The sequence below is a fragment of the Bacteroides sp. An322 genome, assembly GCF_002161765.1.
Lineage (GTDB): Bacteria > Bacteroidota > Bacteroidia > Bacteroidales > Bacteroidaceae > Phocaeicola > Phocaeicola merdavium.
Genome location: NZ_NFIN01000001.1, coordinates 173,014 through 266,803 on the forward strand (window position 1 = coordinate 173,014; position 93,790 = coordinate 266,803).

A 93,790-nucleotide genomic window follows, 5' to 3' on the forward strand; every position below is an offset into this window, starting at 1 on the left:
AGATTTAATCAATAAATTCATTTTCACTAATCAAATCCGTGTAATCTGTGGTGAACTCTATATTACAACGCTTGCAACATACGCTTCAGCACTACCGTAGCGGAGATTTCACGGTTAGCGGCTTCGGGGATAACCAATGAAGTGGGTGCTTCAATTACATCATCGGTCACAATCATGTTGCGGCGCACCGGAAGGCAATGCATGAAGAAGGCATCGTTCGTAACCTTCATGTGGTCGGTATCTACCGTCCAACTCATGTCCTTGCTTAACACTTTACCATAATCGGCTGGATTGGTCACGCCCGGACATGCCCAGTTTTTTGCATAGATGAAGTCAGCCCCTTCGAAGGCTTTCATTTGGTTGTATTCCACCTTAGCTCCACGCACGAACTTCGGGTCGAGTTCATACCCTTCGGGATGTGTAATCACAAAGTCCACATTGGCTTCGTTCATGAAATCGGCAAACGAGTTAGGTACGGCTTGAGGCAAGGCACGCGGATGAGGTGCCCAAGTCAATACCACTTTCGGACGTTCCGTTTTCTTGTATTCCTCGATGGTTATTAAGTCGGCAAATGCCTGCAACGGATGTCCTGTAGCCGCTTCCATCGAGAACACCGGTTTACCCGAATACTGAATGAACTGATTCAATATCTTTTCGGTATAATCGTCTTCGCGGCTTTCGAAACGGGCAAACGAGCGTACACCGATGATGTCGCAATAGGATGCCATTACCGGAATGGCTTCCAATAAGTGTTCACTCTTGTCTCCGTCCATCACCACACCTCGTTCGGTCTCCAGCTTCCATGCTCCTTGATTGACATCAAGTACAATCACGTCCATACCCAAATTGCGTGCCGCTTTCTGTGTACTAAGGCGTGTACGCAAGCTATTATTAAAGAATATCAGCAAACACGTGCGGTGCTTGCCCAACGCTTCGTATTTATAACGGTCTTTCTTAATCTCAAAAGCTTCTGCAAGAGCGGTTTTCAAATCGCCCAAGTCAAATACATTTGTGTAAGTTCTCATGTTGTTATCTTCATTTAATTTCTTATTTGTCCATTTCCTTCTATCAGCCACTTATACGTAGTGATTTCACGCAAGCCCATCGGACCACGGGCATGCAATTTCTGAGTGCTTATACCTATCTCGGCTCCTAACCCAAACTGCGCGCCATCGGTGAACGATGTGGGGGCATTGACGTAGACACAAGCCGCATCCACCATGCGCTGGAAATAAGCGGCGGTGTCTTTATCTTCGGTCACGATGCATTCGCTATGCTTCGAACTATATGTATAGATATGCGCAAGCGCTTCTTCGATGTCCGAAACGGTACGGATAGCCATCTTATAATCCATGAACTCCGTCCCATAGCTTTCGGGTGTCGCGGGGCAAAGCAACTCTTCCGGATAATGCCCTTGGAGCGCCTGATATGCCGGTTCGTCTGCATAAAGCGTGACATGCGATGCCTGAAGAGGCGCACACAATTCGGGCAAGTCCGCTAAACGCACTTGATGCACCAACAAACAATCCAATGCATTGCATACGCTTACCCGCCGGGTCTTGGCATTATTCACGATGGCGGCACCTTTCTTCAAGTCGCCCTTGGCATCGAAATACGTATGACACACGCCCGCTCCGGTCTCGATAACCGGAATGGTGGCTTCACGGCGCACATAATCTATCAATCCCTTGCTTCCGCGAGGGATAATCAAGTCGACCAATCCTTCGGCATGAAGCAATTCCGTAGTAGCTTCCCGCTCTACCGGAAGAAGCTCCACGATATGTTCGTCCAAATCAAAACGCCTCAGCACTTCGTGAATCAACGCCACGATGGCACGGTTCGAACAATCCGCATCGTGCCCTCCTTTTAATACACACGCGCTTCCGCTCTTGAAACAAAGCGAGAACACATCGAAGCTCACATTGGGACGCGCCTCGTAGATGATGCCGATGACACCGAAAGGCACACTCACCTTCCGCAAGCGCAACCCGTTGGGACGCACCGTTTCTTCCAAGATCCGATTGAGCGGAGAAGGCAACGAAGCTACGTTCATCATATCCGAAGCAATGCCTTTCAGACGGTCGGGTGTCAACTTCAACCGGTCGTATTTCGGGTCGGAAGGATTCATGCGCCGCAAGTCTTCCGCATTGGCTTCCAACAAGACATCGGTACGGTTGAGAATCATCTCCGATACCGCACGAAGCACTTCATTGATACGTTCTTCTTCTAACAGAGGCAAGGCGCGCGACGCCTGCCTTACCTGTAACAAAGTGTCGGTAATACTCATAACTATCAATTTAAATCCCTGCAAAAATAAGATTCTTTCCAACATTCCGATACTTTTTCCCCGTTTATTTTCATTATTCTAAAAACTTTTCTTATCTTTGGTTATGGATAATTAAAAAAGCTGTATCTGATTGATACACAGAATGGAATTGAAGAGTGTGAGATTTTAGGTAACGATTTAGCGACATTCAGAACGCTCTGACTTGCTGCGGTTTACCTCATAGATTCAAACAACTCTTTCGTATTTGCAAAGATACATTTTTTATCCCATAGCACCAAATCATTACCTATTTTTTAGGGATATTGCCGTTACCTCGTTCTGAAAACGGCTTCCGGCTTGATGTGCGTAAGCCCATTTCAGAAACGGCACAAGCAAAGAAAAGCCCACGACGACCACAATGTCACAAGTGACACCGCCATCGTCGTGGGCACTTCTTTTATATGCTTGTGCAGAACGGACAAGTCCGTTTTATCCATTTTCTTTTTCTCGTCTTCTTTTGGCAGCCGAAATGCCGCCGGATGCAGGGCACGGCAAGCGTGAATCTGCACCTGCGACTATTTCCGGCTGTCATGTCTTCCCTGTCCTCAAACCGTCTTGCCATGCTTTTGCCAAACCGGGCATGGCAGACAAGACCGTTTGAAGACATGTGCCGTCGGCAGAAAACTTGCAACCGCAAGCCATGCACGCATGACAATGACGGTTGCAGGACTTCTGTCACGGCGGCAGGAAAGCGGGGCTTTCCCCTTGTCCGTTGCGCCGCCCTTTGAACTTCCCCGTGGCGCATTGCGCCATCCTCTATGCTTCCCCTTTTCCTTCCCGCCTCTCCAGCAAGTATGCCGATATTCCCATGCCGCCATTCCAGACGGCATCAGTGGGTCATTTTCGTTGCAGGGGCAAAGGTAAAGACGGGATTAGGAACACAAATTTTTTAGCCACAATCTCCACACTTCGCAAGCTCAGGTAGTATTCTGTCGTAAAAATTTGCTGAACCTACTCCCTAACCTTTGCATGGCCCCCGAAACGAAAACGACCGATGCGCGGTCGGAAGACGTCACAAGGAAACATCGGACATACGGAGAGGCGAAAAGAAAAAGGACTCGACCCGACCTCCCCATCCGAGCAAGACAAGTAACAACAACTTAAAAATTGGAAGATATGAGAATGACATTGAACGATATCGGAAAGGCTTTGCGGAAAGTATTGTCCGCAGTAGCGAGAGCGGCATGGGGCATTACCCTTTGCGCAGGAGGTTTGGCGGTAGGCATCGCAGAGGAAATCCTATTGGGCGTGTTGAACTTCATGTTCGGCATCCTCACCGCACTACTTTCAATAGTGACAATTATTTGGACATTCATTTGGTTATTAACCCTTTAATTCATAAGGATATGGCGAAAAGAAACAGCAAGACGGCAGCGCAGCAATGCAGGTTTTACGAGGTGGACAACATCTTTGAGTATATGGTGGAAACGTACATCAACGGCAATTTCAGCACATTCCGAGAAATGTACAAGGAGTTGTGCAAGGATGCAAGAAAGGATTTCATAGACTTTCTTTTAAGCGAGGTAGAGCCAGTCTATTGGAGAGAGATTTTGAAAGAAACCATTTGACGACCCTTTAAGACAGAAGATTATGAGAACGGAAACAAGGACATACAATGTTTATAAGGTGGACGAGCTTTCATTCACGGCAAAGGAAAATGCTTACAACCGATGGTTGGCAGGGTATGAATATCCGTGGCAGAGCGAGAACATGGCAACGCTGAAAGCCTTTGAAGGCATATTCAACATACGTGTATATGATTGGAGATATGACGGCTGCACGTGTTACTACCGTTTCACCTCCAATTACAGCGAGGAAGAGGAAGAACTTTGCGGTGTGCGGTTATTGAAATTCATCGTGAACAACTATTGGCACAGCCTTTTCAAGCCCAAGACCTATTGGCACGGAAAGGACTTCAACAAACAACGCAGAAGCCGCATATCCGTAACCGAGGATTGCGTGCTGACAGGCTATTGTGCTGACATGGACATCCTGAAGCCCATATACGACTTTCTGAAAGCACCCGACAAGCATACGAACCTGCATGACCTTATGGACGAGTGCATCGGCAGTTTCTTCCGCTTTTGCAGCAGGGACGTTGAGGATTGCATCGATGAGGAAGCCTTCGAGCATGACTGCGAAGCCAACGGATATGAATTCTTATCAGACGGAACACTTTTCAACTGACAGCCTTATGAACAGGACAACGGAAAAGATACCCACATGGAGTTTGGGGTACATCATCAACGGTGACATGACGGGACTGACGGACGAGGAAATCCGCATGATTGACGAGTGGCAGAGCAAGTGGAACGTGCAGATTGTCTCACCCCTTACGGACGAAGAAGGCAACGCACAGCCCTATTTCTCACGTTATCCCCTTTTCGGACTTCCAGCCGAAGTGGAGGACTGCGACATACTTTACACGAATGACAACATCTAAAATCTGACGATATGAACAAGACAACAGACCATTTCAAGCGTACAATCCAAGCCTATCTGGACAACCGTGCAGCGGAGGACAAACTGTTTGCAGCAAATTACAACAAGCCTAACAAGAACATGGAGGATTGCGTGACCTATATCCTCAATTGGGTACAGAAAAGCGGCTGCAACGGCTTTACGGACGGTGAAATCTATTCCCAAGCCGTCCACTACTATGACGAGGACGACATTGAAGTGGGCAAGCCACTGCAATGCCAAGTAGTCGTGAACCATACGGTAGAACTGACTGACGGGGAAAAGGCGGAAGCACGGCAGCAAGCCATCCGCCAATACCAAGCCGAGGAACTGCGCAAGTTGCAGAACCGCAACAAGGCTAAGGCGAGCCAAAAGACAAATGTACAACAAGTTGAACTCTCATTATTCTGAACTTATGAAACCAAAGACATCCATACAGAAAGAAATCATCCGTTTGAGCGCAAACCTGCCCGAACTGACAGACGCACAGAGAACCTACGCTTTCCGACATTGCTTCAAGCACTACGGCAGACGAACGGCAAAAGGTATCATCACCTGCACGGAGTGCGGACACGCATGGAAAAGCGGACACAGCCTTGCCGACACCCTTTGCGGATGCTCCTGCCCGAACTGCGGAACGGCATTGGAAATCGTGGACACCCGAAAGAGGGTGTTCACGGATAATGAGTATTTCTCTATCCTCGCCACCTGCAAAGGCTACCAAGTGATACGTTTCTTTTTCGTCAGAAGCCGTCAGAAAGTCGGGCAAAAGGCGGAGTATTCTATCTGTGAGGTGGTACAACGGTGGATAGCCCCCGACGGCAAGTCCGAGACGGTGGCACGGCTGCGTGGCATGTCTCCCCTTTACTATGACTTGTGGGTTGAGGACAGCCCGATGGAAATCCGCAAGAACAACCAACATAGGGTGTACGACATAGACCCGATATGCACCTACCCACGTCAGCGGATTATCCCCGAAATCAAGCGTAACGGATTTGACGGTAACCTGCACGGCATACCGCCTTACAGCTTATTCACGGCTATTCTTTCAGACAGCCGTGCGGAAACCCTGATGAAGTCGGGCAACATCGAGCATTTGCGCTATTTCCTCTCCAAGCCGCAAGCACTTGACAGGTGTTGGCACTCGTACAAGATAGCTATGCGGAACAAATATGCCATAACCGACATTTCATTATGGTGCGACCTTCTATATCTGTTGGAGAAATTGGGAAAAGACTTGCGCAACCCCCATTTCATTTGCCCGACCGACCTCAAGGCGGCTCACGACCGATATATGGAGAAACGGCAAGCCCAATTGGAGCGTGAACGGGAACGGCGGCGCATGATATGGGAAGCCGAGCGGTTGGAGCGTGAGCGGAAGCGTTTGGAGGATATGGCGAAAGAGAAAGACGAGTATATCCGAAAGAAAGCCGCTTTCCTCAACCTTGTACTGACGGACGGACTAATCATTGTAAAGGTATTGCAAAGCGTGGATGAGTTTTACGAAGAAGGGAAAGCCATGCACCATTGCGTCTATACCAATGCTTATTACAATGATGAAAACTCTCTGATACTGTCCGCACGGATTGACGGAAAGCGCATCGAGACGGTGGAGGTGGACTTGCTAACACTGAAAGTGGTACAAAGCCGTGGCGTATGCAACTCCAACACCGAATACCACGACCGTATCATCAAATTGGTGGAGGACAATGCCGAGCAGATACGGCAGCGGATGAAGCAGGTGGCATAATCGTATAACAAACTAATAGTTAATGATATGGAAGTGAAAATAGAAAATATGATTTTCGGATGGCACGAGGAACTGCCCGAAATGTTCATCGAACTGTTGAACACGCTTGTGCTGACAAAGAACGAGCAGGATGTAAGGGGTGTAATGGAGGTGTTCGCCCGAAAGGAACTTTTCAATGTCCTTTTCGCCTTTGGGTATGGCGCACACCATTTATGGGTGACGCAGAAGAAGGCATCCGACCCCGACCAATGTTTGGAGAACAGACTACTGATTGTTGAATTTTAATTGATAAGGCTATGACAACGAGAATGACCATTAACGGAGTAAGCACCTGCCAAGCGGCAGGAACGGAGAAATACGAGAGTTTCCAAATGAGTATCGGCAGGAAAAGGCGCACTTTCGTGCAATACGACTACCGCCATACGGACGGAGAGTTGTTCTCCTGCGTGAAGCCCACGCTGGACGAGTGCAGGCGGTTACGTGACGAATGGATTAAAACGAAGGAGGACAGGCTATGACAGCAGGCTATGACACGCTGATTGTGACATTCAGCGACCCCATTTGTGTGTTGGACAGAATGTTTGCCGATGCGGACGCATGGGGAACTGACACCCTCAAAGGATGGGTGGAGGACTATGAAAGTACGAGGTTTACGCAAATAAACGAGCATACGGCAGTCATCACTTCCGAATACAACATGCCCTGCGTAAAGGAATGGCTCACACACTGTACGACTATCGCTGATATGAGAGAATTTTGAGTGCGTGGCGGTGGACACCACCGCCCACACTTCCAACACCATTAAAAGAGAAGGCATCATGAAATACTATTTTATACTGACAGACGGCAAGGACGCATGGATGCAGTTCGTTTACCTCCCTTCGGGAGACTATGTGTCCGGCTATATCCGTGACCTGCGGAGCGTGGGAATATCCGTGCATGACTATGACCTTTGGACAAAGGACACACGCCCCATTGCCGAGCGTACCCTTGAACGCATACAGAAGCGTATAATGGCAGGATGACCCTTTGGCGGGTGGCAGGAATTGCCGCCCGCTACTTTCTTTCATGAGCAGGACAGGCGGATAAGAAAGTAGCAAAGAAACCGTTACTTTCCATCTTCGATAATATGGAAAAATCCGATGAAGTCACAAAAGGCACCATCGGATTTTGTTTGTTGTACAGCCAACCATAGCCTCACGGCTCATACAGCAGCAGGAACTCCATTTTGCGCCGCCGCTCTATCGAGCGGACGGTTTTGCCCTTGTACCGGCAGTAGGCTGTGTATTCACGGTAAATGTCCCTGTTCCCGGCTTCCAGCTTGCGGACAAGCCCGCTTTTCGGATGCCCGCCATGACCGAGCAGTACCCCTTGCCCTACGTTGTAGCTTAGGACGGTCAGGAGCAAGGCGTCTTTTCCATACTTGCGGAACAGCCTGTAACGCACCGCCAAATCCTTGCGGAGCAGGGCTTCCGCTTCCGCCTCCGTCATACCGTAGGACAGCTTCTCGTTCGGCAGCCTGCGGTGTCCGTAGCCGTAATACGGGTAGTCGGAACGGTCATGCAGCCCCTCGTATTTTTTCACCAGTTCGACGGCAATGTCGGCTTTCGGGTGGCTGTTGAACAGCGCCAGCAGCCGTGCCGTTTCATCCGTATGCTGTGCCGGCAGGCTGCCACAGAGGGCAGCCGCCAGCAGCAGGAGCAACGCCTTGCGCATCATCGGCTGACGTTCAAGGTGTCCGACACCGCCACATCCGCATCCGAGTCGTTGTTGAACTCGACTTCCCACTCGAAGGCATTGCCGAAATTGTCCTCCACCGTGATGGTCAGGCTCTGCGACTCGTCGCACTCCGAGGTGTAATACAGGCGGAACTTCTCGTTCTCCAACAAGTAGCGGTCGTTGGGCAGGAATACCAAGCCGTTATCCAGCTTCAGCGTGCCTTCGCCGTCAAACTGGAAGTAGCGGATGGTATAGACCGCCCCGTCAAACTCACCCTCACGCACCAGCTCGCAGCGTATCTCCGCCGTTTCGCCCTGCGCCAGTTCCTTCGGCACGGGCATGGTCTCCACCGTGAACGGGTAGGCTTGCGTCACGTCCAGCCCGTCGTCGCAGGCGGTGAAGCCTATGGAGAGCATACCCACGCAGAGGGCAGCAAAGGTTCTTACTATGTTTCTTTTCGCTTTTTGGTTCAATTTATTCATGTTCATAATCTGTTATAGTCTGATGGATTTGTTTTTCTTTTCGTTCTCGCTTTGAGCCTGCCTTTCGGCAAGCACCCTTTGCAGGTGCTCGTTCAAGTCCTTGCACCCGTCATAAATGCCGGAGCAGTTCGATACCCTATCGCCGTAACGTGCAAGCAAAGCCCCCAGCGTCCGCCGTCCGGCTTCGTCATTGTCAAGGTAGCACTTTATCCGCCCGTAGCCGTCCAGATGGCGGTACGCCCTCGCCACGTTGGACACCGAGTTGAGCACGAGGTGGTCTTCCTTGCCGCCGATGCCCAGCGCACGGGCGGAGAGGTAGTCCATGAAGCCCTCGTACACGTTGCAGGTCGCCGAGCCGACCGACAGCAGGGTCACGTCCTTCGGCGGCACGCAGCCCTTGAAGAACGGGTTGCGTATCTCGTAGCCGCCGCCTTCGTTGCCGAAAGCCACGGCGAAATACCGCTTGCCGTGCGTGGTGTAGCGCATCTCCTTGCAGTTCGCAATGGCGACGGCGGACGGTATGCCCCTCTCTTGCAGGTAATGGAGCAACGCCCGGTTCTGTAAAGGCAGCACCTCCACATCCTCGAAGCTGTGTCCGTCGGAACGGTGCGTATCAACGGCATTTTGCAGCTTATGGTCCTGTACCGGCATACCCGCCACTTCCGCCACATACCTCGCTTGCGTGAGGAAGTCGCCCGTCTTGATGAACTCCCCGGCAAGGGCGAAGATGTTGCCACCCTTGCCTTCGCCGAAGTCAAACCAGAGGTTTTTCTCCGGGTTCACCTTGAAAGAAGGCGTCTTCTCCTCCCGGTACGGCGACCTGTACCAAATTGCATTGGCACGCCTTTGCACGGGATGATGTCCCAGCCGGGCGAGGAAGTCCTCTATCGGAAACCGTTTCATCGCTTCTATGTCCATAGGCATCCGTCAGTTGATGATGAACTTGACACCTATCCCGTACTCCGTATGGCATACCCCTATGCTTCCACCCCAGAGGAAACGCTCCCTGAGCGAAGCCGTCAGCGCGATGAAGTCCGCGAGGTACACCTCCATGTCCAGCGTGGCGGCACAGCCATAGACGAAGGCGTCCCCGTTGTTCAGCCGCGCCCCGTCGTACAGCGTCTTTTCGCCCCAGTTCACCGTCTCGTACCCGGCAAGGGCTGACGCGCCCGCATAGAGGAACACCACCTTTTTCGCGTCCGACAGGAAGTTGTAGTAGAAGCCGCCCTCCGCCGTGAACTGCGCCGCAGGGATGGTCGTACTCCTATAATCATGGTTGGTTTGCAGATATTCCACCCCGTACACCCACTTGTTGCCGCCTTTGGCATAGCTTGACAGCGTGGCTCCCAGCACATAGCCGTCCGCCCCGTTCAGCCCGGCTTTCAGTTCGATGCCCCGCATCTTCGGCAGGCACCGCTGGGCTTCCGCCCGTCCTGCCAGGAGGACGGACAGAAGCGTTACAATAAACAGTACCTTTCCTTTCATCGCACACGCAACTCGTTGATGGTTTCAGCCTGTACCAAGTCCTCGTTCTCCACGGTAAACGTTTGGTGGCGTCCGCCGTCCTTCTCGTTCATCTCCACCACGAGCTGCTTGCCGTCGGGGATGGTAAACTTCGGAAGGCAGAACACCGTGCGTTCGGACCGCTTCCCGGCTACACGGACGGCGTAGTTGTAGGCGCGGAGCGGGAACAGCACCTGTTCCTGCATGGCGGTACGTTTCGCCACCTTCTTGTCCACAATCTTGAACGTGATGTAGTCCACGTCAAACGGCACGTTGCTCTGGTTCTTGATTTCCGTGTGGAAATACAGCAGGTCATTGTGGACATATATTCCTTTCAGCAGGTACTGGATGCCGAAACGCTTGCAGCCGATGTGCTTCACCTTGCGCTTGTCCTCCTTGTGCAGCGACTTCATGATGAGGTGTACCAGCATCGGGCTTTCGCTGCCCAGTTCCTTCAGGTAGATTTCCTGCGCGTTGTTCGGTCGGTTCACCGTGCTGCCGTCGTGGATAAAGTCCTTCATCTCCACGTTCAGGATAAGCGGTTCGTCGGCGTACTTCACGTTAAAGGTATAGAAGCTGCCATCCTCCGTGATGACGCTCATGTTCGTCTCGCTGCGGAAGTCCCTGACCGTCGCCTTCACGCGGATGACGTTCTCCGCGCCGTCCGCCTTGCCCGCTATCAGGTTGGGCGAACCCAGGTCCACGTAGCGCACCGCCGCCGGAAACAGGATGTGGACGGTCTTGTCATACGTGACTTCCAGACCGTGCGGCGGTATCATGCGGTCGAACATCAGCTTCTTCGTCAGACCGTGGTACAGGTCGCCGTCCTCCTCCGTCTGCGGATAGACATCCTTCACCAGTTCCAGCCCGTCCTCCTTGGCGGTGGCGGTGCTGTCGTTCGTCACTCCCTGCGCGTAGGTCGCACAGGCGATGCCCATCAGCAGGGCAAACATTGTCATTACTTTCTTGATACTCATTTTACGTTGGATTTAGTGGTAAATAAAAAATGGTTTGTTGATTATTTTTTTTCTTTTTTCGCCTTTATGTTTTTGGACTGTTCATTCCTTTTCTTGGTAGAGCAATACCCTGTACCCTGACTTCAGATGTACCTTGACCGTGCGCATCCTTTTCGAGATGTACTGCGAGATGCCCTGTATCGCCCCTCGCCCCAAGTCGGAGGCGAGCTGCGCCCCCGCGTTGGTCGATATGTTGATGCTGCTTCCGAGCGAGCTGCCCATGTTCGCCCCGATTTCCTTTGCCGCGTCTATCTCCATCGAGCCGGGTATGAAGATCCCCGCCTGCCCGTCGCTGTCGTACACCTCCAGTTCCACCGGGATGATGCTTCCCCCGTGTTCCAGCGAGGTGATGCCGATGCCGAGCCTTTCGCCCTGCAACCGTGCCGCGCCCACAAGGAGCGTGTTCCGGGGAATGACGCGCCCCGACACGCGCATCGGCTCCAGCAGCCGGAGCTTCACCGTCTGCCCGTCCGTAATGGTCTGGTCGCCCTGCACGCAGGCGGCGATGGTGTTCTTTTCCGAGGCTTCCGCCGTGCCGATGGCGGTGTGGAAGCCGTAGTTCCGTTCACCCGCGTAGTCCGCGATGAAAGCCGAGTCCGTCATGGGCTGCGGCAAGGCGGACACCACCGCCGGACGCACCCCGCTTACCGGTTCCGCCTTCATGCTCCTTTCGTCAGCCTTGGCGGATGTTTCCGTCCCTTCGGACCGTGCGCTCTGCCCGGCATTGCTCTTCCCGTTCTGGTATCTTGCCGCCAGTTCGTAGGACTTTTCCAAGAGCGCGACCTGTTCCTCCATTGAGGACGGCTTGCCCTCCTGCGCCATCAGCATGGCTTCCAGTTCATCGATGCGTTCCCGAAGCTCCTCCTTTTCCCGGTCCTCCTTCGGCGGCTCGTAGAACGTGCCCAGCGAAGTGCTCAGCCGCTCATAGGCGGCAGCGGAGGTGCGTATGCCCGCCTGTTGCTTATCGGCACGCTCATTTTCGGACGGTTCCGTCTGTGTCAGGCGGTAGTCGTCCGATGCAGCCGCCGTGTCTGGCTTTTCCGCGCCGTCGTGCCAGAACGAGGACAGGTCGCCCACCATGCCCCGGCGTTCCTTCTGCCGGTTCTCCAACTGCAACTGCTCGTAGGCCTTCGCCTTGTCACCGATGATTTTCGAGTCTTCGGGCAGGGGCATGTCCGTGTTGAATCCCTGACCCTGCTTTGCCTTCTCCCTGTCCTCGGAGGACGGTGCGAAGATGAGCCATAGGCAGCCCAGGAACAACAGTCCCATCAGCGGATAGACCAGCATCTTCTTGCGTTGCTGCCGCTGCTGTTCGGTCAGCGGCTTCTTCTCTTTCGTTTCATTCTTCTTCTGTTCCTTTTCCATATACATTATTATAAAGGTTCATACTTTCCTGCATCGGCAGGTCCAATTTCTCGATGTGCCGTATCTCCATTGCCCCGTTCCCCTTGCCGAAACCGGCGATGGCGGTGACGGTCATGTACAGGCAAAGGACGGCGAAGAGGGCAAATGCCGTGAGGACTATCCCCAGACGCGCCTTCGGCGGCAGGGCTTCCAGTTTTCCACGCAATTCCTTCTTGAAATTGGTGGTGTACTTTTCAATGAGATTTTTCATCTTTCCCATACGCGCATCATCTTTCTATGGTCCGGATGTCCTTGTTCTCCAGCACCGTGAAGCCCTCGATGGTAAATCCGTTCGGATTGTCGTCCGAGCGGCTTGCGTTGAGCAGGCGGCAGGCGGTCACGAGCGTGCGTTCCGTCACGTTGCTCTCGCGGATAATCATCTGACGGGCGTATGTCCGCGCCTCGTAGGGGTAGCGGTCAAAGTTGCACACCACGCTGTCCACCTGAAGCACTTGGTTGATGTTGCCGGCGATGATTCGGTTGTAGAAGCCCTTTTCGGCGAAGTCGGCGTAGTAGTTGTACGCGCTCTTGTCCGCCAAGAGCAGGGCACGCTTCACGTTGTGTTCTATCGCGCTTTTCTCCGGCGAGAGCGTGAAGAACAGCTCATGGAAACGGCGCACGTGTTCCCTCGCTTCCGCCGGACGGTTCTGCGACAGGTCCTGCGAGAGCGCGAGCATCAGGCTCTTGCCCCCGTCGAGGACGTATATCTTCTGCCGCTGTGCCTCGGCGAAGCGGAAGGCGCACACCACCGAGCAGACCACCACGAGGGCACAGGCTGCCGTATAGACGATGCCGAACAGACGTATCTGCCGGAAACTCGTCTCGATGTTCTTTAGTGATTTGAATTCCATTTTCTTTTCGTCTTTCTTTTTCTGTTTGTAAAATCATGTTTCGGTATCCTTTTTCCGAAGTGGCACTTCGGGGAGGTCAGAGTGGCACATAGGCAACCCCAAAGTGCCACTTCGACCGTTCCGGCTGTTACCTCTTGAACACCTTTCCAGCCGTTCCCTTGATGAGCTTCCCGGCACGCCCCGCCATGTTTCCTGCGGCTGCACCTGCCACGCTGCCGCCCAAAGCCCCGGCGGTCCCGATGTTCTTGTTGTAGCTGCCGATGCCGCCTCCGGCTTGGATAATCCAGCCCGCCACCGTCGGTATGGTGAAATACCCCACGATGCCGATGATAAGGAATACGATGTACACCCCGTCGCTTGCATCCAGCGAAAAGTTCGGGTCGGTCTGCATACGCTCGATGTCCTGCTGGAGCATCAGTATCTGGATTTTCGCCAGTATGGTGCTGAACAAATCCGACACGGGAAGCCAGAGGTAAATCTGTATGTAGCGGCTGAACCACGCCGAGAGCGTCGAGTGGAAGCCGTCCCACACGGAGAAGGCGAAGGCTATCGGCCCCAGTATGGACAGCACCACGAGGAAGAACGTCCGTAGCGTGTCGATGATGAGCGCGGCTGCGGCGAACATCAGTTCAAGCAGTTCGCGGAACCAGTCACGCACGCTTTTCTTGATGTTGTACGCCGCCCGGTCCATGTACATCCCCGTCATCGTCAGGAGATCCGAGGGTGACCAGCCCAGCTCGTCCAGCTGCCGGTCAAACTCCTCGTCCGAGGCGAGGTAGGCGGTTTCCGGGTTGCGCATCAGCGCCTCGTACTCCAGTTTGTCCTTCTGCTCCCGGTACTCGTTCATGTCGAAGGTCTGTTCTTCGAGAATCCCGTGTACGCCCTGCACGATGGGACTCAGCACGCTGTTCATCGTGCCCAATACGATGGTCGGGAAGAACAGGATGCACAGACCTAATGCAAAAGGTCTCAGCAGCGGGTACACGTCTATCGCTTCGGCTCGTGCCAACGACTGCCATACGCGCATCGCCACGTAGAACAGTGCGCCCAGCCCGGCAAGCCCTTTCGCCACGCCCGTCATGTCCGCGCAAAGCGGCATCATCTCGTCATAGAGCGAAAGGAGTATCTGGTGAAGGTTGTCGAACTCTCCCATAGGCTACCAGTACCTTTCGTTAGCCGTTCCGTACAGCGACATCACCCGGTCCATGTCGTTCTTCTTCCTTGCCCGCAGGTAGCTCACCGAGATGGTCTTGCCCGTGTAGTAGCGCACGAGGTTTCGGTAGTTCATCAGGCTGCGGTAGGCATTGTCGATGATTGCCAGCCGTTCCGCGTCCGAGAGCGACATCCCCGTGACGTTCACCACGTTCTTCAGGTCCTGCAGCACGTCCGAGCTTTCGTCTATCAGCATGGCGTAGCCCGACGAGATGGCGGCAAGCTCATCGGGGGTATAGTTCTCGTCCGAGAGCATCTTCTGGTAGTTTTCCACATAGATTTCGGAGATTTCCATAACCAGCCCGATGCTCTTCGTCACCTTCACGCCTCCTTTCACCACGTCATGCACGGATTTCAAGGCGTCGTAATACTTCTTGCCCTGCTCAAAAACCTTCTTGGTTTCCAGAAAGCCGTTCAGGGTGTTCGCCTTCGTGCCAGCCGTCTCCACCATCTCCTTGGCGGAGTTGATGATGCTCTGGGCGAGGTTGCCAGGGTCGGACACCACCCATTGGGCGTTTGCCGTGCCCGCACCCGTGAGGCACAGGCAGACCGCTATCAGCGGCATTCTCAGTTTCTGTCTCATTCTCATTCACGTTGGATTTAGTGGTACATTAGTTTTTTATTGTTCTTCTTTCTTTTCGTCGTCCGAAGCATTATCCGTGTTCACCCGGATATAGTCGCCGTTCGGCGAGAAGGTCAGCACGTCCGTTTCCTCGTTGTACGCCACATCGATGCGGAAGCCCGTGTTCATGTAGAGGTTGCCGTTCTCCTCCCGTTGGAGCAGGTAGGTTTCCGGCTTCAGCCTGCGGCGCACGCCCGACCGCCGGAACAGCGTCACCTTGTAGTGTTCACCCTCCTTGTACACCAGTATGTCGGGTCCCGCCTCCGCACTCTGCCAGTTGCCGCAAATCTTCTCGCGGACATCCTCGTTTTCTTTCATTACCGTTTCGCAGGCTTGCAGCATCAGCGATGCCAAGCCAATCAGACCGCCGCAAAGCAGCAGCCGTTGTGTCTTTGTCAGTTCAATGTTCATTTTCTTCAATCTTGTTTTTTAGTTGGTAAAAATGTGTCCTTCCCTCATACGCCGTTTGAGATACCCTCATACGCCGTTGGAGGCAGGCTCATACGCCGTGTGAGGCAGGACGCTGTTTCATTACTGTTCCTCTTCTTTTCGCCTTTCCGCTATCTGCCGTATGGCGGCTTCCATGTCGCCGCCCAGCTTCTCCGCCAGTTCGCGGACTTCCATCTTCTCCGTTTCCTCCGTCGTGTAGGCTAAATACTCCTGCATGGACACCTCCGTGGCGTACACCGCCGACTGTGTGCCGCCCAGCCCTATCCATACCTCCTTGTACCGTCTGGACGGGTCGTTGGACTGGTTGATGGAGAGTATCTGTGACTTCTCCTTTTCCGTCAGCCCCAACAGCCCCTGTATCTGGTCAAAGCGGTTCATAAACTTCCGTTGGTCGAGCAGTATCTTGCAGTCCGAGTTGTTGATGATGCTCTCCTTCACGATGGGCGACGAGATGATGTCGTCCACCTCCTGCGTCACCACAATCGCCTCGCCGAAGTATTTTCTGACCGTCTTGTACATATAGCGCAGATAATCAGCCATGTTCGCCGAAGAAAGAGCCTTCCAAGCCTCCTCCACGATGAGCTGTTTCCGGACGCCTTTCAGCCTCCGCATCTTGTTGATAAATGCTTCCATGATGATAATCGTAACCACCGGAAAAAGCTCGGCATTATCCTTCACCGAATCAATTTCGAAGACCACGAACCGCTTGTGCAGCAGGTCGATGTTCTCCGTGGAGTTGAGCAGGAAGTCGTACCGTCCGCCCCGGTAATACTGCCGGAGCGTGGTCAGGAAGTTGTCGATGTTGAAGTCCGTCTTCGCCACCTTGATGTAGCGTTCCTCCATCTCCTTGCGGTACACGTCCCGCATGTACTCGTAGAACGAGTTGAACGACGGAACGATGCTCCTGTCCTGCTGGATTTTCAGGATGTATGCGTTCACCGCGCTGCCCAGTTCCGCCGACTCCGTTTTCGTGGCGGGTTCGTTCTCGCTTTTCCACAGGGTGAGCAGCAGCGTCTTGATGCTGTCCTTCTTCTCCACATCAAACACCCCGTCGTCCGTGTAGAACGGGTTGAACGAGATGGGCTTTTCCTCCGTGTAGGTGAAGTAGATGCCGTCCTTTCCTTTGGTCTTGCGGTGTATCATCTCGCACAGCCCTTGGTAGGAGTTGCCCGTATCGACCAGCACCACGTGGGATCCTTGTTCGTAATACTGCCTGACAAGGTGGTTCATGAAGAATGACTTGCCGCTTCCCGAAGGGCCCAATACGAACTTGTTTCTGTTCGTTGTCACGCCCCGCTTCATCGGCAGGTCGGAGATGTCGATGTGCAGCGGCTTGCCGCTGATACGGTCCGCCATGCGGATGCCGAAGGCGGAGGGCGAGTCCTTGTAGTTGGTCTCGCCGGCGAAGAGGCACACCGCCTGCCCGATGAACGTGTGGAACGCTTCTTCCGCCGGGAAGTCGGCGGCGTTGCCGGGGATGCCCGCCCAGAACAGCGTCGGGCAGTCCGTCGTGTTGTGGCGCGGCACGCAGCCCATTGAAGCCAGCTGGCTGCCTACATCGTTCTTGATGCGTTTCAGTTCCTCCGCGTCGTCGCTCCACGCCATCACGTTGAAGTGGGCGCGGACGGACTTCAGCCCCTGCGAGTGCGCTTCGTTCAGGTATTCCTCGATCCACTCGCGGTTGATGGCGTTCTGGCGGCTGTACCGCGAGAGCGACTGCATGTTTCTCGCCGTTTTCTCGAAGCGGCGCAGTTCCTCGTCGCTGTTGCCGATGAAAACGTACTGGTTGTAGATATGGTTGCAGGGAAGCAGCAGGCCCACGGGAGCGGCGAACGACAGGCGGCAGTCCGAGCGGTCGGTGGAGAGCCGTTCGTAACGGCTGTCCGTGGCCACCGCAGCGGGCAGGTCTTCCGTGTCCGACAGGGTGTGCAGGCACAGCCGGTTGTCGCCGATGCGCATCTCCCTCGCCGTCATTTCCATGTCCTCCAGACAGTCCACATTGCCCGGCGAGAGTGCGAAGTACCTGCCTATGATGCCCGTTTCCTTTTCCGTGCCCGTAAGCTCGTCATCGGAGAGCCGGCGCAGCCGGATGTGCCCCGAATCGTTCAAGATACGCGCGAACTGCTCCACCGCCTCGATGAACTTCACCGCCGTTTCCTTGTCCTGCATCTCCTTCGGCACGATGTGCCCACGGCACAGGGTGTTCCAGTTGCTCTGTTGCCTCATGCGATCCTTCGTTGTCTTCGTCAGGAACAGGTAGCACTTGTGGTGCAGGAACGGGCGCTCGTTGAAGTGCATCTCGTAGCTGCGGGCAAGGAAGCCCATGCCCTCCCTGCCTGTGTCGGGGCGGTACCGCTCCTTCACGTACCAGTCCTGCTTGTGCAGCACCGAGTAGTCGGGCAGCACCTTTATCGCCTTGCACCACGCGGCGTGGATGGCCTCGTACTCCTCCGCCGTTACGGTATAGACCTCCGGCAGTTCCACCTCGAAGGCGGCGGTAATGTCCGCGTCCTTCGAGACGATGCAGCCGTGCTCCACCGAGAGCAGCGGGAAGCGGCTTTCCAGCGTGGTGGCTTTCATTACATTTCTCATACGTTTCTTCCTTTCTTTTTTCGTCTTAACAGATTGGACACCCGTCTGCGGTGGAGCACATGGCGGGGGCGCATCCGTGCCGCGCCCAGTTTCATCAGCCCGTGTTCGCCGTACTTCGCGTTCAGCCGGAACGTGAGCCAGACGGTGGCGGAAGCAGACACCACACCGAAGCCGATGCAGAGCCACTGGCCCGCGCCTGCCATGTACAGGATGACAAAGAGGATGAAGGCGGCAAGCAGCCCGCCTGCGAAGATGAACAGGTATTGCGCCTTCAGTCCCTTGAACTCCACCGGACGGCCTATGCCCTTGTTGATAGGGTATTCAGCCATTGTCCTTATACCTTATTATATATGTATAGGTATGCCCGTTTATTAAAGGAAGAACGAACGGAGAATCGTCGCGCTCACAATCAGGAAGATGCACGCCCCGAACCAGCTCGCGGCGGTCTTCGAGGTGTCGGGGTCGCCCGATGAGAACTTGCCATATACCTTGATGCCCCCGATAAGCCCGACGACAGCACCGATGGCGTAGATGAGTTTCGTCGCCGGGTCAAAGTATGAAGTGACCATGCTGGTGGCTTCGGTGATGCCCGCCATGCCGTTGCCTTGTGCGGACGCTGAGATGTTTGCAGCCAGCAGAAGGGCTGCGAGAATGATTTGTTTTTTCTTCAATGTCTTTGTCATAATCGTTTCTTTTTTGTGCCTCCGGGTTGGATAGTCCCTTTGGCGGTTGATACTTGTTTTACTTCTTGCGGCTTTGGATGAAGCCGGCTTGTGGATTTAGTGGTTCGGTGGCAAGCCGTGGTTTAGCCGTAGTCGATTTTCTTTTTTCGCATCATTGTTTCGTTTTACTTGTTATACAAAATCACGGATATTGAAATCCTCAATATTGTCCGGCACGTTTGGGACTGTAGTCCGTACCGCCGTCGGGGTCGGTTCCTTCCGTATGGTGGCGGAAACGCTGTCCATATAGAAATCCATCAGTTCGTTCAGTTTCCTGCGGGTCGCTTCCGAACTCTTTTCTATCATCGCGAACAGCTCGTTACCCTTCATGTCGCAGAACACCATCCCGGCGTGGCGGCGTTCCTCCATTGTGGCTGCCGGTTTCTTTACCGTCCGCATGGCAAGGTCGATGTCCTCGAAGGTGAAGCCGCTTGCCTCATGGGGTTCGCCATCGTAATCCTCATTCCCGTCATATTCTGCCATGTCCGACACGCGGCTGTCGCTGAATGTTTCATCAAGTTCGTCATCGGGCACTTGGCGTGACGGCTTGTTTTCCGGTGCTTGTCCTCCGTCGGTATCCGTTTCATCGGCAAAGGTAACGTCCTTTTCTTCCACCGCCTCGGCTTCCACGGAAGTGGCAGCTTCCGGCACTGTGGTGTCCTTTTCTGTCCCAATCCAGTCCGATATTTTGAACTTGCTCCTGCCCACGACATCGGGCGGCGGTTCCTGCCGTTTCCGGTCTGTGTTTTCTTGACTGCCGGCCTTCTGCCGTTCCTGCTGCTCCCATGTCAGATAGAAAAGTATCCACAGGTTGCACATCATCATCAGGACAATCAGGAACGTCACCATCGGCTTATCGTTATCTGTTCGACCATCCCGTGGCTCTTCTTCCCATGCAGGGTTTCCAGTTCAGCCCTGTGCTGTTCAAGGTGTTCGGTGACAATGCTGTCTATGTAACCGGATATGGTTGTCCCTTGCCCTCCCGCCATGCCTACGATCCGCTTGACGGCTTCATGGTTCTCGCGGCTGATGTACACCGCCTTCTGTGCGGTTCCTTCCGGCCTGCGCCCGTTGAGGTACTTGCCCGCATAGGCTTCTTCCTTTCCCTTGCGTCTGAAAATGTTGATGTTCAGTTTCATGATTATTTTCTTTTGAGTTAGAAAATCGGTTTGCTTAATTCATACAGTTTGGTCATCTCATCCTTGTGGCTTGCGAAATGCTCTGCCAGTACATTGTCTATGTAACCGGATAACGTAATCTTGTTCTTCCCGATAATATGGACAATATGTTGTATCCGCTCGTGGTGTTCGTCACGGATATAAGCTGTCTTACATGTGCGGGCGGTAAAGTCCGCACTCTTCAGGTATGTATAGATGTAGTTTTTTACTTTTTCCACCTCACTCGCATCTTGCGCGATACCTGTTCCTGAATTTTTTTTCTTGTCTATTTTTCTTTCCATTGTCATTTTTGCTTTTAATGTTAATAAACGTCTTCATAATTCTTTTTGTAGAGCCTGCGTATCACTTCCTCTTTCTCGCGGAAATGTTGTTCCAACACACGGTCCACATAGACTGACAGCGAAATCCCGTTTTTCCCGATGACCTGTACGATGCGCTGTATCCGCTCATGGTAATTCTTACGGATATAGGCAGTCTTGCCTGAACATATGGGAGTTTTCGGCGCATGTAGGAAGAGTTCCATATATTCCTCTTCCTGTATGGTTTCTTCCTTTTTCGCCTTTATTGACGGTTTCTCCGTTGGTCTTGTCACCTTGTCTGGGGCATTTTCATCCGTTCCAGCATTTTCAGGGGCGGCGGACGTGGGCATTTCTGGACGGAACGAGTCCAGAAACTTGCCGGGATCAATATCGACATCAAGTTTTTTAGCCATGCGTCGGGCGCTTTACGATACCGAGTATTTCTTCCGCAAGGTCATCGATGCCGCTACCTTTCGCCAGTGCTTTGTCTGGTGGCAGCAGCGTGGAACGGAAAAACGGGCGGTCGCCTTCTTCCGAACCTTCCTTGCGGAAACGCTTGCTGTCCGGCAGGCTTGTCTTCAGCGTTTCCAACCCCATCCCGGCAATCACTTTGTCATAGATGTCGTACAGGTCGGTTTTCTCGCGTTTGTCCACCATATTCCACAACAGTCGGATACCTTTGATGTTCGACTTGCCAGTGGTGATCAGCGTGTCATTGATAATGCTTGCATACTTCAGCGAACTTTCCATGATGAATCGGTCGGCGGCTATAGGACAGAAAATGTAATCCATGGTCGCCACCGTCTTGATTAATCCGAGGTTGTTCACCGTACCCGTCAGGTCGAAAAAGATGAAATCGGGCGGTGTCGCCGACTCAATGAAGGGCTTGACCGTTTCTATCGCATTGTCGGGTCGGCTGCCCACAATCGGGTAGGCACGTTTGCCGATGCGCTTGAACTGGTCATATGCCAGCTTGCGCAGGTACGGGTTGCGCTCGATGTTCTTCAGGTCACGCTCGCGCATGTCCTTAATGCTGAACTGGGGAAAGTCGCAGTCCACGACTACCACGTCGTACCCTTTCACGTAATACAGGTAACTCGCCATCAGTACGGTGAGTGTCGTTTTGCCGGCTCCTCCCTTCTGGGTGGAGAAGGCGATGAACAAAGGTTCTTTTTTCATTCTTCTTTTTTTAATTGTTAGACATCGGTTTATTGCAGGTCGGCATATATGCCATTTCGCAGACTTGTTCATTTGCACATTTGCGGCTTTGCTTGTATGCTCATGAGGTTACTCGCTTGCTTGCAATCTAATGTGCCTGCTTGCGTTTCCGCCTGTACGCTTGCGTGCCGGCAGGCAGGCACACAGGCAGGAGGGCAGACAGGTGCAAGGATTTGCACATTTGCGGATATGCCTGTACGGAAATAGGCAGGCTTGCCGACCTTTCTGCCTGCAAAGTAAAGGGCATTTTTCCATATCCGTATCGTTTTGGAGTTTGGTGGCAGCTTCTGGCAGCAAGTGGTAGGGAGTGGCTTCGTTCTTGTCACGTTTTCAAGGGCTTAAACGCCCTACCTTTGCACCCAAGCGGCAGGGCAATGCTCCCGGCGCGTACCGCAGCCCCCGGCTCCGTCCTTCTTTTGGGCAGCCGGAGGGTATCGGGCGACCGATACCTTTATGGGATTGTTATAACAGGTATATCCCCAATCCGTCTGCTACGGATTTTTGTGTCCTCTAAGACACAGCAAGGTATGTTTCGAGTTACCCGAAACCTTGCGGGTTACTCCCGCAAGCCTTGCCCCTGAAAGGGGAAGGGGGCTTCCTCTCCGAAGTCGGGAAGCCTGTTTCCTACCTGCGGCACGTGTGCCGGAAGCTGCGCTTATGCCGTGAAACCACTAAATCCATAGTAATAATGAACAGAGAACGTAAGAAAGGGGGAAGACACCCCAAGTTGGAAAAGAAAACGCACCATGTGATGCTGCGTTTCAACGACGAGGAATGGCTCAGGTTCCTCGCCATGTACGAACAGACGGAGGTGAAGGCAAAGGCGGTGTTCGCCAAGGCACGCATCTTCGGCGGGGAGTTCCGTGTGTTCCGGGAGGACAGGACGCTGGTGGAATACTACGCCAAGCTGTCTTCATTCCATGCGCAGTACCGCATGATAGGCAACAACTACAACCAGACCGTCAAGGAGCTGCGCTGCCATTTCTCCGAGAAAAAGGCGATGGCATTGCTCTACCGGCTGGAGCAATGCACGAAGGAACTGGCGGCATTGACCCGCCAAATCGTGGAACTGACAAAGGATTTCGAGGAACGATGGTCGCAAAAATCAGTTTAGGAAAATCCTTGTTCGGGGCATTGGCGTACAACGGGGAGAAGATTAACAAGGAACAGGGCAAACTGCTCGGCACGAACAAAATCTTCGACGGCTGTTCCGGCAGGATGGATATCCACCGCGCCATGCAGGACTTCTCACGTTACCTCTCGCCCCACGTGAGGACGGAGAAGCCCGTCATGCACGTATCGCTCAACCCGCATCCCGATGACCGACTGACGGACATGGAACTGGAGGGCATTGCGCGTGAGTACATGGAACGGATGGGGTTCGGCGAACAGCCGTACATCATCTATAAACACGAGGACATCGACCGCCACCACCTGCACATCGTGACCATCCGTGTGGATGATAACGGCAGGTGCATCAGCGACCGCTACAACTTCCGCAAGAGCCGGGAGATTACCCGTGAACTGGAACGCAAGTACGGCCTGCACCCCGCCGACCGCAGGCAGCACCGCCATGACAACCCCTTGCGGAAAGTGGACGTTTCGCAGGGCGACGTGAAGCGTCAGGTGGCGAACACCGCCAAGGCGGTCATGGCGGCTTACAAGTTCCGGACGATGGGCGAATACCGCGCCCTGCTCTCCCTCTACAACGTCACGGTGGAGGAAGCCCGTGGCAACGTGGACGGGCGCGAGTATCACGGGCTGGTCTATGCCGCCACCGACGATGCCGGTAACAAGGTTGGCAATCCTTTCAAGGCATCCCGTATCGGGAAGTCCGTCGGCTATGAAGCCGTGCTGCGCAGGTTTGAATTTTCCAAAGGGCAGATCCGCGACAAGCGTCTGGCGGACAGGACGCGCAAGACCGTCGCCGCCGCGCTCGCCCGGACCTACCGTAAGGAGGAGTTCATCGGCTTGCTTCATGCAAAGGGCGTGGATGTGGTGTTCCGCCACACGGATGAGGGGCGCATATACGGGGCGACCTTCATCGACCACCGCACGGGCTGCGTGCTGAACGGCTCGCGCTTGGGCAGGGAGTTTTCCGCCAACGCCTTGCAGGAGCATTTCACCCTGCCGTATGCAGGCACTCCGCCGATACCGTTCACCATTACGGAGGACGAACCGCAGCAGGAAGCCCGTACCTATGTGGAACACGACGAGGGGCACTCCACCGGCTTGGGGCTGCTCGGTGGCGATGCGTCGGGCGCACAGGCGGAAGAAGCCGCCTTCGAGCGTGACCTCAAACGCAGGAAGAAGAAACGCCGCAAGGGTTTGGGGCTGTGATAACCTAAGTACGGAACTAAGGGTACCTAAGTACGGAACAGAGATAGCCTAAGTCCGTACCTTAGGTATCTTCACTTTCTATCGGTATTAAACACGATTATTCATCAACTAAAAAACAGAAACAGATTTATGTCACAACAGGAAGACGATTTGAGGGCATTGGCGAAAATCATGGATTTTCTGCGTGCCGTAAGCATTTTACTGGTGGTCATACACCTCTATTGGTATTGTTACGAAGCCGTAAGGCTGTGGGGCATCGACATCGGCGTGGTGGACAGGGTACTGTTGAACTTCGACCGCACCGCAGGATTGTTCCGCTCCATCCTTTATACGAAACTTTTTGCGTTGGCGCTGCTGGCACTCTCGTGTCTGGGCACGAAGGGGGTCAAGGAGGAAAAAATCACGTGGGCAAGGATTTGGACGGTGCTTGCAGCAGGGCTTGTGCTGTTTTTTCTGAACTGGTGGATATTGTCCCTGCCGTTGCCCGTAGAGGCAAACGCGGCATTGTACACCGCCACCGTTGCGGCGGGCTATGTCTGCCTGCTGATGTCCGGCACATGGATGAGTCGCCTTCTGCGCACCAACCTCATGGAAGACGTGTTCAACGTGGAGAACGAGAGCTTCATGCAGGAAACGCGGCTCATCGAGAACGAGTATTCGGTGAACCTGCCCACACGCTTCTATTACAGGAAGAAGTGGAACAACGGATATATCAACGTAGTAAACCCGTTCCGTGCGTCCATCGTACTGGGCACACCGGGCAGCGGAAAGTCGTATGCCGTGGTAAACAGTTTTATCAAACAACAGATTGAGAAAGGTTATTCAATGTATATCTATGATTTCAAATTCAGCGACTTATCGACTATTGCCTACAACCACCTGATGAACCACCCGGAGGGATATAAGGTCAAGCCGAAGTTCTACGTGATAAACTTCGACGACCCGCGCCGCAGCCACCGCTGCAATCCCATACACCCCGATTTCATGGAGGACATCACCGATGCCTACGAGAGTGCCTACACGATAATGCTCAATTTGAACAAGACTTGGGTGCAAAAACAGGGCGACTTTTTCGTTGAGTCACCGATTATCCTGTTTGCCGCTGTGATATGGTTTTTGCGCATCTACAAGGACGGCAAGTATTGCACCTTTCCCCATGCCATCGAACTCTTGAACCGCCGTTACGAGGACGTGTTTCCAATTCTCACCAGCTATCCCGAATTGGAGAACTACCTTTCCCCGTTCATGGACGCATGGCAGGGCGGCGCGATGGAACAGCTTGCCGGACAGATCGCGTCGGCGAAGATACCGCTATCCCGTATGATTTCCCCACAGCTCTATTGGGTCATGTCCGACAGCGAGTTTACCCTCGACATCAACAATCCCGATGAGCCGAAGATACTCTGTGTCGGCAACAACCCCGACCGCCAGAACATCTACGGCGCGGCATTGGGCTTGTACAATTCCCGCATCGTGAAGCTTATCAACAAGAAGGGCAAGCTGAAGTCGGCGGTAATCATCGACGAACTGCCCACGATTTACTTCAAGGGGCTGGACAACCTTATCGCCACCGCCCGAAGCAACAAGGTGGCTGTCTGCCTCGGTTTTCAGGACTTCTCACAGTTGAAGCGCGACTACGGCGACAAGGAAGCCGCCGTAGTGATGAACACGGTGGGCAACATCTTCTCCGGTCAGGTGGTGGGCGAGACCGCCAAGACCCTTTCGGAGCGTTTCGGCAAAATCTTGCAGAAGCGGCAGAGCATCACCATCAACCGCGAGGACAAGTCCACCTCCATCAACACGCAGATGGAGAGCCTTATCCCGGCGAGCAAGATTTCCACGCTCACGCAGGGTATGTTTGTCGGTGCAGTAGCCGACAACTTCAACGAGCGCATCGAGCAGAAAATCTTTCATTGCGAAATAGTGGTGGATGCCGAAAAGGTGAAACGCGAGGAACAAGCATACAAGCCCATCCCCGTCATCACGGACTTCACCGATGCCGACGGCAACGACCGCATGAAGGAGATGATTCAGGAGAACTACAACCGCATCCGTGCCGAGGTGCGGCAGATTGTCGCCGACGAGTTGCAGCGTATCCAATCCGACCCGGAACTGCAACACCTGTTGCAGAACAAGTAGGACACCGCAGGCGAAAAGAGAAAATCCGTAGCTCGGTTCAGACCGGGTTACGGATTTTCCTTTTCTTGTATCTTCTTTTCTGCTTTGAGCAACTTGTTTAGGGTGGAAATGGCAAGGGTCATCAGATAGTTTTTCAACTCGCTATCCTCCTTCAGCAAGATACCATATTTTTCGGCAAAGGCTTCCAACATCCATTTTCGGATGTCTGCCATATCCTCCCCGAAAGGTATCAGCCGGTTCTCATCCCAATAGACGGTAACGGCAGACACAAACATTGACTTGAAAGCCGCCTTTTGTTCCGCGTTCAGTTTCTTGTAACGTGTCCTTTCCGTAATGGGAGGTTCGCTGTATGGCATGACGGACACCGGGTCATAGACAGACACCAAGTCGCCGCCGTAATCAATGATTATCGGCAAGTCTGACATTGCACCCTGTTTTCGTTTTTTCTTTTTCGCCATGCTACTTGTTTCCTTTCAACAAAGCCTTACCCTGTTCAGTAAGGCGGTATTTTTGTTTAGGGCTATGCTTGGTCAAACCGGGATATACCGTTTCAACAAATTCAAGCCCGATGGCAGCGTTCAAGTAATTTTCCAAAAAATTGCTTTTGTCTTTCAAACCGATTGCTTCCATTATCTCTTTGGGTGAATAGGAGCCATCCGACAGAGCTGCGATTAGTTTGCCGACCTGTGGGGTGACTGTGGGATTACTATGGGGTGGCTGTGGGGTGGCTATGGGATTTTCCTCCATAGCCTTTGGCGCGTAGCGGAATACAAGCACGACAAAACCGCCGCCCAACCTGTATTCGGGAGACGGCAATCCGGCTTTACGGCACTCTTCCTCCATCAGGCTGATACCGCGTCCCCAATTCTCCAACAGTTTCCTTTTATAAAGGACATTGGCGATGATTGGATTTTGAGGTTCCGAACAATGCTCGGACGCCATCTTCTCCACATCCCAGCCATGCGGAAAAGAGCCGGGATTTTCTATCTCCACACGGTCATCGTATATGGCGATGCCGACAGAGCCTCCGGCTTCCCTGTAACTGCGGTGAGCCAACGAGTTCAATACACCTTCCCTCACAGCCTTATAAGGCACACTCAGTCGTTCTTCACGTTCCAGCCCCTCAATCCTGCCCGACAATGAAAGATGTTTGAACAGAAAAGCTATCGCAGCATCAAGCTGTTGGAATATATTGCCGTAAATGCGTTGGCTGTCTATGAATTCCATCTTGTCCGTTCCCCTGAAACGAGCTAAGCGCAGCAGGCATTGGGGATAGTTTGCCGGCATTTCCCGGTTGGCAAACAGGATGGCGGCTGCATGGTTCAACACGCCGTTCCTCATCAAGCTGAATTTTTCAAGGATGGCAGGAATGTCGTTTCCTGTATTTTCCGGCAAGCGTCCGCAGTCTATTCCCAAACGGACTGTTTTAAGCACCTCGTTCTCATCAATGTCATTTAATGTCAAATCAGGGTCGTCGAACAGTTCCCAACGGTGACGCACACCGTCGCGGTCGAGCAACAACTCATTGTATTTTTGTTGCGGCATGGCGACAGTTGTGCTTTCCACACGCATATAAGGGCGGTTCTTATAAGTAAACGGGCGTTCCATCCTTGAATCTTCAACATGGAGGGCGATGATTTTCTTTTCACCGTCAGGCAAGGGCACGTATGAAACCTGTACCGTGGCGGTAGGCTCCAATCTGCCGATGGCTTCCGCAATATCCCGTTTCGTCTTGTCGCTCACTTCCTGCCCGATGATTTTACCGTTGTCCGCCACGCCGAACAGCACCGTGCCGCCTTCGCCGTTGAGGAAGGCGCACAGCGTTTCCATGCCACGCTCCAACTGTCCGGTGGTCTGCTTGAACTCAACCTTGCCGCCTTCCTTTTCAGCTGTCAGGTTCTGTATGATATTGAGATTGTCTATTTCCATCGTCTTGCTCTTTGGTTTACAAAAATAATAAATTGCCCTGCCGAAAACGAAAGTTTTATGCTATTTCTATGTATTATGTCGAAAAAACAGGCGAGGAGACACTCACGCGCCCCCTTGCCTTACTGTTCTTATATAAATGGACAATAACGTCTATCTTCTTTGCCGCTCCCGTTCCTCGTCCAACAGCATCCGCTTGTTCACCTTCTCCGCAGCCCGGTCGAGGAAATAGGTGCGGCTCTCGCTCTTGCGCATCTTGATGTCGTTGTATATGTTGTAACAGCCTTTCGCCTGTACGCCGAACACCTTGTAGCAGTAGGAAGCTATCTCTTTCAGCGATGCTTCACCGCCGTTTATACAGCCCATCTCGCTGATGCCATAGATAAGTTCCACGAGGTCGGACGCCTTGCCCGTCCACCGCATGGGCGGGGCATCGGCAGGCGTATCGTCTTTCTTTTCATCTTTGGAGGGGATGGAGGATAGTGGCGGCACTTGGTTATGTGGCATGGAAATGTGTTTCAGCATCTTGCGCACGAAGGCGAGGGCTTTGCGCACGTACACGCTGTGGTGGGTGCCCGTATCTTGCAGGGCTTTGTGGTATTGCAGTTCCGTTTCCGCATAGCTCAACGCGGGCAGCGGATGGCAGGGGCTTGCAGCTCCCGTGCAGAGCGAAATGACCGTTGCAACGAACTCGTTGTATGCCGCACTCAGCCCGTTGCGGCTTTCGGGGTTGTCTATCAGGCGGAAGAACTCCGTTTCTGTCAATATGAGATGTTCCATTTGCTTTCAGTTTTATGTTGTTACACTTGGGTTGAAGTGTGCGCACATAAAACTATCGGGCAAACGGCAGTCCAACGGATGGGATTTTTTGCGGTTTGTTTTGCAAGTCGCTGATAAACAGCAGACATATTTAATAAAAATAAATTGGAATACCCAAATTCAGCCTTTCGGAAGTGTTCAGATATTGAACACGTGTTCATAATCTGAACACTCTTTTGAGCAGGGAGGTGTTCACTTTCTGAACAGTCGCACCCTCATTCTTGCGGTACACGGCTTTCAGCGAACCGTCCTTGTATGTCTTTGTCTCGTCCCGCATCCATTCGCTTTCAGGCAAATCTCCAAGGAACAGGCGGCAGCCGTTCCCGGCAATGACGGGTATCGTGCAGAGGATGATTTTGTCCAGCAGGTGCATCCTTGCCATGCCGTTGATGATGCTTGCGGTAGCGGTGTTGGCTTCTATGAAACAGGTGATGTCGGACTTGTCAAGCACCAACGTGGTAAGGGAAGTGTATTCGGAGAGCGGACGGGCGGTTTCTTTCATTCCGACAATGCCGAATCTGTCCGGCGTGTCGGTTTTGGCAAGCCATTGCTGCGCTTTCCCTGAACTGTCCGCAAGGCATCCGTCCATCGTGAGGACGGCGAATAATACGACTTTTCCCATTCGGTCTGCTTTTTAGTGGTTATGACCGGAAGCCGTCATACGAAAATAGCGTGCAAATCACACTACTTTCTGGTGACGGCTCTGGACTGCCTCTACGGAATGTACGTGACTGCACGCTATGCCGAGGCATAGCATAAGCATCACGCAATCGCCTTCCATAGTTCCAATTGTCCAGATTTTCACCAGATGCGCCTTGCGGTCTTATTCTATACTATATTTTCATCGGACGGATTTTTTTTACTTTCCGCACCCGACTTTTCTCAAATGTTGCTACAAAGGTAATGCAAGTTGAGGGCAGAACAAAACAAATCAATTGTTTTTTATGCCGAAACGCCGCTTACCTTATCGAAAGGTAGCCTTTTTCCTGTAATTCCTTTCATCTTTTTACTGTTTTCTATTCTATCCCGTATGCTTTCATCTTGTTGTACAGCGTGGTGCGCCCGATGCCGAGCAATGCTGCCGCCAACTTGCGGTTGCCCTTTGCCTGTTCCAGCGCATGGATGATTTGTTTCTTCTCCATGTCGTCCAAAGCCAGCGAAGCGTCATCCGCTATCGGTATTTCATCGAACTCCAACGTGTCTGCCATGACCGTATCGCCTTCGGTATGCAGCACCGCCATGCGCACGACCCGTTTCAGTTCCCTCACGTTGCCGCCCCATGCATAGGCGAGCAGTTGTTTTCTTGCTTCCGCATCAAAGCCTTTCACCTGCCGGTCAAGTTCCTCGTTGGAGAGTTTCAGGAAGAAATCTGCCAATGGCATGATGTCCTCACGGCACTCACGCAGCGGCGGTATGTTCAATGTGTATTCCTTTATCCGATGGAACAAATCCTGACGGAAACGCTTTTCGGCGATGGCGGCTTGCAAGTCCTCGTTGGTGGCGGCGATGATGCGCACGTCAGCCTGCTTGTCCTTGCTGCCTCCCGTGGGTCTGTACCGTTTGGCTTCCAATGCGCGGAGCAGCATCTGCTGCACTTCCGGCGGAAGGTTGCCTATCTCGTCGAGGAACAATGTGCCTCCTGCGGCTTCTTCCCAGAACCCCTGTTTCTTGCTTTCGGCTCCTGTGAACGCTCCTTTCTCATGCCCGAACAGGGTGGAGGAGGCAAGTTCCTTTGAAAGCAGACCGCAGTCCACAGCCACAAAGGGTTTGCCCGCACGTTTGCTCATCGTATGTATTTTCTCGGCGATGTGTTCCTTTCCCGTTCCGCTTTCGCCCAATATCAATACGCTCATGTTGGTCGGGGCGACCAGCCTTATCTTGCGGTCTATTTCCCGGAAAGCCGCGCTCTGCCGCTCATGGATGGGCGTATCGTGCCGCTCCAGCCTTTTCCGCAAGGTTTTCAGGAGCGGGAAGAGGTTGGCTTCAATCAGCTTTTTCGGGATGTAGTCTTCCGCGCCCTGCTTCATCGACCGGACGGCGGTGGGCACCTCGTCATAGTCGGTCATGACGATGTAGGGATTGTTCCTGCCCTGTTTCCGCAGTTCTTCCAGCAGACTGATACCGTCACCGTCATTCAAGCGCAGGTCAGCCAGAATGATGTCATCTTCCCTCATCTTGGCAAACAGCTTCCGTGCGCCGTTGCAGGTGGAGGTGCTGACGCTTGGGTATCCCTTGCTTTCCAGCAGGCGGCATACAAAGTCGGAATAGATGATGTTGTCCTCCACTACGATTATTCTGCCCATCGTTCCGCCTCCTTTCTTGCCGAATCAACAATCAGTCCGCCCTGTGCCAATACCGCATTTACAGCGGACTGTATATCTTCTTCTGATATGTTCTCCTTGTGGATTGCCTCGTACAGTGCCGCCAACGGTTGCTCCGCCTTTATCAGCATCCACGAGCTTCTCAGGTGATGCACCCAGTAATCCAATGCTTCCATGTCCCCCGCTTCCGCCGCCTTGCTCACTTCGTCCATGTCGGATTGTGTTGTGGCCGCCAGCTTTTCCAACGTGCGCCGCTTGTCGCCGAAGGCGAGCAGGGATGACAGGTCTATGCTGTTTGCTTTGTTCCGTTTGATGCAGCTTTCCGTCACCGCCAGCAGTTCGTCTATGGAATAGGGCTTGTACAGCACGGCGGCAAAGCCTTTGCCCGTCAGTTCTTCTTTCTCCACATAGCCTGCGGCGGTGGCTGCCACGACGGGAATGGTCCGCGAATTGCCTATTTCCGATGTGCGCAGCAGTTCCAGCACCTCGTAGCCGTTCACCTCCGGCATTTTCAGGTCGGTTATCAGCAGGTCATAATCTTTTGCGCGCATCAGGTCTGTCAGTTCTCCTGCTGTCTGGCAAGCGTCACAATCCACACCGTTTTGCCTGTACATCTCTTTCATCATGTCCAGCAGCATCCCGTTGTTGTCTATCGCCAGCACGGAGCAGCCTGACAGCGTGGAATGCCCGGCGTTCGTCTTTTCGGCAGCCGCCATTTCTTCCGCCTTTGTCAACGGCAGGCTGACGGTGAAGCGGCTTCCCTTGCCCGGCTCGCTTTCCACCGTGATGTTCCCTTTCAACAGCTTTACCGTGTCGGCTACGATGGCAAGCCCCAGCCCGAAGCCGTCCTCCGTCACGGCGTTGCCCAACCGCTCAAACGGGATGAATATCCTCGCCTGTTGTTCTCCGGTCATGCCCGTGCCGGTGTCTTCCACCGTCAAGGTAAATATGCCGTTCTTGTAGCCGGTGCTTAATGTGACTGTACCGCTTCGGGTGAACTTGATGGCGTTGGAGAGCAGGTTGCCGCCAATGCTTATAATCCGGTTCCTGTCGCCGCTTACAATCTCGTCCGTTTCACTTTCTGTCTTGAAGTTGAGTCCTTTATTCTTCGCCAATGTTGCAAACTCCGTTTCCAATGTTTCGACGATGGAGCGCAGTTTGAAAGGCTTGACGCTTGGCGTTTCCTTGCCGCTGTCCAGCCGGAAATACACCAAAAGGTTGTTTATCATTCCCGCCATACGCCCGACGGCATCCCCGATGGTCTGTGCGTGGCGCATACGGTTGTCTGCCTCCGTGTCGTTCAGCAGCAGTTCGGCGTTGCCGCCGATGACGGTCAGGGGAGTGCGCAGTTCGTGGGTGACGTTCTGGATGAGATTGCGTCGCAGCTTGATTAGCTTCTCGTTCGTATCATTGCTCTTTTGCAGTTCAGTGATAAGGCTTTCCCGTTTCTTCCTTTCGTTGCCGCTGCGCTTCATTTCACGATGGATGGCGAGGTAAGAAAGGAACAGCAGGATGATGGCAGCAGAGATGGTCGCCGTGAACAGCCTGACGGACAATGCCTGTGCCTCGGCTATCTTCCGCTCCTTCTGCACGAAAGCCTCCTGCGCCTGCCCGTCAAGTTCGGTTATCAGCCGGTTCAGCTCGGCGTTCAGCCTCCTGCCCAGCGTGCGCAGGCTGTCGGTGTATGCCTCCATTTCCGCCGTCCGTTCCTGCTGCATGGCTATCAGGCTGTCGCTGAACTGGTGCAGTTCCTTGGCGGACGGCAGTATCTGCACGGTCTTCTTGCCGCCGAAAGCCCCGGCGATGCCTTTCTTTTTCTGCGTCACGGTGCGTACACGGGTGGCACGTTTCGCCACTTCGGGCAGATGGTTCACCAAAAGGCTGTCTGCCTTGTCCTGACAGGCGAAAGTTTCCATAAGGTGCAGCAGGTGGGCTTCTTTTTCCACCAAGAAGGCGCGGAGCGTGTCTATCTGCGCCGGATGCACGAAATCCTTGCAGCGGGGCTTCATGGCTTGCAGCAGGCTGTCCGTCCGCAGCCGCCGGGTGCGGTAGTGCCGGTAGTCCGCCTCTTCCCAGCCGATGACGCCTTCGCCCAATGTGGCGAGGGTGATGATGTTGCGTTGGGCGACGGTGATGTCACGCCTTATCTCCTGTATTTCGCCTGCTTCGGTTTCTATCTCGTGCATCCGTCCACGCTCATGCACCAAAATGGCGGCCATGCTACAAATGACCGCCACCAAGACCAGATACCCGGCAAGGATTTTTGTCTGTAATCTCATCCTCTGTCTGAACTCATTGCTCCTTTCGCTGAAAAATTACCCCAACGGATTTTCCGTCTCGCTTTCGTCCGGATTGGTGGTAGTGCCACCACCCGTAGAAGACTTCACACTGCCCTTGTCTATACTCAATTCCACCGCATTGGCGGCATCGCGCATCTTCTGCTTGGGCGTGAAGACGATTTTCGGGGTCTTCAGCGCGTTCGCTACGGTTACCTCGTCGGGCGTGTCCATCATCTTGGAGGGGACGACGAGACGGAACGAGCCGAGTTCTGCCAAGTCCACGCTCATGCCCAGCTGCAGGGCATCGCATACTACGTTGGAGAGGCTGACGAGGGCGTTTTTTACGTCACCTTCCGACAGCGAGGTTTCGCGCACGATGCGCTCCACAACCATGTCGTTGGTCAGCTTTTGTTGTGACTTGGGATAGGCGTAATACACCGTCTGTCCCTTACGGTTACCAATGGTAAGCACTTTGTTCTTAATTTCATGTTCCAGCATAGTCGTTACTGTTTTGAGGTTATACATTATGTTGGTTTGCCTGCCCTGACAAGGGTATCTGATACTCTTTATCAAGGGTCACTGTGACTGTTCTGTCCCGTTGCCGCTGGCATCATACGTCACCGTCTTATCCAACGTATCGCTGCTTCCTGTATAGCAATAGACATTACTGCTTCGGCAATAACCTTCTTGACCGAATTGAAAATCTCCACGACTATTGTTTCTATCTCCCGATTGTCCTATGTAATCTGCGTAATTGCCACGATGTGCATAGATGTCAGATGTCTCAATTTGTATGGTTGGGACAGAACCAGGATTCATACTATCGTCCAAACCAGCCCCAATAGCCGGACTTCCTTGATTAGGTCCATTTGAACCATAAGCATATACAATGGCATTGGTAATAGAAATCTTTCCGCAAGCGGCATTTCCAGAACCGCCTATTCCCGGGTTATAACCCTGCATTCCAAGTGAATAAGACGAGGATGCTATTACGGTTACATTCTGTATGATAATGTTGCCACATGCAGAATGTTGTCCTGAGGCTAAATATCCTCCTATTCCAGCTCCTCCTTTTCCGGTCAGCGTAATCGAATTGGCCGTTTTGTCATCGGAAGTAATGGTTACGCTGTAGCCTTCTGCCACATAGATGCCCGCGCCATCGCTGGAAGACACTTCGTTATCATTTCCTTTTACATGGATAGTGGGGTCGCCGCCCGTGATGTCGATGGCATTGCCGCCCAACACACTTATCTGCGCATCTTCCAGGTAGATGTTGGGCTTGCCGCCCGTCACCCGTATGGCATGGTTGCCCGTGCCGCTGAAGTAGTAGGTGCCGTCGTCGTTGATGATGCAGTCTTCATTCGAGAGGTCGATGGTCTGCATGCCTTCGCTGTTTGCCGTAATCGTGATGGTGTGGACATTGCCGGCTTCGAGGGTTGTCAGGGTGCTGACAGGAACTACGGTCGTTTCGTTTAGGCGGACGAAGGGCTGGGTAGTTTGGTCGCCTATTTCGCCGGGCACGAGGTTGGCCTCCCAGCATGATTCACCGTTATATATGCATGACTTCGTGGTTATCCAGCCTTGCGAATCAGCATCGGTAGCTAATGTACCCTGCGTGTTGGTGCATGAAGTGAAGCCATAAACCTCCACATTGGTGACTTGCGATGCTCGTTCACCCTTCAACTTCACCCGCACCTTGGCCAACGAATGGGTGAAGCCGAGGCTGACGGGCGATTGGTGGTTGCCCGTGCCGGTGCCGCGTAGCACGTAGGTCAGGCCATCCATATGTTGAGACCCAAGGCTCACACGGCTTGCCTCGGCGGGATACCAAGCAGTGACTTCGGCAGGCTGCGTGCTCTTCCAATAGACGGGCTTATCGGGGGTGATGGTGACATTTCCCGCATCGTCCACCTTTATTCGATAGATGCCCGTTTCCTCACTGCCGGCTATGCGCACGCCTATCCGGTCCTCGTCCTGGAATACGCTGCCGCTGCCGTCGGGCTTCTCGGTCACGCGCGTCCACGGCTCCTCGCTCGCCTCTGCGGTGATGCTTACACTGCCTATCTGCAAAGGATATTCGCCGTCGGGCAAAGCCGTGCCCTGCTCGGCCAGTTCGTCCTGCGTGCAGGCGGTGAACAGTAGAAGTACTGCACCGAAAATCATCTTTGATACTGTCGTCTTGTTCATATCATCGTTCTTTATTATTATCGTTTATATTCCGTTTTCTTACATTCATCCTCCTATAATCACCGTAGGGCAGCCGAGTACTATCGAGCCGCCGTGTGCGGTGGTGTCACCCATGCGGGCGGCGGGCTTGCCGCCTATCATCACCGTGGCAGAGCCTTTGACGATGCTGTCGGGCGGTCCGACGCATACGCACATGTCTCCCACAACCGCCGCAGGCAGTTTGCCTATCAGCACATTCGGCACACCGGGGCCCACGATCGGCCCTCCCACATGGGGGATGGGCGGCAGTCCGGGCGTCTCCAGCAGGTATTCCCACCTGTGTTCCGGAGCGTGGAACACGATTGTACAGCTCTCGGGAGTACCGTCCTGCGCCGCACGGAACAGTCCATCCGTCAGGCGGATGCGTACCGTGCAGAAACCCTCGCCGATTCCCCGTTTCTGGGCAGTCTCCCGGATAGACTGTGCGGCTTCTACCGTTCCGGATACCGCAGGGAGTTCCAGACCGTAGGCTGAAGTCGGACGAAAACCGTCCCACCGTGTGTAGAGCACGAAAGCAGGATCGGTGATGTCCATTTCCAGCAGCAATGTGTCAGAAGAGGTATCTACCCCCGCTCCGTCGCTGTCGTACAACACGGTCCACGCATTGGGTCCACTTTGCCGGAACAACAGCCCGCGCCGTCTCCATAAGTCCGCACCCCGTGGAGAAATCCGGCACCGGAGGGCACGGCATGTCCCGTTGTCGAAATATCCGTGTTCTACGGTCAGGCTGTATAGTGTCCGGTAGTTGCTCATTGTCTGTTGTCCTCCTGTTCCTTACTATTACTGTTATACGCTCACTTCGTTTCCCTGCGCCGCCGTGCTGCCCGATACGAGCGTGCCCGAGTCGATGACCAGCCCGCGTACCTTGCAGATGACCGAAGGATGATACTGCCCGCCCATCGTCGTCCAGATGTTGTGCAGGTCCATCGTGGACATCGGAACCAACTCCACCGTGTAGCGGTGTCCTTCCGTTTCGAACCTCGGCATGGACTGGATGAACTCCAGCGTATCCGACAGCACCGAGAGGGAGTCGGCATACCGCTTGCTTTCATACACCGCCGCAAGCATGATGTGCATGTTCAGCAGCAACGGGGCCAGTGTCCCGGCGTAGTTTCCCGATGTGGACCGCATGTACACGCTGTCGCCCGTGGCCTCCTTTTCAAGGTTCACCAGGGAGACAACCAGTTTGTTCGGGGTCTCCTCCGCAGCAGTACCTATCAGTCCCACCATGGCCAATCCTTCAGGTTGTCTGTGGGTGCGGCCGAGGTATTCGTCCAGCCGTCCGGCGTAATATGTCAGTATCTTGCGTATCATTTTCTTTAATTAGATGGGCAGTTCTACTGCGCCTTCGCCGTCCGCGCCGTTGTCCCATGTCATGCTACCGGTATCGACCGATACCTGAAGGCCGTAGAGGGTGATGGTAACATTGTAGGTGTACTTATAGCCGGCTTTCCATTCGGTGTCTTTCTGTAGCATGTAGTAGAACGGGCCGTAGCCGGTGCCGTCCTTCTCGGCGGTGAAGGCCAGCAACCGTGTGCCCGCCGTCACATTCTGCGGAATGACGAGGGCCTCGTAGGTGGCGAAGCAGCCTGTCGCCGGAGTACTGGCAAGATGGGGACTGATGCTGCCTTTAGTGGTGCCGGGTGTCCATGTGCCGAGCCAACGCCCGTCAGCGTCCACGGCTTTCGGGAGGGTGAACGCGCCGTCCAGCGCAAGGATGTCACCCTCGCCGATAGTCAGGCTGATGTCGCCCGGCGTGGCTACGATGCTTTCGGGCAGACCGTCACTCTTGATGTTCACCACCACCTTGGCGGTCTGGTGGTAGAAGGTGAGGGCGGGCGTTTGGGCGAAGCTCACGGTCTTGGATTCACTGCAAAGCAGGTCTCCCGACTGATAGTCCGCATCGCGGCTCTGGTCTTCCTCCACACTCCAAGTCCAATCGTTATTTTCCACCATGATATTCGGGTAAAGACCCTGCACGGTGATGGGACTTGGTTTTGTCCAATAGTATTCGCCGGACAGGTTGCCTTTATCATCCACCGTGTAGTCATACCACTCCGTGCCGTCCCCGTCGGTTACCTGCAGGGCTATCGTCTCATTGCCGTTCCACCGGTTGTCCACGGTGGCGCGAGTGTCGGCGCTGCCCTCTATGGCGGCGGTCAGCGTCAGCGGCTGCGTGCCGTCGGGCAACGTTCTCGCATCGTCCTGCGTGCAGGCTGCGGCCGCAAGAAGCAGGGCAAGTGCCGGGAATGTATATAAGGTATATCGTTTCATATCGTCCTGTTTTTACTTCTTCTTCAATACAGGCAGACCATCGGTGCCGGATGTCCATTGGTAGGCGTTGTCGGTGAGGGCAGCGTTCATGCCACCAACAGCGGTCTGCCAAGTAACGGTCGAGTTGTCCACCTTCGTGGTTTCTGCCGTTTCTCCTTGATTACTATATACCCCTTGTCCGGCATTGCCGCCATAGAAGCAGGCGGTGATGGTGCCATAGTTGTAAGCAGCGATGCCGCCCTCAACATAATTCGTTGTTAAATTTCCATCGAACCAACAGCCAATAATACTACCGTTGTTGATAGACGCAATGCCACCGATATCGCTGGTTCTTGCAGCAATATCTCCCGTTACGGAGCAGGCAGTAATGGTGCCGTAGTTGACATTTACTATGCCGCTGGCTACCCCTTGCTGCACATTGTAGTTCACCTCTACTTGCAGGTTCTTCACCGTTCCGTTACTCCCGATACCATCGAACAATACAGCATTCCCACCGTCTGTTGAGTTTGTGGTGATGCTCAGTCCCGTGATGCTGTGTCCCTGTCCGTCGAAGGTGCCTTGATAACCGGTATTAGAACTGAAACCACTGCCTATCGGTGTCCATGTTGTGCCCGTGAGGTTGATGTCGGCGGTCAGGGTACAGTTTAGCGAGAGGTCGCTTTGCACGGCCTTATTCCATGCCAGCAGGCCGTTAGCGTTATAGACTGTGTAGCTGCCGTCGTCCTGTATGAAATAACCCAAATCCTCTGCCGTGCCGCTCTCGCCGCCGCCGTCAGTCCAGCCGCCGATGGTGCAGCCTGCCAGTTCCAGCCCTTTGGCGGTGACATTGACGGTGTAGGTGTAGCGGCTACCTGCCTCTAATACCACATCGTTCTTCGGACGGAAATAGTAAGTACCTCTGCCTAAATCCACCTGTATGAACGGGGTATTCGCCATCACGGTCTGCGGTGCGGCAAGTGCCTCATAGGTGTCGGTGCCCGGCGCGTAGGTGGTGATGGTGGCCGGATTGCCATCGTCCGTGGAGAGACCGGTCACATAGACTTCCGCTCCTGTCAGGTCGTTGATACCGGCTCCCTCTCTAAGTATAACAGTCACTCGCGCAGTGCGGTGGCTGAAGGTCAAAGTCGGGTCGTCGAACCTCACCGTCTGTTTCTCGGCTGAAATGTAGTCACTGCTTTGGAAGTCGGCTTGCGTGCTTTGGTCGGCCTTCACCACCACGGCGGGCATCTGCGAGATGTTGGTCGGGTCGTATGGCCACCAGGCGCTGACGGTGATATCGTTGCGGCTCGTCCACCAGAACGGGGAGAGGTTGTTGCTCAGGGTGGCGGTCTTTTTCTCGGCGTCAGTGGTTGTCACGTTGTACTCCTTCGTCTCGTCGCCCAGACTGAGGGCTACGGACGCGACCCCGTCCCAGTCGCCGTCCACGGTGGCGCGGGTGGAAGCAGGAGTTGCCTCTACAGAGAGTCCGGTGGCGTTGATAATCAACGGGTATTCACCCTCAGGCAGACGGGTGCCGTCCGCCAGTTCGTCCTGCGTGCAGGCGGTCGCCGCAAGAAGCAGCACCGCCGCACCGGAGAGTATATGTGATAGATGTCTGAAACTCATGATTCCTCAGGTTTTGTATGTTCTTGTTTATAGGTCTGCATTCACATTGCCGCCGCTTACCGGATTCCAGTCGCTGATGACAGCCGAACCGACGCTCAGGTCCTTGTTGCGGACGGTGACGGTCCATGTGTAGTTATTGCCGGCTTTCAATGCGCCGTCTGGTACGGTGAGCGTGGCGTTGTAGTCATTGTCGTTGAAATTCACAGTCAGGTCAATGCTTGTTATGGTCTGCGGAAAGAGGATGACCGACGAGGTGAGTGCGCCGCCCAGTCCCATGGTGAGATCGGCTGCCTGCGCGTTCTCATCCGCCTTGGCTACGCCGGTTTCGGTGTCGAAGCTGCCCGTCAGCGTCAGTCCGGAGAGCTTGTAGCTTACAGGCTTGACAGCGGTGAAACTTATTCCGCTGCCTGCCTCGAAGGTAAGGGTGATCTGGCTCATGCAGTGGTGGAAGGAACAGTCCCTTCCGTTGTCCTCGGTGTTGTCAGTGAAATTTATCGTAGGATGGTGCGTGTCGGCATCGGCTCCGGTGGCATAGAGGAAGTCGATGAGGGACCGGTTTTCAGCCGTCTGATTCTCACTTCCCGTGCTGACTCCGGTCAATACTCCCGCAGATTCGCCGGGTGTGCCCGTGAACGGATAGTAGGCGCGGAAGGTCACGCTCTCGGGAGTCTGGAAGTAGATGTTTTCCCCTGTAGCGGTAAAGCTGCTGCCGTTCCGTTCGTAGCATATGTTGTTGTAATAAGTACCCGTGCCTGCTATGGTGGAGACACCTATCTGGTCCTTGTCCTCCCAAGCGGTACCACTGGCGCGGGTGGTTACAGTGTTGGAGATTTCGGCGTTGATGCGTGCCGCCACGGGGCTGTTGTCCATTACTTCGTTGTCGTTGGTGCAGGCTGCCAGGCTGAGGGCAAGCGCTGCGAGTGCAAAAAACTTGGTATTCATCGTATCTTAAATTTATTATTTTTCTTTTCCGTATATCTTTTCAGTTATCTGTCCGGTACGTCTTACATCTCGGCATCCACTCCGCCGCCGTCAATCTTCTCCCAGTCGGTGATGCCGGCTTCCACTCCGGCTTCCGCCGGGGTCTCTGCCATGGTGCCGCCGAGGGTGAGCGGCTCTGTCTTGTCGGCGTTGAAGTCCGCAAGGGCTGCCGTGAGGTCGCTCTCAAGTTCCGTAGGCTGCGGGTTGCCGTTTGAGTATGTCAGCGTGGCGGTCAGTGTCTGCCGCTCGCCGGTGATGCCTAAAAGCCGCACGGTGGCGGTCCATTTGCCGGCATCGTCACCTTCGGTTATCCTGGTGAAATGCAGGGCTACATCGGATGCCGCTCCGTAGGTTCCGGTAGCGAAGTCCATCGTGCCTGCCGCTCCCGACAATGCGCCTTCGATGCTCTCTATCCTGTCCGCCGCATCGCCCGTAGGCTCGATGACGAGGGTCAGCTGGCGTACCTGCTGGTGCATCGCAGCGGTCAGGCCATAGTCGGTGTCGGCCTCGATGGTAACATCCTGTACGGAGGTGAAGAGCCAGCCTGGGACGTTGCTGATGTATGTTCCATTGCCTGTTTCCGGGGCTACCGTAGCGGTTGTGCCGCTGACGGTGATGTTTTCAGGAGTATTGTAGGCCGCAAGGGTGTAGCTGCCGGGATTGAAGAGGTAATCCGGCGTATGGGTCGTTCCGGTCTCCGTGCCGGTATAGTCGCCCATCGTCACCGTCCACTCCGCAGGGATGTCCACACCGTCGCCCCGGTCGGTCCAGTCGGCGGTGACGGTAATCTTGCCGGTGTCCGGATGGGGCGTATTGTGAAGCTCGTCCTTCACGCAGGAGGTAGCGGCCAGCAGCAGGGCTGCCGTTAAAAGTGATGTCTTGTATATGCTGTTTGTCTTCATCGTCTCGTCCTCCTCTTTTCTTAAAATAACTTCCAAACCAATGTCACTCCGGCGTTGACCGGGCCAATCCAGTGCTTCGTCTCGTTGCCGCTGCGCACCCGCACTCCGTCTATCACATCGTATCTCTCCGTATCGGCATTCAGGTAGCCCAGGCCGAGGGAGAAGTCCATCGAGAGGGCTTCGGTCAGGCGCAACTGGTAGCCGCCGGTGATGCCGCCGCCGAGCAGGTCGCCCTGACGGCCGGTGCCGGAGAACTTGTAGTTGAACTGTCCGGCCTTGAACATCGCGCCCACATACCAGGCTTTCTTCTCGCCCAGATACCAGCGCACCTCCGGCATTACTTCCCAGAGGGCATAGCGGCGGTCCTTGTCGTTCCACGACCACGAGGTCCACGAGCCGTTCACGAGGATTCCCCATGACGGACTGATGCGCCACTCCAGGCCCAGGTCGGGCGTGAGCGTAGCCCAGCGCAGCAGGTTGGCACGCAGGGAGAGCGTGTAGCTGTCTGTGCCGGAGGTTTCTTCCGCAGCCGTCCCGGTGGTTTCCGCCGGAACATAGGCTTCGGGATGTACCACGACCATGCTGTCCGCCCTTATCTGTTCGGCGACAAAGCGTGATTCTTCCGTTTCGCGCTGCTCTTGCTGTGTATCGGCGCTTTCCTGTCCGGCCTGCTGCCTTTCGTCCTTCTGTGCCGCAGTCGCCACTTTCGGCACGCTGATGCGTACCGTCACGTAGTCACCGCTCCCGGAGTGGTTCTTCGTGACGAAGCACGCTTCGGTCAGTCCCTGCCGGATGATGAGTTCCGACTTCACGCGGTTGGAGCGGACTTTCGCCATCGCAAGGTTGTCGGCCTCACTCTCTCCGGCGATGCACCAGCCGTCCACATGGAGGGGGATTTTCCCGGCAAGGATGTCCTGCCTGTATCGCTCCACGCATTCCTCCAGCCGAGCCAGTTCCTTGTCATTGCCGCTGAAAGGCACATAGAACATGTCTTTATCGGTGACGAAGCGGAATATATAGACCGTATCGGGCTTCTCCTGCGCCGCAAGGGGCAGAAGTACAAACAGGAGCAGCAAGCCTGTTATCGTTTTCTTTATTATATTCATTGTATTATCCACGTTTTTGATGGGTTACTGATTTGTATGTGGTATTGTCGGGACATAGAAACAGCACAAGCGGCATACGAGCACAAAAAATGCTTCGTATGCCGCCTGGCACAACGATGTAACGCTTCTGCGTAACTTATTGATACATAACGAATTTCGTGGGGGGATAATAATCCCTTGCGAATATACAAATTTCTTGTATTAAAAATGATTAAATCCATTAAAGAAAGACATGAAAAGAGCCATATAAAAAAGTTTCCTGACCCGGACGGGCAGGAAAGCCTATTCCATGTATGTAGTTCTTCTCTCATTGTCAATCTTTTCGTTCTGTTTCAACTTTATTTGATTGGTGCTATTACCCATATTCGCCCCAAAAGTACAAAAAAATTCTGATACTGAAGAAAATATGAAAAGAATTTAATCGAAAATTCTTCAAAAGTGGCTGGGATGTGGAAAAGCCCTCGGGAAAGGCATTTTACAGCTGTCTAATCCCGGCTTTTATCCCTTGTGTCTCCATAGATAAAAGGCGGCACCGGAACAAATGCCCGTTACCGCCCTGTGTTACATTTTCATACCGTGTCCCTCCCTGCGTTCAGGAATGCCCGGCCTGCCTATTATAATATGGTCACGGATGTAGTCACGGGCTGCATCGTCCGGCTTCGGTACGTTCTCCGCTTTCGGTAAATCCTGACCGCCACCTTGTTCCTGCCCTTGACTTGGCGTTTCCTCATGTTTGGGAGCCAGTTCCAGCTGTATCTTGCGGTCGAGAGCGGCAAGTTCGGACTTCAACTGTTTCAGTTCGTCCTCCTTCTTCCATGTCTTGCCCGCTATCTCCTGCAACTGCGGTATCTCGCGCTCCAGCGTTTCGTTTTTCGCCTTGTACTGCTCGATGACAGAGGGTATCTTCTCCAGCGCGTTCAGGAAGTTCACGGCGGCGGCATGGGTGTCTGCCATCGCCAGATGCCCGTTGTTGTAGGTGTACTTGTAGTTCCCTTCCACGAAAAAGCGGTTGTCGGTGAACTCCAGCCCCTCGCTGAGTGTCCGCTCGCTCACCACCTTGACGGGGAAGCCGTACAGCTCGCCGATGCGTTTGGGCTGACCGCCCGTCGTGGCGTTCTTGGCTATCTCCTGCAACCGCTTGCCGATGGTCTTCTCGTCGGTGGTGTCCAGCCCGTCAATCTTGATAGGATTGAGCCGGTTGCCCTCCTTGTCAGTCTGTACGGCGGCGGTGAACTTCTCCCAGTCCTCCGTCATGCCGGTAATGACCGCTTGGTTGTTCCTAAGCGCCGAGGTCTTGCTCTCCAATTTCAACTCCGAATCCCGCTTGCCCTTGTTGAACGACTTGCGTTCGCCCTCCAGCGAGGCGATTTTCTTTTCGAGTTTCGCCTTGTCCAGCAAGTCCGTGTTGCCGGAGAGTATCGCCATGTACTCCGAGAAGTTCATGCCCGACTTCTCGTCCATCGCCCCCTCGTCGATGGTTCGTGCGCCCAACGCGCCGCTTTTCAGCTGCGAGATGAACGTCTGCTTGCAATGCAGCAGGTTGAACTTATAGCTGTCCAGCGACTTCTCCACCGCATAGATAATCACATCCACCTTGTTGTCCGCGTACAGCTTGGCAATCTCGTTGCCTTTCCTGACCGCCCGGCCGTCACGCTGTTGCAGGTCGGATGGGCGCCAGGGACAATCTAAATGATGGATAGCGACCGCCCGGCGTTGGGCGTTCACGCCCGTGCCGAGCATACTGGTAGAGCCGAACAACACCCGCACATAACCGTTGTTCATCGCCTCAATGACCGCCTTGCGTGCCTTTTCGTTCTTGCACTCCTGAATGAAGCGGATTTCGCTTGCCGGTATGCCGTAGTCCTCTACTAATTTGCGCTTGATTTCGGTATAGACGCTCCAGCCGCCACCGGGCTGGTACGTGCCCAAATCCGAAAATACGAACTGTGTCCCTTTGTGCGCGTCATACCTGCGGTAATACTCCGCTATCATTTTGGCGCAATGGCTCGCCTTGTTGTCGGGGTGGTCCTCGTAATCCGGGTCAATCATGCGCATGTCCAGTGCCATCTTCCTCGCATAGTCCGTAGCAATGAGCATTTTCGCCTTTTCCTCCGTTTCCGACAGCGGCAGCCTGCCCAGAATGGTCGCGTCGCCCGACTTGGCGAACTGCATCAGCTTTTCGATAAAGACCTCCTGGTCGGGCGTGGGCGGTATGTGGTGCAGTATCTCGTTCTTCTTCGGACGGTCCACGCCAATGTCCTCCGCCGTGCGGTAGTCGGTTATCTCGTTGTAGAACGCCGCCAGCTCCGGCACCTTGATGAAGTATCGGAAGCGTTCTTTCTGCACGATGCTGTTCGTCACGTTGAACTCGAAGTCCGTCGTCTTCTTGGCGAATATCGCCGCCCATGCGTCGAAGCAGCGGATGTCCTGTTTCTCCAGTGCCTTCGGGCGCAGGTACTTGAACAGCAAATATAATTCCGTGAGGCTGTTGGAAATGGTCGTGCCGGAGAGGAACGTCGCCCCCAAATCCCTGCCCGTCCGCTCCTGTATGGTACGGATAGCGAACAGCAGGTTCAGTGCCTTCTGGCTTCCTTCGGGATTGCCCAGACCCGCCACACGGTCGTGACGGGTGGTGAACGGGGCATTCTTGAACTGGTGTGACTCATCTATAAACAGGTGGTCGATGCCCATCTGCTTGAAGTCCGCCACGTCGTCCGTCCTTGTCTTTATGGCGTATTCCACCTTTTCGAGTTTGGCTTGCAGGTTGAACTTGCGTTTCTCCAATCCCCGCAGCATGGCGCGTGACACGTCCTTGCCCCGGGAGCGCAGCACTTCGAGATTTTCCTCCACCGTGTCCAGTTCTTCCTGCAGGATGCGCTGCTGCAACTCCGGCGACTGAGGTATCTTCCCGAACTGGTCGTGCGACATGATGACGCAATCCCAGTCGTTGTTGCGGATGTCGTTGAAAAAGCGCACGCGGTTGGCGGCTGCAAAGTCCTTCTCCGAGGCGTAGAGGATGCGGGCGTTGGGATAAGCCTTGCGGTAGGTCTCGGCAATCTCGCGCACGTTGGCTTTCAGCCCGATAATCATCGGCTTGTGTACCAGTCCCAGACGCTTCATTTCATGTGCCGCAACGCACATGGTCAGTGTCTTGCCGGTGCCCACCTCGTTATCAACGATGCCTCCTCCGTTCTGTTTCAGCATCCATACGCAATCTTTCTGGCTCGTATATAAATCCTTTATTCCCAAGCCTTTCAGGTCCAGTTCCGGGAATTTCTGGTGCGAGCCGTCGTACTTCGGACGCACGAAGCAGTTGAACTTATTGTTATACATGTCCGTCAGCCGCTTCTTGAACTCCGGCGACTGTTCCTCCAGCCATTCCGTGAAGCCGTTTCGTATCTCGTCAATCTTCGCGTTGGCAAGCTGTATGCCCTCGCTGTCACGCACCTTGATGTCGTTGCCGTTCTCGTCCTTGCCGATGCTTTTCATCATGTCGGGGCAGGTATTGTGCAGGGCGTGTTTCAGCAGGTTCATGCCGTCGTAGTTTCGGTAATAGCCTTTCACCAGGAACTCGTCCGTGATTTTCATCGTCTTGTAGGCGCATTTCACCGAATACTCGTCGAGGCTTTCCGAGTAGGTTATCCGCACCTCCGTATCGAACAGGCGGCTCATGTAGGCGGCATACACGCCCGTGGGTATCCAACGCTCCCCGAAGTTGAAGTCCAGGTCCTCGAAGGGAATTTGTTCGGGCACGGCATTTTTCAGGGCTTCAAGCGACTCCTGTGCCTGCGGCATCATCCCGTGGCCCTCATGTCCCTTTATCCATTCCTCCACATCGGCCACCTTTTGTACCACGTTCCCGGCGATGAAGCGGTCTGCAATCTCGTAGCCGTCCGCCAACGGGTTGTAGAACACCCTTCCTTTCAGGGCTTCGAGCATCTCCGCCTGCGGCAGGTCGCAGAGAGATTCCATGTAGGGCAGGTTCACGCCGCCGTACAGGTTGAGCGAGGCGGACAGGGCTTCTTCGGGCGACTCCACCTCGACAAGCGTTTCCTGCGAAAAGGAAACGGGACGGTCGAAGATGTCCGCCTTGACGAACTGCCCGTTCTCGCCGCGTTCCAGCGAGAGCATGTTGCGCCCTGAAGCGTCCATCAGGATGAGCTTCGCGTTGTGCTTGGCATTCAGGTTGCCGTAGCGCATGACGAACTCGTCGTAGTAGGTGTTCAGGTTGCGGCGCAGCAGGGCGTTCTCCTCGTGGTTCTCCGCTTCGTAAGCGTAAAGCCGCTCGTAGGTGTTGCGCAAGTCGATATAGAGTTGCGCCTTCTGCGCCTGCATCCCCTCCATGTCGAGCGGCTGGAAGGTCGCCCCGTACTTGGTGACATCCTTCAGCACCCCGATTTGGAAGCGGACGCCGCCGGTATGTTCCCATACCAGCGAGCCTTCTTTTAGGTGCGCTTCCATGATGCCCTTGAACGGACGGGGCATCATCGCTTCCTCCTCCCTGCGCTGCCGCTCTTCCGGTGTCAGGGCTGCTTCCTCCTCGCGCATCTCCCTTTCCACACGCTCAATCCGTCTTCTTCCCTCTGCCTCAAAGCCGTTCTCTACCGGATAGACCGGGCGCACGGACGAGGATTGTTCCGTTTCCCTCGCCTGCACCTTTTCTTTTTTCGTCTCCGACAGCCCTGCCGTTTGCTTGGCGGCATTGGCATCCATTTTTTCTTTTCCCATCCGGCGCAGTTCGGCACGCCTTTCGGGTGTGAGTGACATCATCATCTCATAGAATCCGTTGATGGGAGGGTTGGTTTCCCAGTCCAGACTGCGGTAAACGGCATCCTCCGGGTCATCGTCTTCGGCTGGGGCAGTAGCGCCTTCGGGCTTTCCGTGCATGGGTATTGGCTCTTCGTGCCGGCTTTCCGGTATTCCGTTCGCCCCTTGACGGATGATTTCCTCCATCTCCCGTACCTCTTCGGGGCTGATGGCAGGAGCCGTTTCCGCGCTTCTGCCTCTTGCCGCTTCATTTTCTTTTTCCGCCGTTACCCGCTGCCCGTCAGCAGGCATCGGGAACAATGACGGTTGCACCGGCTTCCGGCGTTTGGACTTGGCTCCTTTCTTCCTCTCCGGTTTCAGTCCCCGTTCCGCCAATCTGCGCTCCTCCTGTGTGTAGCCGAACAGGTCATACAAGTCCATTACAGGAGCTTCGTGCTGTTTCGTTTCCACGACCTGCGGTGCGGATTTTACCGCTTCTGCATTTGGCTGTACCGTTTTTTCTTCTATTTCCACCTTCGGCTGTTGTACTTCCTGAACTTGCGGCTGGACGGAAATCGTCTGTGTTTCACGCTTTTCAGCCTTGACGCCATTGTAGCGTTCCAAGTCCAGCCGTGCCGACAGGTCCGCCGACAATATCCGGTACAAGTCCGTGGCGATGCCCTCCACGCCGCCGCTGTGCGTATATACCATAGCCGGCTTGCCGTATGGGTCGGTATCCCTTTTCGCGTCGGTGTGGATGATGTATTCCGGGTGGTCAAAAAAATACCCGTTGGTGGAAATTCCCGTATGGTTGTTCTTTACGACATCGCCCAACCTCTTGTCCTCTTCGGAAAGTTCCTCCTTGCCCTCGTTCTTTTGCAGGATAATCAGGTCGCACCCCACCTCCGTGTTGGCATCTTCCGTGAACAGGTTGTTCGGCAGGCGGATGGCGGACACCAGATCCGCCTTTCTCATCATCATGTAGCGTGTGCCACCGTTGCCCTCCGTATCCAGCACGCCCTGCGAGGTGATGAATGCCACGATACCACCGTCACGCACCGTGTCCAGCCCTTTCAGTAAGAAATAGGTATGCACCTTCCTTGCCGCTATCTTTTTGAATACCGAGCCATTGGTGTATTCCGGGTCGAACACCGCTATATCCCCGAAAGGGATGTTGGAGATGGCAAGGTCAAACCGGTTCAGAAACGGCTTTTCTATCTTCTCGAAGCCTTCCGTGCGTATCTTCTGCTGCGGGTACAGGTGTCCGAGCATCTTGCCCGTCAGCAGGTCTTTCTCGAAAGCCATGACCTCCGCCTGCGGATTGTCCGACAGTACCGGGGCGATGAACGCGCCCATGCCCGCCGACGGCTCCAGCACGAGCTTCGGTCGCACCTTCTTGTCGTGGAGCACGTCCACGATGGTGTCCGTGATGGCTTGCGGCGTGTAGAACGCCGTCAGCACCGAGGCCTTCAGCGAGTCCATATAGCGTTTGTACTCCGTTTCGTCCCTGCTGTTCTCCCTGATGATACGGTGCAGTTCCACCGTCGGGGCGAACAGTTCGAGGTCGGACTTCACCCAATGCACGGCATCCGCCAGTTCCCTTGCCGGGTTCAGGATGCACTTCAGCCCTCCGAAGCCGCAGTACCGCTCCAGCAGCGCACGTTCCCTTTCCGTCGGGGTGCGCCGTTCCCGGTCAAGCGTGAACGCCGTGCGTACCGCCTCGATGTTGTCCCTCAGCTTCTGTTTCCTATTGAACGCCATAGGACTCCAGATAAAGCATGACGGTCCCTACCAGCTCCGTGTAGAGCAGGTCATGCGCGGGTGACAGGGCGAAGGTGTCATCCGACGTGTCGTAACCGGCAAACAGGTTGTTCAGGTGGGGGTAGAGCCTGCTGCAGAACGGTTCACGCTCCTGTTCCGCCACCTCGTCGGCGAACTCCCGCTCCACGACTTCCGTCAGCAGGGCGTAGGGCGAGAAGTGCAGTCCTTCGAGCAGCACACGCATGGCTTCCTCGTGGGCGTCCTCCACCGTGCCGCCTGCCAGCCTTTCCTTCTCGAAAGTGGCGGTGGCGGCTTCCTCTCGTCCGGCAATGAAACCGGTATCCGATGCTTTGTCTGGATGGTATTTTCTCAGGTAGTCCAGCAGGTACAGCCCGTAATAGGACAGTTCCGCCGGAACGGTTTTCTTGTTCTGTTTCATCTTTACAATGGATTTAGTGGTGAAAAAAATCGGATATTGATATGGATAAAGGGGAAGAAAAAGGCACCCGGTATCCCTCCGAGTGCCGCCACTAAATCCATGTAAAGAAACAGTATCAACGAATTGAAACAGATTATTACATGAATCAGTGGCAAAATTAATCATTATTTTCTTCTTCCTTTCATGTTTGTACTCTTTCTTGTGCCTTTGGCTTCGGGAAAGATGAATTTCGTGTTGAAATCCGCATCGAAGGCGACCGCCGCGCTGAACGGCTTGCCCTGTTTGCTCTTGAAGCCGCTGAGGATGTCCGTCTTTCCGTTTGCCAGCAGGCCGGTCATTTCCGTGTCGGTGAGCGTCCTGCCCGCTATCTGGCGGAACACCGGCAGGGCGCAGTCCGGGTTGTCGCAGCGCACCACCTTGCCGTAGAACTGCATCGTGCCCGTGCCGCACTTGGGGCAGGCGCAGCCCGATGCCTTGTGACCAAAGATTTTGTCGCAGGCGAGCAGTTCGGTGGTTATCTTGCGGGTGTAGCCCTCGATGTCGCGCAGGAAAGCCTCGTGCGGCGTCCTGCCTTTTTCTATCTCCGCCAGTTCCGACTCCCAACGCCCGGTCATTTCCACATCGGCGATGTCCATCTCCTTCACGATGGAATACAGGGCAAGCCCTTTCTCCGTCGGCACGAGCGACTTCTTCACGCGCACCATGTATTCGCGCCGGAGCAGGGTCTCGATGATGGCGGCACGGGTGGCGGGCGTGCCGATGCCGCAGTCCTTCAACGCCTGCCGAGCCTCCTCGTCCTCCACGCCCTCGCGTCCGGCGGTCTCCATTGCCGCCAGCAGGGTGCTTTCCGTGTGCAGCGGCTTCGGACGGGTCATGCCCGAACTCATCGTGCAGCCGTTCATCGACAGCGTGTCGCCCTCCTTCCAGTCGGGCAGTACGGTGTCCTCCCTGTCCTCGCCATAGACCGAACGCCAGCCCGCCTTGCGGACGATACACCCTTTGGTTTCAAACGCCACGCCTTCGCACTCCGCACGGACGGTGGTCGTGTCCTTGACGCACTCCGGGGAAAATGCCTCAATCATGCGCCCCACAATCATGTCGTAGATGAGCTGCTCGTTCTTGTAGAGCGCCAGCGGACGGTTCGGGGTCACCAACAGCGCATGGTGGTCGGTCACTTTCGATGCGTCCACGCTGCGGCGGTTCAGTTCGCCCATGCTTTCGATTTTATCTGCAAACGATGAATGAGAGGAAAGCCTGTCGAACAGCAGGGGTACTTCGGCAAACACGTCCTCCGGGATGTAGCGGCTCGACGTTCTCGGATAGGTGACGAGCTTCGCCTCATAGAGCTTCTGCACGAGGTCGAGCGTCTGCTCTGCCGTGAAGCCGTGCTTCGTGTTCGCTTCCTTCTGGAGCGTGGTCAGGTCGTACAGCAGCGGAGGGTTCTCCACCTTTTCCTTCTTTTCGGTTTTCACGATGGTGGCGCACATTTGTGTCTTTACGTTATTATATAATGCGGCGGCTTCCTCCTTGTCTTTCCATTTCTCCACCGAGGCGAACTTTACAATCTCATTCACGCTCACCGACGGGGTGGAGAAATGCAGCTGGTGTACCGGTTCGGGCGTGAAACGCTTGTTTTCCCAGAAACGCTTGCAGACCATCGCCAGCGTGGGTGTCTGCACGCGCCCTACGGAATACGTGCCCCGTCCGGCGGCGACGGTCAATGCCTGCGTGCCGTTGATGCCCACCAGCCAGTCGGCTTCGCTCCGGGCTTTGGCGGCTTGGTAGAGGTTGTCGTACTCGTGGCCGTCCTTCAGTTCTTTCAACCCCTTGCGGATGGCGGTGTCGGTCAGCGAGCTTATCCACAGTCTTTGAAAGGGCAAGGTACAGCCGGTATAGGCATAGAGGTAGCGGAATATCAATTCTCCTTCACGGGCGCAGTCGGTTGCCACGATAATACTGTCGCTCTCGTTCCACAGCTTGGTTATCACCTTAATCTGCTTCACCGCCGCAGCGTCCGCCTTGTAGCCCTTGTCCGTCTTCACCTGACGGGGGATTAACTCGAACCTTTCGGGAATGACGGGCAGGCTGTCGCGCCGGAAGCCCCTGATGCCGTACCCGTCGGGCATGGCAAGCTGTACCAGATGCCCCAATGCCCATGTCACGTGGTAGCCGTTTCCGGTGAAATACCCTTCTTCCTTTTTCATCGCGCCGACAATCCGTGCTATCTCACGGGCGACGCTCGGTTTTTCTGCCAATATGGTAATCATGTCTTTTTCTGTCTAATCTGTTGATACTCTTGTTTCTTTGGGTGGGAATGAAACGGGGCACGGCCTTGTCCGTGGGATATGCGGTACAGGGCGGTGTTTGCTCCCCGTTTCAATCCGTTGATTATTGTCGGATGGATTTAGTGGCGGCAATCAGGACACCTTCACACCTTTGGATTTTCTTGTCTGCCGTTTCTGCTGGGTTTCGTCCTTCGGTGCGGTCTGACCCTGCTGCAACGGCTCCTTCACGTGCTTGGTGGCCTCGTTGGTCTTGCCCTCGTTGTTCACGGCAAGCTGCGTCCTGCTCTCGTTGGACGGGGCGACGGTCTGCGCAAGGTCCGGATTCTGCGAGTAGGTCAGCGGACGGCCTTTCTCATGGCTGAACTTCAGGTACTTCGTGCAGGGCTGCCCTTGGTCGTCCTTTGCGTTGGCGAGTACCACCGTCCTGCCCGCCACGTAGTCGGCGATTTGCTGTTCGTTGAACAGGTCGTCTTTCCATTTGCTTATCGGGCGGATGCTGCCGTCCTCGTTCGTCCACGAGCGGTTGCGCCGTTGCCTTTCGCCGTTTTCCTGCGTCTGCCCCTGTGCATCGGGATTGTCCTGCTGCTTGCTTTGACGCTGCGACTGCTGCTGACGTCGTTGCCCCGGCACGAACTCCACATCGCGTTTTTCGGCGCTCACCTGAAGTAATGCCTGAAATTTGCGCCCGTTGGATAATGTCACTTCTTTGGGCAGGGCAAGCCCGGCACGCAGGATGTCCATTTCTTCCTTTGTCAAGCCGGTCTGTCCGATTTGATAGGGGATGCGCACCTTGTCGGCAGGCACGTCCACGATTTCATTCGTCAGGCGGTCGATGCTGATATACGACTGGCGCATTTCCCCGGTTCTCGTATCCGCCACATCCACCACCTTGCCTAAATTGCCCGTGCGCTTCAGGTTCTTCTTGTCCTCGTCCGTGAAGGTGTAGCCGTTGTGGGGGATGTCAAGACGCGGTTCGTGGCGCACGAAGTGGGGAGTGAGTTTCAGTTTGCCGTCCTCCGCTTTCTGGAACGAAAGGCGGGCCTGCAACTCATAGCTCTCGTAGCCGAAGGTCGGCTTCACCGTCACCAGCCCCGTCTTGCCGTAATTCATCAGGGCTTTCATGTCTTTTTCCGAAAGGCTTTCCCTGTCGATGCCGCACTTGCGCAATTCCGCCCAGTCCACTTGGTCATCCGCTATCAGGTTCGGCTTCTCCTGTTTCTGCGGTTGCTGCTCATCTTGCGCTTCAGCCGTTTGAGGCTGTTGCACTTCCTGTTTCTGTTCTTCTTTTTTCTGTTCCATTTCTTCTTTCTTTTTAAGGGGTTCATTGTCGCTTTCTTGTTTTACATTCTCCGTTTCCGCCTGCTTCCGGTATTCCGAAGTGTCCACCTTGTGCGCCGCAAGCATTTCCGCGTTTGCCGCAGGGGCTTTCAGCAAATCCTTGATGACCGGCAGTACCGCATCCGCCATGTCCGCCGCCACCCGGTAGAAGCCGAAGCGTGTCGGCTCTTTGCACTGGCGGTAGAAGTTCCTGAAGAAGTTGTCCACCATGTCCCCGTGGCGGTCGAAGCGCAGGAAGTCCTGCGAGTGTTCCGCCTTTGCCGGAGCCGTCTTCGGATAGCCCTTGCTGTCCAGCCCGGCTACTACGCTGATTTCGCCCGTCTTCTCGTCGCGGACGACCAGCACGTCTTTCTCGTTTTTCTTTTTCTGTTCCATTTCAGTTTAATTTTTACGGTTCGTTTTTTTGTCGTTTGATTTTCTTTTGGTATTGTCCGCCTTATCCTGAGCCCTGTCACGGAGTATTTCCCGCATGTGGGTGCTGATGAACAGTTCCACGTCCGCCCTGCGGTAATAGGTCTTGTGGCGGTGCATCCGGTAGGGCAGCAGCCCGTCGCTGCGGTAGCGTTGCAGGGTACGTTTGCTCACGTGGAGCAGCATGCACACGTCTTGGTTGTCCATCGTGTCCTCTTCCAACAAGGCGGTGCCCTGCGGCTTTTCATTCACGTCACCGCGCATGGCGGAGAGCATCTCCTCCTGACGGTCGAGGCGGCTGAACACCTGCCTCATGCAGTCCTCGAAAGTGCGTCTGTCTAAAAACTCCATAGCCGTTCCTCCTTTCATTTCCTGCCCGCCTTTCCGCCCGTGCGGAGCCGGTAGTTGTGTTTCAGTTCCTCCGGTTTCTCCGGTGAAGTCTTGACCGCATTCTCCCGGATGATGCGTTCCACTTCTTCCGGAGGGTAACGGCAGTCGCCCCGGATGATGACATACCCGATGCGCTTCTCGTCGCGCAGCCGTTGCAGCGTGCGGCGGCTGACACAGAGCAGGCGCATCACTTCGCGGCTGTCCAGAAGGCAGGCGGTATCGTTCCGCTGTCCCTCCATGCCTTGCCTCCTCACATGGGAGGCGATTTCCTCGATGCGCCCTACGATGTCCTTGTAGGCGGCGCTTTCCATCGTGATGATTTCCATTTCTCAATCGCTTTAATCGTTAATGAATCAATTTGTCGGGAGCAAAGTTCGGCTATTCCAAATGGGCGGGCACGGTACTTACCCGTAACTTACGTGAGATTTTTATGGATTTTCCACCTTGCAGGGGCTTCAACGGGCATTTTTATCATGGAAAACCGCCAAACGGACATTCCAAGCCGTCTGTTTCCCTCATGTCCTGATGTGGCACAATAAAAAGAGCCACAAGCTGCCACTGTTTCCTTGCCCGGTCGGTTCCGGCCCACGGCTGTGTAACTTTGCGGCAAACCGATAAAATTTTGAAAGAATGGAAATAGTAATCATTGAGAAGACCGCCTTCGATATGCTCCTTGCCGGAGTGAAGGCATTGGAGGACAGGGTGAGGACGCTTGCCGAAAAGGGCGGCGACCGCCGCCTTGCCGAATGGATGGACACGGAGGACGTGTGCCGTATGCTGAGCATAACCCCGAAGACCTTGCAGGCCATGCGCGACAGGCACGGCATTGCATATTCCCAAATCGGACGCAAGTTCTATTACAGGCCGGAGGATGTGGAACGGCTGTTGCCCGTTCCCGAAACGGGACAACCGTCCGTCTGACACTTGAAGTGTGCCACTAAATCCTATGTAAGATGAATGACAATGTATTGACAAAGGACTGCGGCGTACTTGCCGACGCCATGCAGTCCGTCCGGAGAAGCCTGAAAATGGCGGACAGGCTCGCCGACGGATACATCCCGCCGATGGGCGGCGAGCGTTACCTCACCGACAGGGACTTGGCGCGAAGGCTGCACGTGAGCCGGCGCACCTTGCAGCAGTACCGCCACGAGGGGATATTGCCCTATTTCCTGTTCGGCGGCAAGACGCTCTACCGCGAGAGCGACATCCAGAAGGTACTGGAACGTAACTACCGCAAGGCATACTGACGCTTGCGGCAAGTAAAAACATCGGGAGACGGATACCCTCATGCGGGTTGCCGCTCCCGATGTTCATTTCAGACCGTGCCTGTGCCGTTCAGCAGTATGCCCCATGCGGATGATGCAGGAACAAGACCGTAGGCTCTTTCTTGGAACACGCCACCGTCCGGGCGAGCCATTTGCGGAACAGTGCCGCCTGCCCCGTGTCGAACCGGAACGACAGGGCTATGACCGTTTCCATGCCGTAAATCTCCGTATAACCTTTTGCTTCCTGTAGCCGTATGCGCCGGCATGAACCGCCGTCCGCGATGCCGTCCTTTTTCAGTTTCCTTATGGCGGCTTCCACCGACACGCCGCGCACATAGAACAGGCCTGCGATTTCTCCGGTCGTCATCCACACTTCGGCATCGGGCAGGACTACCGTCTTTTCTTCTATTGTTATGATGCCTCTCGTTTCCATGCTTCTTTTCGTTTTCGGGTTCAACTTCTAAATGGCTTGGCAGATGAACTGTTCCATCGGGGCGAGTTTTTGGGAGAGCAGTTCCATGTCCCGGCTCATCTTCTCAGCCGTGATTTTCGCGTATATCTGGGTCGAACGGATGCTTGTATGCCCCATCAGTTTCGACAGCGTTTCAATGGGTACGCCGTTGGAAAGACATATCGTCGTGGCATACGAATGCCTACTTTGGTGCCAGGTCACGTTTTTGTTTATCCCGCATTGTCTGGCTACCTGTTTGATGCCGTATTTACAGATGTTATAGCATGGGACAGGCAGCAGCTTGCCGTCTTTGGAAACGCCTTTGTATTTGTCGATGATGTGCTTCGCCACGTCCAGCAGGCGGATGTTCGTTTCCACTCCCGTTTTCTGGCGGCTCGTCTTTATCCACAGATGCCCGTCGAAGGAAATTTGCAGGTTCTCTTCCGTGAGGTTCGCCATGTCACGCCAGCTCAATCCGGTGAAGCAGCAGAAGATGAAGAGGTCGCGTATCAGTTCATAGTTCTTCCTCTTGAACGTGCAGTTTATCATCTGCGTGATTTCCTCTTTCGTCAGGTAGCCGCGTTTCGTTTCCTCCTTCGTGATGTGGTAGGCATAGAACGGGTCACGCTGCAACCAGCCGTTGTTGATGGCGGTGAAGATGATGCTCCGGAAAGGCATCATGTACGACCACACGGTGTTGGTGCAATGCCCTTTCTCCACGCGGAGGAACAGCTCGAAGTCCGTGATGAAGGCGGGCGCAAGCTCTTTCAGGGCGATGTCCTCCACCTTGTACCGGGTTTTGATGAACTCCGACAGGTGCTTGTAAACCACGCAGTATTTCCAGTAACTGCGTTGGCTCTTCATCTTGCCCACTAATTTGGCGTAGTCCTCGTTGTGCTGCCGGAACACGGCAAGCAGCGTCTTGTGGTTCATGCCCATGCCGAGGTATTCGTTGCGTACCTTCTCCGCCGTGACATAAGTGTCACGGTCGAACACGTCCTGATAGGCCTTGTTCACACCCACGCGGATTTTGTCCAGCATACGGTTGCCTTCCAGAGCCACGTTGCTCCTTCCGGTCAGCCGTCCGGTTTCCACGCTCCACATCTTTTCCTCCACGTCCAGCTTGCAACTGAACTGTGCGATTTTCCCGTTCACCGTGATACGGCACATGACCGGTATCAGCCCGTTCTTCTTCGGCGCGTTGCGCTTGAGGTAAAATAAAATCTTGAATGTCGCTCTACTCATAGTTCATACTTTTTTATGGTTGCAAAATTACCTTGTGTAGAGCTGTTTGCCTGTATGTAAACCGCAGCAGACCAACGCAATCGAATCTGCCGCAAGACTTTTTCATCCCGAACCTTGCCAACTGCCTGTATAATTGCAGTTCTTGCCATGTTTTGCCGGGCTTTTCCATCCTGTTACCCGTTCCGATTTTAAGTAACGAGATGGTAACGTAATTTCGGTTCAAGTTGGCATTTTCACGGTTTCAGTTGGCACCCGTCCAAATCGCCAAAACCCCATAAATCATTAACTTTCAATCATATTTCCGTGATTTGCTCAGTATCTCACTTTTTTGTATTATCTTTGCGTGTAGATAATCTAAAAATATACAGTTATGGAAGCAAAATCGTATGATTCACTGGTTGAAGTTTACCGCGGAAGCCTTTGGGAAGCCGAATTAATGAAAGGGTTATTAGAATCGGCAGGTGTATCCGCCATGCTAAAAGACGAAACCTTAGGACTCATCACTTCACCCTATAATGAAGTGGGCGGTCAAGTTTTGGTCTTAGTGAACAAGGAAGAAGAAGTATATGCCCGTAAAGTTGTAGAACGCAGACAAGCATGAAAACAGTTTTCCTAAGCATCGTACTTGTGACACTCTCTGCAATGAGGCTTCACGCCCAAACCTTGCAGCCCATTACATGGCAAGCCTACGGGGTAAGTTTCAAAGCTCCCGCAGGCTATACCATAGAAGATGATTCAGAAGAAGGATTCGTTATCAGCACGCCTATCTATTACATCACAGTCCAGTTATTGGAAGGCGAAGGCATCCAACGCTCCGAATTAGCCCAAGAACTGAAAAACATAGCCATTGATGATGAAGTGACCCAGCAAAGCAAAGTCACCGATTTCGAACTTACACAATTCTACGGTGTACAATTACGCGGAAATTGTGAAAGCGACCAGTGTCTATACAGTTATTTAATAACCAAAGAAGATGCAAGTGGTTTCTATGTATCTATCGTATACACCGACCCCAACGACACGCTTCCTGAAACCATACTGAAAAGCTTCACCTTAGAAGAATAAACCGACAAACAAACATGAAAACATTTTTCACTCAATTTATCCGTACCGGACTGCCTGTAGCAGCCTTTTTTCTTTCATTGGCTGCTTTTACTTTGTCATTATCCGCACAAACAGCAGAAGATTCTTCAACCCCTGCACCTGCATACAGCTGCATCGAAGTTCCTGCAAGCATGACTTTTTGTGGTGAGACAATAGACTTGACCCGATTTGACCGCCGCGAGAGAATGGACCGTGAATTACTTGCCTTTACTTATATGCACAGTACTACAATCCAACTCATCAAACGTGCCAACCGGTATTTCCCCATTGTAGAATCTATCTTACGGGAAAACGGCGTGCCCGATGACTTCAAATACCTGATGTCCATCGAAAGCAACAACAATCCTTTGGCACGCTCTGTAGCAGGAGCAGCCGGACTTTGGCAATTCATGCCCGCTACAGGACGTGAATTCGGATTGGAAGTCGGAAATTCCGTTGACGAGCGTTATCATGTAGAAAAAGCTACCCGCGCCGCTTGCAAATACTTAAAACAAGCATACGCCCGCTTTGGGAATTGGGTAAGCGTTGCGGCATCTTATAATGCAGGTCAAGGACGCATTTCAAGAGAACTGGAACGGCAATACGAAGAAAATGCCCTCGACTTGCAGCTGGTAGAAGAAACCTCCCGCTATGTGTACCGTATTCTTGCGGTGAAAATGCTCTTTGCCGACCCGGCCAAGTTTGGTTTCCATTTACGTGCATCCGACCTCTATCCCCCTATCCCCTACCGGGAAATTAAAGTGGAAAAAACCATCGAAGACCTGCCCCGCTTTGCCAAAGGACAAGGCATTACTTATGCGTTGTTGCGCAACATGAACCCATGGCTACGTTCCCGTTCGCTGCACGTACATGGCTCAAAAGTATATTACTTACGCATTCCCGATACAGAAAGTATGCACTACAATCCACGGGTCATTTTTCCTCATGACTCCAATTGGGTAAAACCTTAATCGCAATCAAATTGTGAACGGCGGGGTTTGTGAGCTATCGGGTTATAAATCACCTTGCTCCTACCCTGCCATGAACTGCGGTTTTGCACTTCAGGCTGTTGGGCAGAGTTAGGGAAATTACCATATTCCAAATGATAGAGAATAGGAACCATTAAGCTGTCCTGCTCAGTTCCAAACTCTCCCAAATAAGCTGTTTGGTCTTCTTCTGCCTCATAATCCGGCTGCAAACCATTGTCATAATATTCATAGAAGCCTTCTGAATTGCTGACGTATGCGGTCGTAAGCCAAAATTCCAACAAAGGATAAGCTTCATCCGTAAACAGACTTTGTGCTACGTTTTTCCCGAAAGTAGCACCGCCTACCTGCAACAACTTATCACCCAAATAAGGACGTAACGTATTGATAATGATTTCAGCAGCAGAAGCCGTATTGCCGGAAGTTATTACATAAAGGTGGTCGTATGACAGATTTGAAACGCCTTGCAACAAACCTGAATCGAAAGTATAAGTTTGCGTTTGAGGTTCAGTCTTATCATTGAATATCATATTCATCCATGGTTGCCCCATTGCGCTCTGAGGTGCTAAAATCGTACTAAGTAATTGGGCTGTTGATACATACCCCCCTGGATTATAGCGTAAATCAAGAATAATGTCAGAAGGTGACTGGACCATTGCCTCGTTGAATGCCGCTTTCAATAAATCTTCATCAGCCGTTTCAAAACTATTATAAAGGATATAAAAAGCTTTCCGGCTACCTACAGAGATAGTCTTATAAGTGAACACACTGGGTTGCTCAATGATTCTAGGAGCAGGCATATCCACATAAGACGTATCAGGAAGCCCATCTTTTACCCGCGCCACCCGATAACGGCAAGAAGCTATCGGGCGTTGGAAATATTCCACATAATTACTCGAATTCAACGCACGGTCGTTTACATCCACCACCCAATCATTGCGTTGAAGTCCAACTTCTGATGCCGGAGAATTTGGGTATACATACAAAATATGTACCACATAATCACCGTTGGCATTACGGATAAGCGCACCTTCCAATCCGAATGAAGGATAAGCACTCATTACACGCGATACGTTAACCGAATCGATATGAGAAAATACAGAACCGTTTTTCTGGTCTTGCGGAGACACAACCGACTGTAAAAAAGTTTCTGGCTTATCAAAAAAATTCAGTTCTTCTTCAGCAGGCAAATCTTCATAATACAAATAGTGTTGTTGCATGATGTCGTACATCCAGGTTTTGGCACCAATCAATGCATAATATTCTCCTGAACGGTCTTGCCCGCATGATGAAAAAAACAAGACAGGCAACACTATGCATACAAATCCAACATAAACAATGTATTTTCTCATATCCGATAGAGACTTATTTCATTTCGAATGAATTCTGACCAATCATATTGCCATCAGCAAATACATAGACATTGTATGTACCTGAAGGCAAAAACTCTTCTACATCCCAATAAACCGTTACACTCTGTTCCTCACCGGTATATTCAATATACTTCTTGATAGAATAAGTAATTTCTCGGTCTTCATAAGCGAAAGTTGTATTACCTTTCGACAAGATAGAATTGTCCGGCTTGGCAATACGGACATAAACCGTCTTATTTCCTGTTTCAGCCGTAATGTTTTTAGCAATTGTAAAAGAGATTGCAATTTTCTTTACATCTTTTACCCTACGTGCCTTCCGACCCCGTTTATTCATGGGAAGTGCCGAAATATTTGTAGCATCCAACTGGGCAGCAAGCGAAACCTTTTCATTCAGGTTTTTCTTTTCTTCAGAAAGTGTATTGATTTGAGCCGTAGCCGCTGTATATTTGCTCTTCACTTCCTTATTTTCTTCCATCAGAGCCGCATTCAGCCGGTTCAGTGAATCGATTTGTATCACATACGTCCGAAGCACAGCGCGAACGGTCTTCAATTCTTTTTTCAACCGGATTATTTCGGCTGCATTCGTTGTTTTTACCTGACGAAGTTCTTCCAACAACCGTTGGGTTTTCAACTTCTCGCTTTCCAATTTCTCACGCAAAGAGTCGTTGTTGATTTGCACCTGAAGTTCGTCGTATTGTGCGGCAAATGTGCTGTATTCATTTTCCATTTCCTCCTTCTCTACTGCAAATACTTCTGCCATTTCCTTGTTTTTCCGGAATTCATTGATTGCAAGAAAGGAGACTCCAGCAATGACCACAACCAATACAATAAGAATAATGGTAAATTTCTTGTTCTTTTCCATGGAATTTTGAATTTGGAGGCAAAAATACAACATTTTGCTTAGATGTGTAGATTCCTATCCCTAAAAAATCTAATCAAGGTAACGATTGGTGAATAAAAGGTACATTTCCATCACCTTCTTGCCAATGCAAAAGCGGATAGTCTGGATAAATTGCTTGATTTTCATCTATCCAACCGTTTAGAGCATCAAGAAGGTGTTTCCCGTCATTCGTTGTAATATAGCTGTCACCAAATGTGTAAACATTATTCTGAATATTATAATTATAACCTTCATAAACTGGATTCACCGATATATGCTCACTATAATAACAAGTCCGAACAACAGCACCCGATAACACTTTATAAGCAAGTGGAGCAAAATCATCAGTAGGATAATTTGAAAAAATCACATAGCAATTAAGCAAAGTAGAACTTGTTCCCAAAGTACAACAAAGACCTCCAACGCACTTACTACCTTCAACATATTGACATTTAGCCATATAACTATTCAAAACGACAAATCCATTATCACAACACAAGCCTCCGATATTTAACTTGTTTCCTTTAAACCGCATATTATCTACCGAACTGTTCAATACAACTCCAGTTTCTTTATTATCACAGATTAATCCACCTGCATAACCTCGTTTTTCATCTTCTATCATACAGGATTTTACATGACAATTCATAATCATTCCATAATTCAATCCAACCAATATTCCAATATGTTGCAACTCAAAAGCAGAAGTATTTACATGCGAACAATTTTCAAGAATCAAATTCTTAACTACTCCTTCCTTTCCAATAAAACCGAACAAACCTTGATACAAGGTATTTCCTGGTGTAATAATTTGCAAATCAAAAAGCGTATGCCCTAATCCGTCAAAACAATCTTTAAAAACATAATCATCTCTATCGCCAGAAGCATACTTTTTAAACCCTATCGGTTGTACCCGTTTACTTTCTTCCTCCGTAAACCGAATATCACTCCGAAGGTAATAAGTCATTACCCCGTCTACATTCTTCCCGAACTCTTCCAATGTCCGACCTTCATATTCCATTTGATTAATAAGATGTGAAAATGCAATAAAATCCTCTGCTGTATAAATACCGACTTCTTCCTCTTTGGCTATAAGATGATAAGTATATTCATGACCTGATTCATACGTTTGAGGCGTAGTTGCTTCAAGAGACAAAACTCCTTGCGGTGTAGTTATGTCAATATCAACCGTTACATCCGGGACAGAAGGCACCAAAAAAGAATAAATCCGGTCTGAACGATGAGCTATCTGAAAAGAAGAAGCTGCATTCCCGGTCAAAGCGATTGTCCCTGTATAAGGCTCGATCGCTTTTACTTGAACAGAAGGAGTAAACGTGATGCTTTGTATTTGCCCGTTAACCGTCTCATCGGCTTCAAACACAAGTTTCGAAAACAAATGCTTAAATTCCAATTCAACCGGCAATCCATACGCCACTTCTTTTCGGGCACAGACCAAATCTTTCAGAAATCCGTCCCCGTCATAAAAGTTCCAATCTTCCAATGCAAAACAGGGATAGTAAGCCGCAAGAACCGCCTCTTCCCCCGAAGCGTTCCAAATTAAATCTCCTCCGTGTTCCCACTCCTTATTTATATAAGTAAGGAGAATGTTATCCGCTTCGATGCCTCCTTTACTGAAAAAAGAAATCCGGTCTCCTTCCTCAAATCGGGTAATATCTTGTGCCGCCCTTCCCAAACTTCTTATTTGACCGCCTAAAACAATCACCGAAGAAGACAAAACGTCCTCCCGTTCTTCATCGGTACATCCAGCCAATAAACAAGCCAACACATATAATATCAGAAGTCTTTTCATAGCAATACATCAACATTATATTCTTACAACGCAATATAACGGTTTTGTCTATATTGCCAATATGCAAAAAAAGCGCTGCTTACCTTCACAGGTGAGCAGCGCAACTACAATACAAAATACAAATACAACTAAACGAGATATGTTATTAACTTCTTTTCTTCTTTTAAACGATGCCTTGCGCCATCATGGCATGAGCCACTTTCATGAATCCGGCGATGTTCGCACCTTTCACATAATTGATGTATCCATCAGGTTCGGTTCCATATTTCACGCATTGCTCATGGATGTTATGCATAATTTGATGCAACTTGTCATCCACTTCCTGAGCAGTCCAACTGATATGCATCGCATTCTGGCTCATCTCCAATCCCGATGTAGCCACACCACCTGCATTTACGGCTTTTCCGGGTGCATACATCACCTTATTAGCGATAAACGCATCGATTGCTTCGGGCGTACATCCCATGTTGGAAATTTCTCCGACGCAAAGTACGTCATTTTTTATCAAATTACAAGCATCTTCGCCATTTAATTCATTCTGAGTTGCACAAGGAAGTGCAATATCCACCTTTACTTCCCACGGACGGCGTCCTGAATAGAAGGTTGCATTCGGATATTTCTCAGCATACGGAGCCACTATATCATTGCCCGAAGCCCGAAGTTCAAGCATATAGTCTATCTTTTCGCCACATACTCCGTCCGGGTCGTACACATATCCGTCCGGTCCAGACAGGGTAACGACTTTCGCCCCCAATTGATTGGCTTTGGTCACGGCACCCCATGCCACATTTCCGAATCCGGAAACAGCAATGGTCTTGCCCTTAATATCAATGCCTTTCTTGTCGAGCATGTGTTTCACAAAGTACAGCCCGCCAAACCCTGTAGCTTCGGGACGAATCAACGAGCCACCGTATTCCAGTCCTTTGCCCGTAAATGTTCCGGTAAACTCGTGGGTCAGCTTTTTATACATGCCAAACATATAGCCCACTTCACGTCCGCCTACACCGATATCACCGGCAGGAACATCCATATCGGGACCTAAATGATGATACAATTCCAACATAAAGGCTTGGCAGAAACGCATGATTTCAGCCTCGCTTTTGCCGCGCGGAGAGAAATCGGAACCGCCTTTCGCCCCACCCATCGGCAATGTAGTCAAAGCGTTCTTGAAAGTCTGTTCGAATCCCAAGAACTTCAAAATAGACAGATTAACCGAAGCATGGAACCGGATACCGCCTTTATACGGACCGATAGCGTTATTAAATTGTACCCGATAGCCCAAATTGACTTGTACTTTACCTTTATCGTCCACCCAAGGCACACGGAACGTAATGATACGGTCTGGTTCCACCAAACGCTCAATCAGTGAAACCTTTTCAAATTCAGGATGTTGATTGTAGATATCTTCAATAGAAAGCAGCACTTCCTTTACTGCTTGCAAATACTCAAGTTCACCCGGATGCTTAGCTTCCAGCGATGACATAATCTGATTGATATTCATAACAAACTTAATTTAAGGTCTGACAAAATGAAATGTTTCACTATGCAAAGATAGGCTTTTCAGAGAAATCACCAAATATTTCAGATGAAAAATCACAGAAATCCGTGATAAAAAGTTAAACGCACAATTCTCCTTTTCATACGTAAAGTGAAGTTTCCGGCAAATAAAGTTGCATAAATCAAGAGAAATACCGAAATTTGTTTAATAAATAAAAGCGTAAATCCGAATACTATGCTCAATAAGTTAAAATTAAACCAACTCTATTTCAAGGATACACAATTCGTCAATCTGATGACGAAACGTATCTTCAACGTACTGCTTGTAGCAAACCCATACGATGCTTTCATGTTGGAAGACGACGGGCGTATTGATGAGAAAATATTCATCGAGTACATGAATCTCAGCCTTCGTTACCCGCCCCGCTTTACGCAGGTATCTACCGAAGAAGACGCATGGAAGCAACTGGAAAACACCCGTTTCGAACTGGTTATCTGTATGCCCGGCACGGATAATAGCGATACATTCGACATCGCACGCCAAATCAAAGAGAAATATCCCCACATCCCTTTGGTGGTGCTTACTCCTTTCTCGCACGGCATACGGGAACGTATGGAACACGAAGACTTGAGTATTTTCGAATATGTGTTCTGCTGGTTAGGGAATACAGACCTATTGGTGTCTATCATCAAGCTGATAGAAGACAAAATGAACCTGGAGCACGACATCAAGGAAGTGGGCGTGCAAATGATTCTTTTGGTAGAAGATTCCATCCGGTTCTATTCTTCTGTATTGCCCAACCTGTATAAATTCGTATTGCGCCAAAGCCAGGAATTTGCCACCGAGGCATTGAACGAACACCAACGCACCTTACGTATGCGTGGACGTCCCAAAATCGTATTGGCACGCACCTACGAAGAAGCCCTCGACCTATACAATAAATATAAAAACAATATCCTGGGGATTGTATCCGACGCCCGTTTCCCCCGCGAAGGGAAAATCGACCCTCAGGCTGGTATACGCTTCCTTACCGTCGTGCGGAGCGAAAGCCCCTTTATACCTTTAATATTACAATCTGCCGAAATAGCCAACCGGGAATTTGCCCAACACGTACACGCCCAGTTCATCGACAAGAACTCGAAAAAGATGAGCATCGAGTTGCGCCAGGCGGTTTCCGAACATTTCGGATTCGGCGATTTCGTATTCCGTAATCCTAAAACCAAGGAAGAAGTGGCTCGTGTGCATAACCTGAAAGACTTGCAGAATGCCATTTTTACGATTCCAGCCGATTCGCTTCTCTATCACATCAGCCGGAACCACATGTCCCGTTGGCTCTATTCGCGGGCTATCTTCCCGGTGGCAGAGTTCTTGAAACAGATTACATGGGATTCCTTGCAAGACCTCGACGCACACCGCCAAATCATCTTCGAAGCTATCGTAAAATACCGCAAAATGAAAAACCAAGGTGTCGTAGCCGTTTTCCAACGAGACCGGTTCGACCGTTATTCGCATTTTGCCCGCATCGGAGACGGTTCGTTAGGAGGAAAAGGCAGAGGACTGGCTTTCATCGACAACATGATTAAGCGTCACCCCGAATTTGAAGAGTTCGAGAATGCCATTATCGAAATCCCGAAGACCGTTGTGCTCTGTACCGATATCTTCGATGAGTTTATGGATACCAACCAGCTATATCAAATCGCATTGAGTGATGCCGATGACGATACCATTTTGCGTGCCTTCCTTCGCGCCAAACTTCCCGATAGCCTGGTAGAAGACTTCTTCGCTTTCTTCGATGTGGTAAAGGCTCCGATTGCCATCCGTTCGTCCAGCTTGTTGGAAGACTCACATTACCAACCCTTTGCCGGTATTTACTCTACGTATATGATTCCGTATATGGAAGACAAATACGAGCGTCTCCGGATGCTGAGCGATGCGATAAAAGGCGTTTATGCTTCGGTCTTCTATAAAGACAGCAAGGCGTATATGCAGGCAACCAGCAACGTGATTGATGAAGAAAAAATGGCGGTTATCCTTCAAGAAGTTGTAGGAACCCAGTATGGAGACAGGTATTATCCTTCTATTTCGGGTGTAGCCCGTTCGGTCAATTATTATCCGATAAACGATGAACTTGCCGAAGAAGGAACGGTCAGCCTAGCATTGGGTTTGGGCAAATATATTGTAGACGGGGGACTCACTTTGCGCGTTTGCCCCTATCATCCCGACAAGGTATTGCAAACCAGCGAAATGGAAATGGCATTGCGCGAAACGCAGACCCGCTTCTACGCCCTCGACCTGAAAAACTTAGGACATAATTTTTCTTTAGACGATGGTTTCAACCTGTTGAAGCTTTCGGTAAAAGATGCCGAAGCAGACGGCTCGCTGAACTACATCGCCTCCACTTACGACCCTTACGATATGGTAATCCGCGACGGCATCTATCCGGGCGGACGAAAAGTCATTACCTTTGCCAATATCCTTCAGCACGATGTATTCCCCTTGGCACGTATTCTCCAATTAGTGCAAAAATACGGGCAAGGCGAAATGCGCCGTCCGGTGGAAATCGAATTTGCGGTCAACCTGGACGCAAAAGAAAAACGAGGCGTTTTCTACCTCTTGCAAATCCGCCCCATGGTAGACATGAAAGCCGACTTGGAAGAAGACCTTGAAACAATCCCCGAAGAACATTTGCTACTGAAGAGTGAAAACTCATTGGGTCAAGGCATTATGAATGATATCCAAGACGTGATTTACGTAAAAACCGAAGGCTATTCCGCATCGAATAACCAATTGATTGCCTACGACATCGAAAAACTGAACAAGCGTTTCCTTGATGAAGGAAAGCATTATGTCTTGGTGGGTCCGGGAAGATGGGGAAGCAGCGATACGTGGTTAGGAATTCCGGTGAAATGGCCCAACATATCGGCAGCCCGTGTGATTGTAGAAGCCGGCTTGACCAACTATCGGGTAGATCCCAGCCAAGGCACCCATTTCTTCCAAAACCTGACATCATTCGGAGTGGGCTATTTTACTATCAATACTTATTGCGGAGACGGCATTTTCAACGAAGAGCTGTTAAATTCAATGCCTGCCGTAGAAGAGACCAAATTCATCCGCTGGGTACATTTCGACCAACCGCTTACGGTAAAAATGAACGGAAAAAAGAAACTCGGCGTAGTGGAATTGCCTCTATCGGATGCCGAGAAAACAGAACCTCAATAACCTCCTTCAGGCTTAATCAAAAAACGCACCTAGCTTCGTCGGCTGATGAACCTAGGTGCGTTGCCTGATGAAGCCGTATGTATCGGCATACGAAGCCTGCTTCATTAAAACGATAAAAAAACAGGCTGAATATGTACACATTCAGCCCGATTTGCGTTGATATAAACATATTTTACACCTAAACTTTTTATTTATTATGAAAGTAAATTATGTATTATGCATCGCTTTATCGATGGCTATGGCTTCATGCCAACAAGAACAAATGCCCGAACAGGGTACAGTGGAAAACACCGGAATCCGGATTCAAGCCAGCATTTCGGATAATCAGACAAGCCGTACTGCAACACAAGCAACGGGAGAAACCACCTTCGAGACAAATGACCAAATCGGTTTCTTCATGCCGGAAGCATCCAGTCCGACTCTATTCACTTACAACACCTCCCAATGGGAATCTGAAACAAGATTAGACTGGCCCGACCTGACAAACGATTTCACTTTTTGTGCCTTCTATCCTTATAAAGAAAGCGCAACACGCGAAAACATTTCAATGCCCGACTTAACTACCCAAACGGGAGAACTTACCGACATCGGCAATTACGATTTCCTTGCAGCAACAAAAACATGCAAATTCTCTACCACAGGCGGAATCGTAAGCTTTACCGATGCAGACGCGTTCAAGCACGTATATAGCCTGCTTTTGATTACATTGACCGATAGCGAAGACGCAACAACACTTCTCCAATCAGCAAGTATCAGCGGAGCAGGATGTTTCACGAATTACGCATACCGGTTTACGGAAGAAGGAACAGGAGAAACATTCAAGCCGGAAGGAAACGAAGAGAAAAACGAATGGACCGCAACGTATGAAACGGGGAAAGAAATAGCAGACGGTACCGGCATCCAACTTGCTGTTTTATTAAATCCATCTGATATAGAAATCCCCTTGGCTTTCAACATCGGCTATACACGCGAGGGGGTAAATTTCACCGCTGGCACCAATTCCATAAGCCATGCATTTACAGAAGGTTACAGTTACAAATACCAAATCCGCATAAACGACGGAGAACTGATTGTAGAAGGCTATGAAATATCCCAATGGGCAGAAGGAGAAGTAGAAAATGGGAATATAACCGTAGAAGGTACTTTACAAGAATAAACACATATAAAACAGACAAGAGGTGTATCAAAATAAAATTTAGCTCTCATTTTGTCATCCTGTTTCTATGACATTACTTTTTGATAGGCAATTCTCATTTTGAGACAGCCTCTTGTCTGTTTATGCTCAACAATAAGTAACGGAGTTATTCGTTTTCTCCAGCTATTTTCATGGATACCGAATAAGAACCGTTACCATCCACATGAATGATTAGCTTTCTCCAATACAAATTGATAACCTCTTCTATCATATCCTGATCTGCACCAACTATCAGATTAGAGCCATTCGTACCCCAAAAATAAGGCTCCCCTGTCTTATCTACTAAATCAAGCAATTCTTCCTTTGTTTCATCAAGCGTATAAGAAATATCGCCTGTCTCATCCTTTTGAGAAATTATACTGCCATTCTCTTCATCCACAAAGTGATAAGCTATCGAATAGTCACCATAAAACAAATCCACGCTTGTCTTTTCATATTCCGGCATGTCCGTTTTAGGAACGTACGAAACGATTATCTCGTCATCGACTGGGAACTCTTCCCAATGAAGCTTTCTGGTCCATGTCATGATATTGGCACTCGATGAAGAGCCATCCCCAAAAGTCACGCCAAAACGGGCGTCATTATTTATCTGCATCCAGTCCGTATCGGTTATCTGAACCGTCACCTCTTTCCCGTCGTCTCCCATATAAGTTACTTGAGGTATCACATATTTCAACAAGTCTTCAGAGCAATTCAGCGTATAGGTGATGTCCACATAATGAGCCGGCTCAGGTTCCGGAGCAGGTTCCTCCGGAGTCGGTTCTGGTACTTCCGTAATCACTTCGTCTTTCTCACAAGAAAACAAGCCTATGCACATCAATGAGGTGCATAGCATAGTCATAAAACAACTCTTCTTCATATCCATACGATTTAAATCGATTCGAAATCCGTATGCAAGTTTACGAATTTATTCCCAATCGCCTATGCCAAGCAAACAGCGAACCATTAATAATTAGTTTCAATTAACACACGGCTTTAAATAACCCACGCAAGAAGGGTAAACGGATAGCATTATAATGTCTTCGAGAATAGGTAACAACGTCCAAAAAGCCTAGTACCTTTTATATTCCGCCAGCCGGAATGTATGTTCCAGCGGGCGGAATATAAAATGAAACTATCTGCTCAGAGAAAAGCAGGCAATCGGAAAGGCAAACAAAACAAGCCAAAAACAGATTGCCTTTTCTTCTTTAAGAACTAACAAAAAAACAAGAAACTTCTTTGAGGAAGTTAATTAATTCGTTTCCTTTGCGGAAAGAAAAACCTCAAATAACCTATTTTATCCCCATATCACATGACAGACGAAAAATTGAAAGCAATGGGATGTACTACATTGGAAGAACTTCTCGACAGGGAATATAGACCTAAAGGTACTCCCGAACGAGACCGGTTCGAACGTGATGCCGAAGCTTTTATCCGAGCCGAATGTATGAAAGAAAAATATAGGAAAATTAAAGCACGACTAAAAAATAAGAAGAGTGCCTCAAAATGAAAACCGATATTCATTCTAAAGCACTCTTCTTTGTTCATTATTCACTATTCACTGTACATCATTTCTCTGGCGTATTGGCAAGCGTAGCGGTCAGGAAATCGTAGAACTTGGCTACGGACGCTATTTCGCATTTCTCATCGGGAGTATGCGGACCTACCAAAGTCGGACCGAACGAAATCATGTCTAAGCCCGGAATTACCGCTCCGATAATGCCGCACTCCAGTCCGGCATGAATCACTTTCACTTCGGGAGCTTCGCCGAACTGTGCCTGATAGGCTTCCTTCATGGCATGAAGAATGGGCGAATTGACATTCGGTTCCCAACCTGAATAGCCTCCCGAACGCTCTACGTGCATCCCTGCCATCGAGAAGCAGCTTTCGAGCGCCGTATTGCGATAGTCTTTCATCGACTCACGGGCACTGCGGGTCAATATCTTCACCGACGCTTTTCCTCCCTTAATGTCTACGATAGCCAAATTCGAAGAAGTCTCTACCGTATCGGGGATAGTCGGGATGTAACGCTCTACCCCGTTGGGACACGCATAGATAGCGTCTACCAAGTTGTCGCGGATTTCTTCGGGCACCATATACTTAGGCAAGTCCACCCGTTCTGCCTGGAAACTCAAGCCCTCTTCGATGGTTTCATATTCTTCGCGCCATACCTGTTCACACTCGCCTACGTATGCCAACACATCTTCTACTTCCTCTTCGGGAACCGTAATAATCGCTTCACATTCACGCGGAATGGCATTACGCATGTTTCCGCCTTCCCATGAAACGAGGCAAGCCTCATCGTAAGCAATCACCTGATTCAGGAAACGAGCCATGAGCTTGTTGGCATTGGCGTGACCCCAACCTATCTGAATGCCCGAATGTCCTCCGCGCAAACCTTTCAGCGTTACCTTCAAAGCCACATCCGTAGGGTCGGTCTCTTCTTCCTTGTATTCCAATGTAGCGGTCAGGTCTTCGCCTCCGGCACATCCGATATACAATTCTCCTTCTTCTTCCGAATCCAGATTGAGCAAGATATCCCCGTCAATTGTTCCGGGTTTCAAGCCGAAAGCACCATACATGCCCGTCTCTTCATCTGCCGTAATCAGAGCCACCAACGGACCGTGTTTCAAGGTTTTATCTTCCATGACCGCCATGATAGCCGCCACGCCCATACCGTCATCGGCACCTAACGTCGTGCCTTGGGCACGCACCCATTCCCCGTCTATTACCGGACGAATCGGGTCGATCTCGAAATCGTGTTCTGTTTCCTTGTTCTTCTGAGGCACCATATCCATGTGCGCCTGCAAGATAACAGTCTTGCGGTTTTCCATTCCCGGAGCAGCCGGTTTGCGGTAGATGATGTTTCCAGCCTCATCTTGGAAAGCCTCTACACCCACACTCTTGCCAAACTCCAACAAGAATGCCTGAACTTTTTCCAGATGTCCAGAAGGACGAGGAACTTGTGTCAACGAATAAAAATGCTTCCACACATTCTGTGGAGCAAGCGAAAGAATGTCACTCATACTGATTTTAATTTTTATGTTTGTTTGTAAGCGGCAAAGCCACCAATCCATATATACCCAACAAAATTAATAAAAAGGTTTGAATCCCGTGCACCAAAAGCGCAAATATTCCGGCATCTTCCTTGCTTACGCCATACATCATCATCATCGTAATGACCGCAAAATGCCACGGCCCGGCTCCGTTGGGCGTAGGTACAATCACGGCAATGCTTCCCACAACGAAAAGCACTAACCCTGCCATCCAACCCAAATGAGCGGAAAAATCAAAGCTATAAAAAGTAAGGTAGAAATGCAAGAAATAACAAGCCCAAATGGCTATCGTGTAAAGAATATACAACCACGGACGATGCACCTTACGGATGGACATACATCCTACCCACATGTTTTGTATCACCCCCTTGACTCGTGCAAAAATAGTCAGATTCCGAATCATCCATATCAGAAACACCAATGCCGCCGCGATGCAAACCAGCGTAATGTAGAAATTGGTCGAAGTAAACAAATGAAGGAAAAAAGCCCCGTCGGTGCCCGTTATCCGAAAGAAACGGGCAAAAATACCGGACTGCAAAATCAAGGTCACCCCCGTAATCAACAAAACACAGACCGAATCTATCAAACGTTCAGACACTACCGTACCCAAAGATTTAGAAAAAGATACATTATCGAATCTCGCCAAAATGCCGCATCGCGAAACTTCACCAATACGTGGAACCACCAAATTTGCCGCGTATGACACAAAAATAGCATACACACTATTCGAAAGCTTGGGAAATTCACCTAAGGGATACAAAGCCAGATTCCATCTCCAGCCCCGGAAAAGATGAGCCAACACGCCGAATACCAACGAAAACAACATCCAACCGTAATCCATTTCCCTTGCCAAAACCTGACGCACCTGCCCGAAATCGAATCCGTGGTACGTCCAAACTAAGATAGCCGCCCCTAAAATCAGAGGCAAGACAATCTGAAAGACCTTATTTATCCACTTTTTTATATCAGTTCGTTCCAAAATCTACGTAGTATTAAAGATTAATGCTTAACTTTGCAATGTGCAAAGATAATATCTTGCCGGAATAAAAAAGGTTATTTACAAAGAAAATACATACAGGAATGAAATTAGTTAAGCCCAAAAAGTTCTTAGGACAACATTTTTTGAAAGATTTACAGGTTGCACAAGACATAGCCGACACGGTAGATGCTTGTCCGGACTTGCCGATACTGGAAGTAGGTCCAGGCATGGGAGTACTGACTCAATTCCTCATTCCCAAAGGAAGGCAACTGAAAGTAGTGGAGCTTGATTTCGAATCGGTCGTTTACCTTCGGGAAAACTTTGCACAATTAGGAGACAATATCATCGAAAAGGATTTCCTGAGAATGGATTTAGCCGAACTGTTCGACGGAAAACCGTTCGTACTGACCGGGAACTATCCTTATAATATCTCCAGCCAGATATTTTTCAAGATGCTGGACTACAAAGACCTTATCCCTTGCTGCACGGGCATGATACAAAAAGAAGTGGCAGAACGCATTGCCGCATCTCCGGGCAATAAAACGTATGGCATTCTGAGCATTCTTATCCAAGCTTGGTATAAAGTGGAATACCTGTTTACGGTGCACGAACATGTTTTCAACCCTCCTCCCAAAGTGAAAAGCGCGGTGATACGCATGACGCGCAACGAGACTACCGACTTGGGTTGCAACGAAAAGCTATTCAAACAAATAGTCAAGACGACTTTCAACCAACGGAGAAAGACATTGCGCAACTCCATCTCCACCATATTGGATAAAAGCCATCCGCTCAGTGCCGACGCGATATTCAACAAACGCCCCGAACAACTCTCGGTAGAAGACTTTATCGACCTGACCAACCGGGTGGAACAAGCCCTTGCCGAAGCCCGTGCCAACACAAACCAATAACGTTCATCTGCTTTATATATAATAAGGTATGGAAAACGAAGAAATAAAGAAAGTATCCGAACTGATTGAAAACAAGGAATCGGATAAACTGAAAGAGATTCTGAACGACCTGCACCCAGCCGATATTGCCGAACTGTGCAACGAACTGGATGCAGAAGAAGCCCGTTCCATATATCTGCTATTAGACAACGAGAAAGCAGCCGATGTATTGATTGAAATGGACGAGGACGCCCGGAAGCGTTTCCTCGACCTTTTGCCTTCGGAAACCATCGCCAAACGGTTTGTGGACTACATGGATTCGGATGATGCCGTAGACATTATCCGCGACATGGACGAAGACAAGCAAGAGGAAGTCCTCTCGCATATAGAAGACATTGAGCAGGCAGGCGATATCGTAGACCTGTTGAAATATGATGAAGATACCGCCGGCGGTTTGATGGGTACCGAAATGGTTATCGTCAACGAAAACCTGAGTATGCCCGAATGTTTACGTGAAATGCGCATCCAGGCGGAAGATATGGACGAAATCTACTATGTATATGTAGTAGATGACGACGAACGGCTTCGTGGCGTCTTCCCGTTGAAGAAAATGATTACCAGCCCCTCGGTATCGAAAGTGAAGCACGTAATGAAGAAAGACCCGATATCGGTACACGTAGATACCCCGCTGGACGAAGTGGTGCAAGTCATTGAGAAATACGACTTGGTGGCACTTCCCGTGGTGGATAGCATCGGAAGGTTAGTGGGGCGGATTACGGTCGACGATGTCATGGATGAGGTACGCGAACAGGCAGAACGCGACTACCAATTGGCTTCCGGTTTGTCGCAAGACGTTGAATCGCACGATAACATCTTCCGCCAAACCACCGCACGCCTTCCTTGGCTTCTGATTGGTATGTTAGGAGGTATCGGCAACTCCATGATTTTGGGCAATTTCGACACCACCTTTGCCGCTCATCCCGAAATGGCTCTCTATATTCCCCTTATCGGTGGAACAGGAGGAAATGTCGGAACACAATCGTCCGCATTGGTCGTACAAGGATTAGCCAACAGCTCGCTCGATGCCGGAAACACATTCAAGCAAGTATTGAAAGAATCGGTCGTAGCCCTTATCAATGCGACCATTATCTCCATGCTGGTTTATATCTACAACTTTATCCGGTTCGGTGCCAGTGCCACGGTCAGTTATTCTGTATCCATCAGCCTATTTGCCGTGGTGATGTTCGCATCCATCTTCGGCACCCTTGTCCCCATGACGCTTGAGAAGTTGAAAATAGACCCAGCCATCGCTACAGGACCGTTTATTTCAATTACCAATGACATTATCGGTATGCTGATGTATATGGGAATTACCGTCCTATTAGCATGATAAAAGAAAAAAATGAAGGGCAACTCAAAAAAAATATCCAAAAAAATATGAAAAACCGATTTTATTCTTTTAATTTGTAATTATGGAATAAATAAACAAGATATTCTTTAAAATCTACATACGATGGAAGTAAACGAAACAAACCGCCCGCTAACTGAAGTTCCGGCAGAAAATGCACCGGAGACTTCAGTTCCTACTGTTGAACAAACCGAAAAACCTGCGTATGCCCTAAGGCAGACACAGGAAGAAGTTGTCGCACGTTTGACAGAAATCAACAAAGACGCCTGCAATGCAGACAAACAAGAAATCGATTATTTAAAACAAACTTTTTACAAACTGCACAAAGCCGAACAAGACGCAGCGCGTAAAGCCTTTATTGACGGAGGCGGAAATCCGGATGATTTCGTCCCTGCTCCCGACCCATGGGAAACAAGGTTCAAGGAAATCATGAGTTCCATCAAAGAAAAGCGAAGCATAATGGCAGCCGAGCAGGAACAGGAAAAAGAGGAAAACTTGCAGAAAAAGCTTGCCATTCTCGACAAAATGAAAACGTTAACCGAAACGACAGAAGACACGAGCAAGATTTACAGCGAGTTTAAGCAACTTCAACAAGAATGGAATGAAATCAAGCAAGTGCCTGCAAACAAGGTGAACGAACTTTGGAAATCATATCAGCTTTATACCGAAAAATTCTATGATATGGTAAAGCTGAACAATGAATTCCGCGAATACGATTTCAAGAAAAACCTGGAACAGAAAACACATTTGTGTGAAGCTGCTGAAAAACTGGCAGAAGAACCTGATGTGGTTTCAGCTTTCCATCAATTGCAAAAGCTGCACCAAGAATTCAGAAATATCGGTCCTGTTGCCAAAGACTTGCGTGAAAACATTTGGGCACGGTTCAAAGCCGCATCTACAGCCGTAAACCGCCGTCACCAACAACATTTTGAAATGTTGAAGGAAAAAGAACAGAATAACCTTGACCAAAAAACAGTCATCTGCGAAATTGCAGAATCCATGGATTATGACAACTTGAAGACATTTGCTGATTGGGAAAACAAGACACAGGAAATCCTTGCCTTGCAAGCAAAATGGAAAACCATTGGCTATGCCCCACAAAAAATGAATGTCAAGATATTCGAACGCTTCCGTGCCGCATGCGATGAGTTCTTTAAACGGAAAGCCGCTTTCTTCAAGCAAATTAAAGAAAGCATGGCTGAAAATTTAGAAAAGAAAAAGGCTTTGTGTGAAAAAGCGGAAGCACTAAAGGACAGTACAGACTGGAAACAAACCGCTGAAATCCTGACCCAATTACAAAAGGAATGGAAGACTATCGGACCGGTTGCCAAGAAACATTCGGATGCCGTATGGAAACGCTTCATCGGCGCATGTGACTATTTCTTCGCTCAAAAGAATAAAGCAACTTCTTCCCAACGCTCGGTAGAAGTAGAAAATATGGCGAAGAAAGAAGAAATCATCAAACAACTGATAGCATTGGATGCTTCCGGAAGCACAGATAATAGTACAGCCGAACAAACGCGTGCTTTAATCAAAGAATGGAACAGCATCGGTCATGTACCGTTTAAAGAAAAAGACCGTTTGTATAACGAATTCCATAAATGGGTAGACAAACTGTTCGATAAACTGAACCTTTCTGCATCGGAACGGAAATTGAGCGATTTCAAGTCAGGCTTAGGGAAAGGCGATAACTTATATCGTGACCGCGAAAAACTGGTACGTACCTATGAAAGCCTGAAGAGCGATATTCAAACTTACGAAAACAACTTAGGTTTCCTCAATTCTGCCTCGAAGAAAGGCAATACATTGGTAGCTGAAGTAACCCGTAAGATAGAACGTCTGAAAGGAGATATGGAACTGGTTTTGAAAAAAATCGAAGCCATTGATGAAAAGCTGAAAGAAAAAGAAGCGTAATCAAAACTTCGGTAAAGAGCCGGATAACTTAACTTAATGTCATTCTGAACAAAGCGCAAAACAATGTTCAGAATGACATTATTTTTAGGGTTTATCCTATCTTGCTGATTTTTTTCAGTTTCTCTTCATCCACGATTTTAATCTTACGTCCATCGATAATAATCAACTTCTCAGCTGCAAAATTAGACAATGTACGTATAGCATTCGATGTGGTCATATTCGACAAATTAGCTAGATCCTCACGCGAAAGATAAATACTAAGCGTACATTGGTCTTCTTCCAGTCCGTAAGTATCTTTCAAAAACAAAAGTGATTCTGCCAGACGACCGCGAATATGCTTCTGAGTCAGATTTACCGTACGCGCATCCGATATACCCAAATCTTTCGATAACTGACGGATGAAAAACATGGCAAGATCAGCATTAGCTCTTACCAACTCAATAATAACCGGCATAGGGACCAGGCACATCGTACAAGGCTCGAAAGCAGCAGCAGCCGTCACAAAATTCTCTCCGGCAAAATAAGCACGATAGGCAAAATATTCTTTATTCTTTACGACACGGATTATCTGACTGCGCCCGCCAACCCCGTCTTTATAGATTTTCACCTTTCCGCTTAACAGGCACATGAGATACTGAGGAGTTTCTCCTTCACAATAAATGATTTCATTTTTCCTATATTTCTGAATCGTAAAGTTCTGCGCAAGGTATGCACGCTGCGCATCGGTAAGAGGTTGCCACAAATCGGGGATACTTTCGGCAATCTCGGCTTCTGTTAATTCTTTCTTTACCATAAGTGCTATAAAACCATGTTATGGAGCACAAAGGTAGTAAGAAAAAATGAAAATCTTTACTTTAAACATTAAAAAATATCATGCAGACGTAAGGATTTATTATATATTTGCTTTTGCAATGGTAAAAAAAGGAAATGTATATAATTGGATGTTCTGGATAGGTGTATTTTGTCTTTTGACAACTTTTCCAGTCAAAGGGGTTGGGCAAACATTACCCTACAAATCACACGTACCCGATTCCATTCTGAGACATATTTTCCATGCCGCTACTTTGTATGCAACAGAAGTCAAAGAATACAAAGCCGATTTATACCTAAAAGGGCAATTGCAGATTCATAAACAGAACCGCATCATCAAATATATCCCTTCCATGTTCCGCTTCGAAAAGGGTGTAAACAAATACATACACGAATCGCTCAGCGAATTGCATTATACTGCTCCCAACATCTACGACCGGAAAGTACGGGCTATGGCTACCACATTTCCTGGAGGAGAAAGCCGTTTCTTTGATATTCTCGACTTCCTGAAATTCAACCCGTATGCGCCTTCCACCATGGAAGACAGAATACTTTCTCCTCTCAACGAACAATCAAGCGTACATTATCATTATCTGCTTGATTCTATCGACTACCGGAGAGAAGGCATCGTCTATAAATTACGCATCATTCCACGCTACCGAAGTACACAATTGCTGGAAGGCTCCTGCTGGATATCTTCCAATGATTGGACAATCCGTTACCTGGATTTCAAAGGGAAATATGATTTAATCCGATTTCATATCACCATGTATATGGGAGAAACAGAAAAGACAAAATATTTGCCCCGCATGTTAAATTTGGACGTAATCTTCAACTTTTTACGGAATAATCTGGAAATGAACTATACAGGCTGGATGGACTATACCGGCATCCAATTCCGAGAAAAAGATGAGGATCCGGAAAAATGGCTATCCAAAGACCAAAAGAAATATAATTTATCAAAATCATTCACCTTAACGTGTGATACGACCCAACTGATGCACAATCTTGACTCATTTGCCCGCATCCGCCCACTGCCCCTTACAGATGCGGAAGACAGCCTATACCGGAGTTACCAAGAACGAAGACAAATCGGTCCCGAAGACACATTGAAAGTAGAGCCTACTAAGTTCAAGAAAAATCTAGTCCTATTGGGACAAATGGGAGACGCCCTCATCAGCAGTTACGACATCGACATGAGCAAAGTGGGAAACATATCTTGTTCTCCTTTAATCAATCCGTTGTTGATAAGCTACAGCCATCGGAACGGAATTTCGTACCGGCAAGAATTCAAATACAACAAATTGTTCCATAGCGGCAAATTACTGCGTTTGGTTCCACAAATCGGTTATAACTTTACCAAAAAAGAGTTTTACGCCAAACTAGACGGTGAATATGTCTATAATCCGAAAAAACATGGAGCCATTTACTTGAGTGCAGGAAACGGAAACCGCATCTATAGCAGTATCGTACTCGACCAACTGAACGCACTACCCGACAGCGCATTCAGTTTCGACGGGCTGGAGCTGGATTATTTTAAAGACGTCTATCTGAATGTATCCCACAATATCGAAATTATTAACGGACTGACACTTTGGACCGGTATAGCCATGCATTGGCGTCATGCGGTTCACGGAACTCCTGAAGTAGCAGAACGGGTACGCCTAAGATACAACAGTTTTGCCCCTCGATTACGCATAGAATGGACTCCTGCCATGTATTACTACATGAATGGAAACCGTAAAATCAATGTCGGTTCACGCTTTCCGACCTTTGTCATCGACTACGAACGAGGCATCCGCGTATTGGATTATTCAAATCAATACGAACGTTTCGAATTTTCGGCAGAACAAAAAATACGGGTACGCGACCTACATACAATAGCCTATCACATAGGAGGCGGCTTCTTTACCAACCAAGATGATATGTATTTCGTAGATTATGTGAACTTTGCCAACCGCAATCTTCCCCAGGGCTGGAACGATGATATCGGAGGTACATTCCAGATGCTCGACTCACGTTGGTATAATGCTTCACGCCATTATTTCCGTGGGAATATGACTTACGAAACGCCATTCTTATTATTATATCCCGTAAGCAAACTGCTGTCGTTCATCCAAAAAGAACGGATATACGCAGGTATCTTATTCATGCCTCATCTGAATCCGTATCTCGAATTAGGTTATGGCGTAGGAACCCATCTTTTCGATTTCGGTGTTTTCATCGGAAACGAAAAAGGGAAATTCACTTCGGTCGGATGCAAATTCACCTTCGAATTATTCAACCGATAATCATCTCCGCATGAAATCCTCTTTCTTACAAAACAGATATTGGACATACCTCATCAAGCTTCCCACAGGACGAAACAAATCAAAGAAAGGCAAAAGACAACCAAACTTCTCCTGCAAATCCCATGCCGAATGATAAAAGAAATGCATAATTGACAAAAAACGCACTAATCCGAACAATCCAACAATGCCCGTCCATATCCATTCATGAGCTAGAATACTGATACACAAAGCAATGCCCCAACTCACATAAAACAATCCGCAAGTCCATGTTTCTATACTATTCAGCCAAGGAGCAATGCCTCGATAATAATACCCTGTAACCATAGCACTCAATTTTTCTTCTTTCCACACACGCTTAAATGCCGGAACAGGCAAACGCACAATACTTTCTGCTCCACGTGCTACCCGTGTATTCGACCGTTTAGCTACAGCATTTACCAAAAGGTCGTCCTCTCCCCGCAGCAACTGTAAATGGTCTGAAAAGCCTTTATGTGCTTGATAGACACTTTTCCGGTAAGCCAAATTATAACCGATTCCCATATACGGATGCCCCGCAAGTGCCATACAAAGATAACGCAACGAACGGAAAAAAGAACTGACAATTACACGCCGGGCAAAAAAGCCTTTCTTCGGGAAATAATTGCTATATCCCAATACAATATCCGTATCAGGCGTCATTTCGCGGGCAAGGCTCCGCAACCAGTTCGGACTGACAGGACGGCAAAAAGGACTGGTCACAACAATCCATTCATACCGGCTGGCACGTATACCCATTGCTACACCCAATTTCTTCCGACTCACGTATCGGGCAGTTTCCGGAATAAACGTATGATATAGATTCGGATAACGGTCCGACAAACGTTTTAAGATAAACTCGTCTTCTCCAGCCGATTTGTCGTTGATAACGATTACTTCAAACAGCGGATAATCTTGTTCCAAAATAGCAGGCAAATTCTCGTTCAGAATCTCACCGGAATCTTTCGTTACAATAATCACAGAAATAGGAGGCAAATCAACCGGTTCTGTATACGGTTTCCGGCTGAAATACCGGTGTAGCCTACTATAAATACCCAATATATAAAATAATTGTATTAAGAAAAACACGCCACACACACCCGTTGCCAAGGCAGAAAGTGAAGTAAAGTCTATTGTTATCATGGTGCTTATCGTTTAAAAACAATGCAAAAATAGAGCAAAATCCGGGAATGTATGCAATCTAATAACAAGAAATACGAAATTCCCTACCTGACATAGGGAATTTCCTAATTAGAAATAGTCATAATCCGTAGCAAATGGAAATTTTTCAGACTACCTTTGCCTTAGAATTAAAAAACAAAAGATATGAGAACAATCAAGACAGGATTATTAGCAATCGCCATTTGCCTATTGGCAAGCGGATGCAGTACACTTTTTACCGCATCCAAGAAAGACACAGTCAGTCACATCCGTCCAGGGATGTCAAAAGAACAAGTAGAAGGGATGTTAGGAAGCCCAGACTATACACGTTTCGACGGTGGTATAGAGCAATGGGAATACGGAAGTTTCTATTACGTTGATTCCCATTCAGTAAATGTAATCATTGATTTCGACAACGGAAGAGTCATTGCTCTAAATACATTCAATACGCCACCCGTAGCTCCTGTTCCCCCCGTTCCTCCTGTTGTTGCAGTACCTTCAACTGTACATGCAGAGCAACACTTCATGCTATCAGACGAAAAGCAATTCGAGAAATTCTATTACTGCATGAAAGAAGAACCGTTCACCAGCGGACGTTTGAATATGTTAGAAAAAGAAGTCAGACATACCGATTTCACATGCGAACAATGCATACGCCTGATGAACCTAAATACTTTTGATGATGACAAACTGAAAATGCTCCGTCTGCTTGCCCCGGTCCTATCCGACCCTGAAAACAGTTCAGAGATTTTAGACTCCCTGGATTTCCTATCATCAAAAGACAAAGCGAAAAAGATATTGCAGGAACACAAATAATAGAATATTACAAGCACTCTATTTCTTCCTCCGGCAATCCTGTGCTTTGAGCAATAACAGATACAGCAATATGTTGTTGCTTTAAAGCACGGGCTACTGCTATAGCTTTCTGTCTTTCTCCTTTCTCCACACCCGATGCTTCACCTTGTGCAAAGCCTATTTCCATACCTTCCGCACGACCTTCTGCACGACCTTCTGCCAAGCCTTTTGCATGCCCCTTAGTTTCTGCTGTTTTCATCACACTAAACCAGTCACGGTAATTCTTCAGGCTTTCTTCATATTCACAACGCTCCTTACGGTCGAATTTCGCTATTTCGGCAGCCTCAAACAAATGGGTAAACACTTTCTCTTGCAAGGCAGGCGGACGATTCATCAAACTAGCCAAATTACGGATAGCGTATAGCCACTTATCAAAAAGTGTCTCTAGCTCGGTTTCGGCCTTAGTAAACTTTGGCATTTCCAAATAGATGAATGTCAGCTTATCGTAAAAAACCTCTTTCGTAGCTAGTTCCACCAACTTCACTTCGTGGTAGAAATCATATTCATCAGGGAAAATGCAAAAATTCAAAATACCAATGGTATAAATACCTTTCAGTTCATAGTCCCATACACCACGAGGCACCTGCTCACGAATGGCGAAAGTAGAATAGAAAATGCTACGGTCCTTAAAGAATTGCTGTTCGCCTTTCTGCATCTCCACTAAGAAATATTCTCCTTTTTCGTTCTTGCAATACACATCAAATACGGCACGGCGGTCATATTCCTGTGAGCCCAAATGTTCCGTGTTGAGGTAAGTGATATCTTCTATTACCTCTTTCCCGCTCAAGAGCGCATTGAGAAAACTGACAAGCAAGTCCTTGTTTATTTCCGTACCGAACAACTTCTTAAAAGCGAAGTCGGTATAAAAGTTCACGTATCTTTCAATAATGCCTTCCGAACACATAACTTTCATTCATTTTTATTAGTCCAAGACAAAGAAACTATTTTATTTCGAGAAAATCAAGAAAAAGGAAGCCATTTATTCCAAGGTTTTGCCACGGACATAAACAGATGGCGTGGATAGACACATCTCTGTGCCTATCCACGCCATTTCCTTATTTCAGAGTTTTAGAAACCGTTTCTTACCGTGCTACGTGAAACGATTGGGTCTCCATTTCGTAGGATACGGTATAGATTGTTCCGGAAACGACTTCGTTCCTCGTTCCCCCTTCCGGTTCCGACTCTTCCCCGTCTGCATTGGTCGCTTTCAATGAATAGCTGAATGTTACCTTGTCGCTATTATAAGGGAAATAAGCAGTTTCCCCTTCTTTCAATTCCACCGACCTGTCGCTTGTCACCGTAAATGCATAATTTTCGAAAAAGGTATTGAATTCTTCTGGAAGTTGTAATGTAACACCAAAATTAATCATCGGTACTTCTATCTCTTCTATCAGCGTTGTTCCATTGGCCTCTACCGTAATAGGCTCTCCGGTATATTCAAATATAGCCACACCGTTTCCGTCATAAGGATCAGGCAAAGTAGCAGCTGCATTATACACATGAAGCCGGTAGGTTCCTTCAGGCAGTTCGATGCGATCGGGCACCATCCCCGGACCGTATTGACGGAATATGGCATCTTCTTGCAAGATATCGACGTAAAGGTCTGCATCTACCGCACGCGATGATACCGTTTGTTGGTTTACCTGCACGTCAATGCTTTCCAAAACCAAGTATCCCGTAGCGGTATTATCCGGTAATGTTTCTTCCTGCTGGCAGCTTGCCAAGAGGAAGGTTCCTAATAATAGGTATAGTATGGTTTGTTTCATATTTCGTTTCTTATTTATCGTAAACTAATTCTATATCATCAATGGTTAGGACACTACCAACGTATGCGGGTTCGTAAGTATGTGCAGACAGAGAACCGTTTTCCAATATATAAAATGTTTGTGTAATTTCCCGATAGGGCATATCCGCACCTTCATTTATAGTAGATTTGAATATAACATAGATGTATTTACACTTTGCATAAGTCGTTCCATTTGCATAATCCAATGAGACCGATTCTTGTGTCCAATCGTTCTTTGTCTCGGATGATGTTTTGTCATTTTGAACAATCACATTCTTATTCTCATCCAACAATTCAATATGAACGCTCCATGAGTCGGTATTATATGGAGCATATTTACAATAGAATTGCAAGGCTGTAGGACGGCTGGAGAAAGCTGCGTTTTTTTCTTCTGTGTAAGTATCACTACCAGATATATCATTCCCTGTCATTTCAACATTAGCAGTACCTGTGAATAATTTCCCGGCTACTTTGTTTATTTCTAACTCATTGTGAGTATGTATAATAAAATCAACTCTTGTATTACCTCTTCCATTTGCCGTACTTCTTAATTCTGCTGCTAACCCACTGCGTCCAGCTACATACGAAACGGCATGAAAGCCATTATAATTAGCCATCGTAACGGAAGAGGAATTATGTCTATGTCTGGTAGTATAATCATTATTAGTATCCCAAAACGAAGCACCGCCATCACTCCATGGATTAAATGAATATCTGTTACCTGTATAAGTTTCATAACTCCATTGATCCATATTTCCATTCGGTAACTGCTCCGGTGTTTCCAAAGTAGCTTCAACCTCATTAGAAGCAATAGCCCCACGGTACAAAGCACGTACTTTATACGTTTTCTCCGCTATCTCTTCTGCTGTCGAAGAAAATTGTTGCGTACGTCCAGTTACATTGTCACGAGTAGTACAATTTACCCAACCTATACCATTATAATACTGATAAACCAAATTGGCTTTTATCTTTTCAACATCGGCATTGCCCGTCACCTGTACCTCATCAATCGTAAACTCACGCGACCAACAATTTCCCGGTTGTACAGCTACCGAAAACTCTGGTTTGTTGCAAACCAATGTATAAGTCAGATTTGCCGATTCATCTTCACTGCTCCATCGGTTATTTGCTTGTACATCTACTGTTATCGTATTCGTGGTAGGCGTTCCATTATTCGTATGCAACTTATCTGTCAGAGCGGAAAGGTCGATGTTTGCCTGCGTATCCCCTACATCGGGTAACAGAATCCCTAATGCCTCTTCGATGGCAGCTTTGTCTGCTGCATTCGACAACAGATATTCTTTCTCCTTGTCCAAGGAAGCGAATTGTTCATCTTCAAAATCAAACTTCAACTTCATATCCTGCAAAGCAGAAGAAAGGGCAAAGTCCAATTTGGGCGTTACGGCTTCTGTTTCTACAAAAGCCAGCGTATTATTGTTATCAAATCCCGTAGCCTCTACTTTCGGTTTCGGCAACCATTCCAATGGAATCGTTTCGTTAATGGTAACAGAATCCACTTCTACTTTGCTTATCTCTACACGCAAACCTGGAGCAGCGTCACTTAGCTTCAGCGTAATCCGGCAATGCTTTCCGGCAGCAAAGGTAGACGGACTGGAAAGATCGGAATTCTTCAAAGGCACTTCTTTCTCGCCTCCTCCGTTCCGCAAACTTCCCACAAAAGTAAAGACAGGCATCGAACCCGCACGGTAATAAGCACTTTTCCCATCATTGGTCAATGTAGTGACAGAAGTATTGACACTGACCCTCACTCCATACGAAACAAACTGGCTCTCGAATGTATTCGTTCCGCTATTATCAAACACTACCGAAGCCAACGCATTCGCAACCTTACATTTTACGTTTACAGTCTTCGATTCTCCGTCTGCCAACTCCGCTTCGGCAGTCCCTTTATAATAAGGAGCATCCACAGCCAAGAGTTGATTCTCACCGTGCGTTGCCTCTATCGCATACGTCCCGGCAGAAGCCTGAATCAAATCGCTTGTGTACGAACCGTTGTACAGTTCGCTTCCTGTTACCTGATTCGTTATCTTCAAGTTGAATTGCGAAGCCACAGGCTCGCCCAACTCCTCAGGCGTACTGCGCGACTCCACCTTTACATCTTCCGCCAACGATACAAGAAAACCCGTCTTACTCGTTTGCGACAGGTTTTCTTCCTCGCTGCATGCCACGAAAAGCACGCTCAATATTGCTGCAACTAAAAACTTTACTTTATTCATATACCAATTCCATTTCGTCTACAAACATTTCACTTGCATCACCACCTGTAAAGAAATCACCGTATTTACTCGAACTGCATACGATTATCAGGTAGCTCGGTGTTTTCTTTTTATCATAATATTCAAACGGCACTTCTATTTCCTTGTAAGTTGTCTGATTTTGATTCGAAGCAAATTCGCCGTAGGCAATCACCGAAGGGTCATGCCGATTGAACGAATCTCCTTTAGCTGTACGAATTATATATTTCTCCGAAGTCAAAGCAAAATATACATGACATGAATCGTTTTGATTCCGCATATACTCCAATCGGTCTTCTTTGACGCGGTTTACTTTCGATGTCTTATATTTATATGAAAACCGCAAAGCCGAAGGGAAAGTAGCAAACTCACGCCCTAAAGCCAAGACACCATTCGTGCCGTCTAAAGCGAAATCGCCCGTAAAGATGTTTCCCGCGGCCAGCTTGATAGCCGCCCAGCGCGATTGCAGATGGGCAGCCGTGCCCGACACCGCATCATTGGTAGGCGTTGTGATACTGCCTATGAAAGGAGCCGAACCGCCATTGCCTGTGCTCCAGAACGAAGTGGCACCCGAAGCCCACGGATTGTATAACGTTTGCGTACCAGCTTTTTCTTCCGACCAGTCTTCAAAGCCTCCGTTCTCCAACGGGGTGGCAGGAGCGGTAGTAAATGTCTGCTCCTCGCCTGCCACTCCGTCGACACTGACACGGTACTGGTAAACAGTCCCCGCACTCAGTCCACTGAACGAAGCCGAATAAGACGTGCCATTCACCGTCACAGCCGAAGCGGACAATGCCGTCCACGAACTTTCACCCTGTGCCTTATATTCCACCACCGGTGTCTTACCGTTCTGAATCGTTCCGCTTAACTCTGCCGTAGTCACCCGCGCAAAGACATCACCCGTAGCTCCGCTGCTTTCCTGATGGTAGACATAGACCTTCCACGGATAAGAAGCCTCTTCCCAGGCATAAGATACATAGAACTCTTGCGGTGTCGAGAAATCGAACGTATCGTATTCTTCCGGATTGGGCACTACCTTGCCATGCGCTCCGCCTAAATTGAACGTAGTGACATGGATGGCATCCAGCTCTTGTTCGGGTGAAACATAAATAATCACACTTCTTGAATGAACATCAATCACCGGATTCCCGATTTGGTTTTCCACCACAATCTCCCGGTCAATAATCTGGGTCACCGTCACCGTCCAGTCGTAATCCTGATACGTACGCAGGGTGAAATGCACCGGTCGGGTAAAGTCCATCCGCGTATCCATCGAAAGAGGCAAATCGTCTACCGAATCGAATCCTTCACGAGGAAAACGCTTGTAATCCTTGCACGAAGCCGAATCGGGTAGCAGTTCGGCTTCCTCGGATATGCCGAGACGGGTAATCCGCAATTCGCTAAGGTCTACCGAATCGTCTACATAGAGCGTCACCGTGCGGTTTTGCGTACTGATGGCAGCCTGTACATTGCCACCTTCTTCACCCGCACGCTGTCCTTCTACTTCGAATGCCGTAATGTTTCCTTCCACAATGGGGTAAGGAATGTCGTTTTCTATCTTGCAACCATGCAGTGCCAGCAAGCATAAAGTCGTATAGAGTAATTTTTTTATCATTCTATTCAGTTTGTGAATTCTTATAAATAAAATGTCATACCGATATTAATCGAGAACAAGTCTATCTTAAAGTTTCCTGAACTTGTCCGCCGTTTTCCGCTTTCCACCTGATTGGTCTTTTGGTCCTGCCATTTGAAGTCGAAGCCCATAATATCCATCGAAACCTCTACGGCAGCAAAATTGGTGACAAATGCAGTTAACCCCGGAGCAATACCGATTTGCAAGTGATTGGCTTTTTCGAATGTACCGTCATATTCCGTACCCGAGCCGGTAGAGTTTTTTCCTGTACTGTATCCGTATGAAAGACGCAATTCATTAAACAAACCAAATATCTTACTGTTGCCTATCGGCATATAGGTACGTAAAAAGCCCGATACGTCATACCGATGCTGCAAATAATACAAATCTTCCAAACTGATATTGAGATCGTCCCCCAAATTCACCTCGAAGTTAGGCATATCCAAATACGTACGGTTATAGGCAAAACGGAATCCGGCAGCCATATTATTGGCAAAGAAATAGCCTACGTAAGGGCTAACCTTAAAGTTATATCCTTTCCCTTCTACGTTTTTCAATACCAAGAAGTTCAGGTTGTCTTCTTCATGTTCGGAATAGGAAACGCTACCCCCTGCCATCCATTGCCCTTTCGGGATAAATACACGCTCTTGCACACCCCGGTCGATGCGCTTCAGTTTCCGTTCACGCTTTTGCGCCCCTGCAGATATCGCAATAGTTAAGAGGCAAATGATTGCTAAAAGTAATCTTTTGGTCATGTAAAAAAGTTGTCTTTTTGTTTTATATGCTTTCTATCATCCTAAAATAACTTCCTAAAAAACAGATGTCATTCTGGAACGCAGTGAAGAATCTCGTGCACATCCATGTGAATGCATCCGAGATTCTTCCTCCCTACGGTCGTCAGAATGACAGACCTTAGGGTTATTGCTTATTTATTTTTCCAAATGGCAGGAGTGCCTTCGTAGACGAGGCTGAAGTCGTCAAGATAAAGGGTACTACCTGTACCACCGGTAAAATAGTCACCGTATTTACTTGCTGAGCAAACGATAATGATGTAACTCGGAGTTTCTCCGAACTGACTTTCCTTGTATTGCAAAGGAATGGTAAATTCAGTATAACCGTTTTTGGCTTCACTTTCCGTTACATAATCTCCTTCAATCGTTCCATAAGCAATGATATTGTCATCGCCTTCGAAATCAATAAAGGTGCTTTCTTGCTTATTATTAACAGTATATGTTTTCTTAGACAACGCTATGTAAATGGCACATTGGTCTGGTTTTCCTTCCGATACTGTCGCATTAGCTGGTAGATTCTCGCCTACATTGTCTACATTCTTTGGATTATATTGATAATAGCCATGCAGTGCTATCGGACGAGATGTGAAAGGTCTACCAAAATTAATCGTTGCACTCATATCTAAACTTGCACCACCAAAAGACCCTGTATATAAGCTTGCAGCAGCAAATGCTTTAATAATCACAGCATTTATAAGTTTTGATTCCAAACGAGCTGCATATGTACCTGAAATAATAGGACTTTCTATTTTATTAGTAGGGTCTAACTGCCCTGTTGAATTAGCGCCTCGATTACTTGTATCCCAATACAAATTACCTGCATCATAATCTGTTCCTGAACATGGGAAAGTCGTATCTTTATTTGATAAAGCAGTCTTTGCAGAACGAACGCACCAATCCTCAAATCCTCCGTTTTGTAAAGCTTCTTGTTTTTCTTCAGTTTCAGCCTCCGTTGTAGTAAACGTCTGAGCTTCTACAAGCACTTCTTTATCTTTGCTTACCAAACGGTATTCATAAGTTGTAGAAGCCGACAATCCTGTAACCATAGCAGTGCATTTGCCATTTTCTACTGTAGTGGTTACGTCTATCCACGGAATTTCGTTAGCACGAGATGCCGTGTTAGTAGTTTCACGATATTGGAATTTCGCACCTTCAGCACTTGCGTCCGTCCCTAATTCTGCTTGCAAATAGGCTACATTACTCCATGCACCAGCGGTTGATTTATTAGTTGGAACAGTAGATACATTAAAAGTGTACGAATATTCATGCGTAGTCGGATCTACTGTTACAGAAATTGTCTTATTGCCTGTTTCTGCATCTGCCTCTTTAATGTTCAAGATGAAATGGTCGCAAGCTTTCACTGGATTGCCCTCCGCATCAGTCAATTCCTTACGCATCGAGTGCGAATCGCCATCTTTATTCACCACGGTAATGGATGCGAACAATTTTGTTACTGGGAAATATCCCGAACGAGTTTCCTCTGTGTCAAAAGCTAAACTATATACAGCAGGAGTGCCGTCATTCGGAACTTCATCATTATCTACTGTTGCAGCGACAGAACGCACTTTAGCTATTAATGCAGGATCAAAATTCACAGTCACCTTCACATTTGCCAACTTACAGATTATGGTTTCATTTGCTTCTCCATTGGCAGTAATGGTTACTTCTTTACTTCCTGTGTAATAAGGAATATCAAAACCGGCATCCTTGCCATCGAATCCATTAGAAGAAGCCTTTATTGTGTACTTGCCTACCGGCAATTCAATTTGTTTACCACCCCAAAGCTCCCAGTCTTCGGTCTCTTTTACCGTTTCACCTTCAGCATTTACAATCTGTACAGCGATTTGTTCAGGCTTGTAATTTTCAGGAACTGCACGCGAGTTAGTACTCATATCTTCGTTTACAGTCAAGCGAAGATAACCCGTTGCCCCTCCTAACAAATTCTCTTCCTGCTGGCAAGCAAAGAAGAAAAGGGTACTTACTACTAATAAGATAGTGTATATTCGTTTCATTGTTTCATTTCTTATCTTTATTCAACGACAATATTTAAACGTACAGGTTCACTCAAAGAATTACCATTATTATCAGTTACCATAATCTCAAACACATGAGCACTTTCACCTGTAGTTCCTATATCCAATAAAGTTTCAAAAAATGCTCCTACTGGGAAGCTATAATTTGGTGCATTCTCTACAGGTACTTTTAAACTGGGTGCTATATATTGCAATAAAGGTTCTACAGAGGTGTTGCCGACTAAATCAACACCTTCTCCTGTAAAATCAGCCATATCTTTTATAAAGTCCAGCGCATCTTTAAACCCCTGATTTCCAGGAATTATCTTCACTAAAACATTCTTTAATCCGACATACTCATCACTACTACCATTTTTCAAAGCAGTCTGAATCAAGATATCTGCATCCGCTTCCATATCATCCGGCAATGTATATGTATTTTGCGGGAATGTCACAGTAGGCAATTCCGGTTCTGGAGTTGGAGTCGGCGGTTCCGGCTCTTTATTGTCATCATCACCATCATTACCCGGCTTAACCGTTACCGGCACATCTTCTTCCTCTTCATCAAACGAAACACTTGCATTAATCGTAATTCCGCTACCTTGGATACCTGTCGGATCTTCTGAAGTATTTTCTTCCATTTGGATAGTCAACGCATCGCTGCCTGCCCAATTGCTGCCATCAGGTTTAGACAAGAGACGCGATTCGGTGACCTCCTGCCCTCCGCCCGTCGGCGTAGCGGTAATAGCGACCTTGATTTCTGTAACATTCTCTGCTACCATCCAATAAACTGCAGCCGGATTCTTGTCTGTTTCGTCAAAATTCAAGATATTGTCACTACCATCGTTTATCGTAATGTCCCACGATTCAAACTTCGTCAAGAAATTTGCTGTATAAGTAAGCTGAATCTTCATGTTCTTCATGGTACACTTCACCTCGGCAGAAGATTCCACTCCCGCAGTAATCTTAATAGGTGTCGTACCCTCATAATAAGGAGTAGCCATCTGCGGCTCCAGTTCAGCATTGGAATGCGCCGTTACGGTATATTCGCCTATGGGCAGTTCCACCTTGCCCCCGTTTTCCGCCTTCAAGGCTGCATAGCTTTCGTATTCCTTGGAGTAAGAAGGGTCGGTCACACCAGTAATGGTTACCGGGAAATCATCGGCACTGACTGCTACACCTACATTTTCACCATCATTGTTTGCATTATCCGCACGCGAAACCACACTGTTTTGCGAAGCGTTGACCGCTACACCCAAGTTCAGGTATCCCACTTCGGAAGTCCCCGCACCGCTGCCTTTCAGTTCATCTTTCATCTCGCACGATACGAGACCGGCACAAAGCATCAGACATGCCGTTATTGTATTGAATAATTTCATACGTTGTTCTGTTTTAAAGTTTGTTTATCTATTAAAGCCAATCCGAAGGGATTTCGATATCGATAGGAATATCATTTACCGAATTGTCTATCTCAATAGTAATACCCACATTTCCAGTCGCTTCTTCCACTACTGGAGCAATGTTCAGCTTCCATGCCTTGGCAGCACTGATATCGTGTGTCCTTACAATATCACTGGCAGTTTTTCCTTCTTTATCTACCAGCTTAATGGTAGCGGTAAGTTTTTCTGAACTTGTGACCGCCATATAGACGGGGTCGGCATTATCCTTATTCCATGTATAATTACCTTCACCCAAAGCATCAGTTCCGGTAAACACCACATAATAATCATTGAAGTAATCTGCCATCTTGGCATCGAAGTTCACCGTTACCCGTGCACACTGTGGGGTGCAGTTCACCGTGGCAGTCGCCGTTTGGCCACTGTTCACATTAAAGCCAGCACTTCCTTCCATATACATTCCTTTCGTGGTAGCACCAACCCCCTTGTAGTCTTCACCAGTAAAAGCGAGCACCGTATAACTTCCGTTATCCAATTCTATCAAATCTTGTGGGATAGTCGTACCTGTCCATTCACAACCGTCTACTACATTGCCGTCTTTATTCAAAATCTGAACGGTGTAGTCAGCTAAATTTTCATAATCGGATTCGGAAAATGCTCTCGACTGGAAATCTGCCCCCACATTGAGAGCCAGCTTCACCAAACCCTTACCTTCTGCGCTTCCCGCTACCGCCTCATCTTCCGAAGAGCAAGATGCCACCACGGCACCCATTGCCAGCATCGCGCAAAACATTACTGCATACTTTTTCATCTTTCTCTTATTTAAGTTTATTAGTTTTTTAATTCGTAAGAATCCTGCCAACATGACAGTTCTTTACCGACAAAAATGCATACGGGTGCATCGGGCTATTCATTAGGCTGCATCGGCTGACGAAGCCTGCTTCATCGGGCTACGAAGCCGCATCCGTCCAGCAAGGCTTCCGATGTGCCTGAACTAGACATCCGCACACATATAAAATCTTTAAAATATTCTGGGTGCAAAATAACAACCTTTCACATGCTCATGCAATATCTATTTCTATTATTTTTGGTCTGTTTTTCACAATCCTGTACTTATATCAAGGCTATAATCCTATTTTTTATGCCTTTTCTTCATAATTCAAACCCAAAGCCGTTGATTATCCAGCGGGCATTATTTGATTATTATCGAAAAAATTGTATCTTTGCCTAACGATAACATTGGAAACTTATACGGTATGGAAAAGGCAACTATCAAAGGGATTCCTTATGGAGTGGCACGCTTCGACGAAGTGCGGAATGAGAATTTCTATTATGTAGACAAGACGATGTACCTTCCTTTATTGGAGAATACAAGCAAGTACCTGTTCCTTATCCGTCCGCGCCGCTTCGGCAAGAGCATGTTCGTAAGCATGATGCAGGAATATTATGACATCGCCAAGGCAG

At 49.9% G+C, this 93,790-nt stretch carries 92 protein-coding genes; 29 read left to right on the forward strand and 63 right to left on the reverse strand.

Translation table 11 applies throughout. The features are described from left to right. Nucleotides 1–62 precede the first annotated feature (62 nt). Together B5F91_RS00680 and B5F91_RS00685 are read right to left on the reverse strand one after the other, a co-directional pair. Nucleotides 63–1,025 carry an acetylornithine carbamoyltransferase gene (locus B5F91_RS00680; protein WP_087427277.1) on the reverse strand — a complete coding sequence of 321 codons (963 nt, stop codon included), beginning with the start codon at nucleotides 1,023–1,025 and terminating at the stop codon, nucleotides 63–65. A 14-nt stretch (nucleotides 1,026–1,039) separates the two neighbouring features. After that, nucleotides 1,040–2,287, reverse strand: coding sequence for a glutamate-5-semialdehyde dehydrogenase (locus B5F91_RS00685; protein ID WP_087427202.1), 1,248 nt, complete (start codon nucleotides 2,285–2,287; stop codon nucleotides 1,040–1,042). Between the two features lie 397 nt (nucleotides 2,288–2,684). Here B5F91_RS00685 and B5F91_RS15345 point away from each other — a divergent pair, with 397 nt between their 5' ends. The 11 genes from B5F91_RS15345 to B5F91_RS00745 all read left to right on the forward strand — a co-directional run bounded on the left by B5F91_RS15345 (nucleotide 2,685) and on the right by B5F91_RS00745 (nucleotide 7,561). After that, nucleotides 2,685–2,927, forward strand: a complete 243-nt coding sequence (locus B5F91_RS15345) for a hypothetical protein (protein WP_239416106.1) — start codon at nucleotides 2,685–2,687, stop codon at nucleotides 2,925–2,927. A 515-nt stretch (nucleotides 2,928–3,442) separates the two neighbouring features. Next, nucleotides 3,443–3,661: a hypothetical protein gene (locus tag B5F91_RS00700; protein ID WP_087427203.1), complete on the forward strand. Its 219-nt coding sequence runs from the start codon at nucleotides 3,443–3,445 to the stop codon at nucleotides 3,659–3,661. 11 nt (nucleotides 3,662–3,672) lie between these two features. Further along, on the forward strand, nucleotides 3,673–3,894 hold the full coding sequence (locus B5F91_RS00705; RefSeq protein WP_087247996.1) for a hypothetical protein: 222 nt from the start codon (nucleotides 3,673–3,675) through the stop codon (nucleotides 3,892–3,894). A gap of 22 nt (nucleotides 3,895–3,916) precedes the next feature. Continuing rightward, nucleotides 3,917–4,513 carry a hypothetical protein gene (locus B5F91_RS00710; protein WP_087247994.1) on the forward strand — a complete coding sequence of 199 codons (597 nt, stop codon included), beginning with the start codon at nucleotides 3,917–3,919 and terminating at the stop codon, nucleotides 4,511–4,513. A gap of 7 nt (nucleotides 4,514–4,520) precedes the next feature. After that, a complete protein-coding gene (locus tag B5F91_RS00715; protein ID WP_087427204.1) occupies nucleotides 4,521–4,769 on the forward strand; it encodes a hypothetical protein in 249 nt (82 codons plus the stop codon). Between the two features lie 11 nt (nucleotides 4,770–4,780). Continuing rightward, nucleotides 4,781–5,197, forward strand: a complete 417-nt coding sequence (locus B5F91_RS00720) for a PcfK-like family protein (protein WP_087427205.1) — start codon at nucleotides 4,781–4,783, stop codon at nucleotides 5,195–5,197. A gap of 4 nt (nucleotides 5,198–5,201) precedes the next feature. Beyond that, nucleotides 5,202–6,536 (forward strand): PcfJ domain-containing protein, encoded by a 1,335-nt coding sequence (locus B5F91_RS00725; RefSeq protein WP_087427206.1) that lies wholly within the window; start codon nucleotides 5,202–5,204, stop codon nucleotides 6,534–6,536. Nucleotides 6,537–6,563: 27 nt separating this feature from the next. Next, complete coding sequence (locus B5F91_RS00730; RefSeq protein ID WP_087427207.1) at nucleotides 6,564–6,821, forward strand: hypothetical protein; 258 nt, start codon at nucleotides 6,564–6,566, stop codon at nucleotides 6,819–6,821. An 11-nt stretch (nucleotides 6,822–6,832) separates the two neighbouring features. Next, nucleotides 6,833–7,054, forward strand: coding sequence for a DUF3873 domain-containing protein (locus B5F91_RS00735; protein ID WP_087247986.1), 222 nt, complete (start codon nucleotides 6,833–6,835; stop codon nucleotides 7,052–7,054). Beyond that, nucleotides 7,051–7,296 (forward strand): hypothetical protein, encoded by a 246-nt coding sequence (locus B5F91_RS00740; protein WP_087427208.1) that lies wholly within the window; start codon nucleotides 7,051–7,053, stop codon nucleotides 7,294–7,296. Before B5F91_RS00735 ends, B5F91_RS00740 begins: the two co-directional genes overlap by 4 nt. 58 nt (nucleotides 7,297–7,354) lie before the next feature. Beyond that, nucleotides 7,355–7,561, forward strand: coding sequence for a hypothetical protein (locus tag B5F91_RS00745; protein ID WP_072543936.1), 207 nt, complete (start codon nucleotides 7,355–7,357; stop codon nucleotides 7,559–7,561). 172 nt (nucleotides 7,562–7,733) lie between these two features. Here B5F91_RS00745 and B5F91_RS00750 read toward each other — a convergent pair whose 3' ends face one another. The 20 genes from B5F91_RS00750 to B5F91_RS15090 form a co-directional block, all read right to left on the reverse strand. Further along, the gene (locus B5F91_RS00750) at nucleotides 7,734–8,255 is read right to left on the reverse strand and encodes a lysozyme (protein WP_087427209.1); all 522 of its coding nucleotides are present in this window, start codon (nucleotides 8,253–8,255) and stop codon (nucleotides 7,734–7,736) included. Further along, nucleotides 8,252–8,743: a DUF3872 domain-containing protein gene (locus B5F91_RS00755; RefSeq protein ID WP_087427210.1), complete on the reverse strand. Its 492-nt coding sequence runs from the start codon at nucleotides 8,741–8,743 to the stop codon at nucleotides 8,252–8,254. Before B5F91_RS00755 ends, B5F91_RS00750 begins: the two co-directional genes overlap by 4 nt. A gap of 6 nt (nucleotides 8,744–8,749) precedes the next feature. Then, on the reverse strand, nucleotides 8,750–9,661 hold the full coding sequence (locus B5F91_RS00760; RefSeq protein ID WP_204244644.1) for a toprim domain-containing protein: 912 nt from the start codon (nucleotides 9,659–9,661) through the stop codon (nucleotides 8,750–8,752). 3 nt (nucleotides 9,662–9,664) lie between these two features. Next, the gene (locus tag B5F91_RS00765) at nucleotides 9,665–10,222 is read right to left on the reverse strand and encodes a conjugal transfer protein TraO (protein WP_087427211.1); all 558 of its coding nucleotides are present in this window, start codon (nucleotides 10,220–10,222) and stop codon (nucleotides 9,665–9,667) included. Then, nucleotides 10,219–11,211 carry a conjugative transposon protein TraN gene (traN, locus tag B5F91_RS00770; RefSeq protein ID WP_087340894.1) on the reverse strand — a complete coding sequence of 331 codons (993 nt, stop codon included), beginning with the start codon at nucleotides 11,209–11,211 and terminating at the stop codon, nucleotides 10,219–10,221. Before traN ends, B5F91_RS00765 begins: the two co-directional genes overlap by 4 nt. A gap of 87 nt (nucleotides 11,212–11,298) precedes the next feature. Beyond that, entirely contained in the window at nucleotides 11,299–12,627 is a 1,329-nt protein-coding gene (gene traM, locus B5F91_RS00775; protein WP_204244645.1) for a conjugative transposon protein TraM, read from the reverse strand. Continuing rightward, nucleotides 12,596–12,871 carry a TraL conjugative transposon family protein gene (locus tag B5F91_RS00780; protein WP_055220874.1) on the reverse strand — a complete coding sequence of 92 codons (276 nt, stop codon included), beginning with the start codon at nucleotides 12,869–12,871 and terminating at the stop codon, nucleotides 12,596–12,598. Before B5F91_RS00780 ends, traM begins: the two co-directional genes overlap by 32 nt. 16 nt (nucleotides 12,872–12,887) lie before the next feature. Continuing rightward, nucleotides 12,888–13,511, reverse strand: coding sequence for a conjugative transposon protein TraK (gene traK / locus B5F91_RS00785; RefSeq protein WP_004322024.1), 624 nt, complete (start codon nucleotides 13,509–13,511; stop codon nucleotides 12,888–12,890). Between the two features lie 127 nt (nucleotides 13,512–13,638). After that, nucleotides 13,639–14,664 (reverse strand): conjugative transposon protein TraJ, encoded by a 1,026-nt coding sequence (traJ, locus tag B5F91_RS00790; protein ID WP_087427212.1) that lies wholly within the window; start codon nucleotides 14,662–14,664, stop codon nucleotides 13,639–13,641. 3 nt (nucleotides 14,665–14,667) lie between these two features. Continuing rightward, nucleotides 14,668–15,306 (reverse strand): DUF4141 domain-containing protein, encoded by a 639-nt coding sequence (locus B5F91_RS00795; protein WP_055220748.1) that lies wholly within the window; start codon nucleotides 15,304–15,306, stop codon nucleotides 14,668–14,670. A gap of 36 nt (nucleotides 15,307–15,342) precedes the next feature. Beyond that, nucleotides 15,343–15,756 (reverse strand): DUF3876 domain-containing protein, encoded by a 414-nt coding sequence (locus B5F91_RS00800; protein ID WP_087427213.1) that lies wholly within the window; start codon nucleotides 15,754–15,756, stop codon nucleotides 15,343–15,345. 120 nt (nucleotides 15,757–15,876) lie between these two features. Next, complete coding sequence (locus tag B5F91_RS00805) at nucleotides 15,877–18,387, reverse strand: TraG family conjugative transposon ATPase (protein ID WP_087427214.1); 2,511 nt, start codon at nucleotides 18,385–18,387, stop codon at nucleotides 15,877–15,879. After that, entirely contained in the window at nucleotides 18,384–18,716 is a 333-nt protein-coding gene (locus B5F91_RS00810) for a DUF4133 domain-containing protein (protein ID WP_071148924.1), read from the reverse strand. Before B5F91_RS00810 ends, B5F91_RS00805 begins: the two co-directional genes overlap by 4 nt. Before the next feature lie 42 nt (nucleotides 18,717–18,758). After that, the gene (locus B5F91_RS00815) at nucleotides 18,759–19,070 is read right to left on the reverse strand and encodes a DUF4134 domain-containing protein (protein WP_087427215.1); all 312 of its coding nucleotides are present in this window, start codon (nucleotides 19,068–19,070) and stop codon (nucleotides 18,759–18,761) included. A 171-nt stretch (nucleotides 19,071–19,241) separates the two neighbouring features. Then, the gene (locus tag B5F91_RS00820; RefSeq protein WP_072541324.1) at nucleotides 19,242–19,958 is read right to left on the reverse strand and encodes a conjugal transfer protein TraD; all 717 of its coding nucleotides are present in this window, start codon (nucleotides 19,956–19,958) and stop codon (nucleotides 19,242–19,244) included. Beyond that, nucleotides 19,952–20,248, reverse strand: a complete 297-nt coding sequence (locus B5F91_RS00825; RefSeq protein ID WP_072541325.1) for a DUF3408 domain-containing protein — start codon at nucleotides 20,246–20,248, stop codon at nucleotides 19,952–19,954. Before B5F91_RS00825 ends, B5F91_RS00820 begins: the two co-directional genes overlap by 7 nt. Before the next feature lie 17 nt (nucleotides 20,249–20,265). Then, nucleotides 20,266–20,568: a DUF3408 domain-containing protein gene (locus B5F91_RS00830; RefSeq protein ID WP_072541326.1), complete on the reverse strand. Its 303-nt coding sequence runs from the start codon at nucleotides 20,566–20,568 to the stop codon at nucleotides 20,266–20,268. A 20-nt stretch (nucleotides 20,569–20,588) separates the two neighbouring features. Beyond that, nucleotides 20,589–20,999, reverse strand: coding sequence for a DUF3408 domain-containing protein (locus B5F91_RS00835; RefSeq protein WP_072541327.1), 411 nt, complete (start codon nucleotides 20,997–20,999; stop codon nucleotides 20,589–20,591). Continuing rightward, entirely contained in the window at nucleotides 20,992–21,765 is a 774-nt protein-coding gene (locus B5F91_RS00840) for a ParA family protein (protein WP_072541328.1), read from the reverse strand. Before B5F91_RS00840 ends, B5F91_RS00835 begins: the two co-directional genes overlap by 8 nt. Before the next feature lie 127 nt (nucleotides 21,766–21,892). After that, complete coding sequence (locus B5F91_RS15090; RefSeq protein ID WP_158099872.1) at nucleotides 21,893–22,051, reverse strand: hypothetical protein; 159 nt, start codon at nucleotides 22,049–22,051, stop codon at nucleotides 21,893–21,895. Nucleotides 22,052–22,492: 441 nt separating this feature from the next. On the opposite strand from B5F91_RS15090, the gene mobA reads away from it, so the two are divergent. The 3 genes from mobA to mobC all read left to right on the forward strand — a co-directional run bounded on the left by mobA (nucleotide 22,493) and on the right by mobC (nucleotide 26,283). After that, nucleotides 22,493–22,918 (forward strand): conjugal transfer protein MobA, encoded by a 426-nt coding sequence (mobA, locus tag B5F91_RS00845; protein WP_087427216.1) that lies wholly within the window; start codon nucleotides 22,493–22,495, stop codon nucleotides 22,916–22,918. Continuing rightward, nucleotides 22,897–24,144, forward strand: a complete 1,248-nt coding sequence (mobB, locus tag B5F91_RS00850) for a conjugal transfer protein MobB (protein ID WP_087427217.1) — start codon at nucleotides 22,897–22,899, stop codon at nucleotides 24,142–24,144. Before mobA ends, mobB begins: the two co-directional genes overlap by 22 nt. A gap of 129 nt (nucleotides 24,145–24,273) precedes the next feature. Continuing rightward, entirely contained in the window at nucleotides 24,274–26,283 is a 2,010-nt protein-coding gene (gene mobC / locus B5F91_RS00855; protein WP_087427218.1) for a conjugal transfer protein MobC, read from the forward strand. 47 nt (nucleotides 26,284–26,330) lie between these two features. On the opposite strand, the gene B5F91_RS00860 is transcribed toward mobC, so the two are convergent. From B5F91_RS00860 to B5F91_RS15500, 9 genes are all read right to left on the reverse strand, one after another. Continuing rightward, nucleotides 26,331–26,741: a hypothetical protein gene (locus B5F91_RS00860; protein ID WP_087427219.1), complete on the reverse strand. Its 411-nt coding sequence runs from the start codon at nucleotides 26,739–26,741 to the stop codon at nucleotides 26,331–26,333. Nucleotide 26,742: 1 nt separating this feature from the next. Further along, nucleotides 26,743–28,212 carry an ATP-binding protein gene (locus tag B5F91_RS00865; RefSeq protein WP_087427220.1) on the reverse strand — a complete coding sequence of 490 codons (1,470 nt, stop codon included), beginning with the start codon at nucleotides 28,210–28,212 and terminating at the stop codon, nucleotides 26,743–26,745. Nucleotides 28,213–28,362: 150 nt separating this feature from the next. Beyond that, nucleotides 28,363–28,989 (reverse strand): RteC domain-containing protein, encoded by a 627-nt coding sequence (locus B5F91_RS00870; RefSeq protein ID WP_087427221.1) that lies wholly within the window; start codon nucleotides 28,987–28,989, stop codon nucleotides 28,363–28,365. A 196-nt stretch (nucleotides 28,990–29,185) separates the two neighbouring features. Beyond that, nucleotides 29,186–29,650 carry a hypothetical protein gene (locus B5F91_RS00875; RefSeq protein ID WP_204244646.1) on the reverse strand — a complete coding sequence of 155 codons (465 nt, stop codon included), beginning with the start codon at nucleotides 29,648–29,650 and terminating at the stop codon, nucleotides 29,186–29,188. Nucleotides 29,651–30,044: 394 nt separating this feature from the next. Beyond that, a complete protein-coding gene (locus B5F91_RS00880; RefSeq protein WP_087427222.1) occupies nucleotides 30,045–31,331 on the reverse strand; it encodes a sigma-54 dependent transcriptional regulator in 1,287 nt (428 codons plus the stop codon). After that, the gene (locus B5F91_RS00885) at nucleotides 31,319–33,628 is read right to left on the reverse strand and encodes a hybrid sensor histidine kinase/response regulator (protein ID WP_087427223.1); all 2,310 of its coding nucleotides are present in this window, start codon (nucleotides 33,626–33,628) and stop codon (nucleotides 31,319–31,321) included. The genes B5F91_RS00880 and B5F91_RS00885 overlap by 13 nt, the downstream gene beginning before the upstream one ends. A 36-nt stretch (nucleotides 33,629–33,664) precedes the next feature. Next, nucleotides 33,665–34,201, reverse strand: coding sequence for an HU family DNA-binding protein (locus tag B5F91_RS00890; RefSeq protein ID WP_343210791.1), 537 nt, complete (start codon nucleotides 34,199–34,201; stop codon nucleotides 33,665–33,667). 3 nt (nucleotides 34,202–34,204) lie between these two features. Then, complete coding sequence (locus B5F91_RS00895; RefSeq protein WP_087427224.1) at nucleotides 34,205–35,815, reverse strand: fimbrillin family protein; 1,611 nt, start codon at nucleotides 35,813–35,815, stop codon at nucleotides 34,205–34,207. Nucleotides 35,816–35,860: 45 nt separating this feature from the next. Continuing rightward, on the reverse strand, nucleotides 35,861–36,157 hold the full coding sequence (locus tag B5F91_RS15500) for a PAAR domain-containing protein (RefSeq protein ID WP_087427281.1): 297 nt from the start codon (nucleotides 36,155–36,157) through the stop codon (nucleotides 35,861–35,863). Between B5F91_RS15500 and B5F91_RS15265 the strand changes: the two genes are divergently transcribed. Next, a complete protein-coding gene (locus tag B5F91_RS15265; protein WP_162611688.1) occupies nucleotides 36,146–36,328 on the forward strand; it encodes a hypothetical protein in 183 nt (60 codons plus the stop codon). The two genes, B5F91_RS15500 and B5F91_RS15265, sit on opposite strands and share 12 nt — an antisense overlap. A gap of 312 nt (nucleotides 36,329–36,640) precedes the next feature. Here B5F91_RS15265 and B5F91_RS00905 read toward each other — a convergent pair whose 3' ends face one another. The 12 genes from B5F91_RS00905 to B5F91_RS00965 form a co-directional block, all read right to left on the reverse strand. Continuing rightward, complete coding sequence (locus B5F91_RS00905; RefSeq protein WP_087427225.1) at nucleotides 36,641–37,168, reverse strand: Pvc16 family protein; 528 nt, start codon at nucleotides 37,166–37,168, stop codon at nucleotides 36,641–36,643. Nucleotides 37,169–37,177: 9 nt separating this feature from the next. Further along, on the reverse strand, nucleotides 37,178–38,128 hold the full coding sequence (locus B5F91_RS00910; RefSeq protein ID WP_087427226.1) for a fimbrillin family protein: 951 nt from the start codon (nucleotides 38,126–38,128) through the stop codon (nucleotides 37,178–37,180). Between the two features lie 12 nt (nucleotides 38,129–38,140). Further along, the gene (locus B5F91_RS00915) at nucleotides 38,141–39,733 is read right to left on the reverse strand and encodes a fimbrillin family protein (protein ID WP_087427227.1); all 1,593 of its coding nucleotides are present in this window, start codon (nucleotides 39,731–39,733) and stop codon (nucleotides 38,141–38,143) included. A 27-nt stretch (nucleotides 39,734–39,760) separates the two neighbouring features. Then, nucleotides 39,761–40,675 (reverse strand): fimbrillin family protein, encoded by a 915-nt coding sequence (locus B5F91_RS00920; RefSeq protein WP_087427228.1) that lies wholly within the window; start codon nucleotides 40,673–40,675, stop codon nucleotides 39,761–39,763. 62 nt (nucleotides 40,676–40,737) lie between these two features. Further along, nucleotides 40,738–41,616, reverse strand: a complete 879-nt coding sequence (locus B5F91_RS00925; RefSeq protein WP_087427229.1) for a FimB/Mfa2 family fimbrial subunit — start codon at nucleotides 41,614–41,616, stop codon at nucleotides 40,738–40,740. A gap of 20 nt (nucleotides 41,617–41,636) precedes the next feature. Next, nucleotides 41,637–42,722 carry a DUF3575 domain-containing protein gene (locus tag B5F91_RS00930; RefSeq protein WP_087427230.1) on the reverse strand — a complete coding sequence of 362 codons (1,086 nt, stop codon included), beginning with the start codon at nucleotides 42,720–42,722 and terminating at the stop codon, nucleotides 41,637–41,639. Nucleotides 42,723–43,283: 561 nt separating this feature from the next. After that, a complete protein-coding gene (locus B5F91_RS00940; RefSeq protein ID WP_087427232.1) occupies nucleotides 43,284–49,229 on the reverse strand; it encodes an N-6 DNA methylase in 5,946 nt (1,981 codons plus the stop codon). Then, nucleotides 49,216–49,668: a DUF1896 family protein gene (locus B5F91_RS00945; RefSeq protein WP_087427233.1), complete on the reverse strand. Its 453-nt coding sequence runs from the start codon at nucleotides 49,666–49,668 to the stop codon at nucleotides 49,216–49,218. Before B5F91_RS00945 ends, B5F91_RS00940 begins: the two co-directional genes overlap by 14 nt. 164 nt (nucleotides 49,669–49,832) lie before the next feature. Continuing rightward, on the reverse strand, nucleotides 49,833–51,935 hold the full coding sequence (locus B5F91_RS00950; protein ID WP_087427234.1) for a type IA DNA topoisomerase: 2,103 nt from the start codon (nucleotides 51,933–51,935) through the stop codon (nucleotides 49,833–49,835). Nucleotides 51,936–52,085: 150 nt separating this feature from the next. After that, nucleotides 52,086–53,666 (reverse strand): DUF4099 domain-containing protein, encoded by a 1,581-nt coding sequence (locus B5F91_RS00955; protein ID WP_087427235.1) that lies wholly within the window; start codon nucleotides 53,664–53,666, stop codon nucleotides 52,086–52,088. Between the two features lie 6 nt (nucleotides 53,667–53,672). Beyond that, nucleotides 53,673–54,053: a helix-turn-helix domain-containing protein gene (locus B5F91_RS00960; protein WP_087248047.1), complete on the reverse strand. Its 381-nt coding sequence runs from the start codon at nucleotides 54,051–54,053 to the stop codon at nucleotides 53,673–53,675. 14 nt (nucleotides 54,054–54,067) lie between these two features. Then, nucleotides 54,068–54,331: a helix-turn-helix domain-containing protein gene (locus tag B5F91_RS00965; RefSeq protein ID WP_239416110.1), complete on the reverse strand. Its 264-nt coding sequence runs from the start codon at nucleotides 54,329–54,331 to the stop codon at nucleotides 54,068–54,070. A gap of 391 nt (nucleotides 54,332–54,722) precedes the next feature. On the opposite strand from B5F91_RS00965, the gene B5F91_RS00970 reads away from it, so the two are divergent. Beyond that, nucleotides 54,723–55,013: a helix-turn-helix domain-containing protein gene (locus tag B5F91_RS00970; protein WP_087247925.1), complete on the forward strand. Its 291-nt coding sequence runs from the start codon at nucleotides 54,723–54,725 to the stop codon at nucleotides 55,011–55,013. A gap of 32 nt (nucleotides 55,014–55,045) precedes the next feature. Next, entirely contained in the window at nucleotides 55,046–55,339 is a 294-nt protein-coding gene (locus B5F91_RS00975) for a helix-turn-helix domain-containing protein (RefSeq protein ID WP_032570631.1), read from the forward strand. A gap of 88 nt (nucleotides 55,340–55,427) precedes the next feature. Here the strand turns inward: B5F91_RS00975 and B5F91_RS00980 are convergent, their stop codons facing one another. Genes B5F91_RS00980 through B5F91_RS15095 form a run of 3 tightly spaced genes read right to left on the reverse strand, consistent with a single transcriptional unit; the run spans nucleotide 55,428 to nucleotide 57,202 of the window. Next, nucleotides 55,428–55,790, reverse strand: coding sequence for a hypothetical protein (locus B5F91_RS00980; RefSeq protein ID WP_087247920.1), 363 nt, complete (start codon nucleotides 55,788–55,790; stop codon nucleotides 55,428–55,430). Nucleotides 55,791–55,817: 27 nt separating this feature from the next. Then, nucleotides 55,818–57,053, reverse strand: a complete 1,236-nt coding sequence (locus tag B5F91_RS00985) for a site-specific integrase (protein WP_087427236.1) — start codon at nucleotides 57,051–57,053, stop codon at nucleotides 55,818–55,820. Next, nucleotides 57,050–57,202 (reverse strand): hypothetical protein, encoded by a 153-nt coding sequence (locus B5F91_RS15095; RefSeq protein WP_158099873.1) that lies wholly within the window; start codon nucleotides 57,200–57,202, stop codon nucleotides 57,050–57,052. The genes B5F91_RS00985 and B5F91_RS15095 overlap by 4 nt, the downstream gene beginning before the upstream one ends. 221 nt (nucleotides 57,203–57,423) lie before the next feature. On the opposite strand from B5F91_RS15095, the gene B5F91_RS00990 reads away from it, so the two are divergent. The 3 genes from B5F91_RS00990 to B5F91_RS01000 are packed head-to-tail and all read left to right on the forward strand — an operon-like array spanning nucleotide 57,424 to nucleotide 59,107. Further along, entirely contained in the window at nucleotides 57,424–57,654 is a 231-nt protein-coding gene (locus tag B5F91_RS00990) for a DUF2007-related protein (protein ID WP_087427237.1), read from the forward strand. Next, entirely contained in the window at nucleotides 57,651–58,118 is a 468-nt protein-coding gene (locus B5F91_RS00995; protein ID WP_087427238.1) for a hypothetical protein, read from the forward strand. The genes B5F91_RS00990 and B5F91_RS00995 overlap by 4 nt, the downstream gene beginning before the upstream one ends. Before the next feature lie 14 nt (nucleotides 58,119–58,132). After that, the gene (locus tag B5F91_RS01000) at nucleotides 58,133–59,107 is read left to right on the forward strand and encodes a lytic transglycosylase domain-containing protein (RefSeq protein WP_087427239.1); all 975 of its coding nucleotides are present in this window, start codon (nucleotides 58,133–58,135) and stop codon (nucleotides 59,105–59,107) included. On the opposite strand, the gene B5F91_RS01005 is transcribed toward B5F91_RS01000, so the two are convergent. The 4 genes from B5F91_RS01005 to gdhA all read right to left on the reverse strand — a co-directional run bounded on the left by B5F91_RS01005 (nucleotide 59,104) and on the right by gdhA (nucleotide 64,686). Next, a complete protein-coding gene (locus tag B5F91_RS01005) occupies nucleotides 59,104–60,474 on the reverse strand; it encodes a S41 family peptidase (protein WP_087427240.1) in 1,371 nt (456 codons plus the stop codon). The two genes, B5F91_RS01000 and B5F91_RS01005, sit on opposite strands and share 4 nt — an antisense overlap. 13 nt (nucleotides 60,475–60,487) lie before the next feature. Further along, nucleotides 60,488–61,357, reverse strand: coding sequence for a hypothetical protein (locus B5F91_RS01010; RefSeq protein WP_087427241.1), 870 nt, complete (start codon nucleotides 61,355–61,357; stop codon nucleotides 60,488–60,490). A gap of 73 nt (nucleotides 61,358–61,430) precedes the next feature. Then, complete coding sequence (locus tag B5F91_RS01015; RefSeq protein WP_158099874.1) at nucleotides 61,431–63,158, reverse strand: fimbrillin family protein; 1,728 nt, start codon at nucleotides 63,156–63,158, stop codon at nucleotides 61,431–61,433. A gap of 190 nt (nucleotides 63,159–63,348) precedes the next feature. Further along, a complete protein-coding gene (gdhA, locus tag B5F91_RS01020; protein ID WP_087427243.1) occupies nucleotides 63,349–64,686 on the reverse strand; it encodes an NADP-specific glutamate dehydrogenase in 1,338 nt (445 codons plus the stop codon). Nucleotides 64,687–64,917: 231 nt separating this feature from the next. On the opposite strand from gdhA, the gene B5F91_RS01025 reads away from it, so the two are divergent. Continuing rightward, on the forward strand, nucleotides 64,918–67,902 hold the full coding sequence (locus B5F91_RS01025) for a PEP/pyruvate-binding domain-containing protein (protein WP_087427244.1): 2,985 nt from the start codon (nucleotides 64,918–64,920) through the stop codon (nucleotides 67,900–67,902). A gap of 196 nt (nucleotides 67,903–68,098) precedes the next feature. Beyond that, complete coding sequence (locus tag B5F91_RS01030; RefSeq protein ID WP_087427245.1) at nucleotides 68,099–69,058, forward strand: fimbrillin family protein; 960 nt, start codon at nucleotides 68,099–68,101, stop codon at nucleotides 69,056–69,058. Between the two features lie 145 nt (nucleotides 69,059–69,203). On the opposite strand, the gene B5F91_RS01035 is transcribed toward B5F91_RS01030, so the two are convergent. Continuing rightward, complete coding sequence (locus tag B5F91_RS01035) at nucleotides 69,204–69,956, reverse strand: hypothetical protein (protein WP_144025036.1); 753 nt, start codon at nucleotides 69,954–69,956, stop codon at nucleotides 69,204–69,206. A gap of 432 nt (nucleotides 69,957–70,388) precedes the next feature. Here B5F91_RS01035 and B5F91_RS01040 point away from each other — a divergent pair, with 432 nt between their 5' ends. Next, nucleotides 70,389–70,586, forward strand: a complete 198-nt coding sequence (locus B5F91_RS01040) for a hypothetical protein (RefSeq protein WP_087427247.1) — start codon at nucleotides 70,389–70,391, stop codon at nucleotides 70,584–70,586. Nucleotides 70,587–70,644: 58 nt separating this feature from the next. Here B5F91_RS01040 and B5F91_RS01045 read toward each other — a convergent pair whose 3' ends face one another. Continuing rightward, nucleotides 70,645–72,102: an aminoacyl-histidine dipeptidase gene (locus B5F91_RS01045; RefSeq protein ID WP_087427248.1), complete on the reverse strand. Its 1,458-nt coding sequence runs from the start codon at nucleotides 72,100–72,102 to the stop codon at nucleotides 70,645–70,647. A gap of 7 nt (nucleotides 72,103–72,109) precedes the next feature. Beyond that, a complete protein-coding gene (locus tag B5F91_RS01050) occupies nucleotides 72,110–73,111 on the reverse strand; it encodes a lysylphosphatidylglycerol synthase transmembrane domain-containing protein (RefSeq protein ID WP_087427249.1) in 1,002 nt (333 codons plus the stop codon). A gap of 101 nt (nucleotides 73,112–73,212) precedes the next feature. Here B5F91_RS01050 and rsmA point away from each other — a divergent pair, with 101 nt between their 5' ends. From rsmA to B5F91_RS01065, 3 genes are all read left to right on the forward strand, one after another. Beyond that, entirely contained in the window at nucleotides 73,213–74,019 is an 807-nt protein-coding gene (rsmA, locus tag B5F91_RS01055; protein ID WP_087427250.1) for a 16S rRNA (adenine(1518)-N(6)/adenine(1519)-N(6))-dimethyltransferase RsmA, read from the forward strand. A 28-nt stretch (nucleotides 74,020–74,047) separates the two neighbouring features. Beyond that, on the forward strand, nucleotides 74,048–75,388 hold the full coding sequence (gene mgtE / locus B5F91_RS01060) for a magnesium transporter (RefSeq protein WP_087427251.1): 1,341 nt from the start codon (nucleotides 74,048–74,050) through the stop codon (nucleotides 75,386–75,388). A gap of 123 nt (nucleotides 75,389–75,511) precedes the next feature. Beyond that, the gene (locus tag B5F91_RS01065) at nucleotides 75,512–77,320 is read left to right on the forward strand and encodes a DUF349 domain-containing protein (RefSeq protein WP_087427252.1); all 1,809 of its coding nucleotides are present in this window, start codon (nucleotides 75,512–75,514) and stop codon (nucleotides 77,318–77,320) included. A gap of 91 nt (nucleotides 77,321–77,411) precedes the next feature. Here B5F91_RS01065 and B5F91_RS01070 read toward each other — a convergent pair whose 3' ends face one another. Then, a complete protein-coding gene (locus B5F91_RS01070) occupies nucleotides 77,412–78,113 on the reverse strand; it encodes a Crp/Fnr family transcriptional regulator (protein WP_087427253.1) in 702 nt (233 codons plus the stop codon). 118 nt (nucleotides 78,114–78,231) lie between these two features. On the opposite strand from B5F91_RS01070, the gene B5F91_RS01075 reads away from it, so the two are divergent. Further along, nucleotides 78,232–80,421, forward strand: a complete 2,190-nt coding sequence (locus tag B5F91_RS01075; protein WP_087427254.1) for a DUF5686 family protein — start codon at nucleotides 78,232–78,234, stop codon at nucleotides 80,419–80,421. Here B5F91_RS01075 and B5F91_RS01080 read toward each other — a convergent pair whose 3' ends face one another. Beyond that, nucleotides 80,422–81,579, reverse strand: a complete 1,158-nt coding sequence (locus B5F91_RS01080; protein ID WP_087427255.1) for a glycosyltransferase — start codon at nucleotides 81,577–81,579, stop codon at nucleotides 80,422–80,424. Between the two features lie 183 nt (nucleotides 81,580–81,762). Here B5F91_RS01080 and B5F91_RS01085 point away from each other — a divergent pair, with 183 nt between their 5' ends. Further along, entirely contained in the window at nucleotides 81,763–82,413 is a 651-nt protein-coding gene (locus B5F91_RS01085; RefSeq protein ID WP_087427256.1) for a DUF4476 domain-containing protein, read from the forward strand. Between the two features lie 7 nt (nucleotides 82,414–82,420). Here B5F91_RS01085 and B5F91_RS01090 read toward each other — a convergent pair whose 3' ends face one another. The 8 genes from B5F91_RS01090 to B5F91_RS01125 form a co-directional block, all read right to left on the reverse strand. Continuing rightward, nucleotides 82,421–83,356: an Rpn family recombination-promoting nuclease/putative transposase gene (locus B5F91_RS01090; RefSeq protein WP_204244648.1), complete on the reverse strand. Its 936-nt coding sequence runs from the start codon at nucleotides 83,354–83,356 to the stop codon at nucleotides 82,421–82,423. Nucleotides 83,357–83,534: 178 nt separating this feature from the next. Then, a complete protein-coding gene (locus B5F91_RS01095; RefSeq protein ID WP_087427258.1) occupies nucleotides 83,535–84,218 on the reverse strand; it encodes a DUF4493 domain-containing protein in 684 nt (227 codons plus the stop codon). 10 nt (nucleotides 84,219–84,228) lie between these two features. Then, a complete protein-coding gene (locus B5F91_RS01100; RefSeq protein ID WP_087427259.1) occupies nucleotides 84,229–86,475 on the reverse strand; it encodes a DUF4493 domain-containing protein in 2,247 nt (748 codons plus the stop codon). Further along, a complete protein-coding gene (locus B5F91_RS01105; RefSeq protein WP_204244647.1) occupies nucleotides 86,468–88,108 on the reverse strand; it encodes a PCMD domain-containing protein in 1,641 nt (546 codons plus the stop codon). The genes B5F91_RS01100 and B5F91_RS01105 overlap by 8 nt, the downstream gene beginning before the upstream one ends. A gap of 20 nt (nucleotides 88,109–88,128) precedes the next feature. Next, complete coding sequence (locus B5F91_RS01110) at nucleotides 88,129–88,881, reverse strand: hypothetical protein (protein ID WP_087427260.1); 753 nt, start codon at nucleotides 88,879–88,881, stop codon at nucleotides 88,129–88,131. A 170-nt stretch (nucleotides 88,882–89,051) separates the two neighbouring features. Continuing rightward, entirely contained in the window at nucleotides 89,052–90,929 is a 1,878-nt protein-coding gene (locus tag B5F91_RS01115; protein ID WP_087427261.1) for a DUF4493 domain-containing protein, read from the reverse strand. A 17-nt stretch (nucleotides 90,930–90,946) separates the two neighbouring features. Continuing rightward, nucleotides 90,947–92,308, reverse strand: a complete 1,362-nt coding sequence (locus B5F91_RS01120; protein WP_087427262.1) for a DUF4493 domain-containing protein — start codon at nucleotides 92,306–92,308, stop codon at nucleotides 90,947–90,949. A 31-nt stretch (nucleotides 92,309–92,339) separates the two neighbouring features. Then, the gene (locus B5F91_RS01125; RefSeq protein WP_158099875.1) at nucleotides 92,340–93,137 is read right to left on the reverse strand and encodes a DUF4493 domain-containing protein; all 798 of its coding nucleotides are present in this window, start codon (nucleotides 93,135–93,137) and stop codon (nucleotides 92,340–92,342) included. 445 nt (nucleotides 93,138–93,582) lie between these two features. On the opposite strand from B5F91_RS01125, the gene B5F91_RS01130 reads away from it, so the two are divergent. Further along, a partial coding sequence (locus B5F91_RS01130; RefSeq protein ID WP_087427264.1) for an AAA family ATPase occupies nucleotides 93,583–93,790 on the forward strand: 208 nt, incomplete at its 3' end.

What these genes read in the sequence shown, in the direction of transcription:
- B5F91_RS00680 (WP_087427277.1), bottom strand. Translation starts at nt 1,025, where the DNA reads ATGAGAACTTACACAAATGTATTTGACTTGGGCGATTTGAAAACCGCT.
- B5F91_RS00685 (WP_087427202.1), bottom strand. Translation starts at nt 2,287, where the DNA reads ATGAGTATTACCGACACTTTGTTACAGGTAAGGCAGGCGTCGCGCGCC.
- B5F91_RS15345 (WP_239416106.1), top strand. Translation starts at nt 2,685, where the DNA reads ATGTCACAAGTGACACCGCCATCGTCGTGGGCACTTCTTTTATATGCT.
- B5F91_RS00700 (WP_087427203.1), top strand. Translation starts at nt 3,443, where the DNA reads ATGAGAATGACATTGAACGATATCGGAAAGGCTTTGCGGAAAGTATTG.
- B5F91_RS00705 (WP_087247996.1), top strand. Translation starts at nt 3,673, where the DNA reads ATGGCGAAAAGAAACAGCAAGACGGCAGCGCAGCAATGCAGGTTTTAC.
- B5F91_RS00710 (WP_087247994.1), top strand. Translation starts at nt 3,917, where the DNA reads ATGAGAACGGAAACAAGGACATACAATGTTTATAAGGTGGACGAGCTT.
- B5F91_RS00715 (WP_087427204.1), top strand. Translation starts at nt 4,521, where the DNA reads ATGAACAGGACAACGGAAAAGATACCCACATGGAGTTTGGGGTACATC.
- B5F91_RS00720 (WP_087427205.1), top strand. Translation starts at nt 4,781, where the DNA reads ATGAACAAGACAACAGACCATTTCAAGCGTACAATCCAAGCCTATCTG.
- B5F91_RS00725 (WP_087427206.1), top strand. Translation starts at nt 5,202, where the DNA reads ATGAAACCAAAGACATCCATACAGAAAGAAATCATCCGTTTGAGCGCA.
- B5F91_RS00730 (WP_087427207.1), top strand. Translation starts at nt 6,564, where the DNA reads ATGGAAGTGAAAATAGAAAATATGATTTTCGGATGGCACGAGGAACTG.
- B5F91_RS00735 (WP_087247986.1), top strand. Translation starts at nt 6,833, where the DNA reads ATGACAACGAGAATGACCATTAACGGAGTAAGCACCTGCCAAGCGGCA.
- B5F91_RS00740 (WP_087427208.1), top strand. Translation starts at nt 7,051, where the DNA reads ATGACAGCAGGCTATGACACGCTGATTGTGACATTCAGCGACCCCATT.
- B5F91_RS00745 (WP_072543936.1), top strand. Translation starts at nt 7,355, where the DNA reads ATGAAATACTATTTTATACTGACAGACGGCAAGGACGCATGGATGCAG.
- B5F91_RS00750 (WP_087427209.1), bottom strand. Translation starts at nt 8,255, where the DNA reads ATGATGCGCAAGGCGTTGCTCCTGCTGCTGGCGGCTGCCCTCTGTGGC.
- B5F91_RS00755 (WP_087427210.1), bottom strand. Translation starts at nt 8,743, where the DNA reads ATGAACATGAATAAATTGAACCAAAAAGCGAAAAGAAACATAGTAAGA.
- B5F91_RS00760 (WP_204244644.1), bottom strand. Translation starts at nt 9,661, where the DNA reads ATGCCTATGGACATAGAAGCGATGAAACGGTTTCCGATAGAGGACTTC.
- B5F91_RS00765 (WP_087427211.1), bottom strand. Translation starts at nt 10,222, where the DNA reads ATGAAAGGAAAGGTACTGTTTATTGTAACGCTTCTGTCCGTCCTCCTG.
- traM (WP_204244645.1), bottom strand. Translation starts at nt 12,627, where the DNA reads ATGTATATGGAAAAGGAACAGAAGAAGAATGAAACGAAAGAGAAGAAG.
- B5F91_RS00780 (WP_055220874.1), bottom strand. Translation starts at nt 12,871, where the DNA reads ATGAAAAATCTCATTGAAAAGTACACCACCAATTTCAAGAAGGAATTG.
- traK (WP_004322024.1), bottom strand. Translation starts at nt 13,511, where the DNA reads ATGGAATTCAAATCACTAAAGAACATCGAGACGAGTTTCCGGCAGATA.
- traJ (WP_087427212.1), bottom strand. Translation starts at nt 14,664, where the DNA reads ATGGGAGAGTTCGACAACCTTCACCAGATACTCCTTTCGCTCTATGAC.
- B5F91_RS00795 (WP_055220748.1), bottom strand. Translation starts at nt 15,306, where the DNA reads ATGAGACAGAAACTGAGAATGCCGCTGATAGCGGTCTGCCTGTGCCTC.
- B5F91_RS00800 (WP_087427213.1), bottom strand. Translation starts at nt 15,756, where the DNA reads ATGAACATTGAACTGACAAAGACACAACGGCTGCTGCTTTGCGGCGGT.
- B5F91_RS00805 (WP_087427214.1), bottom strand. Translation starts at nt 18,387, where the DNA reads ATGAGAAATGTAATGAAAGCCACCACGCTGGAAAGCCGCTTCCCGCTG.
- B5F91_RS00810 (WP_071148924.1), bottom strand. Translation starts at nt 18,716, where the DNA reads ATGGCTGAATACCCTATCAACAAGGGCATAGGCCGTCCGGTGGAGTTC.
- B5F91_RS00815 (WP_087427215.1), bottom strand. Translation starts at nt 19,070, where the DNA reads ATGACAAAGACATTGAAGAAAAAACAAATCATTCTCGCAGCCCTTCTG.
- B5F91_RS00820 (WP_072541324.1), bottom strand. Translation starts at nt 19,958, where the DNA reads ATGGTGACGTTCCTGATTGTCCTGATGATGATGTGCAACCTGTGGATA.
- B5F91_RS00825 (WP_072541325.1), bottom strand. Translation starts at nt 20,248, where the DNA reads ATGAAACTGAACATCAACATTTTCAGACGCAAGGGAAAGGAAGAAGCC.
- B5F91_RS00830 (WP_072541326.1), bottom strand. Translation starts at nt 20,568, where the DNA reads ATGGAAAGAAAAATAGACAAGAAAAAAAATTCAGGAACAGGTATCGCG.
- B5F91_RS00835 (WP_072541327.1), bottom strand. Translation starts at nt 20,999, where the DNA reads ATGGCTAAAAAACTTGATGTCGATATTGATCCCGGCAAGTTTCTGGAC.
- B5F91_RS00840 (WP_072541328.1), bottom strand. Translation starts at nt 21,765, where the DNA reads ATGAAAAAAGAACCTTTGTTCATCGCCTTCTCCACCCAGAAGGGAGGA.
- B5F91_RS15090 (WP_158099872.1), bottom strand. Translation starts at nt 22,051, where the DNA reads ATGCCCTTTACTTTGCAGGCAGAAAGGTCGGCAAGCCTGCCTATTTCC.
- mobA (WP_087427216.1), top strand. Translation starts at nt 22,493, where the DNA reads ATGAACAGAGAACGTAAGAAAGGGGGAAGACACCCCAAGTTGGAAAAG.
- mobB (WP_087427217.1), top strand. Translation starts at nt 22,897, where the DNA reads ATGGTCGCAAAAATCAGTTTAGGAAAATCCTTGTTCGGGGCATTGGCG.
- mobC (WP_087427218.1), top strand. Translation starts at nt 24,274, where the DNA reads ATGTCACAACAGGAAGACGATTTGAGGGCATTGGCGAAAATCATGGAT.
- B5F91_RS00860 (WP_087427219.1), bottom strand. Translation starts at nt 26,741, where the DNA reads ATGGCGAAAAAGAAAAAACGAAAACAGGGTGCAATGTCAGACTTGCCG.
- B5F91_RS00865 (WP_087427220.1), bottom strand. Translation starts at nt 28,212, where the DNA reads ATGGAAATAGACAATCTCAATATCATACAGAACCTGACAGCTGAAAAG.
- B5F91_RS00870 (WP_087427221.1), bottom strand. Translation starts at nt 28,989, where the DNA reads ATGGAACATCTCATATTGACAGAAACGGAGTTCTTCCGCCTGATAGAC.
- B5F91_RS00875 (WP_204244646.1), bottom strand. Translation starts at nt 29,650, where the DNA reads ATGGGAAAAGTCGTATTATTCGCCGTCCTCACGATGGACGGATGCCTT.
- B5F91_RS00880 (WP_087427222.1), bottom strand. Translation starts at nt 31,331, where the DNA reads ATGGGCAGAATAATCGTAGTGGAGGACAACATCATCTATTCCGACTTT.
- B5F91_RS00885 (WP_087427223.1), bottom strand. Translation starts at nt 33,628, where the DNA reads ATGAGATTACAGACAAAAATCCTTGCCGGGTATCTGGTCTTGGTGGCG.
- B5F91_RS00895 (WP_087427224.1), bottom strand. Translation starts at nt 35,815, where the DNA reads ATGAACAAGACGACAGTATCAAAGATGATTTTCGGTGCAGTACTTCTA.
- B5F91_RS00905 (WP_087427225.1), bottom strand. Translation starts at nt 37,168, where the DNA reads ATGATACGCAAGATACTGACATATTACGCCGGACGGCTGGACGAATAC.
- B5F91_RS00910 (WP_087427226.1), bottom strand. Translation starts at nt 38,128, where the DNA reads ATGAAACGATATACCTTATATACATTCCCGGCACTTGCCCTGCTTCTT.
- B5F91_RS00915 (WP_087427227.1), bottom strand. Translation starts at nt 39,733, where the DNA reads ATGAGTTTCAGACATCTATCACATATACTCTCCGGTGCGGCGGTGCTG.
- B5F91_RS00920 (WP_087427228.1), bottom strand. Translation starts at nt 40,675, where the DNA reads ATGAATACCAAGTTTTTTGCACTCGCAGCGCTTGCCCTCAGCCTGGCA.
- B5F91_RS00925 (WP_087427229.1), bottom strand. Translation starts at nt 41,616, where the DNA reads ATGAAGACAAACAGCATATACAAGACATCACTTTTAACGGCAGCCCTG.
- B5F91_RS00930 (WP_087427230.1), bottom strand. Translation starts at nt 42,722, where the DNA reads ATGAATATAATAAAGAAAACGATAACAGGCTTGCTGCTCCTGTTTGTA.
- B5F91_RS00940 (WP_087427232.1), bottom strand. Translation starts at nt 49,229, where the DNA reads ATGGCGTTCAATAGGAAACAGAAGCTGAGGGACAACATCGAGGCGGTA.
- B5F91_RS00945 (WP_087427233.1), bottom strand. Translation starts at nt 49,668, where the DNA reads ATGAAACAGAACAAGAAAACCGTTCCGGCGGAACTGTCCTATTACGGG.
- B5F91_RS00950 (WP_087427234.1), bottom strand. Translation starts at nt 51,935, where the DNA reads ATGATTACCATATTGGCAGAAAAACCGAGCGTCGCCCGTGAGATAGCA.
- B5F91_RS00955 (WP_087427235.1), bottom strand. Translation starts at nt 53,666, where the DNA reads ATGGAACAGAAAAAGAAAAACGAGAAAGACGTGCTGGTCGTCCGCGAC.
- B5F91_RS00960 (WP_087248047.1), bottom strand. Translation starts at nt 54,053, where the DNA reads ATGGAGTTTTTAGACAGACGCACTTTCGAGGACTGCATGAGGCAGGTG.
- B5F91_RS00965 (WP_239416110.1), bottom strand. Translation starts at nt 54,331, where the DNA reads ATGGAGGGACAGCGGAACGATACCGCCTGCCTTCTGGACAGCCGCGAA.
- B5F91_RS00970 (WP_087247925.1), top strand. Translation starts at nt 54,723, where the DNA reads ATGGAAATAGTAATCATTGAGAAGACCGCCTTCGATATGCTCCTTGCC.
- B5F91_RS00975 (WP_032570631.1), top strand. Translation starts at nt 55,046, where the DNA reads ATGAATGACAATGTATTGACAAAGGACTGCGGCGTACTTGCCGACGCC.
- B5F91_RS00980 (WP_087247920.1), bottom strand. Translation starts at nt 55,790, where the DNA reads ATGGAAACGAGAGGCATCATAACAATAGAAGAAAAGACGGTAGTCCTG.
- B5F91_RS00985 (WP_087427236.1), bottom strand. Translation starts at nt 57,053, where the DNA reads ATGAGTAGAGCGACATTCAAGATTTTATTTTACCTCAAGCGCAACGCG.
- B5F91_RS15095 (WP_158099873.1), bottom strand. Translation starts at nt 57,202, where the DNA reads ATGGCAAGAACTGCAATTATACAGGCAGTTGGCAAGGTTCGGGATGAA.
- B5F91_RS00990 (WP_087427237.1), top strand. Translation starts at nt 57,424, where the DNA reads ATGGAAGCAAAATCGTATGATTCACTGGTTGAAGTTTACCGCGGAAGC.
- B5F91_RS00995 (WP_087427238.1), top strand. Translation starts at nt 57,651, where the DNA reads ATGAAAACAGTTTTCCTAAGCATCGTACTTGTGACACTCTCTGCAATG.
- B5F91_RS01000 (WP_087427239.1), top strand. Translation starts at nt 58,133, where the DNA reads ATGAAAACATTTTTCACTCAATTTATCCGTACCGGACTGCCTGTAGCA.
- B5F91_RS01005 (WP_087427240.1), bottom strand. Translation starts at nt 60,474, where the DNA reads ATGAGAAAATACATTGTTTATGTTGGATTTGTATGCATAGTGTTGCCT.
- B5F91_RS01010 (WP_087427241.1), bottom strand. Translation starts at nt 61,357, where the DNA reads ATGGAAAAGAACAAGAAATTTACCATTATTCTTATTGTATTGGTTGTG.
- gdhA (WP_087427243.1), bottom strand. Translation starts at nt 64,686, where the DNA reads ATGAATATCAATCAGATTATGTCATCGCTGGAAGCTAAGCATCCGGGT.
- B5F91_RS01025 (WP_087427244.1), top strand. Translation starts at nt 64,918, where the DNA reads ATGCTCAATAAGTTAAAATTAAACCAACTCTATTTCAAGGATACACAA.
- B5F91_RS01030 (WP_087427245.1), top strand. Translation starts at nt 68,099, where the DNA reads ATGAAAGTAAATTATGTATTATGCATCGCTTTATCGATGGCTATGGCT.
- B5F91_RS01035 (WP_144025036.1), bottom strand. Translation starts at nt 69,956, where the DNA reads ATGAAGAAGAGTTGTTTTATGACTATGCTATGCACCTCATTGATGTGC.
- B5F91_RS01040 (WP_087427247.1), top strand. Translation starts at nt 70,389, where the DNA reads ATGACAGACGAAAAATTGAAAGCAATGGGATGTACTACATTGGAAGAA.
- B5F91_RS01045 (WP_087427248.1), bottom strand. Translation starts at nt 72,102, where the DNA reads ATGAGTGACATTCTTTCGCTTGCTCCACAGAATGTGTGGAAGCATTTT.
- rsmA (WP_087427250.1), top strand. Translation starts at nt 73,213, where the DNA reads ATGAAATTAGTTAAGCCCAAAAAGTTCTTAGGACAACATTTTTTGAAA.
- mgtE (WP_087427251.1), top strand. Translation starts at nt 74,048, where the DNA reads ATGGAAAACGAAGAAATAAAGAAAGTATCCGAACTGATTGAAAACAAG.
- B5F91_RS01065 (WP_087427252.1), top strand. Translation starts at nt 75,512, where the DNA reads ATGGAAGTAAACGAAACAAACCGCCCGCTAACTGAAGTTCCGGCAGAA.
- B5F91_RS01070 (WP_087427253.1), bottom strand. Translation starts at nt 78,113, where the DNA reads ATGGTAAAGAAAGAATTAACAGAAGCCGAGATTGCCGAAAGTATCCCC.
- B5F91_RS01075 (WP_087427254.1), top strand. Translation starts at nt 78,232, where the DNA reads ATGGTAAAAAAAGGAAATGTATATAATTGGATGTTCTGGATAGGTGTA.
- B5F91_RS01080 (WP_087427255.1), bottom strand. Translation starts at nt 81,579, where the DNA reads ATGATAACAATAGACTTTACTTCACTTTCTGCCTTGGCAACGGGTGTG.
- B5F91_RS01085 (WP_087427256.1), top strand. Translation starts at nt 81,763, where the DNA reads ATGAGAACAATCAAGACAGGATTATTAGCAATCGCCATTTGCCTATTG.
- B5F91_RS01090 (WP_204244648.1), bottom strand. Translation starts at nt 83,356, where the DNA reads ATGTGTTCGGAAGGCATTATTGAAAGATACGTGAACTTTTATACCGAC.
- B5F91_RS01095 (WP_087427258.1), bottom strand. Translation starts at nt 84,218, where the DNA reads ATGAAACAAACCATACTATACCTATTATTAGGAACCTTCCTCTTGGCA.
- B5F91_RS01100 (WP_087427259.1), bottom strand. Translation starts at nt 86,475, where the DNA reads ATGAATAAAGTAAAGTTTTTAGTTGCAGCAATATTGAGCGTGCTTTTC.
- B5F91_RS01105 (WP_204244647.1), bottom strand. Translation starts at nt 88,108, where the DNA reads ATGATAAAAAAATTACTCTATACGACTTTATGCTTGCTGGCACTGCAT.
- B5F91_RS01110 (WP_087427260.1), bottom strand. Translation starts at nt 88,881, where the DNA reads ATGACCAAAAGATTACTTTTAGCAATCATTTGCCTCTTAACTATTGCG.
- B5F91_RS01115 (WP_087427261.1), bottom strand. Translation starts at nt 90,929, where the DNA reads ATGAAACGAATATACACTATCTTATTAGTAGTAAGTACCCTTTTCTTC.
- B5F91_RS01120 (WP_087427262.1), bottom strand. Translation starts at nt 92,308, where the DNA reads ATGAAATTATTCAATACAATAACGGCATGTCTGATGCTTTGTGCCGGT.
- B5F91_RS01125 (WP_158099875.1), bottom strand. Translation starts at nt 93,137, where the DNA reads ATGAAAAAGTATGCAGTAATGTTTTGCGCGATGCTGGCAATGGGTGCC.